Origin of the sequence: Pseudomonas profundi, from assembly GCF_008638305.1 — a bacterium.
Taxonomy (GTDB): domain Bacteria; phylum Pseudomonadota; class Gammaproteobacteria; order Pseudomonadales; family Pseudomonadaceae; genus Halopseudomonas; species Halopseudomonas profundi.
This window is the reverse complement of record NZ_VTPZ01000004.1, coordinates 173,014-286,131: the sequence shown is the minus strand read 5'-3', so window position 1 is coordinate 286,131 and position 113,118 is coordinate 173,014. Positions and strand designations below refer to the sequence as shown.

Below are 113,118 nucleotides of genomic sequence, written 5' to 3'. Positions count from 1 at the left end.
ACCTCAAACATATGCTTGGCCTGGCCAATGTCCATTTGTTCAAGCGTCGCGAGATAGGAATAGCCGGCGTTATTGAACAGATAGTCGATGCGTCCGTAGTGCTCCATCGCCGCCTCGATCACCCGTGGGCGCTGCTCCGGGTCTGCCAGGTCGGCGTCCACTACAACTGCTTCGCCACCCTGAGTACGGATCTGCTCGGCCAGCTGCTCGGACGATGCCGGGCGCATATCGACCAGTACCAGGCGCATGCCTTCCTTGGCTCCCAACAAGGCGAGTTCGCGGCCCAGACCATGGCTGGAACCGGTGATGATCGCGACCTTGCCGCGCATTGTGGCTTCCTCTGCCTGCGCCGGGTCGGCGACTAGCAGAGGGAGAGATAACAGCAGGCTGATGAAGAACGCAGGGATCCATCTGCCGGTAACAACCATGGAAGGCGATAAGCAGGTCATGGGTGTCTCCTTGAACAATAACGTGCCGGACCGACAATGAAACATTTCGAAGTGGCCTTGTCGAGAAAGTTCAAAATCAGCTGACTTTTAGTCGAGCCGCGCACAGCTTTGCCGGTCGCCTGGATAGATGGCCTGAATACCTTGTTACATGCGCCTTGGGCGGGACCCTTGCGGTATCCTCAAAGCTGGACTGATGTCGGCTTCCAACGTTGAGGCAACCGTATTGAACCGTAATCTTCTTGCACTCACTACAGCCACCTGTGCAATAGGCACCCAGACATTCGTGTTCGCTGGGCTGCTGATAGAACTGGCGGCCGACTTCGGCATCAGCGCCACGACTGGCGGTTATCTGGCCGCGGCCTACGCCTTGACGTACGCCATCACAGCGCCCTTCATTGCCCTGCGAACCGGTCAGCTGGAGCGACGGCGTCTGCTCTGGACGGCACTTGCCGTGCTTGGATGTATCAATCTGCTCGCCTCGCTGGCTGGAACCTTCAGCCAGCTGATCGGCCTGCGTATCCTTGCCGGGCTGGCGGCCACCCTGGTCATCCCCGTGGTGCCGGCGGTCGTGGCCAGCCTGTTTCCGCCGGAAAGGCGCGCTTCGGCCCTGGCGACAGTCATGGGCGGCATGGTCATTGCGTTCCTGTTCGGCATGCCCGCCGGGAGCCTGATTGGCGGGCATTTCGGCTGGCGCTCAACCTTCCTGCTCGCGGCGGCGCTGTGCTTTACCTCCGCGGCGGCCATCCGATTCACCTTGCCGCGCATCGTCAGCCAGGATCAAACCGGTTGGGCGCTATTGTTAAAGGGCTGGCAACCCTCAGTGCGGCGGCTACTGTTGATGACGCTGACCGCATTCAGCGCGACCTTCTGTGTGATCCCTTATATCGCGCCGGTGATGGAAACCATCATCGGCAGCACCGACAAGGTGGCCTTGTCACAGATGTTGGTTGGCGTCGGGGCGATATGCGGCATCAGCATCGCGGGCAGGTTCGCGTCGCCGGATCGCGCCGGCCAGCTACTCAGGCTCATCTTCGTGATTATCGCGCTGACCCAGCTGCTCTATCTCTGCTCGATGCTGTGGCTCACCGGGCTCGGCCTGTTCAGCTGGCTCGGCATGGGATCGGCGGTATTGCTGGGCTCGTGCGCGCTGTTCACCCTGAGCCCGCTGGTCCAGGCGCAGCTGATGGAGGCCGCGCCTGAAGCCAGACAGGTGGTGATGGCGCTCAACGGCTCGATGATGTTTCTCGGCCAGGGCGCTGGCGCAGCCCTCGGCGCGCAGGTGACCCAGATGTTCTCACTGCCCATGATCGGCCTGGCTGGCGTGCTGGTCGCAATGGTCGGGCTGGCCAGCGCCTATCGGCTGCAACAATCGAGCGGGGCTACAACGAGCCAGCCCGCGGGTTGAGCGTCCTGCCCACCCCCCCGGCCAGGCTGCAATAAAACCAATCAGTCTGCACTGCCGACCAGCCGTGCCAGCTCCATGGTGCGGTTGGCATAGCCCCACTCATTGTCATACCAGGCATAGACTTTCACCTGGGTGCCGTTGATCACCATGGTCGACAGCGCATCGACGATCGAGGAACGCGGGTCGGTCCGGTAGTCGATGGAGACCAGCGGGCGCTCTTCATAACCGAGAATCCCTTTCAGCTCACCCGCGGCAGCCTCTTTGAACCAGCCATTCACCTGCTCGACGGTGGTGGACCCTTCCATCTCGAACACACAGTCGGTAAGCGATGCATTGGCGATTGGCACGCGTACGGCCTGACCGTTGAGCTTGCCCTTCAGCTCGGGAAATATCTCAGCGATGGCCGCTGCCGACCCGGTACTCGTCGGTATCAGGCTCAAGCCGGCCGCGCGGGCCCGGCGTATGTCCTTGTGCGGCCTGTCGAGCACACCCTGACTATTGGTCGGCCCGTGAATGGTGGTGATCGAGCCGTGGCGTATGCCGAGCTGCTCGTGCAAAACCTTGACCACCGGCGCCAGGCAATTGGTAGTGCAGGAAGCTGCACTCACCACGCGGTGCTGCGCGGGGTCAAAAAGATGCTCGTTTACACCCAGGACGATGTTCAAGGCCCCTTCATCCTTCACCGGCGCGCTGACGACGACGCGCCTGACGCCCTGCTCCAGATAGCCCTGCAACGCTGACATTTTCTTGTTCACACCGCTGGATTCGATCACCACATCGCAGCCGGACCAGTCGGTATCCGCAATCGCGCGGTTGGCGGTCAGCCTTACTTCCCTGCCACCAATAGCCAGGCCAGCGGCCTGCGCTCCGGCTTCATGCTGCCAGCGGCCATGTATGGAATCAAAATTGAGCAGATGAGCGTGGGTCGCAGCGTCGCCGGACGGATCGTTGATCTGCACAAACTCAACATCCGGCCAGTCCCATGCAACACGAACCGCCAGTTTGCCGATACGGCCGAAACCGTTTATGCCTACCTTGATGGTCATACTTGCCCCCTGAAAAAGATTCAGTCGGCCCACCAGGCGGCGGGCCTCATCAGCAAGTATGGACCGGGTCAGATATTACGTTGATTTACCCGTCGGGAAAGTTCTTCGGCCGACTCCTTGCGCTCGGAATAGCGGTCCACCAGGAAGTCGCTCTTGCCGCGGAGCAACAGTGTGAACTTCATCAGTTCCTCCATGACATCCACCACTCGATCATAATAGGCCGAAGGCTGCATACGATCCGCCTCGTCAAATTCCATGAAGGCCTTGGGCACCGAGGACTGATTGGGGATGACCACCATGCGCATCCAGCGCCCAAGCACACGCATCTGATTCACTGCATTGAAAGATTGCGAACCACCACTGACCTGCATCACAGCCAGCGTCTTGCCCTGCGTCGGTCGCACTGCGCCGAGAGACAGCGGAACCCAGTCGATCTGCGCCTTGAACACCGCCGTCATGGCCCCGTGGCGTTCAGGTGAGCACCACACCTGTCCTTCGGACCATTGCATCAGATCGCGCAGTTCCTGCACCTTGGGATGGTCTACAGGCGCATCATCTGGCAGTGGCAGGCCGGACGGATCGAAGACCCGGGTATCGGCCCCGAGTCGCTGGAGCAGCCGTTCAGCCTCAAGGACCAGCAATCGGCTGAAGGAGCGCTCCCGGGTGGAGCCGTACAGCAACAGGATTCGTGGGGGAGCGTCGGTCTGCAGGGGGCCGCCAAGCCGGTCAGTGTCGGGTGGTGGGAGCAGATCGTCATTCAAGGCAGGTAGTTCAGACATGAGGGCCTCCGATTGTGGGATCGTTCGATCTTACAGGAGGCCCTGACGGCCATCGACAAACAGTTGGGTTACAGCAACAGCAGCGTGGCCAGACCGAGAAAGGCAAAGAAGCCGACAACATCAGTCACCGTGGTGAGAATAACGCTGCCGGCCAGCGCCGGATCGATACCGAAGCGCTGCAGAATCAGCGGAATAGCGAGCCCAGCCAGCGCTGCGCAGAGCAGGTTGAGCAGGACCGCCGCACCGATAATGCCGCCAATCTGCAGACTGCCAAACCAGACATAAGCCAACGCGGCGACCACCACCGCCCAGATCAGACCGTTAAGCAGGCCGATGCCCATTTCCTTGCCAAGTAGCACCTTGGCATTGCCGCCCTCCACTTGCCCCAGCGCCAGGCCGCGAATCACCAGCGTCAGCGTCTGGCTGCCGGCAATCCCGCCCATACTGGCGACGATCGGCATCAACACTGCCAATGCGACGATCTGTTCAAGCGTGCCCTGAAACTGTCCAATCACCCAGGCCGCAAGGAAGGCGGTTGCCAGATTGATTGCCAGCCACACGGAGCGCCGGCGGGTACTGGTCAGCACCGGGGCGAACATATCGGTCTCGTCATTCAGACCTGCCATGTTCATCAATGCTCGCTCAGAGTGCTCGCGGATGATGTCCATCACGTCATCCACGGTGATGCGCCCGAGCAGGCTGCCCTGTTCGTCCACGACGGCCACCGAGAGCATGTCCAGGTCCTCGAATCGCCGCGCAACGTCCTGGCTCGACATCTGCACATTCAGCGCTTCGAAATCTTCGTCCATGACTTCGCGAACCTTGGCCTCCGGCGCACTGGTGACCAGACGGCTCAGGCGCAGTACGCCGAGATAGTGATTGTTACGATCGACGACCATCAACTTGTCGGTATGGTCCGGCAGATCCTCGAGCAGGCGCAGATAACGCTGGATCGAGCTGATCTGTACATCGGCGCGCACGGCGATATGGTCGATGTTCATCAGACCGCCGGCCGACTCCTCCGGATAGGACAACATCGATACCAGCTGTTTGCGCTTGCGCTCGTCCATCGACAACAGCAGGCGGCGGCCACGGCCATGCGGTAGCGCCTGGATCAGGTCCACCAGGTCATCCAGGTCGAGCTTGCGAACGGACGCAATCAGCTCGTCCTCGCCCATTTCCAGCGCCAGCCTGGCGCGTACTTCCTCATGCAGCTGGACCAGGATCTTGCCGGCGCGCTCACTATCCAGCATTTCCCAGACGGCACTACGTTCCGGCGGTGGCAGCGCCTCCAACAGGCCAGCGGCCTTGGCCGGATGCATATCACGAAAGACTTTGCCGACGCGCTTGAATTTGCCGGCTTCCAGCGCTTCCCGCACGCGGCCTATCTGGGTGGACTCGACCTTGTCCTGTTGCAGCACCTGCTCGAGCTCATCAAAATGCGGTTCACGCTGCAGCTCCAATGCGAGCTGCGGCCCGAGGTGACCAAGAATGGCTGCCTCGTTTTCATCCGAGACCTGCTGCCACACCGCGTGCCGATCAGCTGGCGGAAGCACTTCGAGCAGACTGGCGATCTTGGCCGGATGAATATCACGCAGCAGCTTACGCAGCTTCTTGCGCTTGCCTTCGGCCAGAGCGGTGTAGATGCCATCAAACTCGGTCGGGGTAATTTCAGGCGGCGTTTCGGTCATGGCAGCGGAGCTCGAGTCATACATGGAACGGCGGAAGCACAACAATACCATGCCAACCGGCGGTCGCAGCGGCTGCAATTGCTGATGCAAGCTCGCTACCTAGGGGTGTAGAGCGCCCGCTCTACGCCAAGCTTTCGACGGCCAGGCCTGTCGGCGCGTCCGAACGCGGCCCGAGCCGCACGCCACCCCGGGGAAGACCAACATTCCCGCGCGCTAGCCGCGGGAAGAATGGGTTCAGTCTTCGTAGGCCTCGATCGGCGGGCAGGCGCAGAACAGATTGCGATCACCGTATACGTTGTCGATACGATTCACGCTGGGCCAGAACTTGTTCGCCGCCACCCAGGGCCGCGGGAACACAGCCTGTTCAACTGAATAGCTTCGCTCCCATGTGCCGGTGATGTCCGCCAGCGTGTGCGGTGCGTTGTGCAGCGGATTATCTTCGGCACTCCACTCGCCCTTTTCCACGCGGCTGATCTCACTGCGAATGGTCAGCATTGCATCGATGAAACGATCCAGCTCGGCCTTGGACTCACTTTCGGTCGGCTCGATCATCAGCGTGCCCGCTACCGGGAAGGACATGGTCGGCGCATGAAAGCCGAAATCCATCAAGCGCTTGGCAACGTCTTCCTCGGTGATACCGGAAGCCGCCTTGAGCGGGCGAATGTCGATGATGCATTCATGCGCAACGCGCCCGTTACGACCGCTGTAAAGCACCGGATAGGCTTCGCCCAGGCGCTTGGCCAGATAATTGGCATTGAGAATCGCCGTCTGGGTCGCGCTACGCAATCCCTGCGCACCCATCAGCGCGATGTAGGTCCAGCTGATCGGCAGGATGCTTGCGCTGCCCCAGGGTGCCGCACTCACTGCGCCATTGCTCGGATCGGGCCCTTCCAATGGCACGACGGGATGGTTCGCTACGTAGGGTGCCAGGTGCGCCTTCACGCCGATCGGCCCCATGCCGGGCCCGCCGCCACCGTGGGGAATGCAGAAGGTCTTGTGCAGGTTCATATGCGATACGTCTGCACCGATATCCGCCGGCCGCGTCAGGCCGACCTGAGCATTCAGGTTGGCGCCGTCCATATATACCTGGCCGCCATGCTTGTGGATGATCCGGCATATCTCGCCGATGCCTTCTTCATAGACCCCATGGGTAGATGGATAGGTAATCATCAGACAGGACAGATTGTCGGCATTATCCGCAGCCTTCTGCCGCAGGTCTTCGATGTCGACATTGCCCTGGTCATCGCAGGCGACCAGCACCACGCGCATGCTCGCCATCATTGCCGATGCCGGATTGGTACCGTGGGCGGATGTCGGAATCAGACAGATGTTGCGGTGTTCTTCGCCGTTGGCTTCATGGAACTTGCGGATCGCCAGCAGGCCGGCGTATTCGCCCTGAGCCCCGGAATTGGGCTGCATGCTGATTGCATCGAACCCGGTGATCGCGCGCAGCATTTCTTCCAGCTCGTCGAGCATCACCCGGTAGCCTTCGGCCTGCGCCAACGGAGCGAAGGGATGCAACTGAGCAAACTCGGGCCAGGTGATCGGGATCATCTCCGCCGTAGCGTTGAGTTTCATGGTGCATGAACCCAACGGAATCATTGAGTGATTCAGCGCCAGGTCCCTGTTCTCCAGCGACTTGATGTAGCGCAGCATTTCCGTTTCGGAGTGGTAGCTGTTGAACACCGGATGCGTGAGGAAGGCTGACTGCCTGCGCAACGCCGCCGGAATGCCCACCTCGCTGTTTATTACCTGGGCATCCAGCGCGGCGACATCAACTGCCTCACCGTCACTGGCGAACACCGCCAGCAGTTTCTCAACCGTTTGCCGGGTGCTGGATTCGTCCAGGCTGACGCCCAGCGAATCGGCGTCGATCATCCGCAGATTGATGCGCGCCTGGCGAGCACGCTCGACAATTTCCCTGGCCTTGCCAGGCACCTTGAGCGTCAGCGTGTCGAAGAAATGCGAATTGGCGCGCTGGATGCCCTTGGCTTCCAGACCGGTTGCAAGAATGGCAGTGAGGCGCTGAACCCGCTCGGCAATGGTCTTGAGCCCCTCCGGGCCGTGGTAAACCGCATAGAAGCTGGCGATGTTGGCCAGCAGAACCTGCGCGGTACAGATATTGGAGTTGGCCTTCTCGCGGCGGATATGCTGCTCGCGCGTCTGCAACGCCATGCGCAACGCCCGGTTGCCACGGGTATCGACCGAAACGCCGATAATCCGGCCAGGCATTGCGCGTTTGAACGTATCACGCGTGGCAAAGAAGGCGGCGTGCGGTCCGCCATACCCCATGGGCACGCCGAAACGCTGGGCCGAGCCGAACACAACGTCAGCGCCAAGCTCTCCGGGAGGCGTCAGCAATACCAGACTGAGCAGGTCGGCTGAGACGCAGGCCAATGCCTTTTGAGCATGCACGGCATCAATCAGCGGCTTGAGGTCATTGATCTCGCCCCAGGTATTGGGGTACTGGAACAGCGCGCCGAACACTTCGTACTGATCGAGATTGGCGACGTCATCCACCGCCAGCTCGAAGCCGAATGCTTCGGCACGGGTGCGCACCACGGAGATAACCTGCGGGTGGCAGTCATGATCAACGAAGAACAGGTTGCTCTTGTTCTTGGCAACCCGCTTGGCCAGCGCCATGGCTTCGGCCGCAGCGGTGGCTTCATCCAGCAGCGACGCACTGGCCAGTTCCATACCGGTCAGATCTATAGTCAATTGCTGGAAGTTCAACAGGGCTTCCAGACGACCCTGGGCGATTTCGGGCTGGTAGGGTGTGTAGGCGGTATACCAGCCGGGATTTTCCAGCACGTTGCGCAGGATCACATTGGGTAGCAGTGTCCCGTGATACCCCATGCCAATACACGAGGTGAACACCTCGTTGCGGCTGGCCACACCTTTCAGGTAAGTCAGCACTTCGGCCTCGCTACGCGGGCCCGCCATATCCAACGGCTCTTTCCGCAAAATGCTTCCAGGTACCGTCTGGCTAATCAGCTCGTCCAGTGACGCGACGTCCAGCGTCTCCAGCATCGCCTGCTGTTCAGCCGCATCAGGGCCAATATGGCGGCGGATGAAGTCGTCTGTCTGTTCCAGATCGGTAAGGCTTGGTGCATTGCTCATGGGGTTACCTGTTGAAGATAGGAAACGGTCGTGCATAGGGAATGGGACCACGCACGGGAAACGCGTTGGTGGCAGAGGGGCCTGGAGCTGTCACCCGCAGAATTGCGCGAAACTGCGGGGCGATTGCGCCGAGTCGCATCTGCTGAACACTGGAATCTTGCTGGCCGGCCTGGTCAATCAAGCCTGCTCCATGCGATCAGTCAGCGCTTCAGCCCGGCAATTGCCCGGCTGAAGCGCTACCCAACGCAGCCAGCCGATATTCGGAACCTGCTTGTAGTCCCGATACCGGTCTGGCCGCATCAACCAATTCAGATGGAAGCGCCGTACGCCTCTGCGTCCATCAGATTATCGAGCTCGCTGGTGTCAGTCGGCTTGATCCTGAAGAACCATGCGCCAGCGTAAGGCTCGCTGTTGACCAGCTCCGGCGTATCGCCCAGCGCTTCGTTGAAAGCGATAATTTGACCGCTGACAGGCGCGTAGATGTCCGACGCGGCCTTTACTGATTCGACCACTGCGCATTCTTCGCCAGCGGTAACCGTGCGGCCAACTTCAGGCAGTTCGACAAAGACCACGTCACCCAACAGGTCCTGAGCATGATCGGTAATACCGACTGTGATGGTGCCGTCTTCTTCCAGGCGGGACCATTCGTGGCTTGCAGCGTAACGCAGTTCGGCGGGGATATTGCTCATCGGGCTGTCCTCTAGAAAAGTGAAACTTATTCGAATAATGGCTTGCCGTTACGTACGAAGCCCGGCTTGATCACCCGTACGGCAAGCTGCTTGCCGCGGATTTCGACCTTCGCATGCTCGCCTGTGGCGCGCGGCACGCGAGCCAGCGCGATCGACACACCCAGCGTAGGGGAGAAGCTGCCGCTGGTAATCTCGCCTTCACCAATGCCATTCACAATCACCTTCTGATGGCTACGCAGCACAGCACGCTCGGATAACACCAGACCGACCAGTTTCGGCAAATCACCCGCATCACGCTGAGCTTCCAGCGCCTCACGGCCGATAAACTCGCGCTCGGCAGGTTCCCAGGCAACAGTCCAGGTCATGTTGGCGGCCAGGGGCGATACGCTCTCGTCCATATCGGAGCCATACAGATTGAGCCCGGCTTCCAGACGCAGCGTGTCCCGCGCGCCCAGACCGCATGGTTTGCTACCAGCGGCTACCAGGGCTTCCCAAAACTCGGCAATCTGCTCAGCAGGCAATACGATTTCGAGGCCGTCTTCGCCGGTGTAGCCAGTGCGGGCAATAAACCAGTCGCCGTCGACCAGCCCCTGAAAGGGTTTGATGTCGTTGATCAGTGCGCCGCGGGTGTCGCTGACCACGCTGGCCGCCACTTCACGGGCCCGTGGGCCTTGCACAGCCAGCATTGCCAGATCAGAACGCTCGGTCAGCGTGACCGCAAATTCCTCGGCCTGGCTGTGCATCCAAGCCAGGTCTTTTTCACGTGTCGCCGCATTGACCACCAGGCGATAACCGTCCTGCATGAGATAGACAATCAGGTCGTCAATGACACCGCCCTGCTCATTCAGCATGGCGGTGTAAAGCGCCTTGCCGGCCAGCGACAGGCGGCCGACATCATTCGCCAGAAGATACTGAAGGTAGCCCTTCGCCTCGGTCCCGGTCACATCAACCACGGTCATGTGCGAGACATCGAACATACCCACATCGCGGCGGACGTAATGGTGTTCTTCGATCTGGGAGCCATAGTGCAATGGCATGTCCCAGCCACCAAAGTCGACCATCTTGGCACCGGCGGCGACATGCTGATCATACAGGGGAGTGCGCGAGCCCATTCAGTCTTCCTTAAATCAAGGGTGGTTCAGTGGGGGCGATTGTAGCCACAATCGGGCATCCTGTGCAGCCCTTGACCGGCACCGCCGATCAACAGCGTGGCGGAGATCGCGCGCCGCGGCGCGGCGAAGCCGCATACATCAGACTCTGGATGCGCCGCGGTCTGTCGCCATTGCCTGGCGATCCCACCCGGCAGGCACAAGCCGCTACGCAACGGCGGCGTCTATCGACGGCCGGACCGACGTATCAGCACAATCACCGGCAGCAAGCCGGCCAGTACCAGGGTCAGCGCCGGGAGCGAAGCGCGCTGCCAGTCACCTTCAGCGGTGAGACCATAAATCCGTACCGCCAGGGTGTCCCAACCGAATGGCCGCATCAGCAGCGTAGCGGGCATCTCCTTGAGCACATCCACAAATACCAACAGCGCGGCACTCAGCGCACCAGGTAGAAGCAGCGGCAGATAGACACGCCAGAATACCGCCCAGCCGGTCTGACCCAGGCTCTGTGCCGCCTCCGGCAGCGATGGGCGAATACGCGCCAACGAGGTATCCAGAGGCCCATGCGCAACGGCCATGAAGCGAATCAGATAGGCCAGCAGCAGAGCAAATACGCTGCCGAGCAGCAACTGTGATGGATTCTCCACCCCCAGCGCGTGACTGACCGGAATGATCAGTCTGTTATCAAGGAAACTGAAGGCAAACATGATTCCGACAGCCAGAACCGAACCCGGCAAGGCATAGCCGAGGTTGGCCAGCGCGACGGCACTGCGTACCCGCCGTATCGGTTGCAACCGTCTGGCCAGCACAACCAGTGTAGCCAGCGTCACGGTCATTACCGCCGCCATTGCACCCAGCATCAGGGTATTGCGGATCACGCCCCAATAGCGGCTATCCAGATCATGGATGCCGCTATTCACCAGCCAATAGATCAGCTGGCCAACCGGGATCACGAATGCCAGTGCCAGCACCAACAGACAAAAACCGGTGGCCAGCCAGGCCCGATAGCCTTTCAGGTGATACAGCGCGCCCTGCCTTGGCCGGTCGACGCCGGGAAAGCGCCTGCTGCCCTGCGCCCGACGCTCGAGAAACAACGCCATGAACACAAAGAGCAATAGCAGGCTCGCCAGTTGAGTAGCTGACTGCAGACTGAAAAAGCCATACCAGGTCTTGTAGATTGCCGTGGTGAAGGTGTCATAGTTGAACACCGACACTGCGCCGAAGTCCGCCAGGGTTTCCATGATTGCCAGCGCTGCGCCCGCGCCAATAGCCGGGCGCGCCATGGGTATCGCTACTCGCCAGAATCCTTGCCACGGCGTATGGCCGAGGATGCGTGAGGCTTCCATGAGCCCCTTCCCCTGCGCCAGGAATGCCCCGCGCGCCAGCATGTAGACGTAGGGATAGAACACTAGCGTAAGAACCAGCACCACCCCGGTTGTGGAACGGATGGAAAAGAACAAACGGAAATCGTTACCCAACCAGTCCCGCAGCAGGGTCTGGAAAGGGCCCGAAAAATCGAACAGCCCCACACTGACGAACGCCAGTACATAAGCAGGAATGGCAAAGGGCAGCATCAGCGCCCAGTCGAACAGACGCCTGCCAGGAAAGTCGCACAGACTGGTCAGCCAGGCCAGACTCACCCCCAGAGCAATCACTCCGACTCCGACACCCAGCACCAGTATCAGCGTATTGGTGATCAGACGTAACATCTGGGTCTGCAACAGGTGCCCCCAGATTGCCGGATCAACGGATTGCCAGCTGAGCACCAGAACCAGCAAGGGCATCATGACCAGCGCGGCGGACACATAGGCGATCAGCCGCCAGCGGGGCATATTGGAAATCGAACGATGGGGCACAGCCACTCCAGGAGATGTGCGAAACAAAAACGCCCGGTCATTTGACCGGGCGTGCAGTATATCGGGAAAACCTATCGGTGGCTTTCCGGTAGGGTCTGCTGCTGCGTCGTAGCGAACCGCGCTGCCGTGGCAAATACCGGCAGCACTCGCAGCCGCTACTGAACGTGGCTGACCCTCTGGCTTAATTCCAGCCCAGACGGTCCATCAGCATGATGGCTTCAGGCTGGCGACGGCCCGCCACCTCAACATTGATATTGTCCGCCTTGAAATCGCCCCAGGCTGCTACTTCCTTGGACGGCTCTATCGAATCGTTGGCAGGGAATTCCATGTTGATATCGACAAATACGCGCTGCGCTTCTTCGGTGGTCAACCACTCGATCAGCTTGAGCGCTTCTTCTGGCTGGTCAGCGTGCTTGGTTACGCCGGCACCGGAGATATTCACGTGAACGCCGCGGCCTTCCTGGTTCGGCCAGAACAGCGCGACTTTAACGCCCGGCTCTTCCTTGCTGAGACGGCCGAAGTAATAGCTGTTGACGATACCGACGTCGCACTGGCCAGCGTCAATCGCCTTGAGCAGAGAGGTGTCATCGGAGAAGACCGGAGCGGCCAGATTTGCCACCCAACCCTTGATGACTTCGCTGGTTTTCTCCGCGCCGATGGACTCGAGCATGGTGGCAACCAGTGACTGGTTATACACCTTTTTTGAAGTGCGCAGACACATGCGGCCCTTCCAGCTGTCATCAGCCAGTGCTTCGTAGGTGCTCAGCTCCTTCGGATCAACGCGCTCGGTTGAATAGGCGATAGTACGCGCACGCAGCGAAAGGCCAGTCCACTGTCCGCTCTCAGCGCGATACTGTGAAGGAATGTTGTCTTCGATCACCTTAGATTCCATCGGCTGAAACAGGCCTTGTTGCTCGGCCTGCCAAAGGTTGCCGGCGTCCACGGTCATGAATATATCCGCCGGGGTGTTGGCACCTTCGGCGCGCAAACGCGCCATCAAGGGGCCTTCGCGATCGGTGATGAACTTGATGTCGACGCCGGTGTTCTTGGTGTACAACTCGAACGCCGGCTCGATCAGATGCTCCTGACGGGAGGAGTAAACAACCAGCTCTTTGGCTTGGGCCAGACCAGTGAAGGCGGTCAGCGCGAGACTTGCGGCGACAATGGAACGCTTGGCAGACATGAAAGAGCCTCTCGTTAGGAATCAGAGGCCAGATGATAATGATTTCCGTTCCATGCCGCAATAAACAACTCAGCGCTGTTCGCGCAACTGCGGATCACGCGCGAGCTCAGGCAAGTCCCCGGTCAGGCCCATGGCGCGCCGGATAATCCCGCCCTTGATCAGCTCTTGCCCGTCCAGCAGACGCATGCCGGTATTTCGAATCCAGCGCAATGGCAAGGCATCAGCATCAAACAGTCGCTCAAAACCTTCCATCGCAGCCATCATCCCCAGATTGGCTCCCATGCGCCTGCGTTCGTAACGTTGCAGCACCTGCAGTGAAGCGATGTCCTCGCCTCTTTCCAGTGCGGCAACCAGCACATCATAGAGCTCGGCGGCGTCCAGCAGGCCCAGATTGACACCCTGTCCGGCCAGCGGATGGATACTATGGGCCGCGTCACCAATCAGCACCAGTCCGGTGACTGCGTAGCGCTTGGCGTGGCGCTGGCGCAGGGGAATCCGACGTCTCGGATCGGCCGCCAGAATCTCGCCAAGCCGCCCTTCGAAGGCTTCCCCCAACTCACGCATGAAGGTCTCATCGTCCAACGCCATGATATCGGCGGCCCGATCAGGCTTGAGCGACCAGACAATTGAGCAGAAGTGTTCGCCGTCACGATCCGGAAGCGGCAGCAATGCCAGCGGCCCGCTCGGCAGAAAGCGCTGCCAGGCAGTATCATCGTGGGGTTTTTCGGTGCGCACCGTGGTCACGATTGCGTCATGCAGATAATTCCATTCGCGCATATCGAATCCATACAGCTCGCGCACCTGGGACCGCGCGCCGTCGGCCGCCACGATCAGCGGCGCTGACAACCGTTCCCCGCTGGCCAGCATCAAGCGCCAACCGTCGTCTTCCTGAACCAGGCCGTCCACACGCTGACCGCCGAACAGTGCCACCTCGGTATCAGCAAGACTGTCCAATAACGCCTGCTGGATACGATAGTTCTCGACAATGTGGCCAAGCCGCACTTCGCTAAGCGACGCCGCATCAAAGCTGACCTCGCCGGTGCCCTCTGCGTCCCATACGTGCATGTGCTGATAGGCGCAGCATGCCGACGCGGGAATCCGTTGCCAGACGCCGAGGTTGGCAAGGATATGCTCGGATGCAGCGCTCAGTGCGCTCACTCGCGGGTCGTACCCCGATCCAGTGAGCTGAAAGGGAATCGGTTCATCAAGCGGCATCGCGTCGATCAGCGCCACCTTGAGCTCGGTATCGGCCAAGGCGCGCGCAAGCGTGGCGCCAACCATACCGGCACCCACGATAATCAGATCAAACTGCGCCATATGCGCCTCCGGTAGGTAAAGCTGAAATCACAGCCTGAATCAGAGCCCCATCGCCTGGCGTGCGAACAAGCGCTTGGCTGGCGGCAGAATATCAATCCCGAGCAGACCAAGGTTGCGCCCGGCGGCGAGGAGTGGCTGCCTGTTACTGAACAGCCGCGTCAGGCGGTCACTGAAAGCCACTGTCATCAGCTGATCGCTGCGCTGACATTCGAGATAACGCATCAACACGGCAAGTTCGCCCGGTGACTTGTGCTGTTGCTGGGCGCGGACCAGTGTGTTGGCCAATGCCAGCGTATCGCGCAGCGACAGGTTGAAGCCCTGACCAGCAATCGGATGCAGACTGTGTGCAGCGTTGCCCAGGATCACCAGATGCGAGCGGACCTGCTCCTCAGCTTCAATCAGGCTAAGCGGATAGCAGTTGCGCTCGCCCACTTTCACCAGTGCGCCCATGTGATAACCGAAAGCGTCCTGCAGACGCTGCAAAAAGGCTGCATCGGGCAATGATGCGATTTCAGCCGACTGATCCTCCGGCAGTGTCCACACCAGTGCGCTTCGGCTTGCAGACATTGGTAATAGCGCCAGGGGACCGGAATCGGTGAAACGTTCGTAGGCCACCCCGTCATGCCCCTCGGCACTGGTGACGTTGGTGACCAGCGCCACCTGGCCGTAGGGCGAAACCTCGCGGTGCACACCGAGCTGCGCAAGCAGACTCGAACGCCCGCCATCGGCGATCACCAGCAGATCAGTGTGCAGACTTTGCTCACCCGTCGGCGAGTCCACTTCGATACCGTAGCCGTCAGGCCCGGGGATGGCCCGGACCACCCGACCCGGAGCGATCCACTCCACGACGTCATGATCCAGCGCGCCGATCAGAACCTCCCCCAACCAGGCGTTTTCGACCACATAACCCAGAGCAGGCACCCGCTCCTGCGCTGCGTTGATGCGCGCCGACCCCGGATTGCCGCGATCCGATACATGAATCTGTCTGATCGGTTCGACGCGCTGCGCCAGCTTCGACCAGATACCCAGGCGTTCGTAGATCTTCCGGCTGCCCTGGGACAACGCGGTGGAACGGGCGTCGTAACTGGGCTGGGTAAAGCCCGCCCGGTTCGGCGGATGCGCCTCGATCAGGCGTATCGTCCAGCCCGCCTTGCGCGCACAATCCTGCAGTGCCAGCGCCAGACTGGCGCCCACCATTCCGCCGCCGACGATACTGATGGTCGTGCTCACGCGGCCGCTCCGCTGGTTTCACGCGCCTCGGCCATCAAGGCTTCGATAGCATCGGCATCCTTCGGCACGCTGGCTGAAAGCACATCGCAGCCCGTACGTGTGACCACGACATCGTCCTCAATCCGCACGCCTATGCCGCGCCATTTCTTCGGCACGTTGGTATTGTCCGGGGAAATATAAATGCCCGGCTCGACCGTCATGACCATCCCCGGCTCCAGTACGCGCCATTCTCCCCCGATGCGGTAATCGCCCACGTCATGCACATCCATGCCCAGCCAATGGCCGGCGCGGTGCATATAGAACGGACGGTAGGCTTCGCTGGCAATCAGCTCATCCACATCACCCTGGAGCAGGCCCAGATTACGCAAGCCTTCGGTGATCACGCGAACCGTCGCTTCGTGGGACTCGTTCCAGTGCCTGCCGGGCGCTATCACTTCAATCGCAGCGGCCTGCGCCGCCAGCACGATGTCGTAAATGGCGCGTTGCTCGGCGGAAAACCGCCCGTTGGCGGGGAATGTGCGGGTAATGTCACTGGCGTAGCAGTCCAGTTCGCAGCCTGCATCGATAAGCACCAGATCGCCGTCGCGGATCTGGCTGGTGTTTTCGGTGTAATGCAGAATGCAGGCGTTACGCCCCGCCGCGACAATCGACGCATAGGCCGGCGAACGGCTGCCGTTGCGCATAAAACTATGCTGCAGCTCCGCTTCCAGCTGGTATTCATACTGGCCAGGTTCGCAGCTCTGCATGGCACGCGCGTGTGCCTGGGCGGAGATTTCCGCCGCGGCCTGCATCACCTTGATCTCGGCCGCGCTCTTGTACAGCCGCATGTCGTGCAGCAGGTGATCGAGCGCGACAAACTCGTTCGGCGGCTGGGCCCCCAGGCGCGCCTTGCTGCGAATGGTCTTGATCCAGTTGGTCAGGCGCAGATCGAACTCCTGATTGGCACCCATGGCGTAATACACGCGTTCACGGCCTTCGATCAGCCCCGGCAAAATATCGTCGACGTCGCTGATCGGGAACGCATCATCGGCACCGTACTCGCTGATAGCGCCTTCCTGTCCGGCGCGATAGCCATCCCAGAGTTCGCGCTCCTTGTCCTTCTCGCGGCAGAACAATACGTACTCACCATGCTCGCGACCGGGGATCAGTACTGCTACGGCTTCAGGCTCGGGAAATCCGGTGAGGTATTGAAAATCGCTGTCCTGGCGGTAGTTATGCTCGACGTCACGGTTACGGATATACACCTGGGCTGCCGGCAGCACGGCAATGCTGTTCGGCTCCATCTGTTCCATCAATGCCTTGCGGCGGCGGGCATATTCCGACTTGCTGATTCGCATAGGTACCTCTATCAATGCAGGGATGCGGGCGGTTGATCCTGCGCTTCTGCTGGCTGACATTCACTGAATACCATCAGTACCGCCATGCGCACATATTCCATGACTTCCATGAAATCCACTTCGTTGGCTTCGGACTCCTCAAGGTCGGTCTGCACCTGGGCAATGGCCGCGAAATCCTTGAGAACGCTGTCGACCTCCTCGCTCAGTTCCTGCCCACGTTCGACCAGACCGAAACCACCGAGAAAGCCTTCACACCACTGACCAAGCGCCCGGGTGCGGTGGTCAATGGTCGCGCTGTCGTCGGGAATCAGCAAGGTAAGCTCGAAACCACTGCCAGACAGCTGAGCCAGGCTTGCATCATGCAACTGCAACAACAGGACCTTGCCCGCCTCCGCCGGCGTGGAGGTTCCGTCAATGACTTCTGTGGCGATACTCAGCCAGGCGCCATGATCGAGCCGGCTACCGGCAGAGAGGCGACCGATCAGATGGCCATGCAGCTCGGAGGGGTTACCGGCGGCGCCGTGGTCACTGAATAACTGGGCATAGCGGTCATAATCGAATACGTCTGGCATCAAAGCCATAAGGAAGGGGCCTCGCGGGAAACAAAAGACTGGAAGATTTGCGGAGCGGCAGCGGATATTAGTCATCTGCCGACCAGACTTAGGGTAATCTACTGCGCAAGAGGTAAAGGGTCCAGTCTGGTGACGTGGTAGTGGCCGCAGCGCAGCAGCGAACGGCTTTTCGCACACCCTGATACCGTAACGGCGGTCAGTTTGACCCGCCTGCGGGCCCCTTCTATAGTTGGCGAAACCGGGATGGCAGAATGGCGCAAATGGACGAACCCGATATCGATACCCTGACAGACAAGGTTGCACAGTTGATCGCTGTCTGCGAACGACTCCAGCAGCAAAACCAGCACCTGCTTTCACAGGAGCGCAACTGGCGCGAGGAACGGATGCAGCTGATCGAAAAGAACGATCTGGCACGCCACAAGGTCGAAGCCATGATATTGCGTCTCAAATCCCTGGAGCATGATTCATGAGCGAACCCCTAACCGTCATCTTGCACATCCTCGACAAGGAATACCGCATCAGCTGTCCACCCGAGGAGCGCAACAACCTGGAGTTGGCGGCCCGTCATCTGGACACCAAAATGCGCGATATCCGCAATAGCGGCAAGGTCATCGGCGTGGACCGCATTGCGGTCATGGCTGCCCTGAATATCAGCCATGAAATGCTTACCGGCACGACACACAAAAACGCCGCGTTTGAAGATCAGCAGCGTCAGATCACTGACCTCGTTGCCCGTCTGGATCAGGCCCTCGCCCGCCACCAGAACTGATCAACGGCATGAAATCCCGGAGAGAGTTGTGTATAGTCCGAGACATCCCTGGGGTGTTCGCCAGCCGGAGATGTCCCTGAGCCGATACTCCTGTAAAAGGAGGCCACGCGTTGCTGTCAGTGTGCATGTCCGCATGACGGAAAGCCTTCGACAGCGCCGTGTCCACCACCTTGAACTGTCGGGTTCAAGGGCTAACCCGGCAGCGGCACTCTGGGGACCCAATCCATGAACGGTGAATCACGCAGCGCTCTGCGTCGCCGTTTGCGTCAGACCCGGCGCAACCTCTCCCGCGCACAGCAACACCAGGCCAGCCAACGACTTTTCCGTCAGCTTGCCCAACATCCGCTGTTCATTCGCAGTCAGCACATCGCCTTTTATCTGGCCAACGACGGGGAAATCGACCCTGCTCTGCTGATGACCCATGCCCGACGCCTGGGCAAGCAATGCTACCTGCCCGTTATCACTGGCTGGCCAATGGACCGGATGCATTTTCAGAAGATAACCGGTGATCAGCGCTGGGTGAAAAACCGTTTTGGTATTCTTGAACCAGTGATCAAACGCGGACTTCAGGCTCGTCCCTGGCGGCTGGATCTGGTGCTGATGCCATTGGTGGGATTCGATGAACAGGGCAATCGCCTTGGCATGGGTGGCGGCTTCTATGACCGCACTTTCGCCTATCGAAGATGGCGACCCAACTGGACCGGCGCGCGCTTACTCGGGCTGGCTCACGATTGCCAGAAAGTCGAGGCGCTGCCGGTAGCTTCGTGGGACATCCCCCTCGATGGTATCGTCAGCGACCGGGAGGTTCTGCTGTTCAGGGCACCATCCGTATGATTTCAGGCCTGGGCGCATGCTCAACGAAGCCCTGCGTGTAGCCCGTCGTGACAACTCCCAGACCGAACATGATGACAATGACCCAAAGCCAATCGGGCTTGCGACGCATAACAATCTCCTTGTTGTTGTTATCCCTGACGCGTCTAACGTATACGCGCACCTGCGGCAAGGCATTCACACTTGCACGCAGCAGCTTATTTAAGGTGTTTTTTTCCTAATGTCAAATTGGCGTCAAAAAATATGCACTATTGGCTGATGAAGTCGGAGCCGGACGTTTTCTCCATTGATGACCTGAGCAATGCAGACCGCGCACCCTGGGACGGCGTACGCAATTACCAGGCGCGCAATCACATCGCGCAGATGCAGCCCGGCGACCTGTTCCTGTTTTACCATTCGAGCTGCAAACCGCCCGGTCTGGCGGGTATCGGCGAGATCGTCAGCGCGCCCTACCCGGACCGCGCAGCACTCGATCCCGGCAGCCCGTACCACGACCCCAAGGCAACAGCCGAGAAGCTGCCGTGGAAGGCTGTCGATGTGTGTTATCGAGAATGCTTTGCAAGGCTACTGAGCCTGGAAACGATCAAAACTCTGACCGGGCTCGAAGGGTTACCCTTGCTGCAGCGCGCAAGCCGCCTGTCAGTGATGCCGGTCACTGCCGAGCAATGGGAGATATTGTTGAGCGCGGCCAGGGCAGGTTAAATCGCGCTGCCCAACCCAAGAAGAATCGCCGTGTCGGCGCGCGGTGCCGCCTGGGGGTGTAGCGCGCCTGCGCTACGCCGGGTCCTGGCACCTCACCCCAGATACAAGTTGTACGCGGGATTATCCGTCTCGTCCCAATAGGCGTAGCCAATCGAGTCCAGCGCCTCCGGCACTTTGGCTCGATCAGCCACCGGTACCTGCAGGCCCACCACTACGCGTCCATAGGCAGCGCCATGATTGCGGTAGTGGAACATGGAGATATTCCAGCGTCCGCCCAGCTTGTTGAGAAAGTTGAACAAGGCACCCGGACGCTCCGGAAATTCGAAACGGTACACCACTTCGTCGGTAACCTTGTCCGCATGCCCGCCCACCATATGCCGGATATGCAGCTTGGCCAGCTCGTTATCGGTCAGATCCAGTACCGGAAAATCTTCCTGCAGGCGAGCCACCAGGGCATCGCGCGGATCATGCTCGGGATGCGTTTGCACACCGACGAAAATATGCGCCTCGGCATTGGTGTGGAACCGGTAATTGAATTCAGTGATCGCGCGCTTGCCAATCGCCTGACAAAACGCCTTGAAGCTACCCGGCTTTTCAGGAATGGTCACCGCCAACAGCGCTTCACGTTTCTCACCGATCTCAGCCCGTTCAGCCACGTGTCGCAGCCGGTCGAAGTTGACGTTGGCACCGGAATCAATGGCGATCATCACCTTACCCGTGCAGCCTTCACGCTCGACGTATTTCTTGATCCCTGCAACGCCCAGGCATCCGGCGGGCTCGCAGATCGAACGCGTATCGTCGTAGATATCCTTGATGGCGGCACACATCTCGTCAGTCGAGACCGTGATGACCTCGTCGACAAAGTGCCGGCACACTTCGAAGGTGTGCTTGCCGATCTGGGCCACCGCCACGCCATCTGCAAACAGGCCAACCTGACTCAGGGTCACCCGCTCGCCCGCTTCAAGCGCGGCCTGCAGACAATTCGACTCATCAGGCTCCACACCAATCACCTTGATGTCCGGGCGCAGGTATTTCACATAGGCGGCGATCCCGGCGATCAATCCGCCGCCACCGACCGGAACGAAGATGGCGTCCAGATTACCGTGATGCTGACGCAGGATTTCCATGGCGACAGTGCCTTGGCCGGCAATGGTGTCGGGATCATCATAGGGATGGATATACACCAAGCCTTTTTCATCGACCAGCTTCTGCGAATAAGCCAGTGCCTCATCGAAGGCATCACCGTGCAGCACCACTCGTGCGCCCCGGGCACGCACAGCCTTCACCTTGATCTCCGGCGTAGTACGCGGCATCACAATGGTCGCCTTCACGCCCATGTGACGGGCAGCCAGCGCCAGGCCCTGCGCATGATTGCCAGCTGAAGCTGTAACCACGCCACAGGCGCGCTGCTCATCGGTCAATTGCGCAAGCTTGTTGTACGCCCCGCGAATCTTGAAGGAAAAAACCGGCTGTAAATCCTCGCGCTTGAGCAACACCGTGTTGCCCAGCCGCTCGGAGAGAAAGGGCGCGGCGTGAATAGGTGTCTCGACCGCCACGTCATAGACGCGCGAGCAGAGGATTTTCTTGACGTAGGATTCCAGCATTGACCTTCAGCTTGTAGGGTTGAAATGGAATCGGGCAGTTTAGGGGCTGACGAGGGCTGGTCGCAAGCGGCGTGCGGCGGTGCATCGCGCGCGATTGCAGCGAATGCCTCATGTGCCCCTACACGGCGGCAACCAGGAGTCCGTATAATCGACGGCCTATTCGCTGAATCGGAGAACCCGGCATGACCCAGGACGAACTCAAACAAGCGGTTGCCCAGGCAGCGGTGGATTTGCTGCGGCCCAACCTCGAAGACAAGAGCGTCATCGGCGTCGGCACCGGCTCCACCGCCAACCACTTCATCGATGCGCTGGCCAAACACAAGGCCTACTTCGATGGCGCCGTTGCCAGCTCCGAGGCCACCGCCGAGCGCCTGAAAAGCCATGGCATTCCGGTGTATGACCTCAACAGCGTCGCCAGTCTGGATTATTACGTGGACGGCGCAGACGAAGCCAACAAGCATCTGGAATTGATCAAGGGCGGCGGCGCGGCACTGACCCGCGAAAAAATCGTCGCGGCAGTGGCGCGCACTTTTGTTTGCATAGCGGATGACAGCAAGCTGGTCACCACTCTGGGCGCATTCCCGTTACCGGTGGAAGTTATCCCGATGGCGCGCAGCCACGTCGCCCGGGAAATCGTCAAGCTGGGCGGCGATCCCGTCTACCGTGAAGGCGTAACCACTGATAACGGCAACGTCATACTCGACGTGCACAACATGCAGATCGTCGATCCACGCGGCCTCGAAGAAAAGCTCAACGCGATCGTAGGGGTGGTGTGCAATGGTCTGTTTGCCGCACGCCCTGCCGATGTCCTGTTGCTGGGTACCAGCGAAGGCGTCAGAACGCTCAAAAAAGCCTGACAGGCAGCAGCCCGGCCCCGTTCAGTCTTCCCGAACGAAACGATAGAAAAGGTTCGGCTCGCTGACGATATAGATGCGTTTCTGCGCATCTATAGCGATACCCTCCGCCTGGGGCACTGTAGCGCCCAGCCCACTCATACCCCGCCACAGGCCCAACACACTGACGGCCTGACTGTCCTGATCGTATTCCACCGCCATATGTGACTCGTCGCTCAACAGCAACAGGTGACCGCTGTTTTCATCCAGGCTCAAAGCAGACAGATCCGCCATGAACAATTGATCGGAATCCGAGCGCTTGATTTCGGTAATGGAGACGCTGCCTGATTCCAGCGCATCGACAAACCCTTGGACCCTTAACAAGCGCAACGGATCGCGCTCTTTCACAACCAGTAGCTCGCCTTTTATATGATCCCAGGTCAGACCCTCGAAACCCACATTACCGTCTCGGTCCAGCCCAATGGTCAGACTGCGCATGCCTTCGACATTGATTTCAGTGGCATCGCGCGGAATATCAGTAAGTATCAGCCTGTGCGCACGTTCTTCTGCAAGCACAAAGCGGTCCCCGCTGATATGCGCCAGGCCTTCCATATCATCAACACCATGCACCGTAACCTGGCGCAGCAGTTCACCTTCGAGGCTGATCTCCACCAGCAATGGCCTGCCGTTGAGCACCCCGAACAGCGTGTCGCTTTCATGGTTATAGGTCAGGGCTGAAAGGTCGTCTTCCAGCTGGGGAATGGGTGCCGCTTCAATATCGACACGATAACGGCCGAGGTCCAGCGCACGCTCGGGCAATGGTTGGCGGTTGAGCTTCCAGGATTGCCAGAGGAGCACATCGAGCTCATTGACCCGGATATAAACAAACGCAGCGACAACTGCCAGAACCAGGACTATGAGCAAGCGCTTCAATGCGAAGCCTCCAGCAAAACGGCCATACAACCATCAGCAGATGACGAGCGTGTGACATCCGCCGCGCGAGACAAATGGGACCGCAAAAAGCCTCAGTTGTGCGAATCGACAACCCGCGTCACCTGCTCAAGCACACCCGGAATGGACAGCTCCAGCCCATCACCCGATTTCAGAACGCCGACACCCGCGGGCGTACCGGTGATAACCACGTCGCCGGGCTGCAGGGTGAATACGTCTGCGATCTGCCGCAACAGAGTGAGTATTGGCGTGATCATATCGGCGCTGCTGCCCTGCTGGCGTACTTCGCCGTTGATCTTCAGCTGCAGCGAAATGTCGGTCAGGGTCAGTGCCGCAGGTGCAACAAAGCCGGACAAGGGGCAAGCCCCGTCGAACGCCTTGGCGCGCTCCCAGGGATGGGATTTGGCCTTGAGCTGATCCTGCAGTTCGCGCAGGGTCAGGTCGAGCGCCAGACCAACACCGCCGATGGCCGCCTCAGCCTGGCTTTCGGTCACATCGCCGTTGAGGGTTTCGCTGATCAACAACGCTATTTCGGTCTCGTAATGCACCGGGCCACGTCGCGGAGAAAGCACAATATCGTTGGTCAATGACACCACCGCAGTAGCCGGCTTGATGAATAACAAAGGCTCGGTGGGGACCGGATTGTTCAATTCGCGGGCATGTTCGGCATAGTTGCGACCGACGCACACCACCTTGCCTACCGGCAAGTCGAGTGGCGTTCCGTCAAGATAGGTGTGCTGATATGGCATGAGAGGTTCCTGGTAAAGGCCGGCCTGCTACGGGTTCAGCAGGCCGTAAACGGGACGGCTCAGACGGCAAATATCTTGCCTGGATTCATGATGCCGTTAGGGTCGAACACCGCCTTGATCGATTTCATCACCGCAATCTCCGCTTCACTGCGGCTGTAGGTCAGATAATCGCGTTTGGTCATGCCGACGCCGTGCTCGGCGGAAATCGAGCCGTTGTATTTCTGCACGATTTCAAACACCCATTTATTCACCGTTGCGCAGCGGGCAAAGAAGTCATCCTTGGGCAACGCTTCAGGCTTGAGAATGTTCAGGTGCAGGTTGCCGTCACCGATATGGCCGAACCAGACGATCTCGAAGTCAGGATAGTGCTCACCGACGATACTGTCGATATCGTGCAGAAACGCCGGGACCTGGCCGACAGTGACCGAAATATCGTTCTTGTATGGCGTCCAGTGGGCAATGGTTTCGGAAATGAACTCGCGGAGCTTCCACAGGTTCTGCAGCTGTTGCTCGCTCTGGCTCATCACTCCATCGAGCACCCAGCCCTGCTCAACGCAATGCTCGAAGGTTTCCAGCGCCTGGGTGGCAATGTCTTCGCTGATTGCCTCGAACTCAAGCAGCGCATAGAAAGGGCAGTCAGTCTCAAAGGGAGCTGGCACATCACCGCGCCCAAGCACCTTGGCCATCGCCTTGTCGGAGAAGAACTCGAACGCAGTGAGATCCAGCTTGCCCTGAAAGGCATGCAATACGGGCATGATCGAATCGAAATCCGGCGTACCCAGCACCATCGCCGTCAGATTGCGCGGCGCGCGCTCCAGGCGCATGGTCGCCTCAACCACGAAGCCCAGCGTGCCTTCGGCCCCGATAAACAGCTGACGCAGGTCGTAACCCGTGGCGTTCTTGATCAGATCCTTGTTCAATTCGAGCAACTCGCCGGTACCTGTCACGACCTTGAGGCCGGCTACCCAATTGCGCGTCATGCCATAGCGGATCACCTTGATACCGCCGGCATTGGTGCCGATATTGCCGCCGATCTGGCTTGACCCGGCCGAGGCGAAATCAACCGGATAATACAATCCCTTGTCTTCAGCGAATTGCTGCAGCTGCGCGGTTACTACGCCCGGCTGACATACCACCGAGCGGTCAAATTCATTGAAGTCGAGAATCTGGTTCATGTAATCGAAGGACACTACGATCTCGCCATTGGCCGCTACCGCCGCTGCGGACAGCCCGGTACGTCCACCCGACGGTACCAGTGCCAGCTTCTGCTCATTGGCGAAACGCACCAGCGCCTGAACCTGTTCGACCGTTCTGGGAAACACTACAGCCAGCGGAGCCGGCTCGAAATGCTTGGTCCAATCCTTGCCCCAGTTATTCAGGGATTCGGCATCAACGCGCACCTTGTCAGGCTCGACCAGGGTCTTCAGGGTTTCGATCACGGCTTCAGGGGTCATGGCTGCTCTCAAACGAAATTCATGCTGCGCAGGAATAGATTTCACGCAGCGACAGGCATCAAAAAAGGGAGATTATGCTAGCATACGCGGCTTCCAACACAGGACACTTCTGTCGGCCACTGAGCCGCAAAGCGCTCCCGGCTCATTTCATCAGTACTACGGGAAAATTGACACATGGCCATCACCTCGCTGGACAAAAGCAAGATCAAGTTTCTGCTCCTCGAGGGTGTGCACCAGACTGCCGTCGACACGCTAAAGGCAGCCGGTTACACCAACATCGACTATCACGCTGGCTCGCTGCCTGATGAGCAGCTCAAGGAAGCGATTGCCGATGCGCACTTTGTCGGCATCCGTTCACGCAGCCAGCTGACCGAAGATGTGTTCCGTCATGCCAATAAACTGATCGCCGTCGGGTGTTTTTGCATCGGCACCAACCAGGTCGATCTCGACGCCGCCCGTGAGCGCGGCATCGCCGTGTTCAATGCGCCCTATTCCAACACCCGCTCCGTGGCCGAGCTGGTGCTCGCCGAGGCCATTCTGTTGCTGCGCGGCATTCCGGAAAAGAACGCCGTAGCCCACCGCGGCGGCTGGCTGAAGAGCGCGACCAATTCCTTCGAAATCCGTGGCAAGAAGCTCGGCATCGTCGGCTACGGCTCGATTGGTACTCAGCTGTCAGTCCTTGCTGAAGGGCTGGGCATGCAGGTGATCTTCTATGACGTGGTGACCAAGCTGCCATTGGGCAATGCCGCCCAGGTTGGTTCGTTAACCGAATTGCTTGGCGAAGCCGATATCGTCACCCTGCACGTACCGGAAACCGCCGCCACCAAGTGGATGATCGGCGAGAAGGAAATCCGTGCAATGAAGAAAGGCGGCATCCTGATCAATGCTGCGCGCGGCACTGTCGTTGACATCGAAGCCCTGGCGGCTGCGCTGGCTGACAAGCATCTAAACGGCGCCGCCATCGACGTATTTCCGGTCGAGCCACGCTCCAACAATGACGAGTTTATCTCGCCATTGCGCGAGTTCGATAATTGCCTGTTGACGCCACACGTGGGCGGTTCAACCATGGAAGCGCAGGCCAACATCGGTCTGGAAGTCGCCGAGAAGCTGGTGCGCTACAGTGACAACGGCACTTCCATCACCTCGGTCAACTTCCCCGAAGTCGCACTGCCGTCGCACCCCGGCAAACACCGTTTGCTGCACATTCACAAGAACGTGCCCGGCGTGATGAGCGAGATCAACCAGGTGTTTGCAGAAAACGGCATCAACATCTGCGGCCAGTTCCTGCAGACCAATGAGAAGGTTGGTTACGTCGTGATTGACGTCGATGCAGCCTATTCCGATCTGGCCCTGGAAAAAATCCTGCAGGTCAAAGGCACTATTCGCAGCCGCGTATTGTTCTGATAGTCCCGGCTCTGCGGAGGTTTCGGTGCGGCCGCGCCGAAACCTCCGCGGGTTTGGTCTCGCACTGCCGGTTCAGCCTTTTGATCCGTCCAGCACCAGCGCCAGCTTGTCCAGCTCTTCCTCGTTGAATACCTGAACACCCGCCTGCTTCAATGCCGCCGCTGTCACGCCTTCACCCGCCACCCTGGTCCCGGTGAAGGTACCGTCGTAATTCTCGTTATTACCGCAGGATGGACTGCGCGCCTTGAGTACGGCGAATCGAATGCCGTGCTGCTTCACCAGTTGTAATGCGAGTTGCGCACCACTCAGAAACTCGAAGGTCACGTCATCCCCGCTCACCGTTCTGACTTTCAGTTGACCTGCCAGCACGGCTGCGCCCTGCCCTCCAGGTATCTCCGCAGGCGGACGTGGAGTCGGTAATCCGCCAGCTACTTCCGGACAAATCGGGATAACGCGGCCCTCAGCCTGCCAACGCTGCAGCAGGCCATGGGGTCCGCCTGCAGTGCCGTCGTAACGTACCGGCTGGCCGAGCAGGCAACTGCTGACAAGGAGCTTTTCCATCAGCTCTAGCGCAATAACGGGTTGAGCGGGCGGCGACGAAACCAGCCAACCAGACTGGCCCGTTCCTTATGCGCCTGAAGGACTTCATGCAAAATGCTGTCACTCATGAACACCACCAGGGTGCCAGCGGTGGGAGCCACGTCCACCGCACCCTCCTTGAGGTGCAACCGCAACTCCCCACCATCACCAGGCTGCCAGCTCTGATTGAGATAAGCCACAACCGAAACCATACGCAGCGGATTATTCTTGAAGCGGTCCAGATGCTTGCTGTAACCGGAACCGGGCGGATACAGAGCAAAATGCGTTTCGAAGCTGTCGAGTCCAAGATACAACGACCGATTAAGGGTCTCACGCAACGCCTCGAGTATCTGCAAGTACTCGTCCTGACAGGCCCGCGGCGAACAATCGTCCAGCCACCGGGTGTAGTCCCCGCGGATCTCCGGAACCACCGCCAGGTCCGAGCCGTGACCAATTGCGGCCGGAGTCAGCGCATCGTTTTGCCACATATGGCGACAGGCCTGCGCCAATGCTGCGATCAGTGACGGGGAAAAAACCTTGGCTTGAACTGACCAGCCTTTCACCGCCAGATCATCGGCCACCTGCTCAAAGCAACTGGACACTTGCGCAACAGGGAACTCGGACATCGATGTTTCGCTCAAAAAAGGAACCTTGAAGTCAGCCAGCCGGCTGGACAGAATCGATCCGGAGCGGGACCGGATTTATTGTAGCCTGCTCACCGGAATCAGTTGCTATTTCACTATGAGCCCGAGCAGGCCAGCAACCAGAAACTCGACAAGCCCTCCGGTCCAGCAGACACTACTCCCCGCCATCCCCACATTAGAGGCATCAATGCGCCTGACTGCACTGCACACCCTGATACTGACGCTTCTGACCACACTGTTACTTCACAGCTTCGCCGCACAGGCTGCGCCGGGATCAACCGCGGCGCTCTATCAGGCGTCGGGAATGAATCAACACCAGGAACATTTTCAGTTCGCCCTGAAGGCTGCGCAACAACGCTATGCGAAGCAGCTACCAGCAAGCATTTATGAAACGCTCGTCACCCAGAGCAACCTGCGTTTCGCCCCGAAAGAAATGCATGATCGTGCGCTGGCGCGGCTTGCGCTGACGCTTCAGGATGAAGACCAGCGCCAGGCACTTGCCTTTTACGACAGTCCCTTGGGCCGCAAGGTGGTTGGCGCCGAAACCCGCGCCACGTCCCCTGCCGCTATTGTGGCCATGCAACGCGGCTTGCCGGAACCCGAGCTGACCCCGGAGCGACGCGCACAAATCGAGCGACTGAGCGAGCTCTTGCCAGCGCTGGATATCGGCGTCGAAGTCTCGTTGTCACTGGCCAGTCTGGCTGCCGCCAGCGCGAACAGTTTTCTGGGCGGGCTGATGCAGATCCCCGAATCCGTGGTAACCGGCCGTCGCGGCGATCTGCGCAATCAAATGCAGCCTAACCTACCGGCGACACTGGCGCATGTTTACCGCGACCTCAGCGATGACGAGCTGGCTGGCCTGATCAAATGGAGCGAATCGGAACATGGAAAGCTGTTTTACGCGGCGGTGGAACTGGCCGTTCGCGACGCGCTGAATCCCTGAGTACAGGCTCAAGCCAGGACGGCTAGCGCCTCACTCAGAAGCCCAGCTTGTCGCTCAACCAGTCCAGATACTCTTTGCGCAGCGCCTTGCCTTCGTTGGCCAGGTGGTGACGCGCCTTGGGTAGATAGAGCAGCTCGGGCGCGTCGAATTTCTCCTGCAGAACCTTGATATTGTGCTGCCAATCAACAGTGCCATCCGCCTGGCCCTGAATGATCAACGGCCGGTGCGACGCAGGTGCGGCCGACTCGATGCGGGGGATCCACTTTTCCAGCGCCTGAACCCAGGCAACCGGCAGTATCTGCGCCTGAAGCGGATCACGCTCCCTGATGAAAGCGAGGAAATCGGGGTCATTGGAATTATCGGTAAAACGTCTGCCAAGCTGCTGGATGAAGCCGCCAAGCAACTTGAGGCTCATCTGCGACATCCCCCACTGCCGAGGCCGGACCAGCGGCGCCATCAGAATATTTTCGCCCGTCTCGGTCGGCATCTCACCGTGCAGCAGGCGGTCGATCAGTATCGCGCCGCCGGTGCTTTGTCCGAGAAAATGCCAGGGTCCGGGAAGATTCCAGTCCACGGCGCTTTGCAGTACGCCATCGAGCGCCTTCTGATAGCGCAGGAAACAATCAATGCTTGCCCTGTCACCGCTGGACAGGCCATGTCCGGGAAGATCGAAGGCGAGCACTGCCAGCTTATGCCCCAGCGCCCAGCGAATCAGGTGCCGATACAGCCCCATATGATCGTAATAACCGTGCAGGATAACCAGCGTGCCCTTGGGCCGCGATGGGCGCCATAGCTGGACGGCGAGATCAAACCCGTCGGCGTGCACTTTTCCGAGATGCTGCTCGACATGCCGGCTGAAATCGATGCCGTAATAATTGGCATATTTCAGCGCAGCCGCATCCGAAGGCCTTCCCGGCTCCAGCTCCGGCAGGCCTTCGATCAGCAAATCCAGAAAAGCCTGATCCATTAACATTCCGTCATTATACGCCTGGGCTCTGTGGCTAGCGCTTTAGAATTCCACGTGCCGGGCATGATTTGCAACCTGTCATCGTGTAACATGCTGCCTCTCCAAATTCCACGTCCTGCGCGTTCGCGCAGGTTGTCTGCAGAGTGAGGGTTTTCCATGACTGAACGCGTCCAAGTCGGCAGCTTACAGGTTGCCAAAATACTCCACGACTTCGTCAATCAGCAGGCCATCCCCGGTACCGGTGTCGATGCCGACGCTTTCTGGTCTGGTGTTGAGAAGCTGATCACAGACCTGGCGCCAATCAACAAGGCCCTACTCGCCAAACGCGATGATTTCCAGAACCAGATCGATGCCTGGCACAACCAGCGCACCGGTCAAGCGCACGACCCGGTCGCCTACAAGGCGTTCCTGCAGGAAATCGGTTACCTGTTACCCGAACCTGACGATTTCAGTGCGACGACCGAAAACGTCGACGAAGAAATTGCCCGCCTGGCTGGCCCACAACTGGTCGTTCCGGTCACCAACGCCCGCTTTGCCCTGAACGCGGCGAACGCCCGCTGGGGTTCACTGTACGATGCGCTGTACGGTACCGATGCGATTTCCGAGGAAGATGGCGCCACCAAAGGTCCGGGCTACAACGAAATCCGGGGCAACAAGGTCATTGCCTACGCCCGCGCGTTCCTCGATGAGGCAGCCCCGCTGGCCGAAGGTTCCCACGTCGACTCCATCGAATACCTCGTCAAGGACGGCCAACTGGTCGTCAAGCTGAAGAATGGCAGCCAGACCGGTCTCAAGGATGCAGCACAGTTTGTCGGCTTCCAGGGTGACGCTGAATCCCCCAAAGGGGTGTTGTGCAAGCACAACGGTCTGCATTTCGAGATTCAGATCGATCCCACCAGCAATGTTGGCCAGACTGATGCCGCCGGCGTAAAAGACGTACTCATGGAAGCTGCGCTGACTACCATCATGGATTGCGAAGATTCCATCGCCGCTGTTGATGCCGAAGACAAGACTCTGGTCTACCGTAACTGGCTGGGCCTGATGAAGGGCGATCTGGCCGAGAGCGTGGCCAAGGGCGGCAGCTCCTTCACCCGCACCATGAATCCGGACCGCGAATACACTGCTGCAGACGGCTCAAGCCTGACGTTGCACGGTCGTTCCCTGCTGTTCGTGCGTAACGTTGGCCACCTGATGACCAACGATGCCATCCTCGACAAGGATGGCAACGAAGTACCCGAGGGCCTCATGGACGCCGCAATCACCAGCCTGATCGCCATGCACAACCTCAACGGCAATACCGCGCGCCGCAACACCCGTACCGGCTCTGTATACATCGTCAAACCCAAGATGCATGGCCCGGAAGAAGTCGCCTTCGCCACTGAGCTGTTCAGCCGCGTCGAAGACCTGCTCGGCCTGAAGCGCAACACGTTGAAAGTCGGCATCATGGACGAGGAGCGCCGTACATCGCTGAACCTGAAAGCCTGCATCAAGGCCGCCAGCGAGCGCGTTGCCTTCATCAACACCGGCTTCCTCGACCGTACCGGTGACGAAATCCATACCTCCATGGAAGCCGGCGCGATGGTACGCAAGGGTGAAATGAAGGCCGCCAAGTGGATCGGTGCCTACGAGAACAACAACGTCGACATCGGCCTGGCAACCGGCCTCAAGGGCCGCGCGCAAATCGGCAAGGGCATGTGGGCCATGCCTGACCTGATGGCGGCAATGCTTGAGCAGAAAATCGGCCATCCGATGGCGGGCGCGAATACCGCGTGGGTACCCTCCCCGACTGCGGCTACCCTGCACGCTTTGCATTACCACAAGGTCAACGTGGCGGAGCGTCAGGCCGAGCTGGCCAGCCGCACGCCGGCGTCAATCGACGACATTCTGACCCTGCCTCTGGCCACCAACACCGACTGGTCAGCTGAAGAAATCCAGCAGGAACTGGACAACAACGCCCAGGGGATCCTCGGCTACGTTGTACGCTGGATTGATCAGGGTGTCGGTTGCTCCAAGGTCCCGGATATCAATGACGTCGGGCTGATGGAAGACCGCGCTACCCTGCGTATCTCCAGCCAGCACATTGCCAACTGGCTGCGTCATGGCATCTGCACCGAAGAGCAGGTGCTGGAAACCATGAAGCGCATGGCCGCCGTCGTTGATCGTCAGAACGACAGTGACCCGGCATACAAGGCAATGGCGCCTGATTTCGATAACAGCGTTGCCTTCCAGGCTGCCGTCGAGCTGTGCATCGAGGGCACCAAGCAGCCGAACGGCTACACCGAGCCGGTCCTGCACCGACGTCGCCGCGAGTTCAAGGCGAAGTACGGCTGCTGATCAGCTTCCGGTAGTACAAAAATCCCGGCCTTGGTGCCGGGATTTTTTATGGGCGCTCGAAATGCCTGTATTCGGATTTTATTCCAGCGGCGGCTTGCTGCGCGGCAGCTGGATGCAAACAGACAAGCCGCCCAAAGCGCTAGTGTCGAATATCAGCTCGCCCTGCCAGGCGGCAAGAATGTCTCGCACAATACCCAACCCCAATCCCTGGCCATCGACATGCTGATCCAGGCGGGTTCCACGATCCAACACCCGGGCTCGCTCGGCGCGTTCGATCCCCGGACCATCGTCTTCGATCAGAATACGGTAAGCGTCCACATCCTCTACGATCGTCAGCATGACTGCCGAGCGCGCCCATTTGCAGGCGTTATCCAGCAGATTACCAAGCAATTCCAGCATATCCTCACGGTCCCAAGGCAGCCGGCACGCCGGTGGCGCCGACCAGCGCAGCGTAATGTCTCGCTGATGGATCATGCGCAGGGTATCAAGCAGCGAGGGCAGCTCCGCTGCACAGTCGAAATGGGCGCCTGGCAATACATCACCGGCCAGGCGCGCCCGGTTCAATTCACGGCTGACCCTATGTTGAATCTGGCTCAGTTGCTCCTCCAGACTGGCGCGCAATGCCGGGTGGGCTGAGAGTTCCTCGCGCGTGATCAGGCTGCCCAGCACCGCAAGTGGCGTCTTCAGCGCGTGACCGAGGTTGCCCAGCGCGTGGCGTGATCGCTTCAGAGTATTGTCGGTGTGCGACAGCAAGTGGTTGATCTGCTCAATCAGCGGTTGCAGCTCAACCGGTGCCCTGACCTCCAGTTGCTGACGCTGGCCCTGCTGCAATTGGGCGACCTGCTGACGCGCCTGTTCCAGCGGCCGCAGGGCAGTCTTCACCGCATAACGCTGGAGCAACACCAGGATCAACACAAACAACATGACCAGCCCAAAGCCGCCCAGACGTACCTGGGCGAAGCTGTCGAGTACCGGAGTGTAATCCTGTGCCGCGCTGATATGGATGGTCTCGCCATCACGCTGATACTGCCCGCGATACGCCATCAAACGTTGATCCTGCGGACCATCAATAAGCCCATCACTCAGCCCCGCGCTGCCTGGCCATTCAGGATCGGCGTCCCACAAGGAGCGGGAACGCCAGGTGCGTCCAGCCACATCGATACGGAAGTAATGGCCCGAGAAGGCACGCTGGTAACGTGGATTGATGCGCCGGGCATCGAGCTGCACGCCATCTGCGCCTGGTACCAGCGCTATGAGCAGCCCCTCGGTTTCATCGCGCAGGTCGGCTTCCAGAGTGCGACGCAGACCCGCCTCGAACAGCCAGAGGCTGGTTTGCAGCAAAAGCAGACTCAGAATGACCAGAACCGCTACCAGCCCGAGGCTCAGGCTTCGCTGTATGGATCTCAAGAGGCGCCGCCGAACCGATAACCCTGCCCGCGACGGGTTTCGAACAGCTCACGGCCAAGCTTGCCGCGCAGGCGGTTAATATGGACTTCGATGACGTTGGAGTCGCGCTCAGTCTCACCATCATAGAGGTGCTCGGCCAACTGCGATTTCGACAGCAGCTGCCCCGGATGCAGCATGAAGTAGCGCAGCAGACGGAACTCGCCCGCAGTCAATTCGATCTCCTGATCCTGCTTGCGGCACAGCTGCCGTGATTCATCCAGTTCCAGCCCGCCAGCCTGTAATAATGGCTGGTTGGCCAGTCCATGGGCGCGCCGCAACAATCCCTGAATGCGCAACAGCAGTTCCTCGGGATGGAAGGGCTTGGTCAGATAATCGTCCGCGCCGGCCTTCAGACCCTCAATTCGCTCTGCCCAGGAACCACGCGCGGTAAGGATCAGTACCGGCGTTGCCAAACCACGCGCGCGCCAGTCACGCAATACCTCAAGCCCCGGTTTGCCTGGCAAGCCGAGGTCGAGAATGATGAGGTCATAAGGCTCACTGCTACCCTGGTAATCCGCGTCACGGCCATCGGTCAGCCAGTCCGTGGCATAGCCCTGGCGACTGAGACTGGTCACTAGCTCGTCGGCCAGCGGCACGTTGTCTTCGACCAATAACAGCCGCATCAATCTTCCTCGTCCTGAAGCACGCGACCGTCCCGGGCGTTGATTTCCAGCTCACGGGCGACGCCGTCGGCCGTGAGCAATTCGATTTCATAGATATAAACGCCGTCATCCTCTTCCAGCTCTGCTTCAAGCAAGCGCGCGCCAGGATGCGACTCCGAAACGCGCTGCAATATGCTCTCCAGCGGCAGAATCAAGCCCTCACGGCGTAACTGCAGGGCTTCATCCTGATCAAGATCACGGCTTGCCGCTGGCGTGGCGGCAAGCAACATGGCCAAGGGGAGCATTGAAAGAGTGGTAAGCCGCATTTAGTCGTCCTGATGGTCCTTCAGCACTTCGCCGGTCTTGGCGTCGAGCTCGAGATCCCATTGCACACCTTTTTCATCGCGCAGTTCAACTTCATAGAAATACCGGCCATTTTCTTCATCAAGCTCAGTGTCCTCGATCTGGGCGCCAGGGTGCTTGGCCAGAGCTGCCTCGTTGAGCTTTTCAAAGGATTGGATGGTGCCTGCGTCACGCAGTTTCAATGCTTCATCCGGGCCAACGTCCTTGGCCAGCGCCAGGTTCGCACCCAGCGTCAGGGAAGCGGCAAGGATCAGCGTAGTCAGTGTTTTCATGGGTTCAGTTCCTGTGGTTGGTTTTGACGTTCACAGAATAAGAGCCCGTGCTTAACTGAACCTGAACGAAGCCACACCAGAATATACGGCTTCGATCGCACAGAGCCTGCTCAGGTGCCTGCGCGTGGGTTTTGCCAGGCGAAAAAAAGCCCCACCGATGGTGAGGCTTGATTGCGCATGCTTGAAACCTTACAACCCGGTAAAACTGAACCGCTGACTGTCAGATCCGCTACAGGTGGCCTGGGTCAGGCTGCTGCCATTGGCATTACTCCCGGCATCCAGGCAAAGACCGCTGTGTCGCGCTGTCACCTGAAACTTGCCCTCCTCAACCTGTTTGAGCTGCCATTGCTGGCTCTCCCGCTCCGAACACCTGTATGCAATGACATTCGCACCTGCGCGTCTGCTGCTCGCAACCACATTCAGACAACCCTGCGTGCCAGTGCTGGCCAGCTTCACGACATCACCTTCCTGACGCGTCAGTGTCCATTGCTGATTGGGCGCCTGGGTACATGACCACTGCACCACATCGCTCATGCCCCATCGGGAATTGTTGACGTTCAGGCAGCGACCATTAGCTGCGACTTTGATCAGGTAATTCCCGTTTTGCACGGTACCCTCTGGATCGGTGGGTTCCGTGGGTTCGTTCGGCTCGTTAGGTTCCGTGGGCTCTTCCGGTTCCGTCGGATCAGGGTTCGGCACGGGCCCGCCGCCAACCTTGGTGGGACGGAAGACCGCCACGCGGTCCTTCACGTTGTTTATTGCCTTGGCTGCATCCGCCTCGCCCTGTGCGCCTTCCTCGACACCACAAGGGTATCCGCGGCACTGGATTCGCGGATTGGAAAACACCGACATCTTGGCGGCCCGGTAATACCATTCGTAGGTCATCAGGGTACCGAATGCGCCGTTGACGCCATGCCCGAGCGCGTAGCGGTATTCTGAGCCGGCGGTATCGCCCTGCGCTCTGGAGTGGTTGAGGCCCATGTTATGGCCGAGTTCATGGGCCAGTGCGGCGGGACCACAACCAGCGCCGAGAACGTTGAAGGCATAACTGGCGTGAACCGCGAGATAACCGACCCCACAGTTGCCGGACTGATGGAGCTGGGTGACAAAGTCTGCACCGACGCGATCACGAATTTGTGCGACCGAGGAAGACCGCGCCACATTCACCAATGCCTGACTCATATCGCTGGAGGCGAAGTCATTGCGTTCCACGCCAACGATACGCAGCTGCAGATCGACCTGGCTGTTGCGGTACATGGTATTAATCTGATCCTGCCAGGACTTGAGGACAACTGCCGGTTCGCCCTGCATCCGGGAGGCGCTGTAATCGTCATAGAGTACGAGGAGATCGATTTGCGCTGCGTGAGCAGTGTGGGTCGCGCCACTGACGACCAGAGCGGTAGCGCCAAGTTTGAGGTAAAGCCCGAGACGTTTGATCATGGGTGTTTGTTTCCAGCAAGAGATTGGAAGGGAGGATTCAGAGCTCGTCCGGGATGATGAAATCCGGCTCGTTCTCGTCGAACTTGAACAGCGTGGATGCGTTGGCAATCCAGCCTTGTTCGCCTACCGCTTCTATGACGAAATGGCCTTCTGGCGTAAACATACCGCCTGAGGCCATCCGTTGGCCGGAAGTAAAGGTAACGTCGTACGCCGAACCGGACTCGTCGGTCACAGCGCCCAACTCATCGACCAGCTTGCCGTGCCAGGTGACGGTGCCGTCATTGTTGGCGACAGCCTGGGTGATTTCTGCCTGATAGTTTTGGCCGCTCTGGCTGACAGGCAATTCAAGCGTGTCCCCGGCGACCAGGCTCTCCAGCTTCATGCGGCTGAATTCAATGAATTCACGCCCGTCGTTGCGTTCTTCTTCGGTCAAATCAAGCCCGGCGCCAGCATCATCACTGGGTTCCCAGGCAGACGCCGCGGCAAGCGCATCCCGCACCTTGGTCGGGTCAAAAGCCTGCCCATCACGGCGTGCAGTCATTTCATGCAAACGCATCGCCATGGTCGGGTAATCGGGATTCAGCTCGGCCAGCTGGGGCTCCTGCAACAGGTCTGCATCGGTAACAGCGCTTTGTGCAGCATCCGGATCGCCACGTTTTTCAGCAGCCGGCGAGCGCTGTTCTTCCGAACGCACCTGTTCAGAGTTGACCGCGCCGCCTGTGGATACCGAGTCAGTTGAGGCCGACGCCTGCTCAACAGCCTGCTCTTCCACCGGCGCCTCACTCGACTGCGACGCCCAGAAAACAGCCCCCAGAAAAATGGTACCAAACGCCAGCGCCGGATAGATCGGTTTCATATGTTCAGCCTTTTACTGATTGCTGCGCCGGGACAGAGCAACACCGACGGAACGCAGACAGCCTTGCGAATGGTCGTTCACCGAATTATCGGTGATATCCCTTGTTCATAGCGGGACGCCTTCACAAATTGGGTCGACCAAACAGGATCAAGCTGAAAAATGATAAGTAGGCACGCAACGCAGCCAGGACGGCAGTGGCTTTCAGATTGGCTTAGCTGAGCAGGCGGGAGGGGGCATTCAAACGCAGGGGGCGGCAGAACGTTACAAGAAACAGCATTGACTGAGCAGATCAAGCAGCGGCCTGAAGGTTTACAGGCCGCACCTTGACTAACCGAGGATCAGAAATCCATGGTCAAACCAACAACCATACGGCGGCCATCCAGCACCGCGCCATACTCCTCGCTGGTAACTTCCTTGTTGGCGATGTTGTACAGGCCTGCCTTGACGTCCAGGCTATCCGTTGCCTTGTACACCACACCGGCGTCGAAGAAGCCGTATCCCGGCGTGCCATCTGACATGCTGGTGCGGCTCAGATATTCCGAGGTCTCGCTCCGGTAGTTGCCCTGCAGCCAGGCATTCCATCTGGGCGTTATTGTCCAGTCGAGCAAGGCATTGGCCATGTGCTTGGGCTGTTTGTTCAAAGGATCTCCCTTGAACTCGCCGGTTTTCTGCTCGGATTCGGTGTAGGTGTAGCTTCCGCTTAACCAGAGCGAGGAATGCAGCGCGTAGTCCAGAGTCAACTCGACACCCTGCATGATCGCTTCATCAACGTTGGTACGGGTACTCAGGAAGTAATAGTCGGTACCAGCGAAACCACAGGACCAGGCCGCCACGTTGTTACGGTTGTCACCCGAACCGTCGGCATCCGTCACGCAGAAGCGATCTTCTGCAATCTTGTCCTTGTACTGGGTGTGGAAGACCATGAGGCTGGTGTTGAAGCCCAGCTCGACATTGTCATAGTTGAACCCCACCTCATAGTTGGTGCTGCTTTCCGGGTCCAGCTCCGGGTTACCGATGATCAACGCACGCGGATGGGGTGCCGGGGAGCCGCCGCCCCCGGTGCCACGCCCGAAGCCTTCGGTAGCGTCCGCAAGGCCCGGTTGTTTGTAGCCCGTGGAAACCCCGCCCTTCAGGGTCAGATTCGGGGTTGACTGGTAAACCGCGTATACACGCGGCGACAGGTAACCGCCGAATAGCTCGTCATCGTTGTAGCGCAGGCCGGTGGTAACCGCCAGATCGTCGGTCACACCCCACTCGACTTCTGCGAACAACGCAGCGAGCCAGCGATCCACGCTCTTGACGGCACCAGGCACCCCGGAGGTCAGTAGCCCGTTGGTTTCATCGACAAAGTCTTCGTACTTGTACTGGGCCCCAAAGGTCAGTACATGCGAGCCAAGAAAGTAGTTTGCCTGGGTATTGAAAGTACTGACTTCCTCCTTCTTGGTAGCGTCCTGCACGCGTTCGGACACGTCGTGCTGAAGATAGGTGTTGGTGCGGAAATTGCCGTAGTGCCCGTCATGGGCCAGCACGTAGATGTCCTTGTCGAACTCGGTGGAGTTCTCCGTCGCGTCCGCTGCGATGCTGAGGCCCGGATGATGCGTTTCATCAAGGCGTGCAGCCTGATAGCTGGCCGAGAAACGGTTCTGTTCATCGGGCGTCAGGTACAACTCGACCCCGGCCTGACGACGCTTGCCATCCGGCGTGCTGGCCGCGCTGTCATCCAGCCCCTGATACTCGCTCTCATCGGTTACCGACTGCGAGCCATGGACCTTGGCACCCAACAAACCGGGAATCAGCGCACCGCCAGCATAGAAGTTGCCCAACCAGGCATCTTCACTGAGATCATTTTTTGCGAGGGTGTACTCGGCCGCTACGGTACCGGCCCAGGTATCACCACCTTTGCGGGTAATAATGTTGATGACGCCACCCATGGCTTCGGACCCATACAGCGACGACATCGGGCCACGTACCACTTCGATACGTTCGATCATCGACAGTGGCGGCAAACCGATCTGCTTGCCACCGTCACTGCCATTGGTGTTGACCGAGCGGCCTGCGGAAACGGGCCGACCATCGACCAGATACAGGGTGTAGGAGGAAGACATACCGCGGATGCTGACATCCTGCATGTTGCCGCCTCCGGTGACATACACTCCCGGGATGTTCTTCATGGCATCAACGACATCGGTGTACGACTGCTTTTCAAGCTGCTCGCGAGTGATCACGGAAATACTCGCAGGGGCGTTTGCAATGTTCTGTTCATATCCCGCAGCACTTATTACAGTAGTTGGTTGCAGCTCGACCGCGTCTTGCGCGTGGGCAAAGGATCCCATCGAAGTTGCCACAGCCAGACTGCACCCCAACCGGTGTCGATTGAATTTAACCATATTAAGAAAAGCTCCTTGGGGATGTCACTGTGGTTTTCATAACGGCCTGAGCCGGCCGAACCGCGGTTTCTGATCGCCACGAATAATATAATCATTCTCATTTAGCAGTAACTCTTATTTGCGATCTGTACGCATCGTTGCGTACAGCGGAACGGCGGTTCTGCTGAAATGGTCAATCTGAACTAGTCTGGATATCCTTCACCCTGATCAGATCAAACCCTCAAATCCCGAACCAGAGGCATCGCACATGACTGACGCAACCTACATACCGCCCAAAGTCTGGAAATGGGACGCGGAGAACGGTGGCAAATTTGCCAGCATCAATCGCCCGACTGCCGGGCCGACGCATGAACAGGAGCTGCCGGTCGGCAAGCATCCGCTGCAGCTCTACTCCCTGGCCACGCCGAACGGTATGAAAGTCACCATTCTCCTTGAGGAGCTATTGGCCGCGGGACATGAGCAGGCTGAATATGACGCTCATCTCATCAGAATTACCGAGGGCGACCAGTTCGGCAGCGGATTCGTCAGCATCAATCCCAACTCGAAGATCCCGGCCATGCTGGATACCAGCATCACCCCGCCGCTGCGCATCTTCGAATCAGGGTCGATCCTGTTGTACCTGGCAGAAAAATTCGGCGCCTTCATTCCACAGGATCTGGCCGGGCGAACCGAATGCCTGTCGTGGCTGTTCTGGCAAATGGGCGCCGGCCCACTGTTGGGCGGCGGCTTTGGTCACTTCTATGCCTACGCGCCGGAGAAATACGAGTACCCGATCAACCGCTACACCATGGAAGTGAAACGGCAACTGGACGTGCTCGACCGCCAGCTGGCGGAGCGGCAATATATCGCCGGAGACGAGTACAGCATTGCCGATATGGCAATCTGGCCCTGGTATGGCGCACTGGTGATGAACAAGGTGTACGAGGCGGCGGAGTTTCTCGAGGCTGGTTCCTATGCCAATGTGCTGCGCTGGGCCAAGGCCATTGAAGAAAGACCCGCCGTTCAGCGCGGCCGGATGGTGAACCGCACCTGGGGTGAACCTGAAGAGCAGCTTCCGGAACGCCATGACGCCAGCGATTTCGATAACCGCACCCAGGATAAACTTGATGCGGCCGGCGCGGGCGATGCAAATCAGTGAGCCATTTCGTCGCCCCAGGACGCTTGTAGCGTTTCGGGAGTCGTGCAATCCCGGGCTGCGCAGCGAGGCTGCAGGGTTGCGCTGAGCATTGATGACATGGACGTCATCACCAGGCTGATCGGAGCGCCCTGCAGCATGTCCGCGGGTTCGGCGAGCCTGAGCGACGTGGTACAGCCGCTACCGTTCGGCATAGAATTCCCACCTATCCTTCACGTACTCGCTCACCAGGTTTTGTCATGCCTTATTCTCCACGCGTCCTCTCTCTTAATGTGGGCAAATTACGGAACCTGCAGGTAGGCAGCAGGCTGAAACAAACCGGGCTGTTCAAACAGCCCGTGCAGGGTCCGCAGCTCATCGACGCAACGGGTTTGCCTGGGGACGACATCGTCAACAGACGTTTTCATGGCGGCCCGGATCAGGCTGTTTATCTCTACAGCCAGGAGGACATCGACTGGTGGAAGCAGCAATTACAGCGCGATATAGATCCGGGCTTTTTCGGCGAGAATCTTACGATTACTCACTGGTGGCCGTCCGTACGAGTAGGCGACATTCTGCAGGTAGGTGAATTGAGGATGGAAATAACCGCACCCAGGGTGCCTTGCGCAGTACTGGCTGCGCGGGTAGGCAGCCCGGCTTTCGTCAAGCAATTCGTCCACGCGGGGCGCTGTGGAGCCTACGCCAGAGTATTGCAACCCGGCTCGTTAAGTCCGGGTGAGATGCTACATATTACTGCTGCAGATGACTCGTACCCCACCGTGGAGGAGATTTTCCGCTATTGGCATAGCAAAACCCAGAATGCAGATTTTCTCCGTCGTGTTCTCGCCGCCCCTATCGCTTTTCTCCTGCGGGAGGCGCTGACAGAAAGATTGTTGAAAGCCGAAGCAGGCACACCTCAACTACCGATGTTCTGACCCGGTTCCGAATGACCATTGCCGGCGCCACTCACCTGCCGCCTGAAAGTCCACCCATCCGTTCTGATATTATTCTGTCAGACCCGTCTGCAGCGGGGACGACCCCGTTGCAGCGACCATAAGTTGGGGACGACCCCGATGTTCGTTTGGTAAGACAATGAACTGGATTCTTCTCTTTCTGGCCGGTCTGCTGGAAGTCGTGTGGGCGGTGGGGTTGAAATACACCGAGGGTTTTACCCGGCTATGGCCGAGCATCGGAACGCTGCTCGCCATGATTGTCAGCTTCGGCTTACTGGCTGTGGCGATGAAGACCCTGCCGCTGGGGACCGCCTACGCCGTGTGGGTCGGGATCGGTGTCATTGGCTCCGCCCTGCTCGGAGTGTTTCTCTTCGCTGAGCCGATGCCCCTCGGGCGGCTTGTCAGCCTTGCTCTCATATTGATGGGAATCATTGGCTTGAAAATGGCGGACAGCATTTGACGCCGTTCACATATTGCTATCCGTTTGCTGCTGGCTGCAGGCGACGCCCAGCAAAGCTGGCACAATCGCTCACAACGTTTTTCCAACTCACAAGGAGATATCGATGCCCGTCAGTTCCGCTGTCAACGTGCTTTACGGACTGCCCCACTCGCTTTATACCGGTATAGCCCGCAGCTACCTGCGCACGCAGGGCATCGCCTACCTGGAATTGCCACCAGCGCATGCTGATTTCGTCGAGCGGATTCTGCCGACCATCCAACGCAGCATTGTTCCTGTGCTGGAAACGCCGGACGGCGAGATCATTCAGGACAGCCTGGACATCATTGACCATTTCGAGCGCCAGGGCGTGCCGTACCCGGCCTACCCGGAAGGGCCCTTGCAGACAGTACTGGCAATCATTCTGCAGTACTACGGATGCCAGGCGATGCTGCGTCACGCCATGCACTATCGCTGGTCCTATCTCGAACCGCAGGAAACCTTTCTGCGCCACGCCTTCGCTGCCGGCAGCGATGCCGCGCGGGCCGAAACGATCATGGCGCGGATGCAATCCTATCTGCCGGCGCTTGGCGTAAACGCCGAGACGATTCCCTTGATCGAACAGTCCTTCGAAAACTTGCTGGATATTCTCGAGGCGCATTTTGCGCAGCACCCCTTCCTGTTCGGTGGCCGGCCAAGCGTGGCGGATTACGGCCTCATCGGTCCGATGTTCGCGCACCTGGGTCGCGACCCCGTGCCGTCCGATCTGATGAAGCGCCGCTCGCCCAACGTGTTCCGCTGGGTAGAGCGGATGACGGCGCCCGGCCTGGATACGCCGGACTTCCCCGGTTACGGCACTGACTTCATCACAGAGGATGCTATTCCTTCCACCCTGGAACCGCTGCTCAAGCAGGTCGCCGAGGAGATCTTTCCGGAGCTGACCACCAAGTTCGAATGCATGGATGCGCTGATAGACAAACTTCAGCCAGAAGACGGGCAACCGGTTGCAGACAAAGCCCACCAGCGCCATGTCGGACAGGTTGAAACCCGCTTTCGCGGCGCGCCGATCACCTCCGGCGTTGCGCCCTACTCGATGTACATCCTGCGGCGAGCGGATCAGCTACTGGAGCAGGCCGGCGACGCGGACCGCAGCAAGGTGCAGGCCTACCTGCAACGCTTCGGACTGGACAAAGCGTTGCCGGGTAAGCGTGGCTACAGCGTTGCTCGTCGAAACCATATCGAGGTCTGGGAGCGTCGTTAATCCCGAGCCCGGATAAATCGACGGTTCTTTGCGAACCGTCGAACCAGCTCAAAGGATATCCACCGGGAAATCGACAAAGACGCGAACTTCGTTGCCTTCGCTGATCGCATTCTGCGCATTAGCGGATACCCGCAGCGCCGAGCTGCGCAGACGTACGCTCAGGTCCTTGGCCGCACCGCTCTGCACTACGTACTGGAACTGGTTGAAGATCTCACGTTCGGTCCCGCGTCCATCCCCGCCCAGATTGATATCGGTACCGCGCACATAAGCCACCTTGTAGCTCAGACCCGGCACACCGTAGGCGGCGAAGTCCACACCGTAGGCCACCTGCCAGGAGCGTTCGTCTTCGTTGTTGAAGTCGGACCAGTAGGAGTTGGCCAGCCAGATGCTGGTGCCGCCGTCACCTACCCAGCCTTCGCTCTGATAGAAACCATAGTTGTAGCCGACATCCCCGCTGCTGCGCTGGTAGGCCAGGGTGAAATCGTGCGGTCCGGTGACGTACGTGGCTGCCAGACTCCAGATGCGGTTCTTGCGCTCTGCGGGATCGAATTGCTCCTCCTGATTGGTTCGGTAACCGCCGAAGTCCAGCGTCAGCGCATCACGCTCGCCCAGCGGGCGCACATAGTTCAGGTTGACGTACTGGCGCTTCAGGACATCTTCAACATCCGAGGCATAGAGCGCAGCACTGATATTGTCATTCAATTGATAGCTGCCGCCGAGCACATCGATGGCCTTCAACTCTGCGCTGTCACGTCCCTCGTCGCTCTTGCGCGATTGAGCCGTAAAGCGTCCCGCATGCAGAACCAATCCGTCGATTTCGCTGGAAGTGATCAGGGTACCGGTGAATGTTTCCGGCAACAGACGCGAGTTGTCATGGCTCAGCACAGGCAATGTCGGGCGCTGATTACCGTAAGTAATCAGCGTGTTGGAGAAGCGCGCCTTGAGCGCAGCACCCGCCTGGGCAACGTCATGCTCGATATCACCGTTGTCGTCGACCATGAAAAAGTCGATACCGGGCGCACCCGCGCGGCCATTGCCGCTATCCAGCCGCACGCCGTACAGGCCAAAGGCATCCACACCAAAACCAACCGTTCCTGCGGTAAAGCCCGAACTGAACGAGGCGACAGCGCCCTGCCCCCATTCGGCCTTGTCCTGACTGCCCTGCTTGTAATCGCGACTGATAAAGCCGTTGCGCAGAAACACATCCATGCTGCTGCCCTCGACGAAGCCTCGGGCATCAGCCTGGTCTGCGGCAAAGGAAGGGGCCGAAGCCAGCAATCCTGACAAGATAAAACGCGCTTTGTAATCAGACATCTTGGTCGCTCTAGGCTTAGTGTTATTAGGCAGAATCCGCACCGGTCCGTGAGACAGGCAAGGAAATGTGACGCGCATTATCCATATTCTTCCGCTAGCAACCAGTGCCTTGATGAATACGCAGTGTCATGCCTGAGTGGTAATGTGGCGGCTCTGTTTGTCCGATTCGTTAGTCAGGAGTCTTCATGAACCGCACCGAACTTGCGCCCAAGCGGGAAATATTTGGCTGGGCTATGTTCGATTTCGCCAACCAGGGCTACACACTACTGATCATCACGGTGATTTTCGGGGATCTCTTCACCCGGGTGATTGTCGGCGATGCGCCGGATTACCGGACGGGCAATCTGCTGTGGAGCCTGGCGCTGGCTGTCAGTTATCTGATGGTGGTGGTGGCCAATCCGGTATGCGGTGCGATCATGGATTATTCGCGCAGCCGAAAGCGTTTTCTGCTTGGTAGCTATCTGCTGACGGTGCTGGCCACTGCGCTGCTGTACTTCGTCGAGCCTGGCTGGATAGTGCCGGCGATGCTGCTCATCATCCTGTCCAACTTTGCTTATTCGATGGGCGAAGGTTTCGTTGCCAGTTTTCTGCCGGACCTTGGCCCACGTCAGGCGCTGGGCTGGATATCCGGACTCGGTTGGGGCGTCGGTTATATAGGCGGTCTTGTGGCGACGGCCTTTACGCTGTTCTTCCTCGGCGATGTGTCGGCGGAGAACTACGACGTCATCCGCTGGGTCGGCCCCTTCGCCGCCGGGTTCTTTCTTGTGGCGGCGATCCCCACGTTCATCTGGCTCAAGGAACGCGGCAGCAAACGCGACACGCCCGCCGGCCAGTCGCTGTTCAGCGTCGGCATGCTGCGCGTGGGCACCACCTTTCGGGACATACATCAGTTTCGGGATCTGCGTTCGCTGCTTATTTCCATCTTCTTCTCGATGGCCGGCATCTACATCATCATCGCCTTCTCTTTCATCTATGGCGCGCAAGTCATCGGTTGGAGCGAGGAAATCCGCGCCTTCATGTTCATTACAGTGCAGATCACCGCAGCACTCGGCGCCTTTGCGTTTGGTGCATTACAGAGCCGGCTCGGTGCGCGTCTGACCTATATTCTTACCCTACTGCTGTGGCTGGTGGCGATTCTGGCGATCTGGCAAACCCCTGGTCTGACCGGCCTGCTTCGCGTGTGGTTTGGAGTGGATTGGGAGCCCCAGCATGTGTTCCTGTTTGCCGGCGCGCTAGCCGGGACCAGCCTCGGCGCCTCGCAATCTGCCGGCCGTGCGCTGGTGGGGGTATTGACGCCGCTCGGCAAATCCGCCGAATTCTTTGGTCTGTGGGGCACAGCGTCCAAGCTCGCAGCGGTGTTCGGGATACTCGGGCTGGGACTGGTTCAGTGGGCGTTCGGCCTGGCCGATGCCATTCTGTTTTGCATGGCGCTGTTTGGCGTGGCTATCTTCACTGTACTTCCAGTCAATGAGGCGCGCGGCACCCAGGTTGCCGAGGACTGGCGCGAGGGCTCTACCGATTCGCCTCAGCTGAACAGGAACGCTCCATGAATATAGGCGTACTGACATTCAAGATATCGCTACCCGGCTGCGGTTCACTCAAGGAAAAGCGCCAGCGTATGGGCGGTCTACACGAACGCTTCGGTCGTAACCCAGCGGTCGCCGTTTGCGAAAGCGCAGACCTGGACCGGCTGGATTCCAGCGAATGGTCATTCGTGGTCGCAGCGACCTCGGCGCAAAAGGTCGAGTCCATCTGTAGCGAGATCGAGGACAAGCTCCAGCGCACCGTGGATGGCCGGGTGCTGGATGTGGCACGGGAAATACTTTGACGACCAGCTGTGCCTGGCTCGTCCTTTGTTGCACTCAGGCCCCTAACGCGGGCCCTGGCTGAACATTCCCAGCGAGCGAAAGCCAGGCGCACGGATGCCCTCGAGAAAAGCCTTATAGATGGCGGACTCCCTGAACGCTTTCGCGGCCATTCGAGAGCCGTACAAGCTGATATGACCGGACGGGTCCAGCCCGAATGGCACGTTCTCGGCGGTGACGTCAGAGCGGACGCCATTTACGTGGAACATCGAGTGCCGATCGATGAATATCACATTCGCGTGACGGCTCGCATAGTCTGCGAGCAGGCGGTTAGCCTCCTTGGCAGGCGCATCGCGCGTCTTGCGGAACCGGGTGATATCAAACTCGCTACCAAAGCGCAGACTGCGTTTATACATCTCCGCCACGTTCACATCAAAAGTAGTCGGCGAGGCCATCAAGATCACCAGTCCAGTGCGTTCAGCAAGATAATCGATAGCCTCGAATACATCGCGCATATCGTCGTGCTCCTGCACAGCTCCCCACTGGCCAGCCAGGATTATCAGGTCGTAATTGCCTGCTTCAGCTCCGAGATAGCCTCGGTTGATCAGGCATTGTTGATAACCCGGTCCGGTTACGTTCCCCGTGAAACCTTTCGCAAGGCTCGGGTAGCACCAGTTGGTAGAGACAGAGTTGATGGATATCGAGTGCTCCTTTCCCAGATCGTGCCAGAAGGGGCCGTAGTGTCCGGCAAAGGAGTCACCGAATAGCAAGGCCTGTAATTGGCCATCCGCCGCGCCGAGCAAGCATTCCAGTCCCTCCTGGCCGACCGGATTGACCTCACCGGACCCGCTTGTTTCAACGTTGTGGAAACACCATCCATTGGATCTTCGGGGCAGTATCAGATCAGCCGTTGCCTGGTGGAACTCATCACTCACGCGTGAAGGATAGCCTTGCGCAGCGAGGGTCACTGTGGCAAGGGAACACGCCAGAAGGACCGCCCCGGCGGCACCCACTCCAGGCTGCAACAACCCTGGCGAATCACTCTTATACCGCACCCTGTTTTCGATGTAGTGATAGGACAACCAGCCGGTCAGGATCGAAGCTGCCATGCCAGTAATAATCCATAAGGGCTCGCCCTCGAGCGCGAAATAATATATCCAGACAGCGATGGGCCAGTGCCATAAATACACGGAATAAGAAATACGCCCCATAAACTGCGACACAGCGTTGCCGGTTATCACCGACTCATAACGGGCCGAATAGATAACCATCACCGTACCCATCACCGGGATAATAGCCAGCCAGCCCGGCCAGACTGCGTCAGGGGTAAACGCAAGCACCGATGCAACAATCAGCAAAATACCTGACAGTTCCAGAAAGCGGCTACTGCGCTGGGCAAAGGTAAGCGGAAACAGATACACAAGCCCGCCCGCTATCATCTCCCACATCCGCGTAGGAAGCAGAAAGAACGAAGAGGTCGGCCAGCGAGACGAAGCGTATACCGATAAGGCAAAAGAGCCCAGCGCAAGCAGTATCAGCAGCCAGCGCGTTTGCTGCAGGGAGACCATCTTACGCAACGCCACGATGACAATCGGGTAAACCAGATAGAACTGCCATTCGACGGAGAGAGACCAGGTGTGAAGAAGCCAGTTATCGTGAGATACCTGCTCGAAGTATCCCGCCTCTTTCCAGTACATCATGTTTGAAATGAAGCCCAGGCTCCCAAGAACATGCTTGCCAAGCTGTTCATAGGCTGAAGGGAGCAACAATACCCAGCCGGTGGCGAAGAGACACAGACACAGAAAGGCCAAAGCCGGAACGATTCTTTTCGCCCGTGCTTTATAAAAATCCCATACGGAGAATCGCCCGCTTTCCATCCGAGAGAAAATTATCCCGGTCATGAGAAAGCCGGATATCACAAAGAATACATCCACCCCGACGAAGCCGCCCTGGCCACCCACTACGCCAAAGTGGAAAAGCATCACTGCAATGACTGCTATGGCGCGAAGGCCATTAATATCTCCGCGAAAATGCACTAGATAATCCTCAACACTGAATTGCGCCGACCGGACAGCGCCGGTAGCGGAAGCGATATCAAAAATTTCAGCGGTTATCTAAGGCGGACTAATGGTCATTTGAGCTCTTTTTTGAATTCCGGGTATTCGGCCTGGTGGGTGCCTCCACAGCGCCCAATCCAACTTTCCAAGCCACACCACTCAATACGAGGGATCATGATAATCATGCACCTCGGATGGTCGCTGTTCATCAATCCAACGATGGAATGGCGTTAAATCTGTGGGGAGCAAAACCAGACCACTGGCGAGGGTCAACCTGGCTCTATTGCGTACCGGCGTAGCGGCGGCACAAAGCAGCAGACACCGAACCATGTAATCCCTGGAAATGGAACGCTGCGTTCTACCCCTGTGATGTCCGAACACAGGAAGACGAAAAAGTGCCATCAAAAAGGAGCGAAAGCGCCATTTGGCAGAAAAACCGAAAGACCACTATCACACGCGGGAACAGGTAGACCCGATGGGTGATTGCAGCGGGGTCATTCGGCTATGTCAGGGGGCGCGCCTGCCTCGCACTTTTTGCAGTTGAGTAGGACGCCCAAGCGGCTGTTGCGGCCCGCTTCGGTAATAACCCAGTAGCGTTCCTGCCAGGGTGGGTTATGCCTGACATGCTGAAAATGACCACACGAAAGTTCTGCCACCCAATGATCCTCTTCGTCGAGGTGATAACCGGTAATGGGTCTTTGCATGTCAGCTCAGCCGTGTTGTTCGATTGCCCGACTCTCACGCCAGGCGGACCATGAATAGAGCGCAAGCGCGATCCAGATGGTGATGAAGCTGATCAGCTGAACCCGCTCCAGCGGCTCGTTGAACACATATAGCGCTATGAGAAACTGCAGCGTCGGGTTCAGATACATCAGAAAGCCCACCGTGGACAGACGCAAGCGTCGCGCTGCACCGGCGAAGGCCAGCAACGGCACCGCGGTCACTGCTCCGCAGGCGATCAACAACAGGGTGTTGCCTTTTACCAGGAAGTTCGACATACCGGATGCCGTCAGCCAGCCAAGCGCCAGCATGGCAATCGGCAGTAAAATCAGCGTCTCGACGAACAGGCCGGACAGCCCATCCAGGGCGATCTGCTTACGCACCAGCCCATAGCAGCCAAAGGATACTGCCAGAATAAGGCTGATCCAGGGCACGCTGGCGAGCATCACGACCTGAATCATGATCGCGACCGCGGCCAACAACACCGAGGCCACCTGCAGGCGCGCCATGCGCTCGCGCAGGATCAGTACGCCTAACGCAACGTTAATCAGGGGCGTGAGGAAATACCCCAGGCTGGCCTGCAACACATGGTTGGTTTCGACCGCATATATGTATAAACCCCAGTTGATCGCAATCAGCACAGCGCAGGTTGCCACCCGCCCCAGGCCCCGCGGGTTGGCCAGCGCCCCGGTTACCGGCTGCCAACGCCGCAGTAAACTGATCACCAGGGTCAGAAAGACGCAGGACCAGAGAATACGGTGCACCAACACCTCATAGGCGGGCACGCCCTCGAACAGCGCAAAAAACAGCGGAAAGCATCCCCACATGGCATAGGCAGCGACCCCGAATGCCACGCCCCGGGTATTTTCGGATGATACGTTGATGCCCATCGACCTCTCTCCTGAAGAACTGGCGACATGATGACAGCTTCGAGGCGCGTATGGATGCCGATCGGGGGAACTCGCTCCGCTCGTCCGCCTCAGATGAAGAACCAGGCATTCCTGCCTGACAGCGCACGAACAGGAGTACCGCATGAAGTACCGTCATCTGATTGCCTTGTTGTTTCCACTGGCCGTCGCCCTGCCCGCCAGCGCCGAATGGCCCGAGGGCGCCCAGGCACCCTTTGTCGCCGAATGCGTCGAAGGCGCGCAGGCCGAACATAGCGCCGCGAAAGCCAAGGCCTTCTGCGAATGTGCGGCCGGCGAAGTCAGCAGCGAGTTCAGCACCGCTGAGCTGGAAGAGATGGGCAGCCAGCAGGAAATCGACCAGGAAACGCGCCAGCGGCTGATTGACGCTTCAAAACGCTGTGAGTCCATCCTGCAAAACTGAACAGGAAGGCGGTTGCCGGCGGACCACAGGCTCCGCCGCAACTGTCCGGGCGTCTTATGTTGAGAGTCGGGCTGATCGCCGATACGCACAATCTGCTTCGCGACGAAGCCGTTGCTTTCCTGAGGGGAAGCGACCACATCATCCATGCCGGCGATATCATGGATGAGAGCATCATCCAGTCGCTCGAAACGCTGGCACCGGTAACCGTCGTGCGCGGCAACAACGATCGCAGCGAATGGGGACTGAGCCTGCCTGAGACGGCGTATCTCACGCTGGAAGCGACAGGGATCTACGTTATTCATGACCTGGCGGAGCTGACTATCGATCCTGCCGAAGTCGGTGCACGGGTGGTCATCTCTGGCCATTCGCACAAGCCCTCGATAACCGAGCGTGACGGCATGCTGTATATCAACCCCGGCAGTGCGGGGCGTCGCCGGTTCAAACTGCCCATTGCCGTCGCCGAGCTGACCATCGCTGGCGAAGAGCTCTCCGCCCGCATTGTCGAATTGCCTGTTCCCGCCCGCTAGGGTCTGTTGGGATCTCTGGTCTCTTCATCCAGCCAGGTGCCGCAATATTTGCAGTAACGCGCATTGCGCTCGTGCTCGCTGCGACCGCAACCCGGGCACGCCTCGTCTGAATAGCGCTCCTGACGCAAGGCGTTGATCACCTCGACCGAGAACACGCCGATCGGCAACGCGATGATCGAATAGCCTGTCAGCATGATCACCATCGATATGAACTGCCCGAGGGGGGTGATGGGTGTGATGTCGCCGTAGCCTACTGTCGTCAGCGTGACCACGCCCCAGTAGATCGCCATGGGGATACTGGTGAAGCCGGATTCGGGCGGCTCGATCAGATACAACAACGAGGAAAATATGGTTACCAGCATCAGGACCGAGAACAGGAACAGCGTTATCTGTCCGCGGCTACGCGCCAGGGCGTCCAGCAACAACCGTCCCTGCCCGACCAGCGTCATCATTTCCAGAACGCGGAACAGACGCAGGGTACGCAGCAAACGGATGACCACCAGCGTTTGCGCGCCAGGCGCGATAAGCGCCAACCATGTGGGCAGCACTGCCAGCATATCGATCACGCCGTAGAAACTTCGCAGATACAGCCAGGGTTTCTCCAGGCAATAGATGCGCAGGGCCAGTTCGATTGTGAAGAGTACGGTTACCACCCACTCCAGCCGATAGAACAGCACACCGAAGCGCTCATGGAAGGACGCGACACTGTCGAGCAGCACCACGGCGACGCTGAGCAGTATCAGCGCAGCCAGAGCAATGTCGAACCCCTTGGCCAGACGCGAATCGGACTCGAAGATAATCTGGAACAGCCTGGCCTTGAGGTGTCCGCCTGCTGGCTTGAGCATTCACGCTTTCCTTGTCAGATCAGGTTCCGCAAAACGTACGCGCCACCATCTGTTCCGGCCGCGGCGGCGTAGCGTAGCGCGCATCCTTTTCATCATAGCGGCAGGGCATGGCAAGCCGTTCGACTAACTGGTGAAACGGCTCGAAATCGTCCTTGTCGGTAGCCGCACGTATGACCTCTTCAACCAGATGGTTACGCGGAATGAACACGGGGTTCAGAGCCAGCATCTGTCGTTGCCGTTCAGCCGCCGGACCTGCCTCCGCCGCAAGCTGGGCACGCCATTTTTCCAGCCATGGCTGCAGCGTATCAGGCAGTTCGAAGATACCAGCGATACTGGCCTGCTCAGGCCCCGGTGTCGGTCCGGCCAGCTCGGCCAGGCGGCGGAACGTCAGCGTGTAGTCGGCGCCCGCCTCGTGCATGGCCTGCAGCAGCTCTGTCACCAGGGTTATGCTCTTTTCATTGGTTCGTGCCAGCCCGAGTTTGCGCCGCATCAGATCGTTGTAGGCATCCAGATACTGCTTTTCATAGGCGTCAATCGCCTGCTGCCCGGCCTGCACCGCAGCATCTTCATCCTCATCGAGCAACGGCAGCAGTGCTCGCGCCAGCCAGGCGAGATTCCACTGGGCGATACCCGGTTGATTGGAGTAGGCGTAGCGTCCGCCCTCATCGATGGAGCTGAAGACCTTGTCGGGATGGTAAGCGTCCATAAACGCGCAGGGGCCGTAGTCCACGGTGTCGCCGGAGACCAGCATGTTATCCGTATTCATGACGCCATGAATGAAGCCCAACTGCTGCCAGTCAGCGACAAGATTGGCCTGCCGCGCAATGACCGCCTGCAGCAACGCAACATAGGGCCGCTCGGCTTTGGCTGCTGCGGGGTAATGCCGCTTGATCACATGATCAGCGAGAATATGCACAGCCTCCTGGTCGTCCCGGCTGGCAAAATACTGAAAGGTACCGATGCGTATATGGCTGGACGACACACGCGTGAGAATGGCGCCCGGCAGGCTTCGCTCGCGTCGTACCTTTTCGCCGGTAGTAACCGCCGCCAGGCTGCGGGATGTGGGCACGCCAAGCGCGGCCATCGCCTCGCTGACAATGTATTCACGCAGCACCGGGCCAAGCGGCGAACGCCCATCACCGCCTCGCGAATAGGGCGTGCGCCCGGAACCCTTGAGCTGAACATCGAAACGCCGCCCTCTCGAATCGACCACCTCGCCAAGCAGCACCGCGCGACCATCACCCAGCCGCGGATTCCAACCGCCGAACTGGTGGGCCGCATAGACGGTGGCAATCGGCTCGGACCCGGGCGCCAGCTGATTGCCGGCAAGCACCTGCAGACCCTCGGCAGAATTCAGCCACTCAAGCGATATCCCCAACTGCCTGGCCAGGGCTTCGTTGATGCGAATCATCCCCGGCGCCCTGACCGGCTCAGGTGCCTGCCGCGTGTAGAAACGTTCCGGCAATCGCACGTAACTGTTATCAAATTTCGGGGTGCTGACCTGGCTCACAACTGCCTCCAGAGGACGTCGGTTTAATGGTTGGATTAGCAGGCAGCCCCTGAGTTGCATTGATCTTTGTTCAATCAGTCGCAACCGCTCTGAAACGCCTGTTGCAGATGAGTTTACCGGCAAAGGAAGGATAGACCAGCCTAGCACCGAAACAAGCCGGCAAGCGGTTTGCACACAGGCGCCAGCGATCTGGCCATGCGCAATAGGGCGCCGGTCAGTTGCTCAACCTACTGACCGGCGCCCTAGGTCAATACTGCTCGACCCTGGCGAAGTTACCGGAGCCGGACTGAATGACATCGGCTTGAGCCATCGCTGAATCCTGAGTGACCTGCGCCCAGTTGGAATTGCCGGTCTGGCTGACTGCCAGACTGGCTTCGTAGCCGCCGAAACTCCCCGGATGAGACGTCTGGGTCCAATTATCGTTGCCGTTCTGATCGATGGTTATGGCATTGCCGGGGCTCGATCCATACATCTCCACCTCATTGCCCTGGCCCTGCTGCACTACATCAATTATCAGATCTGACCCGTGCTGGTGCACGGTGGCCCGGTTATCCTGCCCGCCCTGAACAAGCTGTACCTGATTCCACCAGCCCCCCAGATTCAGCGAAGCGCCTTGCTGGATACCACTCTGCTCAATCCGAGCCTGCCCATAATAGGAATAGACGGTGGAAAATTCCTGTGTGCCCGTCTGCCTGACCAACGCACTATGACCCTCACCCGACTGGAGAATGGTAGCCACGTTCCCTTCGCCAAACTGGCTCAGGTCGACCCTATGCCCGCTCCCCGCCTGATCGATCAGCGCAGTTTGCTCAACGTGCATCTGGCTAACGAGCGCAAGATGTCCGGAACCGGTCTGAGAGACCGCCAGCGAAATGTCCTGGGCTGATTCATACTGCCATACGTCCACCTGATTCAATTCGCCGATCTGATCGACCGCTGTACTGAGCGACACCCCGCGTTGGTTGATATCCGCTTCGTTATAGCTGCCGTCCTGCCGCGTGAAAGCCTCGGTCAGCACGCTCTCGGTCTGCGCCGTCGACGAACGGTTGCCCATGCCTGTTTGCCAGACGCTTGCGTGTTGCTGCTCGCCGTCCTGATGAATATGTGCCTGATTGAAATCATCAGCATGCGCCGAGGCAAAAGCCGTCGCCAATGCGATGATTGCAGTTGTCTGATTCAATCTTTGCATGATCATGTCGCCTTCTCCCATGTTCATGCGGATCTTTTCATCGAGCCAATCAATCCGCTGTTGGCTCTATCCTCTCCCTTTCGATCCTGAGCGGCATCCATCGAAAGATGGACTTTCGCCAGCCCTAGGGTCCCGCTCACGGAACAGAATTGAAAACTGTCCTACTCTTTGTCCGATTGTCTTTTGTGTGTCGTTACAGCAATGCCGGCGCAGACATCGCTTTCCAATAACAAAAGAGGATGCGGCATGAACAGTTACGGACCGCGCACGGGCACCCGATGCGCAGCGATACCACTTTTTCTCTCCCTGCTGCTGGCCGGGTGCAGTTCAGGTTCTGACTCGGATGATGACCACCCTCACCATCCGAAGCCAGACCCCGATCCAGACCCGGTCGATGTATCGGAGGGCGTTTTCCTTGATAGTCCGGTGGCAGGCATCACTTATGAAACAGCGAGCCAAAGCGGCACCACTACTGAGGCCGGTGTGTTCAGATATCAGGACGGTGAAACAGTCAGTTTTTCACTGGCGGGCATTGAGCTAGGCGCCGCTGCAGGCCAAGCCGTCCTGACTCCGAAAGATATCGTGTCCGATGCCGAACACGTCGGTGATCCGGCGGTATTGAATATGTCCCGCTTTCTGCAATCACTGGACGCCGATGGTGATCTCACTATGCGCAGGACAGCTATTTTGTACGGCTGAACACCTCGGCTCCCGGCACCGGACTCGGCGCCAGGCTTGCGCGCGACCCGCGGCACTCGAACCTGAATATCGGTCGTGACAAGGAATTATGGGGCGACCAGGGGGACAGCAACGACGTGCTGACGGTGAACGGGACGAATGTGATAACGGCCGAGGTAGCCCCGCTGGAGAAACGCCTCAGCAGCCTGTTCCTGCATGACAAGGGAGCGGACAAGCAAAGCTCACTCGAGACACCGGACCCGGACTTTCATGTGGTTCCGTTCATATCCGGGCTGGACATGTATCTGCCTGCCAGTTCACCACCGAGCGATGTCATCGCCATTGAGCTGACCCCCCGTGGGGGCGGAGGTGCGACACAACAGATCAACGTGCCCAACTGGCCTTCAAGTGAAGTGCGGTCGATCTCGGTGCAGTTCCGGGACTATCTCCAGTAAGCCATCAGCAGCAAGCCCATACGCCCCACACCGTGGGGCGTTTCCCTTATCTGGCCTTCTTTCCGTAGCGCTTGACGGCCTCCAGCCAGTGCGGATCGAGTCGCGGCTGATCAGCCGGGATGCCCATTGCTTCGAGCCGCTGGCGATGCGCTTCGCTCTCGCTACGAAGCTCTTCCAGCGCGCTGGTATGGCCCTCAAGCTGGTGCATCTGTGTCAGCCCCTGGTGGTAAAAACGCAACAGCTTCATCGCCTCCGGATCATTGGCCGCCACGCCGGCTTCTACGTGATGCATGACATTGGTAACGCTCATCAGGCTGCGCTTGAGCTGCCAGCCGTAACGCGCCTGCGCCATGAAGGGCTTGTCCCAGAGCAATGCCCGCACGATAGCGCTGCTGATAAACAGGCCCGCAAGCACACCCGCCAGATTCCAGATGAAATTGTTCCCGCCGGGCTCGCCAAAGAGCGCAACGGTCAGCGTTGCCGATGCCATGGCGATCGCCGCAAACAGGACCGCCACAATCAAGGTGCTACGCCGCGTCTGGCGCCGGTACGCCTCGGGGTCGATCTGCTGCAGTTCAAACATCGGGATTGCCGGAAGCGATGTCGCGCAACGCCGTCATCAGCGTCTCGGGCTCCTGCGCACCGGCAATCATGTATTGCCCGTTGATGATGAATGCCGGCACCCCGGTGACGCCGGCCTGACGATAGCGCTCCTCGTCAGCACGTACTGCTTCGGCGTACCGCTCCGATGCGAGCACTGCCTGCGCATCAGCAGTATCCAGGCCAATGGTTTCGACGCAACGCAGCAACACCTGCTGATCACCGACGTTTTCGGCGCGACCAAAATACGCGTCAAAAAACGCCTGTTTCATTTGCGTCTGACGGCCCTGCTCACCGGCCCACTTGACCAGCCGATGCGCATCAAAGGTATTGGCGGTGCGGCGCTGCTGCATCTTCTCGAAATTCAGCCCCAACCCGGTAGCGATGCTGACCATGTTCGCCTGGGCGGCCTCCATCTCGCTCTCGCTACGTCCATATTTTCGGCTTAGCGCCTGCAATATCGGCTCGCCTTCATCAGAAGCGTCCGGGTTCAATTCAAAAGCATGCCACTCGATGCTGAACGCCAGCTCGCCTTCCAGGCCAGCCATTGCACGCTCCAGCCGTGCGTAGCCGATGGCGCACCAGGGACAGGCGATATCCGAAACGATATCGATATGCAGCGTATTCATGAGAGGCTCCGGGAATTGTTGTCTCGACAGTCGTCAGCTGTAATGGTGGCAGTTGCGATGCTGTTTGGAAACAGCCAGGCAACACCGACCGGCCGGCCGCCGCCTTTGTACGCAGAAGGGATTCGGTACGCGGCGCTGCCCGCCTTGCTGGCAGCTCGGGGTTTGCGTCAGAATCGATGCCTTCCCCACCAGAAAAGTTAAGGACAGAGTGGTCTACCTTAAAGCGTTTTCCCACGCGCTCCTGCATGCCTTCAAGAATCTGCTGCCCATCGTTGTGGTGGTGGCATTCTTCCAGCTGGCCATTCTGCAGCAGTTGCCGGATAACACCCTGAGCATGGTGATCGGCCTCGGTATCGTGGCGGTGGGTGTCGCGCTGTTTCTTCAGGGGCTGGAGCTGAGTATTTTTCCGGTCGGCAAAAGCCTCTCCAATCAGTTCGCCCGCAAAGGGTCTGTCCCCATACTGCTTGCGTTCGGGTTCGCTATCGGATTCTCGGCCGTGGTTGCAGAGCCTGCATTGATTGCCGTGGCCCAGCAGGCTCAGGAAATCAGCGAGGGCCGGATTGACGCGCTAACGCTCAGGCTACTGGTGGCGGTCTCGGTTGGCCTGGTGATCGCACTGGGCGTATTCCGCACCCTGTTCGGCTATCCCCTGCACTGGTTCATGATTGCCGGCTATGTCACCGTCGTCGCGGTCACCTGGTTCGCTCCGCCGGAAATTGTCGGGCTCGCCTATGACTCCGGCGGCGTTACCACCAACATCGTCACGGTGCCTTTGATCGCCGCCCTGGGTATCGGGCTTGCTGCGTCAATTCGCGGGCGCAATCCGCTGATGGATGGTTTCGGGCTGGTGGCTCTGGCTGTGATGGTGCCAATGATCACTGTGCAGCTGTACGGCATTTACGTATTCAGCAGCGCACAGGCTGCGGCCGATGTGGTGCCCGTAATCGCCGCTGACAAGGTCGCGCTTTCCGGCCCATTGAAAATGCTGCTGGACCTGGGCGGTATGTTACGTGACGTGCTACCAATCATCCTGACCATTGTGTTTTTCCAGTATGTGGTGTTGCGCAAGGCGCTGGCCAACCCGGCCAGGATCCTGTTCGGCTTCTTGCTGGTAATCCTCGGCCTGTATGCCTTTGTCGTGGGCCTGAAGATGGGGCTCTTCCCGATCGGCACCTCCATGGCGGAGCAGTTGATCGGGCTGGATGGCTTCGTCTATGTCTACCTGTTTGCGTTCATGATCGGCTTTGCCACTACCATGGCGGAGCCGGCGCTGATTGCGATCGGCAAACAGGCGGAAGAAGCCGCGTCCAGCCAGATCAATGGCAATGCCATCCGCATACTGGTGGCGGTCGGGGTCGCCGTGGGCATAACCATCGGCGTCCATCGGATCATTGTCGGCGGCTCCATGCACTACTACATCATCGGCGGCTATACGCTGGTGATCATCCTGACAGCCCTGGCACCCCGCTATATCGTTGCGCTCGCCTACGACCTCGGCGGCGTCACCACCTCCGAGGTCACCGTTCCCCTTGTTACAGCGCTGGGTATCGGCCTGGCCACCCATATCGAAGGCCGTAACGTACTGATGGATGGCTTCGGCCTCATTGCGTTCGCCTCCATTTTCCCTATCGTTACGGTGATGTCCTACGCCATCATCAGCCAATGGGTCTCTGACCGTCATACTGCCAAAGAGGTTGACCGATGAAATTCTCTGCACTCATCACCATTGCTCCCGAAGACCTGGAGCAGCAGTGCATTGACTGCGCACGGGAGCTGGGCGCCGGCGGGATTACCGTCATGTCTGCCCGGGGCATCAGCAACAACACGCGTAAGACCTTTTTCGGACTGACCTACGATGGCAGTCAGAGCGTTCTGCTGATGGTGCTGGAGAAGGGCTTGTCGCTGGAGGTGCTCAAGGCGATCCAGAAAATCCTGATGCCCAGCCAGGACGACTCGCAAGGCCTGGTGTTCACTGTGCCGCTGGACCATCTCGGTGGCATTGATCTGTCCCAGTTCGAAAAATTCGAGCAACATCTCAAAGAATCCGATTTGGAGTGAGCAGGCATGCTACTGGTCAAAGATGTGATGGTGACCGACGTTGTCACCGTATCGCCCTTCGCCAAACTTCGCGAAGCGTTAAGCCTGATGAAGCGGCACAACCTCAAGTCTCTGGTGGTGGATCAACAGAGTCCGCACGATGCCTGGGGGCTGATTACCTACACCAATATCCTCAAGACGGTGATTGCGGAGGGCGGCGATATCGACCTGCTGAACGTCTATGACGTCTGCGCCAAGCCGGCTCTTTCGGTGGGCAAAAGTCTTTCCGTCAAACATGTGGCCAGCTTGATGACCCAGCACCGGGTCAAGCGCGTCCTGGTCCTGGACGACAATCAGCTGCTCGGTTTTGTGGCCATGGACGACATCATGTCCGCCTTGCTCGAGGACATTGAGTAACCGGCCTCGTACGGCTATCCCGAAGCCGGTTTTCACTGATTTATCACTTACTGACTAATGGTGGCCAAATTGGCCGCGCCCAGCTGGGTGATGGTCGCCTGGTTGCCGGACAATCCCTGCGTTATGAAGGCCTGATGGTCCGTTCCGGTCTGGTTGATAGTCGCTTCGAGGCCTGCACCTATCTGGGAGATCTCAGCGAGATTCCGCTCGCCGTTCTGCCCTATGACCACGCTATTGTCGTCGCCGAACTGAGAGCTGACGGCAGTGTTAAACATGCCCTGCTGAGTCATCGTCGAGGTATTAAATTCGCCCTGCTGGGTGATGCTTGCGTTGTGTCCCTCGCCCAGCTGATCAATTTCGGCAGTATTGTTGGCACGTTCCTGGCTCACCCAGGCGGTGTGATCCAGCCCCGCCTGATTGACCATAGCGACATTGTCACCATCCAGTATTCCGTAGATCTCCTGGTGTACCTCTGCGTTGTGCGATGAGCCAAGCTGCATGATGGTGGTGCTGTTCTCTCCGCCACTGGTCTGATATACCGCGGCGACGTGGTCGTTGCCCGACTGGTCCACCAAAGCCCATTTGCCAGCGTAATACTCGCCCTGATCAATAGTGACGCTGTTGTTCATACCATCCTGCCGGGTGGATGCGTAGTGGGCCCTGCCCTCCTGGTAAATATCGGCGAAGTGACCTTCACCTGTCTGGGCCACTTCAACGGTGCTGGTCCGATAACTCTGCACCACGTTCGCGGTATTCAGATCGCCTACCTGGGTAACGGTGGTGTTGAACAGGTCACCCTCGTGCCTGATCAATGCCTGGTTACCCCTGCCCTCCTGAACGGTCTCGGCAAGGCTGTCCCCATAGATGTCGGTAGTAGCGATGTTTTGAGAACCAGTCTGCCTAATCGTCCCGACAGCGTTAATGAACCCCCGCTGCTGGAGCTCTGCTTCGTTGGCATCGCCATCCTGCGCGATCGTGCCGTTGTGATTGGTACCATCCTGATAGATAGTCGCCTGATTGTTGTCGGCATAGACCTGCGAAACAGCCAGCATCAGCCCGGCAGCGACAACGCCTGATAACCTGTACATAGAATTCTCCCGAGTACGTTCAACCTGGTTAGGATTACTTTCTACTGCTCGCTCGACTCTCTGCCTGAACGGCGCTTTCAACTTACTGCTGGGTAATGGTCGCGAAATTGGCAACGCCCAGTTGCGTAACGGTCGCCACTTTCGCAGACAAATCCTTGTGGACTGCTTCAGTACTGATGCACCAGAACGGTAGTGCTTTGGCCATGCTGAACAATACTGCTGCGCTTGTCCGAGCCTGCCTGTTCAATCAGCGCGAGGTTAGCCGCGCCGAACTGGGTGATATCTGCCTGGTGGCGTGAGCCGGACTGGATAATCAGCGCCTCGCTACTGGAGCCCTGCTGAGTAATGCTCGCCGTGTGATCAAAACCGGTCTGCAGAATGCGCGCCTCCAGCGCTGCGCCATCCTGACGGATGTGAGCGGTAAGACCTTCACCAGCTTGTTGAACAGCGGCGATGCGGTTCTGCGCTGCGGCCAGAGCAGCTGCGTCCACAAGCCGGGTGGGCGCCGGCCCCAGTGTGATTTCCGCCGGAGCCAGGTCAGGAGAACCCTGGCCTGGATCCGCCAGCACGAGGCCAGCGCTGCCAAAACCGGCCAATAACGCAGCGAAAGCCAACGCTATGTTCCGTTTCATCGAAGTCATGTTCTATATGCTCGGAAACGTGATTAGAGCGTCTATCCTGCGCCCGCCAGCCGCCCTGCACATCCATCGAACGGTTGAATATTCACTGGGGGCTTGCGCTCCCTGTTACGCCTGAGCTCGCTGGGACTGCCCCTCGGTCAGCCACCGCCGTCTGCCACAGCCGGCGCTCGATGCCCTGGTTGATCAAATGTGCAACCGCCGCCTCAATCGCCGACAGCACGCATAACTGCGCCGGCTCGTTGGTGGTGTAACCGGCTTCGGCTTCGAGCAACTCCTTGAACTCGATGAACTTGTATACGTTGGCGCTGCGACCGACCGAATAGATGGTCTTGGTGGTCATCACATTCGACAACACCTGGCCGCTGCGCACATCCACCGCCCTGAGATTGACCGTGACCTGATCTACCCGATATTCCTGCGAGACGCCAATACCCAGATAGCGCGCCCCGAGGCCGCCACTGCGCACATTGGTCTCGTAGGCGACAATCGCGCCTTCCATCAACAGATTGGCCGCCAGCAACGAGGGCAAGCCGCTGGCGATATTGGCCGGCACATCAGGCTGGGCCTGGGAAGCACGGATGATCTTGCGCTCGTTGAGCACGTTCTGCAGTCCCTCACGTTCCAGCACCACGAACCACCCGCTGGCCTGCATTGCATCAACCAGCATGCTGGCCGCACCCTGGGTCACGGCGGTGGAGAAGGAGCTGGCCGGGTTGGGTTTGTATTGACCGGTCTGATCGCGAAAGCCATAGACCGCAGCCACCAGCCGGCCGCGCGGCTTGGGCAGATCCAGCAGATCCTGATAGGTGGAGGCGCGCGGGGTCAGTGTGGGTTCCTGCGGTTCGGCAGGCATGGGTTCTCGCAGTGAACAGCCCTGGAGCAAAACCAGGATCACATATAAAGGAAGTAGGTGTTTCATCCCTGTGATGCTCCCGAGGTCAGTTTGCGCCGTAGCCGTTCACTTCGATTTCGGACACTTCCCCGGTCAGCAGATCGGTAATGTGAATATTCAGGTTGCCGGAGTCATTGATGATATTGACGATGAAGTCGTCCGTGGTCAGCGAACCGGCATTGCCGTCGTTAACGTCTGCCAGCAACTGGGACAGCAAGCGACCCTCCAGTTGGTTGGTAAAACGTTCCAGCGCCGAGCCGCCGCCCAGCGACGATCGGTCCAGGGCATCCGGATCCTTGTAATCGTTCTGCGCCTGGGCTCTGCCGAGCAGCCAGGCGCCGTTCAACGGGCTCCCGCCGAACGACGGATTAACCGGTGTGTAAACCAGCTCGGTGGCGCTTGCCCCGGTGGGGACAGCGATTCCCAGCGTGCATGCCAGGGTCATGCTGACAATGGAACGTGAGCTCTTCATAGTTCGTCCTCGGCGAGATCGATAGGATCGGTAAACATGGCTTCGATCTTTCTGCGGTTGATCGAATCAACGACAAAGTCGGCTGCGGCGTAAGCTGTGTCGCGGACGTCCGACAGGCTCGGTTGCATGAACTGTCGGTACAGCAATGTCCCGTCCTGCTCTACCCAGATGAGGACGCCCCACCGGGCGGACGGACGCTCTTTCACCACCAGATTGAAATCAGGATCGCCGATATCAGTGATCCGCTCGGAAAAGTACCGGTAGAACTCCTGGCCGGTACGCGAAATCGTGTGGTCAATGATGAAGCCACTCAGCTCCGCCTCATCGGCATGCGCAGACAAGGCGCAACACAGGGCCAATACCAGGGTCAGTGCTTTCATCGGGAGCCACCTTCGATATGCCCCAGCACCAGCGCTGCGCCCTGCGCACGATTACTGGCATCCAGCTTTTGCAATGCGTGGTGGATATGACTCTTGATCGTATGGACGCTGAGGTTTACCTGGTCGGCGATATCCGCGTTGGATAGTCCACGCCCGGCCAGGGCCAGTACCTGAATCTCGCGTGCACTGAGCGAAGCGATTGCTGTCGAAGAGTGATTCAGCTGTCGGTAGCAATCGACCAATTGCTGCATCAGGTTTCGGGGCAGCCAGTCACCACCGCCGAGGATCGCCTGCGTGCCCCTGAGGATCTGTTCACGATTGCTGCCGGGGTAAAACACGCCCCGGATGTGCGGATGTAGCTTGAGCAGGTCGCTGGCCAGCGTTTCATGCGTATTGATGAGTGCAACAGGCGTCGCGTCTACCAGCGGAAAGACCGCAAGGCATCGCTCGCGGGAATAGCTACCGGCATCCAGCAACACCAGGTCACATCGACATCGCCGGACCTGCTCGGGTTGCTGAACCAGCGTGCAATACCCCTCGCCCTGCAGGTAGTGCTTGATGGTATTACCAAGCAGCGCGCCGGAGGAGATCAGGATCAACCGCGAGGCATTCACTTTCGGCACAATGCTTTGGATATTGTTATTGTTGGCCATCATGATCAAGACATCCGATATCTTCTATGAGGACTGCATCAGGGTCTGTTCCCTAACCACCACTCTAGATCAGGATATGGATATCACTAGCTGGAACCCGCGAAGTAGACCGCTTGCCCGACGAGTTACCTGTAGTGCTCACACGCGCCCGTGCAAGCCCAGCCCCGGAAGCGCCGGATAATGCACGTTGTGCGCCTCAAACGACATCAACCTGGATTCTGATGACATGTACGGCATTCTGATACTTCTGCATATTCTTGGCGCAACAGTCTGGACCGGCGGGCATCTGATCCTGGCGTTCACCATACTTCCAAGGGTATTACGCGAACGGAGCCCCGCCGAGCTAATGCGCTTCGAGTCGGCGTATGAGCGGATCGGCCTGCCCGCGCTGATCATCCAGATCATTACCGGGCTGATGCTGGCTTACCGACTGGTGCCGGATCCGGCTCGTTGGATCGACCCGGGAGATGTCGCCGGACGGCTGGTCGGCGTCAAATTGCTATTGCTGGCAACGACCGCCGCGTTCGCATTGGATGCGCGACTGCGGGTCATCCCCAACCTGAATGAAGGAAAGCTGGTGTCCATGGCCTGGCACATCATCCCGGTCACCTTTATCGGGGTGCTGTTTGTAGTCGTTGGCGTTTCGTTCAGAACCGGCTGGTTCTACTAGCGCGGGTGTATCTCATAACGGCCGCGGGACCGGCCACGCCAAAAAACTGATTATCAGATTGAAACTTGCTGGGCACTTCGCCACTCGACAGGTCTATCGAAACGCCGGCCCGCTCGGGGGCAGCATCAAATAATCAACAGCAAGGATACCCCTTTGACAAACGCGACCCTGTCATTCGCGCTTATCGCCTTGATCGCTTTTGGCTGCCAGTGGTTTGCCTGGCGCGTCAAGCTTCCAGCCATCCTGTTCCTGCTTGCCGCCGGCATCGTGCTTGGTCCATTTACCTCTCTGGTCTCTCCAGACGAACTGCTCGGCGATCTGCTGTTTCCGCTGATCAGTCTGGCGGTGGCGGTGATCCTGTTCGAGGGCAGCCTCACGCTTGATCTGAGCGAAATCAGAACGCAGCGGATGGTGGTTCGGCGATTGTTGGTGATTGGTGCCGGCGTGACCTGGGCGATTGTGGCGGTGGCCGCACACTTTCTGTTCGGTCTTGGCTGGGAACTGAGCGTGCTGTTCGGCGCGCTGACCGTGGTTACCGGCCCGACGGTGATAGTGCCAATGCTTCGAACGGTGCGCCCCAACGCTAATATCTCCAATATCCTGCGTTGGGAAGGAATCCTTATCGACCCGATCGGCGCGCTGCTGGTGGTCGTGGTTTACGAATTTATCGTGGCGCAAAGTCAGGCATCCGGCATCGCGCACGGGTTTGTTACCTTTCTCCAGACCATCGCGATCGGCACTGTTCTGGGTCTGCTCGGCGGCTGGTTCATGGGCTGGGTTCTGCAACGCGGGTGGGTACCCGACTACCTGAAGAACCTCGCAACACTGGCGCTGGTCACCACAGTGTTCAGCGTGTCGGACACCTTCGCCCACGAATCCGGGCTGCTGGCCGTTACGCTGATGGGCATGTGGCTGGCCAACAAGAAGGATGTGCATATCGATGACATCCTGCACTTCAAGGAAAATCTCAGTGTCGTCCTGATTTCGGGCCTGTTTATCCTGCTCGCCGCGAGACTGACCCTTGATGACATCACTTCGCTGGGCTGGGCGGCGATTATCCTGTTGCTGATCATGCAGTTTATTGCACGCCCGGCATCGGTCTGGCTGTCCTCGATAGGCTCCACCCTGAACTGGCGCGAGAAGACGCTGTTGTCCTGGATTGCACCGCGCGGCATTGTCGCCGCAGCGGTATCGGCGCTGTTCGCCATCAGGCTGGAAGAAGCCGGGCACGAGGGTGCCGAAATTCTCGTACCGCTGACATTCGTTGTCATTATTGGCACCGTGGTATTGCAGAGCGCGACCTCCCGCGGGCTCGCCAGGCTGCTTAAAGTTGCCGAGCCAGCGCCGAGCGGCTTTCTGATCGTCGGCGCCAATCCGGTCGCCCGGGCTGTTGGCGCGGCCCTGCAACAGCAGGGGTTTCGCGTCATGCTGACCGGTTCGCAATGGGAGCACATTCGCGAAGCGCGCATGGCCGGGTTGCCTACGTTTTTTGCCAATCCAGTCTCCAGTTACGCAGACCATCATCTGGATCTGGTGGGCGTGGGCAAGCTGCTCGCACTCTCCCCTGACCCGGCGATGAATGTTGTGGCCGGCATGCGGTACCGCACCGAATTTGGTGACCGGAATATCTATACGCTGCTGGCCGCCTCGCAAACCGAGACGGCGGAAAAACATCAGCTGGGTTCGAAACAGCGTGGCCACACCCTGTTCACCGAGGACATGAGCTACAGCAAATTCGCCAGCTTGCTGAGCAAGGGTTGGCAGATTCGGGAGACCCGACTCACTGACGAGTTCGGCTACGACGATCTGCTCCACGCGCACAGCGACATCATTCCGCTGTTTGCGATTTCACCCAAGGGACGCATAGAAGTGCTGACAGAGCACAGTGCCCTGCTACCCGAACAAGACTGGAAAGTGCTGAGCCTGACAGGCCCCAATACCGAGAAGAAAAAGCTCCAGGCGAAAAAGCAGGAGCACCGGGAGTAAGTTCCAATCCTGGGGATCCATGGAGGGCCAGGTGCCATCGCGGCCATGGCTCTCGCCTGCGACACGGCTGGTCGAGATGGAACGCGACGCGCCATAGCTCGGGGTCATGGCATAGTTGGCGCTTGGGTCGGAACGTCTCGCTTGCGGCCCGGTCAGACAAGTCATGGATATCAATGCATTTATCGATTCTCTGCAATGGCCGGCGATGCTCGCGACGCTGGTCGCGGCCTACCTGGTCGGTTCGCAATCGCGCAAAAAGCGCAACTGGGGCTTTCTCTGCTTCATCCTGAGTAATGCCCTATGGATCGCCTGGGGCTGGCACGCTCAGGCATATGCGCTGATCATTCTGCAGCTCGGCCTGTTCCTGATGAACCTGCGCGGGACTAAAAAGAACGCTCCGGCAACAGATCCCTCCTGAAACGGCTAGCCATGGGCGAACGCGCCGTTATATTTCCCATCGTTTTTCAGTACCCTTGCTGCTCCGACCGCTTCAGGAACGCACGCCATGAACCCGAACCTGCCCACCCCCGACACCAGCGGCCTCGATATTGAAGGGCGTTATGCGCTTGCGCGTCGACTGGCACAGCAAGCCGCACAACAGGGCGTCAAATACTACGCCCAACGCGGCAGCCTGGTCGTGGATACCAAGGAGGGCGACAGGCAGAACGTCGTCAGCGTGGCGGACCGTGAGTTGGAGGACTTCATTCGCGGCGAGCTGAAAGCAGCGTTTCCCGAGGATGGCTTTCTCGGCGAAGAGAGCGGCTCGGCGTCGCTCAACGCCCGCTGCGTATGGGTAATCGACCCGATTGACGGCACAGCCTGTTTCGTCAATGGTCTGCATACCTGGTGCGTATCGGTCGGGCTGATGATTGATGGCGAGCCTTATCTGGGCGCGATCGCCGATCCGAATCACGACGAATTATTTCATGGTTGTCTGGGCCGGGGCGCTTTCGTCAACGATACCCCCTTGCAGGTAAGCGATGCCGGCCACGTGCGCGAAGGCCTGATGGGCGTCGGAACCTTTTACCAGCAAGGCAAGGAACACTTTCTGCCGTTTCTCGCCGGCCTGCTGGAACAGGGCGGTGTGTTCTACCGCAATGGCTCAGGCGCGCTGATGACTGCTTACGTGGCCGCCGGCCGCCTGATCGGGTATTACGAAACACGCCTGAAAAGCTGGGATTGCCTGGCGGGTCTGGTGCTGGTTCGCGAAGCGGGTGGCCTGCGCAACGATTTCTTCAGGGGCGAAGGTCTGCTTGAGGGCAATTCCTACCTGGTCGCGTGCCCGGGCGTCTACCGACAGCTCGAAGAACTGATCGGGCCGTCGTTGAACGCTATCTGATAATCTCGCGCTCTCTATTCTCACGGAAGAATCACTGAATGATCGAACAAATCGGTTTATACCTGACCAGCATCCGGGTTACCGACAGCTTTTTGAGCCTGCTGATCAGCACCGGCATCCTGCTGGTGAGCATAGTTGTTCTACGCGCCATCTCGGCGCGGTTCATCCGTCGCGCCGTACTTGCCCCCGAACTGCGTCGCAAATGGATAGTGCAGACGCGCAACGGACTGATCCTGTTGATGCTGATGGGACTGGTCATGATCTGGGGCGAGGAGTTGCGCACGCTGGCGCTGTCCATTGTCGCGATCGCAGTGGCCTTTGTGGTCGCTACCAAGGAACTTATTCTGTGTTTTACCGGCTCATTGCTGAAGTCCGGCGCACGCTCCTTTCAGATTGGCGACCGTATCCAGGTCAAGGATTTCCGCGGTGACGTCATCGACCAGAACCTGCTGGCCACCACCATCCTTGAGGTAGGACCGGGACGGCTCACCCACCAGCGTACCGGCCGGATGGCAGTAATTCCCAATGCGCTGTTCGTCTCCGAGCCGGTCATCAATGAAAGTTACACCCACGATTTCGTCATTCATGTGTTCACCGTGCCCTTCAAGCGGGAGGACAACTGGCGCGAGGCTCAGCAGGCGCTGCGGGCTTGTGCCGACAAACATTGCCAACCCTACCTGGACAAGGCACGCCGGCACATGAAGCGGTTGACCGAACACCGTGGGCTCGATGTCCCTACGGTGGATCCGCGCGTGTCGATACAACTCCCCACCGCCAGCGAACTGCATCTGATAGTGCGCATTCCTGCCCGGTCCGGCGAGCGCAGCTTCATCGAGCAGGCGATACTCGCCGAGGTATTCGCAGAGCATGATTACACTGCCAAGAGCCGGCAAAAGTCTGACGAAGACTAATGTCCGGCGCGAGCTGACCAGGCCTGTTTGGACGCCCCGACGACCCATCCAGCTCTCTGGCCAGGCGCTCAAGCCCCGCCCGCAGCATGTGACCGAATGCCCGATCGGTCGTCTACACTGAACACCATCACCCAGCATTACAAGGCGAACCAGTGCCGCGCATCGCACCCGTCCGGGAACTTCCAAGGGCTATCCTGCGTACCATCCTCAGCTCCTACGTATTGACTGGCGTTTCCGCCGGCTTCGGCCTGATGCTGATCGCCGGAAGCGCTTATCTGCTGATCGGCCCCTACGCTGGCTCCGTCGCTGCAGTCGGGGCGATCGTATGTATCCCAACCGACCACGCGGCGCCCCGCCGGGGTAAATTCCTGACGCTTTTACCCACCGCCTTGATTGGCCTACCGCTGTTCGCCAGCATGCAGGCAGTGCAGGATGATCCGTTGTGGCTTGGTCTGTTACTGGTGCCCGCGACCTTTTGCGCTTTTCTGGCCGGCGCCTGGGGCAAGCGCGGCCTGCCCATTGTCATTTCGATCATGTTCTCAATGATTTTCTCAATGGCGGTGGCCGCGCATCCACAGAGTGCCGGGTTTTTGTCGACCTGCTTGTATTTCGCCCTGGGCTCCGCCCTTTACATCGTCTATTCGACGCTAGCCAACATAGGGCTCAATAGCCGATATCGCGCGCAGATTCTCGCCGAGGCGCTGCTTTCACTCAGCACCATGATGCACACGCAGGCCCGGCGTTTCGTGCCGGCAGATGCGCTGGGTCAACTACCGGTGTTGCCGGGACAATTGATGCAGCAACAGGCTGCCCTGGCTGATCAGCTGCAGGCTGCACGGGACCTTATCCTGGAATCACCGCGTACCCCGCGCCGGCAGCAACTCGCGGCAATGCTGCTGCGCTCGCTGGAAATACGTGATCATCTACTTGCCAGCGAACTGGATCTGGACACGCTGCGGTCAGTGCCCGGGCATGCCCCGGTCTTTCATCAGCTTCGCGAGCTGTTGATGGAACAGGCGCAAGCGGTGGAAGCCATTGCCGACGCGCTGCTGACCGGTCGCCAACCGCGCCGGTTCGCGGATCAACGCCCGCAATTGGCCAGACTCGGCGGTGAACTGGAAGAAGAAATGGCGCCAGGCCCTATGCCTCCGGCAACAGCGATGTCGCGTGCGATCGGCAACCGTATCGGCAATATAAGCGATGAAGTGTTACACCTGAACGGGCTGACCCGTGGCGAAACGGCGCCCGACCTGACCGTAGTACGCACCGCCTGGCAACTCTTCGTCAGCCCGACCTCCTGGTCGTGGAAACCCTTCACCATGCTCTGGCATTGGGACGCGCCGCCGCTACGCCATGCCATTCGCGCCGCACTGGCAGTGGGCACGGCCTATCTGATCGCCCTGGCGCTGCCCTGGGCTACGCACGATTACTGGATACTGCTGGCGGTGGTCGTGGTATTGCGCGGCAGTCTCGCGCACACGCTTGAAAGACGAAATAGCCGGGTAGCCGGCACCGCGTTGGGCTGCGTACTGGCCGCTCTGATCCTCTCGACCCAGGCGCCAGCGTTATTGCTGCTGGTCATCGTCCCTGTCGCGCAGGCGATCTCGCATTCCTTTGCGATAAAGCGTTACCTGATTACCGCGGTCTCGGCCACGGTGTTGAGCCTGGTTCAGGCGCATCTGCTCAGCGGCGGCATGGCACCTGCAATCAACGTTTTCGAACGTCTGGCCGACACCCTGATCGGAACCGGCATCGCCTGGGCATTCAGTTACGTATTGCCCTCCTGGGAGCGCAACCAGATACCGGCGCTGGTAGCCCGAACCATGGCCGCGCAGGCGCGGCATGCCCGGACAGCGCTGAACCTGGGGCAGCTGGAGGCGGTGGACGACGAACCCGAGCTCGAATGGCGCCTCGCCCGGCGCGAAGCCTATGACAGTTTGTCAGCGCTGGCGCAGGCTACGCGACGCTCTCTGTCGGAGCCCCGCGCAGTGCGTCCTCCGCTTGAAGCACTGGAAAGCCTGCTGATCCATGGTCACAACCTGCTGGCGCAGCTTGCCGTGGTCAAGACCATGCTGATGCGGCGGCGCAATATGGATCAGGAACCTACGCGCGAGCCGCTGCAACGCGCATCGGCCATTATCGAAAGTCTGCTGACCGCCAGCGAGCCGCAATCACCTGCCAACGCGCCCTCGATAACAAACTGGCCGACCGACCTGCCGCAGACTGATCCGTTTGGTTATGACCTGTCGCCATGGATAGTGCGACGGCTTGACCTGGCATGCAATCTGGCTGCTCAGCTACGGGATGATGCGGACAGGGTGCTGCAAGCCCGCGCCGAGGCGGAGACGGCGAAAGGCGCGCAGCAGGCCTGACCCGAACCGCTGGTCCCGGCGTTGACTAGACTGAGGTTTTATCACTGTCACCAGGAGATAGCGTTATGACTGATCCAGTTCTGTTGATTACCGGAGGCTCGTCCGGCATAGGTGAAGCGACCGCCCGGGAAGCCGCTGCCAACGGCTACCGGCTGGTTCTGGCGGCCCGCTCAAAAGACAAGCTCGAGGCGTTGCAAAACGAACTGGGCGGACCGGAACAGGTGCTGACCGTCGCCTGCGATGTCCAGGAACTTGCGGACCAGCAACGCATGGTTCAGGCGACACTGGATACCTTTGGTCAGCTGGATGCCGTGCTCGCCAATGCCGGCCGCGGCGGTGAGCCGGGCGGCTTCAGCAAAGCCGACCCAGAGATATGGAAAGACATGATCCTGACCAATATCTACGGTGTTGGCCTGACGGTGCAATGCTGTTTACCTGCCCTGCGCAAGAGCCGCGGGCACATCCTGCTGACCAGCTCAGCTGCCGGGCGTGCAACCCTTCCGGGCTCAATGTACAGCGCCACCAAATGGGCCGTCACGGCTATTGGTTACGGATTGCGGGAGGAAATACGAGGCAGCGGCATCCGCGTCACGCTGATCGAACCGGGCATGGTCGATACGCCATTTTTCGATCAACCGCCGAGTAATAGTCTGCTGCCCGAAGATATCGGTCGGGCCGTACTGTATGCCCTGTCGCAGCCGGCCCATGTCGACGTTAACGAGATCCTGGTACGGCCTACTCCGGCAGTTGACTGATTACCGGAGGGGCCGCCTGTCAGGTCTGGGGGCGCAGCCCATCGTGATCGAGCTTGGCCTTGCGCTTGTTCTTGCCGAGAAATATCCGCGCCAGCGAGCTCTCACGGTGCGGATTACCAAAGTGGTACAAGCCGGTCGCACGCAGGTTCTCGGGATCACATTGATCGTTGGAGTGCAGGCTGCGGTAGCCCCAGAACAAATAGAGGTTGCCGGGCACAAGCTTCACGGTGATCGGCTTGAGCAAACCACGTTTTACTGCAATGGCAGTCAACTTCTGGCTCAGCTTATTGTGCATTACGGCTTTTTCGGCAATATTCAATACGGCGCTCGAACGCACCGGGCGCACGTTGGGAAAGATGATGAGATCGCCACAATGCTGGCCTTCTGTCGGAATGAATACCGGGGCAAGTGCTGTCACGGCGGTCGCATCGAAATGGTAGAAATGTGATTCCTTGAGGCCACTCTTGCCTTGCAGGCAGCGGATGACCGGGAAGATCCGCTCGGCGACAGGTGGCTGGAACCCGGTGACCTGTTCATACATATCAGAGAGAAATTGCTTGAACGTGGTAGACCCACCGAGACTCGCCAACACGCTGCCTTCCATCGCCTCGATTCCATGAATCGAGAAATATTCCTGATTATGCTTGCTGGTCTGTGCCCTTATGTATTCCCGCGCCTGCTCCAACTGTTCCGGCGTGAAGAAGTTTTCAAAAACCGCATATCCGTTTGATTCGATCTCAGACGCCAAGCGCGAAACCACCTGAGCGTCCACAGGCGTGAACTCCGTCATAACCAATCCTTATCGTGCGAAAAGTGGAGATATGTTCTATTTCTCGAGCTTTCCGACATTCCCTGGTAGCCTCACGACGGCCGCCGTATAGCTGAACGTTTTGACCGCATTCCGCTCTGCTGAATGGCGCGTTCCAGTTCTTGTCATATTACGCGGAATTGCATGGTAGAGAGCTTGCTCCGCAGCGAATTGGACAGGCCGGGTTCCCGGGAGTTTCTCGGAAAAACGTCTCGCAACACAAAAAAATGAACTTTTTTTCATATCACGGTTATCAACTAGACTGACTGCTGCGAACAACTCCAATTCGAGGCGCGGCCATGTTCCAGACCACCAGAGTAAATGACCACCGGCTGGATGTGGTATTCAGCGGCAAGCTCGACAGCGCATCCATGAAGGTTGCGCTCGATGAGATGATTCAGCAGGCGCACGGCATTACCGACGGAGCAATGCTCGTGAAAGTGGGCGAGTTCGAACTACCGACCCTCGGCGCAATGGGCGTGGAAATGTCCCGGCTGCCGCAACTGTTTCGTTTCATCCGGCAATTTGACCGCGTGGCTGTCATCGCCGGACAGTCCTGGGTGCGCAAGATGGGTACTGTCGAAGGCGCACTGATTCCCGGCTTGAACCTGCAGGCCTTCGCGCTGGATGAGACGGCTGAAGCAGAGGCATGGCTGGCCCGGTAATTCGGGCCAGGTCATACATCTTTACCCGCCCCACCCTGCTGCTGACCGGAACGAACCAGGTTCTGTATCAGGTCGATGGGCAGCGGAAAGACGATCGTCGAGGTGTTATCGCCGCTCATGTCCGCCAGCGTCTGCAAGTAGCGCAACTGCATCGCGCCCGGCTCGCTGGACATTACCCGAGCTGCCTCCACCAGCTTCTCTGAAGCCTGCAGCTCCCCTTCGGCATGGATCACCTTGGCGCGCCGCTCACGCTCCGCCTCAGCCTGCCGGGCAATTGCGCGAATCATCGATTCGTTGAGATCGACGTGCTTGATTTCAACATTCGCCACCTTGATGCCCCAGTCTTCCGTCTGGAGATCCAAGATCTCCTGGATATCCGCGTTGAGTTTGTCGCGCTCTGAAAGCATTTCATCAAGGTCATGCTTGCCAAGCACCGAGCGCAGCGTGGTCTGCGCCAGCTGGCTGGTCGCTTCGCTGAAATTCTCGACCTGGATGATGGCCTTCTCGGGGTCAACCACACGGTAGTACAGCACCGCATTAACGCGCACCGTGACGTTGTCACGGGAAATGACGTCCTGACTCGGAATATCCAGCGCAACCACCCGCAGGTCGACCCGTGCCATTTGCTGAAGGCCCGGAATCACGATCACCAGACCGGGCCCTTTCACTCCCTGAAAACGTCCAAGGAAGAATACGACGCCCCGTTGATATTCCGGAAGAATGCGGATAGCCGACCCCAGCAGCAATAGCAGGAAAACCAGCGGAGCCAGATAGGAGATCATATCGAATGTCATGTTTCCTCCTCGCGGCGCGTGCCGAGACGATGCTATCGCTCGGGCACCCGCGCCTGCATTGTGGGTTCAAGGTGAAGGGTCAGGCCCTCTACGCGTGCAATCGTCACAGTCTGACCAGCCTGTACCGGCAGTGTAGAAACGGCTTTCCAGCGTTCCCCGCCAGCCCGTATATATCCGCAATAGTTTTGGCCTTCGCGCGAGAAATCATTCAGCGCCACGCCGGTCTCATTGATCAGCCGATCGGTGCCACTGACCGCCGGTCGCCTTCGCAGGCTGAGCACCCGCGTGACCGTCCATAACAACAGGCCGGCAAATAGGGCGGCCATTCCGCCGATCAGGGGCAGCGAGACAGGTTGGTGACTGCCGTCCATGAGAATCACCGAACCGATGACAAAAGCGACGATGCCGCCGATGCCCAAGATGCCGAAACTGGGCAGGAACGCCTCCGCGACAATCAGCAACAACCCCAGCAGAATCAGCGCCAGCCCCGCATAGTTGACCGTAAGCACCTGGAAGGAAAACAGCGCCAGGATCAGGCAGATACCGCCAATTACGCCGGGATAGAGGCTACCCGGATTGGACAGCTCGAAAATGATCCCGTAGAAGCCGATCAACATCAGGAAATAAGCGATATTGGGGTTGGTTATCACACTAAGCAATCGGGTACGCCAGTTCGGATCAACCCGTGTCAACGTCAGATTGGCCGTATGCAAGGTTCTTTCACCTTCGGCCATACGCACGCTACGACCATCAATCTGCAGCAATAGATCGTCCAGGCTCGGCGCTACGACGTCGATGACGTTACGCTCCAGTGCCTCAGTGGCGCCCAGGTTGACCGCTTCGCGCACGGCCTGCTCGGCCCAGTCAGCGTTGCGGTCATGGCGCTCGGCAAGGCCTCTTATATAAGCGACGGAGTCTTCCAGGACCTTGCGCTCCATGGCGCTGCCCCCACGCCTCGGCTCCCGATCTTCGTTGGCGTCGTTCTCCCCGTCTGTCCCGCCCGGCTCGGCTGCTGGGTCAGGGCTGCCTGGCATACCGCCCATCTGTACCGGCGTTGCCGAGCCCAGGTGCGTAGACGGCGCCATCGCCGCTATATGACTGGCATACAGGATATAGGTCCCGGCGCTGGCTGCACGGGCCCCGGCTGGCGTGACATAGGTTACGACCGGTACCGGTGAGCGCAGAATCTCCCGGATGATCAGCCGCATCGACTCCATCAGCCCGCCCGGGGTATCCATTTCGATCACCACGATGCGCGCCTGTTCAGCTTCGGCCCGCTCGATCCCCCGCACCAGATAATCCATGGTGGCGGGGCCTATGGGCCCGTCGACCGAGAGTACCAGCCCAGCGGAAGCCGCTTCGCCCTCCTGCGCCACCAGGCTGTGGCTGAAAGAAGCGGCATAGCTCAACACCCCGAGCAGCAACAAACCGGCCCAGAGCCAGGCAAGGGAAGCGCGCAATTGAACTGTTCCGGGACGGAGCATGGCACTGGCCCTTCGGTTGAAAACGAATGAGCTAGTCCTGAGCCTAGCAGATGGCCGCCGTTCTGATTCGCCAACAGCGTTGCGCGGCTGGCGTATCCACCGAAGGTCATCAGACGCACCAGGTAACGCTGAACCCGACATCATTGTGTCGGTCAGCTCTGGTAAGTCTTTTCGATCGAAGGACAGCAATATGAAGTCTCGAACAATGCTTTCGCTGGGCAGCATCAACGCTGATTTCCAGGTACGCGTAAACGCTGCCATAGGCAGCAATGACATGCTCCCGGCACATGACTTCTGCCGGTTGTCGGGTGGGAAAGCCGCCAACACTGCATTTCTCGCCGCTCGCTTCGGCCACACCAGCCGATTGCTCGGATGCGTAGGGGATGATGACCTGGCGCAGCAGGCGCTGGGATCGCTGGCGGCAGCAGGCGTTGACCTGGACGGCGTAAATCGGGTGACCGGACAGCCCACCGGGGTCTCGATGATCATGGTTCCGCCGGATGCCAAGAAGCATATAGTTCTCGCGCCCAATGCCAATGATTGCTGGGATGACGCGGCGGCCGTGAAGGTCGAAGCAGCCATCGGGGACGCTAACCCGCCGGCTTGTCTGGTCCTTGACTGCGAGATACCTGCCTGGGTAGTGCGGCGCGCAATACAGAAAGCCGCTGCCTCGGATATCCCGGTGATTCTCGATCCTTCCTTTGTCGACCGCGTGGAACCCGCGGTACTCAACAGACTGCACGCCATCACGCCGAACATCAGCGAAGCAGGCGGCCTGGTCGGACGCGACCTCAAAACTGTCAGCGACGCCGCCGGCGCGGCCCGGCAATTGCGCAACGAAGGCGTCGAGCTGGTGTGCATCAAACTGGGCGACGGTGGCTGTGTACTGGCAGCGGGCAGCGAGCTGATACACATACCGGCAGGCGAGATAGACCCGGTGGATTCCACCGGTGCAGGGGACGCGTTCACTGGCGTGTTTTCCGTTGCATTACTTGAGGGAATGTCCGCTCTGGATGCGGCTGCCTGGGGCGTAGCTTCGGCCAACTTGGCGGTAACCGGTTACGGGTCGCAACCCGCCTATGCAGACCGGGAAGAGATAGTCCAGATGGCCGCCAGGCTGTCGCAAGATGCGAGGGTATTGCATGTCTGATGTGCTGCGCGCCGGCTGGCGTGTTGAGTTCGACCACTACGACCCGGAGGATGAGCTCCGCCGCGAGGCCTTGCTGGCGCTGGGCAATGGCTTGCTGTCCTGTCGCACCAGCGCCCCCGAGGCGGCCGCTCTGCTGCCCCGGCATGACTGGCAGCAGACGCGCTATGCAGGATTCTATCGCGCCGGTTGGTATGACGAAGCCCCGCGCGAGGTCAACGGCAAACAGGTGACTCTGGGCTCGCTGGTCAATCTGCCTGATCCATTCGGCCTGAGCATCAGCCTTGATGGCGAATGCTGGTTCGGGGCGGACGCAAACCAGGTGCGCGACTATCGGCAAAGTCTGGATGTGCGCAACGGCCTGGCGCAGCGGGACATCTGCTTTGAACTGCAGGGTCAAACCGTACGACTACGCGAGACGCGGCTGCTGAGCATGGCATCGCCGGAGCTGGCGCTGCTGCGCTGGGAGCTGACGTTACCGGAAGGCCTGCAGCGCCTGCATCTTCGCGCCACGCTGGACGGCGCCGTTACCAACAGTCTGATCCCGCGTAACCAGGCCTACGAAGGTCCGCGGTTGCGCAATGTCTGCTACCAGTGCAACCCGACCGGCCTTGCCGCGGTGAGTGCATCGTTGCACACACCCGATCGCCACCTGGCCATGGCGGTGAGAACGTTCGGCGACAAGCCGCTTGTCTGGCACAACGAGGAGCACGATGGGCGGCTGCTTCAACACGCCACCATCGAGCTGTCCGGAGCCCGGCAGCTTACCCTTGAAAAGCGGGTCGTGGTTCGCGTCGATGATGATTTGCCCAGCGACTCCCGCCTTGCCCGCAGCCTGGTTATCGACGCGCTTCCAGCAGAGCCGTTCGACCTGTTGCTGCGGCATCACCGAAAAGCCTGGCGCAGATTATGGGCGCGCATGCCGATGCGTGCAGCCCAGGCGGGCACGCAACTGACGCTGCGCCTGCATGCCTATCATCTGGCGCAAACGGTGTCGCCCCATTCCATCGGCCATAATCTGGGCTGTCCACCGCGCGGCTGGCATGAAGGCTATTACGGCCAGGTATTCTGGGACGAGATCTTTGCCTTTCCGTTCATCTCCACGCACTTCCCCGAACTCGGGCTGGAGTTGCTCGACTACCGCTACCGCCGGCTGGATACAGCCCGCCAGCGCGCACGCCGCCTCGGCCTGAGTGGCGCCATGTATCCCTGGCGGAGTGCCCGCAGCGGCGAAGACGAAACCCCGCCCTTCCAGTGTTATCCGCCGTCGGGAAGCTGGGTACCGGACTACACCTTCCTGCAGCGTCATATCGGCGCAGCGGTGGCCTACGATGTCTGGACGCTCTATCTGGCAACAGGTGATATGGCAATGCTGGCCGGCTTCGGCGGCGAAATGATTGTGGAGATAGCGCGCTTCTGGGCCAGCCGCGCGCACTATGAAGAAGGCCATGGACGCTTCTGCATTCGCGGTGTCGTCGGCCCCGACGAATATCACAACCGCTATCCCGACAGCTCCGAGCCCGGTCTGGATAACAACAGCTACACCAATATCATGGCAACCTGGACCCTGACCTGCGGGCTACAACTGGTAAACATGTTGCCGGCCGAGCAGGCCGCAGCGCTACGCCAGCGTACCGACCTGAGCGCGGCCGAACTGGCGCACTGGGAGCATGTCAGCCGGCGCATGTACCTGCACTTCAACGACGAAGGCGCGCTAAGCCCCTTCGAAGGTTTCGAGCAGCTGCGCACACCGCCCGAAGAGTGGTTGACCGGCAACCATCCGCGCCTGGACTGGATGCTCGAAGGCCGCGGTGATACTACCGAGCGCTATCAGCTGAGCAAGCAGGCCGACACCCTGATGCTGCTGTATCTGTTTTCACCCCCCGCTCTCAAGGGGCTGCTGGAGCGGCTCGGATATTCTGCGGACGATGGCGTGCTGCAACGTACTCTGGATTATCAACTCCGCCACATCACCCATGAATCCAGCTTGTCCAAGGTGGTCTGTGCCGGAGCGCTGGCGTATCACCGCCCCGAGGAGTCCTGGGAATATTTCATGCAGGCATTGAACGTCGATCTGACCGATGATCCCAACCGCGGTACGCTGGAAGGCGTTCACCTTGGCGCCATGGCCGGCTCGCTGGATGTGTTGCAGCGGCATTATCTGGGGGTTCAGCCACAGCCGGACGGGCTGCATCTCCTTCCCTCTGTGCCGACTGACCTCGACCGGGTGAGCCTGGATTTTTGCTACCGGGGCTTGCGCTTGCGGATCACGCTGCATGACGACGAAGTTAGTCTGCTCTCGCGGGACAGCAACCCCGAGTCGGTACAGATATTTCATGCCAACGGCCAATGCGTGCTGCAGCCAGGCGAATCCGTGAGTGTTTCCGCACGCTCCGGTTAACCATCGCTTCCCGGAACCCGGCAAGTTCCAGGTCTGTGAATCAGGTCCGCCTGGTGGGGTTGGTTCATCGTGCGCGATGGCGCACCATTGCAGTTGCCGCACAATGGCCCCGCCTGGATCGACCGAATTCCAACAAGCTGCGGATCGCCCTGATCCGCACCGATTCAGCGCGCAACGGTAGTGTCCAGGTCTGTTGCCCGTTTCATCGCCGCCGCGACGAACAGCAACAGACCCTTGCCAGTCCTGACCGAGGTTGCCATATCGCGTCGCCTGCATTGATTGTCGGGACGGCTCCGCTCGCTCGGAGTACGGAAGCTTATCTGTCAGAACTGGAGGGATTCATGAACGCCATCATTAAGCAGCTTTGCTACCTTTGCCTCGTCTGCAGCAGCCTGCTTGCACCGGTGACTGCCTCGGCAGACGAACTTGGTGAGCGCAGAGCGATCTACGACACCGTGACACGGGATCTGCAGAACGCCGACTTCGCTCACCTGGAAGCGCTTGCAGAGCAATATCGTGCGAACCAGGAGCGCTCACCCAGCGGGGTATGGAAACTCAGCGCACTGGATGCAGGCGTACGCTCGATGTTCGATCCAGCCATTCGTGACCCTGCCTATTGGGCCTATCTGGACGACTACATCGGCGACTGGTTGAAACAGTACCCGAAGTCACCCACCGCGCACCTGGCGCGTGCCAGCATGTTGATCCATCAAGCATGGAGTTATCGTGGCACCGGTCCGACAGAGTCGGTCAAGGAAGAAGACTGGCAGCCATTCAATGAACATATCGAGCGCGCCCGCGTGGCCCTGGAGCAGTCGAAGCAGTTCGCAGCGCGTGATCCACAGTGGTATGTGACCATGGCAGTTGTTGCCAAGAGCCAGTACTGGCCGGACGAGCGGTTCAAGGAAATGCTCGACGAGGCGCTGACCCGGTACCCCGACTACTACCCGATCTATTACGCCGCGGTTGATTATTACTCACCGAAATGGAACGGCAGCGCGGACGCCATCGAGCGGTTCGCCATGGATGCCATGCAACGCACCCGGGATAGCGAAGGCAGCGGCCTATACGCGCGGCTGTACTGGCATGCGGCGCAGATACAATTCGACGACAGGCTCACCAAGGATTCCCGCATCAACTGGACCGTTATGAAGAAGGGCATAGATGACGTGCTCGAGCGGTATCCGGATCAGTGGAACATCAACAATTTCGCGCGTATTTCCTGCTCCGCCGAGGACAAGAGCAAAGCGCACGAACTGCTACAACGCATCGATTCACCCATCGAACAAGCCTGGGGCGACCTGGATGAGCATTCCAGGTGCCAGCGCTGGGCAACCGCAGCGGAACCGGTGGCAGCAAGATGAGCTGCTCGCGCAGGCTCTCATAGGCCCCACGCCAATGAGCACCCTGACCTGCAAACTACCCGGCACCGCGCAATCACAGCCTGTGCCGGGTCAGCTGCGGATCACCAATGCTGGAGCGTCACTTCTCTTCCCCGTCCCAGGGCTTGCCGTCCAACGGCTTGACCCGCCCAAGTTCCGCTTCATCCAGCCCACCGCCGGCTCCGATATCATCTTCATCCACCACGGAAAAGTCCTGGTCGGTCGGCCCCCCGCCGTCCCCGGCTTCCAATGGCGATCGCGAACCGTCCTCCGGCATCAGGGTCTCCGGCGTCGCATCGTCCATGGTCGGACCTTCGCCCGGCTGCGATGCTTCGGTCAAACCGGCCTCTGCCGCGCGGTCTATGGCTTCGTCTTCGGTAGGCACCTTGCCAATCGGACCCATGGGTTCATCTTCGGGAATGGACACTTCGTCGACGTCTTCGTCCACTGCGATCTGGTCGGTGGTGCGGTCCGGGTCTCGCTTTTCATCGCGCGTTTTCATTATCTTTTCTCCTTCTGGTGTTATGCAGTTGACGATTCCCCGAACAAAAGATTCCCGAACCCGCAGTCTTTGCGGTCGGGTCCAGAGCAGAGCGAGGAGTACTCATGACAACAGGTAACTGCCTATGCGGCGGAGTAACCATTCAGATCGAAGGCCCCTTGGAACCCATCCAGGTGTGCCACTGCTCGCAATGTCGCAAGGCGCAGGGTGGTCCCTTCGCGACGAACATCCCCGTGCGGCGCGCCGCGGTGAAGGTCATCAGCGGTACAGACCTGCTGGCCTCTTTCGAGTCGTCTCCCGGCAAGCAACGTGTCTTTTGCAGCCGTTGCGGGTCGCCCTTGTTCAGTCAACGCGACTCAGATCCCGAGACCATTCGAATACGGGCCGGCTTGCTGGCTGAACCCCTCGATGCGCGCCCCTGCGTACACTTTTATGTCGCCTCCAAAGCCGGTTGGTGGGATATCGACGATGAGCTTCCGAAGTACGCCGCGGCGTACAGGAGCCCATCGCGCCATGAGTGAAGCCCACGGAGCGACAGGCGGTGCGGCCTTGGCCTTGCCGAACCTCCTTCCCTGCCTGACACTGAAAGTAATCTCGCCTTCAAGCAGTACGGCAAGGGTAAATGGACTCGACCCCATAACCGACTGCGACCTCTGCTCGCCCTATTTGATGAGAACTGGACCTGACCATGAATACATATGACCAATGGAGTCATCCCTATCCCGTCGACCCGCGATACAGCAAGCGGGTCGCGTACTTCTCCATGGAATTTGCGATAGCCCAGCCACTCAAGATCTACTCGGGCGGCCTCGGCTTTCTGGCCGGCTCGCACATGCGCAGCGCCTATGAGCTGAACCAGAACCTGATCGGTATCGGAATGTTGTGGAAGTTCGGCTATTACGATCAGGAGCGCAACGAGGATCAGACAATGCGCGTGCAGCTGCAGCGCAAGTACTACCCCTTCCTGCGGGACAGTGGCATCACTGTGAAAGTCACGGTCAACAGCCATCCGGTATACGTAAAGGCTCTGTACCTTGCGCCGGAAATATTCAACACCGCGCCGATTTACCTGCTCACCACTGACATACCGGAAAACGACTATCTTGCCCAGACCATTACCCACCGTCTGTACGATGGGGAACATGCTGCGCGGGTGGCACAAAGCATTGTGCTCGGTATCGGCGGGGCCAAGCTGGTCGAGGCGCTGGGTGGAGCCGATCTTTATCACATGAACGAAGCCCATGCGATGCCAATGGCTTTTCAGCTGATGGAGCAATTCGGCGATCTCGATGAAGTCCGCAACCGCGTGGTGCTGACCACTCACACGCCGGAGCTGGCCGGCAACCAGGAGCATGAAACCGCGTTTCTCCGGGACATGGGCTACTTCAACGGCCTGTCCCACGAAACAGTGGTGCGCATGACCGGCATGGATGGTCACATGTTCAGCCACACCCTCGCCGCGCTGCGTGTCGCGCGTGTAGCCAACGCCGTTTCGCGCCTGCACGGCGTGGTGTCCAACGAGATGTGGGACAGCAATCCGAACATCTGCCGGATCAAGGCAATTACCAACGCTCAGAACACCACCTTCTGGCAGGATCGCACGTTACGTGCGGCGCTCGATGAGGGTGACGACGCGCGACTGGTCGAGCGCAAAAAACAGATGAAAGACGAGCTGTTCAAAGTGGTGGCCGACCAGACCGGCAAACTCTTTGACCGGGACACCCTGACGGTGGTCTGGGCCCGCCGTTTCGCTGCCTATAAGCGTGCCGACCTGCTGGTTCGCGATATTTACCGTTTCACCCAACTGATCGAGCGAAGCGACCGGCCGGTGCAGGTTATCTGGGCTGGCAAGCCCTTCCCCACCGACAATGGCGCCATCGAGATGTTCGACAGACTGGTGCGGTTCTCCTACAAGGCAGCCAACTTCGCAGTGCTCACCGGGTATGAAATCGAGCTGTCCCGCTTGCTCAAGCAGGGCGCGGATGTCTGGCTGAATACCCCGCGGCGTCCACGCGAAGCGTCCGGAACCAGCGGGATGACCGCGGCGATGAATGGCGCGGTGAATTTCTCCGTTAACGATGGTTGGATTCCGGAGTTCGCCCGCCACGGAGAGAACAGCTTCATCATTCCCGTTGCCGACCCGACGTTACCCGAACATGAGCAGGATGAGGCCGACTATCAGCACCTGATGCGCATTCTTGAGCACGAAATAATCGCTCGCTACTACGACGACCCGCAAGGCTGGCTCGAAATCGCAAAACAAGGGATGCGCGACGTGGTGCCGGGTTTTGATTCCAACCGCATGGCGCAGGAGTACTATGAGCAGTTGTACAACGCCGCCGTAGGCAGTTGAGGCAGGTTTGTGCAGGGCGCCGCCCGTTTCGGGCCAGCCCTGTTTAATACAGCTCGACGGATTTGCCTATCCGCGGATAGATTCCATACTTGAATAGTGAGCGCGACGTCGGGTCGCGCGCATTGCGACGAAGCGGAGATCCCATGGCTACCGGTTGGGCACAGGACGGCGCTGTCCAGGATCAGATCGACGACACTGTCGACGAAGCGGTGCAGCGTGCCCGCAGCAAATTACCTCGCGGCGAAAGCCTGACGCATTGCGAAGAGTGCGACGAGCCCATCCCCGAGGCCCGCCGCAAGGCGCTACCCGGCGTGCGCCTGTGTATCGCCTGCCAGACCGCTCAGGATAATGAGAACCAGCGCCATGGCGGATACAACCGTCGTGGCAGCAAGGACAGCCAGCTACGTTAAGCTTCCATCTATTGACGTACTATCCCATCCCTGCAAGCCGGGTTCGTGTCGGCTTTTCTCCTCTGCGTCTGAACAAATCCAACCGCTACGGTTTCGCTAATATGGTCTATGCTCAGCGGCATGACCGACCCAACCCTGCGCACCGAACCCGTTCAACCTTCGCCCTGCCCAACCTTGACGGGGCATGAGCCGTTTTTCATGGTGATGAATAGCCGCTCAGGCAAAGGCAATGCCGAGCAGATAAGTAAAACCATTGAGGCGCTGCTGTCCGCAGCCGGGCGCCGCTACGAACTGATATCTGTAGACAGCGGACCGCAGCTCGGCCCCGCTGCGCAGAAAGCACTGACAAAGGCCCGCGAACAGAACGGCATAGTGGTTGCGATTGGCGGCGACGGTACGCTGAATGCTGTTGCCCGGGTCGTGCTGGGTTCCGGCGTTCCGTTCGGTATTCTCCCGCAGGGGACATTCAACTATTTCGGGCGCTGCCATGGCATCCCTCAGGACACCGAGGCGGCAGTGCAGTGTTTGCTGGATGCCCGGGTGCGCCCGATCAGTGTTGGCCTGCTCAACGACCAGCTGTTTCTGATCAACGCGAGCCTGGGCCTGTACCCGAGGCTGCTGCAGGACCGTGAGCGTTATAAACGACGCTATGGCCGCAGCCGCCTGGTTGCACTCTGGTCGGCTCTGGCGACCCTGGCTCATGCGCACCGGCAACTGGATGTCCAACTCGAATATGATGGCGCTACACACTCACTGCGCACACCGACCATTGTTGTGGGCAACAATCGACTGCAGATGGAACATATCGGAATCGAAGAGGCAGAGGCGTCGGAACGCAACAGGCTTGTGCTGATGACATCACGACCAGTGGGTACCCTGTCGCTCTACTGGCTGTTACTACGCGGCCTGGTGAGCCGCCTGGGCGACGCGGAGAATGTCATCTCCTTTGCATTCGACTCCATGGTGGTACGACCCGGCCGCGGTCGTCGTAAAGTAAAGGTGGCTCTGGACGGCGAAATCACTCGAATGTATGCGCCATTGACGTTTCGGGTCGCAAAGGAAAAACTTCCGCTGCTGGTGCCGCGCGTGGCCGTGGAGGCGAACCCATGACCCGCGTTCTTCAACTCTCGGATCCGCATTTCGGCACCGAGCAGCCACATGTAGTGGATGCCCTGCATCGGTTCATCGACAACTGCGCGCCGGATGTGTTGTTACTGAGCGGCGACATTACCCAACGGGCGCGTCGCCATCAATTCGACGCCGCGCAGCGCTTTCTGGACCGGGTACGCTGTCCGGTTCTGGCCATTCCGGGCAACCACGACATTCCGCTGTTCAACCTGTTTGCACGCTTTATCAATCCGTACGGTAATTTCCAGCGCGCATTCGGAAAACAGCTGGAACCTGAGTTTTCTAATCCGGATGTGCTTGTTCTCGGGGTCAACACCACCCGCGCATCCCGCCACAAGGACGGCGAAGTGTCAGCTTCACAGACGGCACGAATCATCGAACGGCTGCGTCAGGCTGAACCCGGTCAGCTACGCATCGTCATGCAGCATCATCCGGTACGAGCGGTCGCCGAATCGGATACAGCCAATCTGTTGATCGGGCGGGAACGGGCGGTTCCGGCGTGGGTCGATGCGGGCATGGACCTGCTGCTTGGAGGACACATTCATCTTCCGTACGTGTGGCCGGTCTATGGCCATGACGGAGAAACAGGTCGCAAAGCCTGGACTGTCCAGGCCGGCACCGCCATTTCCAGTCGTACGCGCGGTGAGGTGCCCAATTCGGTCAATCTCATCCAGCATGAATACGAGGCCGGTCGACATCGCTGCACTGTCGAGCGATGGGACTACTCGCTTGAAGCACAATCCTTTGTGCAGGCATTGGTTACCGATATAGCGCCGGATCGCCCCGTTCAGGATCCAGCGCTGGATTGATCAACGCCTGAATTCAATATGCTGGCGGTGCGGATTGCCGCCACGCCAGATGAACCCTTCGAAGTAGTAGTGCACCAGCGTGATGGTGAGAGCGAATACCACCGCCAGCCGATAATCATCCTGCAGGCTGGTCAAAACATAGGCAATTGCAACAGAGGCCGCCGGCAGCACGATTATGGGCGGCAGCCTGCTGAAGTGTGTCAGACGATAGATCAGGTTCACAGGCGCAGCACGATTACGATTGGTGTCGTGGGTGATGTAGATCATGAACGCTGTGATGTCATGAATGACACGCGGAATAAGGATCACAAACAGCGTGTAGCCGATTTCATGGATCAACAACACAGAGGTCAGCATGGCGACATTACCCCACAGGTACCAGACGCCGATCCGGTTACGCGAGGTCTTGGTCAATTTGAACGCCAGCACGATGACGGCCGCACACATCAGGCCGGCTATCGCCATCAAGAACTCAAAAGCGCTGACGCCGGCAAAGAGTTCATAGCCGAGCAAGCTGGCTGTATAGACGGTCACATAGATAACGAACCCGCACAGGATCGACAACCACTTCCAGGTCTTGAATACCCCGGACGGTGGCACCCCCATCATCATCAATGTCAGGCCGAGTTGCTGCGCGAGTACATGATAAATGGTGTAAAACGCCAGAAAAATGAACATGGACTGCTCGCCCAGCGGTTGCGGCCCGAATATCGCCAGACTCGTCAGCCCCGCAAACCCGACGAAGGGTAACAGCAGGCTGCGCCTGTAATGGGAGATATATTCCGAATCGGCCATTGTCAGAAGGCTCGCCACGATATGCGGCAGCCCGAATATCACAGTCCAGAACGGCCAATGCATCGGATCTACCGGAATATGCTGGCGCAGCAGGCGACCATCCAGGGCGAGGCTATCAATCAGCACCAGGGCAAGCGAAACAGGAACGATCGCGTAAAGTGCCAACAACCAGCGGCAATCAAGTACCTGCAAAGGTTTATCAAAGGTGTTCAATGCAAGGCCCACCATCTTGTTATAGGACAAGCATTGTGGCGGAACGAGGAAACTGTTGAACGTGACAGAGTTAACAGATCGGGTGGATCAAACGCCCGTTCCAGAGAGGGTTATATGAAATGAATATATATTCATCCGTTACCCCTGAGCTGACGGAATAACGGCATTGAGACGTTTTCAGCGGGGCCCTTCAGCGCCGGGAAGCCAGATATAACGCCTCGACTTTCTGGCGGGCCCAAGGGGTCATCCGCAAGAATTTCAGGCTGGAATTCACGCTTGGATCGACCTGGAAACAACGGATCGGGATGCGGCTTCCCAACTCTTCCCAACCGTAGGTGTCGACCAATGAGGTCAGCACCTGTTTCAGCGTCACGCCATGCAATGGATCGTTACTTGTCTGGTCAGGCACTGGTCGATTCATCCAGTTTTACGCGGATACGGCTTCCCGCTACATCCATGCCGTTCAAACTTTTGATGGCAACCTTGGCATCTGACGGGTGTGGCATTTCGACAAAGCCGAAGCCCTTCGACTTGCCGGTTTGCTGATCAAGGACCAGATCACAGGCCGTCACGATTCCGTGCGCCTCGAACAGATTGCGCAGTTCCGCTTCGGTGGTGTTGCGAGCAAGATTGCGAACAAGAATTTTCATCGTATTCCCATGGTAGAATTCAGCCCGCACTATACCCCTAACGGGCAAAACCTTCATTGCCAAGCATAGTCGATTTCACATGCCCCAACCTTGCGCCAGCATTGGCCTGATCGATCCGAAGAGCCCGAGCAACGTTGGAGCTGTGATGCGCGCTGCGGGATGCTACCGCGTTGACTCTGTCCGTTACACCGGCATGCGTTATGCGAGAGCGGCGCGATTTCATACCGATACCCAGGGCGTCAGCCAACGCATTCCGTTGATCAGTGTGAACGACGTACTTGACGATTTGCCGGCGGGCACCAGCGTGGTGTGCGTGGAACTGGTCGAAGGCGCTACTGCACTGCCTGCATTCAGGCACCCCGAGCAAGCGCTGTATGTGTTCGGACCAGAGGACGGCAGTCTCAGCCAGGCATTGGTTGATCGGGCGGATCACGTGGTTTATGTCTCGACTGTTGGATGCATGAATCTCGCTGCCACGGTCAATGTGCTGCTGTACGACCGCCTCGCCAAATCCTCGGCGGGCATGGGAAACGATGCCTTGATCCGCGAAAGCCGCGACACCAACAACCGGGTCCGGGTTAACCGGCCAGCCGCCATTGATTAGCAGTCACCTACCCTTCCCGCCTGTTTGATACACTGCTGCGCCCCGTTCTGATGGATTTACCCGTGTCGGCCAAAAGCGAGCATTTTGACGTAATCATTCTCGGCGCCGGAGCATCCGGATTGCTCTGTGCCTTTACCGCTGCACAGCGCGGACGCCGTGTGCTGGTTCTCGAGCGGGCCAACAAGATAGGCAAGAAGATCCTGATGTCCGGCGGCGGCCGCTGCAACTTCACCAATCAGTTGGTCGAACCGGACAATTTCATCTCTGCCAACCCGCATTTCTGCAAGTCAGCTCTCAGACGCTATACCCAATGGGACTTCATCGAGCTGGTCGAGCGACATGGCATCAGCTACGAAGAACGCAAACACAGTCAGCTGTTCTGCAAGGAGTCGGCGAAGGAGATCGTCGCCATGCTGCTCGCCGAATGCGAGTGGGCCGGCGCGCAAATCCGTAGTCACTGCGAGATCAACCGGATCGAGGCTATCACCACCGGCAAATCACGCTATCGCGTGGGCCTGCAGCAGGCTGCCATCGTCCGCACCCTGGAGTGTGAATCACTGGTTGTGGCGACCGGTGCACTGTCGATCCCCACGCTGGGGGGCAGCGGGCTGGGTTATGAAATCGCGCGGCAGTTCGGTCTTCCCTTGACTGAACGCCGTGCCGGACTGGTGCCGCTGATGTTCAGTGACACGATGAAACAGCTCTGCGAACGCCTCTCCGGTCTGGCTGTTGAAGTAACCATCAGCTGTAACGGCCAGTCATTCACCGAGAATATGCTCTTCACTCACCGTGGAATCAGTGGACCGGCGGTACTGCAGATTTCCAACTACTGGTACCCGGGTGATGATATCTCGATCGACTTGCTACCCGGCATCGATGCGCCGAAGTGGCTACTGGAATCAAAGCAATCCAACGGAAAAAGTCGCCTCCGCACGATCCTCGGACAGCACCTGGCAAAGGGATTGATCGCAGAACTGCAGCAGAAATGGTGGCCCGAGCACGACGATACCGCACTGGCGGAGTTCAGCGACAAGCAACTGAGTCGCATAGGAGAACAGCTCAACGGCTGGCGGCTCAAACCCTCGGCGAGCGAAGGTTATCGCACCGCTGAAGTGACCCTTGGCGGGGTAGATACCGACGCGATCAGCTCAAAAACCATGGAAGCGAAACAGCAGCCAGGACTGTTCTTTATTGGTGAGGTGCTTGACGTAACCGGACACCTGGGCGGATTCAATTTTCAGTGGGCCTGGTCATCCGGCTATAGCGCCGGGCTCGTGGTGTAACGTCGGCGCCGGATCGCTAACACCGCGGTAACCAGCAAACCGAGCACGACGTACACCAAGGTGCCAAACAAATGCGGGTGACGGCTGTAGAAGCTTCCGCCGGACTCGGTCGAGAAGGGTATATCGACCAGCATTTCCGCCCGGGAAAACGCGCGCGAGCTCGCGATAATCCGACCGTTGGGACTCGATACGACGGAGGGCCCGTTGTTGATGAGATGAATCATCGGAACCCGGTTCTCCACTCCACGTACAATCGACATGGCGCGGTGCTGGAACGGCTGGGTCGTCTCGCCAAACCAGTTGTCCTGTGAAAGAAACAACAGCACCTTGCCTTCTCCATCGGCTCCGACCGAATCAGCCACAAATTCCGGGAATGCCGTTTCGAAACACACTTTTGGCACTACCTGCATGCCTCCCACGTTGAAATAGGCATGTCTATCCCCGGCAGACAATTCACGGAGAAACTCGCCAAGAAACAGATTGCTTATGGTTCTCAGGCCGGGCAGGTGGAAAAACGCCGGCAAGTACTCGCCGAACGGCATACGCTGAACCTTGCGGTAGGTATCGGCCAACTCGCCGTCCTGACCAAGGAAGGCCACCGAGTTGAAGCTTTGCCTTTCACCGTCGATCCAGCGATTCTCAACGTCATGGAAAACCAGCGGAACACCGGACTCGCTTAATCGTTGAGCGTAACCGTATCGAACGCTGTAATTCTCGAAATAGCCTTTATAACGCGCTTCAGGCCAGGCAACCCAGGTAGCACCGCCTTTTATCAGCCGCTCGGTCGCCAGCATTTCCTCCGGAGACTCAAGACTGAAACCGGGCGCCGGCTTCGGCAGGTCCAGCGTGACTGCGTCATTGGGCTGTACCAGCCCTACCCGACGCGTTTCCCATTCGGCAGTACGCTCATCCCATGCCTGCAGACTGGCGAATCCGTATATGAACCAGACGAACACCGATATAGCCGCGCCTATATTGACTGCTCGATTACCCGCGCTCCGAATCGGGCTCCGCCGCAATACATGGAACACCAATCCACTGACCATGAGCATGATCGCATCCATTCCTTGCGCACCGACCAGGTCAACGCCCTGCAATCCAGGCAGGAACTGCGTCTGCGCCTCAGCAAAACGCGCTTCGAACAACAGTGGATAGAATGCCATGATTGCGAGAATACTGAAGGTGAAGGTCAGCACCTCAAACCCCGGCAGCGCGCGAGCAAGCCATCGATATACCAGACAGGCCAGGCCCACCGATAAACCAGCGTACAACCAGAAGATAGTCGCCAGGCCGAGACTAAGCGGGAACGAAAGCGCCTTCAGATTGATAGCAAACTCGACCATCCAGTTACTGGCACCGGCGAAGCACACCGTACCGGCGACCCAGCCAAGCATCGTCGCTGTCGGCAGTCGCGTACCGTCCAGCGCAAACAGCAAAGGCACCCAGCCGAGCCAGGCAGTCCAGTAAAGATGGGGTATCAGCCAGGGAATACACAGCAGCGCACCGGACAACGCGGCCAGCATGATCCTGCACGCCAGTGGCACAGCGGAGGCAACTGCCGACGCATCATCAAACGGTTTTTTCGCAATGGACAGGTCAAGCCGGTTCATTATTATTCTGCCTCTGGACACCTGTCGGGCCGTATGAAGGTCAGCGGGCACAGTAGTAACCCTGGATTTTCGCAGCAATCCCCTTTTCGGGTGAGCATGACTGAGCCAGCCGCGGATAGCTGCGCTTCATAATGCCTACGGGCGAAACATGCCCTTGATTTTTTACTACCCGTTGCGCCCTGTTGGTGACCACGAACTACCGTACCCAGCCCTGACGGGCCTGGCAACCCGCGCCTCGCAGGCACGGCCGTCCCGCCATTGGTCAGAGAGGATACATTCGCTGTTTCGCTGTGCTCATGGCTGAGATAAAACTAGCTCAATGTACTGCTGCGTTATGTTGTTTTGATTGCTAGTATACGAACACGCCATGATGGCCATTTGACTCACTGCATTACCCATGGATGAAACAATGCACATAACCCAGTCCGACCTGCCCGCAGGATCAGCGTGAGCGCCCGCCCTCTACAACTGCTCGTGTGCGACGACTCCGCCATGGCTCGCAAGCAGCTGATTCGAGCCCTACCCGCTGACGGTCTGTTTCAGATCACCCAGGCGACGAACGGCCTTGAGGGGTTGGAAGCGATACGCAACGGGCAAGGCGACGTTGTTCTGCTGGATCTGACGATGCCGGAACTGGACGGCTTTGGTGTGCTGGCTCAGCTTCAGGAGGAAAGACTGCAGTGCCACGTAGTCGTGGTGTCGGGTGACGTACAGGCTGAAGCGATACGTCGGGCCAAGGCGCTCGGTGCAAGCGCCTTCATCAAGAAGCCTGCCGATCCGCTCCAGTTGAGCGCAGCCCTGGGCGCGCTGGATATCACTATTCCGGTATGTTCGGTCAGGCAATCGTCATCCCAACATGCTGCCTGTCTTCCTGGTGTTCCGTTCCGCGATGCGTTTCGCGAGGTTGCCAACGTTGCGATGGGTCGCGCCGCCGAGCTCCTTGGCCGTGTGCTTGACGTCTTCATCAAACTGCCGATCCCGAACGTCAATATCCTCGAAGTGGGTGAGCTGCATATGGCGCTCGCCGATGCCCAGCGTGGCGAACGTCTCACCGCGATTTGCCAGGGCTATATTGGCGGTGGTGTGGCTGGCGAGGCGCTGCTGATATTTCATGACGCGGAAATTGACAGCGTCGCCAATCTGCTCAAAACGCACCTCGACGAGAGCGCCAGGCTGGAAATGCTGCTGGACCTGGCGAGCATTATCATTGGCGCTTGTCTGAATGGCCTCTCCGAGCAACTCATGATTAATCTGTCCCAGGGCCACCCGCTGGTGCTCGGCCAGCATTGTCCGATCGAGGAGCTCATCCGCATCAACCAGCGGCGCTGGAAACGCACCCTCGCGGTAGAAATAAGCTACGGCCTCGAGGATCTTGATATCCATTTCGATCTGATGCTGTTGTTCACTGAAGATTCGGTTCCGCGGCTACAGAAACAGCTGGATTTCTTGATTGATGGGTAACCCTCAGGACAAGGACGAGCCAATGCCCGCTCAATTTGATATTGACGAACTCCACTGGCTGCTGGATATCGTTCAGAGCATCGACGTTGGTGTGGTGGTGCTGGACCGCCAATACCGTATCGAGGTATGGAACAGCTTCATGGAAAACCACTCGGGCATGAGCGCAGAGACGGTTTCGCATCAATCGCTGTTCGGCCTGTTTCCGGAAATTGAGCAGGAGTGGTTTACCCGCAAGGTTGAAACGGCCGTTATGCTGGGCACCAGAGCCTTCACCATCTGGGAACAACGGCCCAACCTGTTCCGGTTCAAGAGTTACCAGCCGATCACCGGCCTGGCGGACGAGATGTACCAGAACGTGACCATTCTGCCGTTGCGCAGCCCCAACAGTGAAATCGACCACGTCTGCCTGATCATCTACGATGTGACCAATGTTGCGGTGAACAAGCGCCAGCTCGAGTCTGCCAATAATCAGCTGCAGGAACTGGCGTTGCGCGACGGTCTCACCGGATTGCTCAACCGTCGCCACTGGGAGCAATGCCTGGAGCATGAATTTGCAAGACACCTGCGCTACCAATCGCCGGTCAGCCTGGTGATGTTTGATATCGACCATTTCAAGGCGGTCAATGACACCTATGGCCATCAGCTTGGTGATGAGGTGATCCGCGAAGTCGCACGGATTACCCACCAGCTGGCTCGAGAGACGGATTTTGCCGGCCGCTATGGTGGTGAGGAATTCGTAGTCCTGTTACCGGACACCAGCCTGGACGGCGCTGCCCAGTTTGCCGAGCGGCTCCGCCAGGGGATCGAACGCCTGCAAATCGCTCATGAAGGCACCGCGCTCTCCTTTACCGTAAGCCTCGGTGTTGCCTGTATCGAGCCGGACCTCCAGAAGCATACTCAGCTGATTGAGCGCGCTGACAAAGCCCTTTATCGCTCCAAGGAAGGGGGGCGCAACAGGACATCGGTCCACCGTTAGTACCAGAATTTGAGACCTGCCTCAAAATTTTGGTAGATAGCGGCCTCTGGCTATTACGTCAAAAATACAGCCCATGTAAACTTCAGAGCATCATTACTGTCAATGGATCGACAGTACCAACCTGAAAGAGCGACATTACTATGGACAGTTCACGACACGGCTGGAAATGGGCGTATCACAAAGCCCGCGGCTACCACGTTTCAGCAATGCAGGCGTTCTACCGGGCAACGCGATTCTGGCTGGTTGGCGATACCGGCTCATTCCTAACGCATGGCGGCTTTCGGAAGTCACGGATCCGGCGCTAAGCCTGTTCGGTTTGCCGACCCGGGGTCTGCTACACTGACCTGCCTTTTCCAGCAGGTCATTGATCCGTGAACTCCAGTTCCTTTTCCACGCTGTCTCTCCCCCCTGCCCTGCTCGCGACGCTCGACCACCTCGGCTACGAGCACATGACACCCGTTCAGCAACAAGCTTTGCCAATCATCTTGTCCGGCAGAGATCTTATTGCGCGTTCGAGAACCGGTAGCGGCAAGACCGCTGCCTTCGGAATCGGCCTGCTGACGCCTCTGAATCCCGCATTCTTTGGCTGCCAGGCGCTGGTTCTGTGTCCGACTCGTGAGTTGGCAGGCCAGACCGCCACCGCGCTGCGCACGCTTGCGCGCGGCTTGTCCAATATCAAGATAATCACTCTCTGTGGCGGTACGCCGTTCGGCCCGCAAGCCGCGTCACTGGAGCAGGGTGCGCACGTCATAGTGGGCACACCGGGACGAATCAAGGATCATCTGGACCGCGGTACGCTGACCCTCGACGATCTGAACTGCCTGGTACTCGATGAAGCCGACCGCATGCTGGATATGGGCTTTCTCGAGCCAATCAGCGAGATCATCAACAAGACGCCGCAGCGTCGACAGACATTGCTGTTTTCTGCTACCTACCCACCCGGGATCGAAGCGCTGGCCGGGCGCTTTATGCGGGATCCAGAAACCGTAACCATCGAAGACGCGAATCCGGCAAACCCGATTGTCCAGCGCTTCTACGAGGTCCAGCCGCAGGATCGCCTACAGGCAGTGCTGCGTCTGCTCGCGCAGGATCGTCCACAGCCGTGCATTGCTTTCTGCCACACCCGTCAGCAATGCCAGGAGCTGCAGCAGATACTCTCCTCCAATGGCGTCAGCGCGCAGGCTCTGCACGGCGATATGGAGCAGCGCGAACGGGATCAGGTACTGGCCCTGTTCGCCAATCAAAGCTGCAGCGTGCTGGTTGCAACGGATGTTGCCGCACGAGGTATCGATATCGAAGGCGTGGCGGCCGTCATCAATGTCGAGTTGTCCCCCGATCCGGCGGTGCATACCCACCGCATCGGCCGCAGCGGCCGTGCCGGTCAGTCAGGCCTGGCCCTTAGTCTGGTGGCCCCTGCGGAACAGGGACGCGCCCGCTCCATCGAGAACAACATCGGTGAACCGCTGGCCTGGCATTCGTTGGACAAGCTTCCCGAGCGACTGGACCGCCCCTTATTGCCGCCAATGCGCACCGTGGCTGTTGCGGGCGGTAGAAAGGACAAGCTGCGCCCGGGCGATCTTCTCGGCGCACTCACTGGAGAAGCCGGTTTGCCCGCCGACGCTATCGGCAAGATCAGCATCAGTGATTTTCAAGCGCTGGTAGCGATCCGCTGGGATCTGGCCAAAACGGCCTTGGAGCGTCTGGAGGAAGGCAAAATCAAAGGACGACGGTTCAAGGTGCGGCTGTTCTGATTATTCTCAACTTGAGCGGGAAATATAAGTGACCACAGATCAGGCGCTGATTTTCGCGATCCTTGGCATCACCATTTGCCTGTTCATCTGGGGTCGCTGGCGCCATGACGTCGTCGCTCTGGCAGCATTACTGGCCTGCGTTATCACCGGGCTGACGCCCAGCGCAGGGGCCTTCAGTGGCTTTGGCAATCCGGCTGTGATCACCGTCGCAGCGGTACTGGTGCTCAGCTATGGCTTGCAAAGCACCGGCGCGGTTGAGGCCATGGCGCAGCGGATCCTGCCTAAACGGGGAAACCCGCTGGTCAGCCAGGCCGCACTGGTCCTGCTTGGCGCTTCGCTTTCCGCTTTCATGAATAATGTCGGGGCGATGGCGCTGACCATGCCAATCGCCATTCAGCTGGCTGCCCGGCAGAATATAGCACCCGGCAAAATCCTCATGCCGCTGGCTTTCGGAACCATCCTCGGCGGCATGACCACGCTGATAGGAACGCCCCCCAACCTGATTGTGGCCGGCTTTCGCGAGTCCACTGACAATAGTAGCTTCGCCATGTTCGACTTCGCACCCGTTGGCGTTACGGTCGCACTGTGCGGGGTGATATTTTCCGTTCTGGCTGCACGATGGCTGGTGCCTGCTCGCACGCAAGCCAACGAACAAGGCTTCGATACCGGCACCTATCTGACAGAAGTGAAGATCAGTGCAGACGCCAAAGCTGTAGGACGAACCATCCGCGACATCGAAGCGCGTCTGGATGAGTTCGACGCTCAGATCGTTGGCCTGGTGCGAGACGATTACCGCGTGACTGCACCCTACCCCGGTCGCATGCTGCGCGCTGGTGACATTCTCGTCATCGAAGCGGAGCCGGAAGAGCTCGGAGCCACGCTCACGCGCCTTGGCTTGAAGCTTGAGGAAGAAGTGCCCACCGCTGCCGAAGCCTCCGAAAATGAAGCCACCGAAGCAGATGACCGGGCTGATGAGGCTCCAGTAACCAGCCCCCCTCCTGTCGCGGCTGTTACACCCGCTATTGCCTCCAACACTGACGAGGTCGACCCGGATGCTGGCGAGCAGAACAGCGAAGATACCAAGCCTCGCAGCCATAGCGACGAGATTGCCCTGCAGGAGCTGGTGATTCAGCCAGGCTCGCCGCTGATCGGACACAGCGCTTCGGACATGCAGATCCGCAGCCGATACAGCATCAATCTGCTTGCCATCTCGCGAAAGGGTCACCGATCAATTCGCCGCTTGCGCTCGACCATGCTCGAGGCCGGCGATGTGCTCCTGATGCAAGGTCGCCCAGAATCAACGCGCAGCTTCGCCACCGAGCATCACTGCATACCCTTGGCCCAGCGGGAAATTCTCATTCCCAATACGCGCAAGGCGTATACCGCAATCGGGCTGATGGTGGGGTCGGTGCTTCTGGCTGCGTTCGGCATCCTGCCGGCGGAGATCGCCTTTGCTGCCGGCGTGCTGGGCTACATGCTGACCAAGGTTGTTCCGCTTAAGCGCATCTATGATGCCGTGGACTGGCCCATCATCGTATTGCTGGGGGCGCTGTTTCCGCTGGCTGGCGCCATGGCCGAAACCGGCGCGGCTGATCTTCTGGCCAAGACCATGCTCGACTATCTGGCGCAGGGCAATTCCGTCGCCGCGTTGACGCTTATTCTGGTCATCACCATGACGCTGTCCGGCTTCATGAACAACGCCGCTACCGCCGCGGTGATGTGTCCCATCTCTCTGAGTATCGCCCAGCAATTGCAGGTCAACCCTGACAGCCTGCTGATGGCCGTGGCGATTGGCGCTTCCTGCGCCTTTGTAACGCCGATAGGCCATCAGAACAACACACTGATTCTGGGGCCGGGTGGCTTCCGCTTTGGTGATTACTGGCGGATGGGATTACCGCTCGAAATACTCGTTGTGCTGATCAGCGTGCCGATGCTGCTGGTCGTCTGGCCGCTTTGACCGCCCTGTCTGACCAGCTCTCGAGGCCGAGCGGGTCAGACGCTTCAAGACCTGCCCGATCAGTATTCGAGGCAAATCTTGCCGAAATGCTTGCCGCTTTCCTGATGACGGAATGCGTCAGCAATCTCACCCAGCGTAAAACTGCGGTCAATTACCGGGCGCATTTCGATGCTTTCGAGCGCGCGGACCATGTCCAGCTGATGACGACGACTCCCCACTGTAATCCCCTGGATACGTGCCTGCCGATACATCAGTTCGGCGGTAGGCACGTCGCCCGCCATACCGGTCAACACGCCGATAAGCGCGATGTGCCCACCCACCCGCACGGCCTTGATCGACTGCGGCAGCGAGCCTGGGCCGCCAATCTCGACAACGATGTCCACACCGCGTCCGCCAGTAACCTCCCGGACCTGTTCGCCCCAGTTCTGCTCGGCCCTGTAATTGAGCACATGCGCCGCACCCATGGCTTTGAGTCGCTGCATTTTTTCCTCGGACGAGGACGTAGCGATAACCTGCGCGCCCATCGCCCTGGCCATTTGCAAGGCACAGATTGAAACGCCACCGGTACCCATTACCAGGACGGTATCGCCAGCCTTGATGTCACCATCCACCACCAGCGCCCGCCACGCAGTCAACCCTGCGGTGGGTAACGTGGCAGCTTCGCTGTGGCTGTATCCAGTCGGCGCATGGGTAAACCAGGTGGCAGGTGTGACCGCGACTTCCCGCGCGTAGCCATCCATTCCATCACCGGGCACCCCCCTGGCGAACCCTTCCACCGGTCCGCCTTCCTGCCACCAGGGAAAGAAACACGAGATCACCCTGTCTCCGGTTTTGAATTCTTCAACGCCCTCCCCGACCGCTTCGACCACGCCGGCCGCGTCAGCCATGGGAATCCGTTTGTCATCGTTGGGAATCTTGCCTGCCACCACCAGATAATCATGAAAGTTCAACGAGCTGGCGTGGATACGTACCCGAATCTCGCCCCGACCCGGTTGACCCGGATCGTCCAGCTCAACCAGCTGTAACTGGTCAGGACCACCGGGGGCTTTTAACTGTATCGCTTTCATTCGTGTCTCCTGAGCAAGCATGCGTGACGATTGAGCCTAGCAGCTGTGCGGGGAGTTAATGGGTTAGAGCTTGTTGCCAAAAATATCCACTGAGATTTTATGGTGTGTATGTGCGCACCGGTACGGCCGAGACAATCAAAACAATCAGGAGTCGCGGATTGATTCCCCCCTTGGCAAAAGAGGGTTAGGGGGGATTGACCGCTGCAAAAATCATGGCCGGTTTTAAGCCAGTCGCCCCCCAGCAACCAGGATTCCGCAAGACGCCGTGAACCCATCCATGGGGGCTTGGTGAAAACATTCCTGTTTTCAACACTTGCTTCACCCTAGCAGCCGGCGGGCTTGATCTCGGGTCGGCGTGAGGAAGGGTTTAGAACGCCGGAGCGCTGTTGGCGTCGTCCGCCGGCAGGCTTTGGTGCGGTTGGAGCTTGGCGTAGCGCAGGCGCGCTACACCCCCAGACGGCTCAGGCGGCCATCTGAATTCGCCTCCGGTAACACAAATCTCTATTGCGGAGCGAGGCGACAGGGTTGCAATGATCGTTCGATGACAGGGACGTCATCGCCGAGCTTACAGGGACGTATTTGCAGCGTGTCAGCGCGGTCCTGTTGCCTCGCGTAAGCTGACTCACTGTACAAAGCAGAGCGTCGATGGCGTCGTCCGCCGGCGGGCTTTGGTTGAGATGCTGGCGTAGCGCAGGCGCGCTACACCCCCAGGGCCAAGCGCCTGGGTTGCAAAACAGAAGCATTTCAGCTGTTGAAGTGATATCACAATGTCCATATAGTTCAAGGCAGAGCTCAAGCAATACAAGCCAGGGAAGAATAAGGAATCGCTATGGAGAACAACAAACCGCTTAGCTGGATATCTTTTACGCTGCTCCTTTCCTGCCTGCCGGCAGCTGCCAATGCCGATCCCATAGCCAATCCCATAGCCAATCCTTCGCCGGCTGAATTCGTACAGCTGGGCAACCCGTTTCTACTGATCAGCGTAGGTCTCACTCTGCTTGCGGTGGGGCTTGGCTGGCTTTGCATGCGGCTCAAGCATCAGAACATGCGGAACCAGAGTTCTGCCGTATCTGCGTTGAGCACCATGCGCGAACTGATCGAAACGCTGCAACAGAACGAGGCCGCCTTACGTGATCAAGTCATCGAGCAAACGGCCGAGTTGGCCCAGATGAAGGCACACCCGGGACAACTGACGCTGCAACCTTCGGTGGTCGCACTGGCAAAAAGCTCAGCGCAGTAGCGCATCAGGGTGCAGCGAGGTCGCTGCGCCAGACCAGATCTAGTCGCGATAGATTCGCAGCACCTTGCCTTCCGGGTCATCTGTCAGCAGGTAGATGGAACCGTCCGGTGCAGTTCGAACATCCCGCATGCGTTCGTTCAGCTCCATGAACAAAGGCTCCTGAGCCACCTCTTCCGTCCCATCCAACACCACTCTGCGTACTTGCTTGGCAGCGAGGGCGGACACCAGGAAACTGCCTTTCCATTCCGGGAACATATCGCCGTCATATAGCGTCATGCCAGCGGGCGCTATCGATGGGGTCCAATGCAGTATCGGCTGTTCGAGACCTTCGGCTTCAGTATGCGGACTTATGACCGCACCGCTGTAATCCACGCCGTAGGTGATTTTTGGCCAGCCGTAGTTATTGCCCGGTTCCAGCAGGTTGATCTCGTCACCTCCCTTCGCGCCGTGCTCATGGCTGATCAATCTCTGGTTGGCCGTGTCGTACACCATACCCTGCACGTTGCGGTTACCCAGGGTATACAACTCGGGTGCCGCATCGGGCGAATCCACGAAGGGGTTGTTACCGGGCACTGTCCCATCACGGTTGATCCGGATGGTTGAGCCAAGATGATTCGCCGGATTCTGCGCCTCTTCGCGGTGAATGAACGCATCGCCGAGCCCCAGCACCAGGGTGTTATCAGGCAGAAAGGCGAGACGGCCGCCGTAGTGCGCACCGCCGCGCTTGGCCGGCTGAGCTCTGAAGATTTCGTCTACCTCGACCAGGCGGTTGTCCTGCAATTGCGCACTCGCGAGACAGGTGTTGTTGGCCGCTTCGGTGCCGCAGGCGTAGCTGAGGAACAAACGCCCATTGGACGCATATTCCGGATCCAGGGCGACTTCGAACAGACCTGCCTGGCTTTGCACAAAAACCTCGGGGACACCGGCAACCGGCTCCTCACGCAGGGAACCATCGGCCTCGATCACTCGCAGCCGACCCGCCCGCTCCGTTACCAGCATGCGGCCATCGGGCAGAAACGCCAGCGACCAGGGGTGCTCGAGATTCCGTGCAACAATCTCAACCTGATATTCCTCAGCCTGGGCGCCAAGGGAAGCGGCCATTGCAACAGCTGCTAGCAGATACTTGTGCTTATTGATCATCGCATCGCTCTCCGTGGATTCTCACTACTAGCCTAGTACCCGGAGGCCCCGGCGCGTGCGTGGGCGCACCAATCGGCCGAACAGGGCGCTGCCGACACCGACCGCTGCCATCATCGACAATGTGCCGGGTAATTCGCGGTTGGCTGCGATAAATACAGGGGGTGGTGCGTACCAGTTGACGGCCTGGAAGGCGACCCATAGACCTACCGCGCCGGCGAGGAAATACACCACCAACCGCCAGGGCTTGAGGATGCGGGCCACACCCTCCGCCACGGGCAACGCGCAAATAAAGGTCGCCAGTACGATTATTGCCATCAGGGGGGTGAAGTTGACCAGATCCTTGAGGTTTGAATCGATGCGATCGGCGGGCAGGATCTCCACGCCCAGCTTCTGCAATTCATAAAGATTGAACTGTGTCTGCACAAGGGTAGCCAACACCACTGCTACCACTACCGCCAGAACAAAAAACAGAATGACCCGCAATACCGAAATCAGTGACATGCATTCCTTCCTGTCTATAACCGTCACGCCCGTGTGGCAGTGGACGGCACATGCCGGTCCGTCGATGGTTAGGGTAGATCCGGCAGATTCCGCAAGGCCTGTTCATAAGCCTCGTTATCAAAAGGTGTATCGTCGATAAACATTTCGCCAATCTGGAAGGCCAGCACATGGGCCATGAGATCGATACTGTCCTCACGGCTATACCCGACAAGCATCAGCTTGTTCAAGGTAGCCTGAGCCGCCTCAGGCTTGTTGTCGGCCAGCTGATTCTCGATAGCTTCCCGCAGGCCCGCACGTGCGATCGCTTCATCGCTATCGTCATCGAGACTGTCGTCATTAATGTGGTCCATGGACAATCTCCACAGCGTGTCGGGAGCGCCGGGGCGCCCCCTTACGGGCGTTAGTTGATCTTCGGATCCAGCTCACCGCTGAGGTAGCGCTGATGCATGTCGTCCAGGGAGATCGGCTTGATCTTCGATGCATTACCGGCAGTGCCGAAAGCCTCATAGCGATCGATACAGATGTCGCGCATCGCTTCGACGGTCTTGGCCAGATATTTACGCGGATCGAACTCGCTGGGATTTTCTGCCAGAAAGCGGCGGATCGCACCGGTTGATGCCAGGCGCAAATCGGTATCGATGTTCACCTTGCGCACACCGTAACGGATGCCTTCGACGATTTCTTCAACCGGGACACCGTAGGTCTCGGAAATATTGCCGCCGTGCTCGTTGATGATCTGCAACCATTCCTGCGGGACCGAAGACGAACCATGCATTACCAGGTGCGTGTCAGGGATACGCGCATGGATCGCTTTGATGCGGTCGATTGCGAGAATATCGCCTGTCGGTGGGCGGGTGAACTTGTAAGCACCGTGGCTGGTGCCGATGGCGATGGCCAGCGCATCCACGTGAGTCTTGTTGACGAAATCGGCAGCCTCTTCCGGATCGGTGAGCATCTGCGCATGATCGAGAATGCCTTCGGCGCCAATGCCGTCTTCCTCGCCTGCCTGCCCGGTTTCCAGACTGCCCAGGCAGCCCAGCTCGCCTTCAACGGAGACACCACAGGAGTGGGCCATGTCGACAGTGTGGCGCGTGACGTTGACGTTGTAGTCGTAATCGGTGGGCGTCTTGCCATCTTCGCCCAACGAGCCGTCCATCATCACCGAGGAGAAGCCAAGCTGGATCGAACGCTGACATACGGCCGGGCTGGTGCCGTGATCCTGGTGCATACACACCGGGATATGCGGAAATTCTTCGATTGCGGCGAGGATCAGGTGGCGCAGGAAGGGTGCACCGGCATATTTACGCGCACCGGCCGACGCCTGGACGATAACCGGCGAATCGGTCTTGCTTGCGGCCTCCAGGATCGCGCGCATCTGTTCCAGGTTGTTGACGTTGAATGCTGGCACGCCGTAACCGTATTCGGCGGCGTGGTCGAGCATCTGACGCATGCTGATAAGAGCCATCTGTTATCTCCGGTAAGTAATATTCAGAATTCTGGTAGCTAGCCTGCCGCAGAGGACAGCAGGCTGCAAGTTACTGGCGCAAAGGTTGCCGGGAGCAGTGCCGAACCTGCGTTCGGCTGAAAAAATACTGCAGCCCCGTGCCCCGGCGGCTGGCAATCAGACCGTGGCCTTGCGCTGTTCGAGGATTTCAACAGCAGGCAGGGACTTGCCTTCGACAAACTCGAGGAAAGCGCCGCCACCGGTAGAGATATAGGAAATCTGCTTGGCGACGTCGTACTTGTCGATCGCAGCCAGGGTGTCGCCGCCACCGGCAATGGAGAATGCCGGGCTTTCAGCAATAGCCTTGGCCAGAACACGGGTGCCTCCGCCAAACTGATCGAATTCGAATACGCCGACCGGACCGTTCCACAGGATGGTGCCTGATGATTTCAGCAGTTCGGCAAACTGGGCTGCAGTCTTCGGACCGATATCCAGGATCATGTCGTCCTCGGCAACATCCTCGACCGCCTTGATAGTGGCCTCGGCATCTTCGGCAAACGCCTTGGCGACAACCACATCCACCGGCAAGGGCACGCTGACCTTGGCGGCGATAGCCTTGGCAGTATCAATCAGATCCGCTTCGTACAAGGATTTGCCTACCGGGTATCCGGCGGCAGCCAGGAAGGTATTGGCGATACCGCCGCCAACGATCAGCTGATCACACTTGTCGGAAAGTGCGGTAAGCACGTCCAGCTTGGTGGATACCTTGGAGCCCGCGACAATGGCAACCATGGGGCGTTTCGGCTCCAGAAGCGCCTTGGCCAGGGCATCCAGCTCAGCAGAGAGCAGCGGCCCAGCACAAATAACCGGAGCGAACTTGGCGACGCCGTGGGTCGAACCCTGGGCGCGGTGTGCAGTACCAAAGGCATCCATCACGAACACATCGCACAGCGCCGCATAGGCCTGTGCCAGTTCATCATCGTTTTTCTTTTCGCCCTTATTGAAGCGTACGTTTTCCAGCAGCACCACGTTGCCCGGCTCAACCTGGACGCCAGCCAGATAATCACGCACCAGCGGGACCTCGCGGCCCAACGCTTTGCTCAGGTATTCAGCAACGGGTGCCAGACTGTTCTCTTCGCTGAACACACCTTCTTCAGGGCGACCCAGGTGGGAGCAGACCATGACCGCCGCGCCCTTTTCCAGCGCCAGCCGGATAGTTGGCAAGGCTGCCTGGATGCGCGCATCGCTCTTGATACGACCATCCTTGACCGGCACGTTGAGATCTTCACGGATCAATACACGCTGGTCCTTCAGGTCCAGCTCGCTCATGGTCAAAACGCTCATGGGTGACTCCTTGTTAGATAAATGAACAACCGCAATCCCTGAATGGGCATGCTGACCGCTGAATAGGGCGTCAATCCGCTTTTTGCGGGTCGCTGTATCCGGACCCTCAATCTGCCCTCAAGTTCCCTTGACCCGTGACGGAGCGCCAGCCGTCCTTAGCCAATACCCCGCCACATCCAGCATGCGGTTGGCAAAACCCCATTCGTTATCGAACCAGACCATCAGATTGACCATCCGCGGGCCCGATACCCGGGTCTGGCTGCCGTCAACAACCGCCGAGTGCGGATCATGGTTGAAATCACAACTGGCGTGCGGCAGTTCAGTGTAATCCAGCAATCCCTTGAGCGATCCGGCCGCTGCGCTGCGCAGCAACCCGTTGACCTCCTCTGCAGTCGTATCGCGGGACATCTCCAGCGTCATATCAAGCGCCGACACATTGAGCGTCGGGACGCGAATCGCCTTGGCCTGCATCCGCCCGGCCAGTTCCGGCAGCAGTCGCTCGATACCCCGAGCCAGCCCGGTTGATACCGGGATCATTGACTGGAACGCAGAACGGGTGCGACGCAGGTCGTTGTGGTGATACGCATCAATCACCGGCTGATCATTCATGGCCGAATGAATGGTGGTAATGGAGCCGAATTCAACGCCGATCTGCTCGTTGAGTAGTTTGAGCACCGGGACACTGCAATTGGTGGTGCAGGACGCATTGGAGACCAACCGCATGTCGCCATCCAGCTGCTCGTGATTAACCCCGTACACCAGTGTTGCGTCAACTGCTTCGGCATTGGCCATCGGCTGCGAGAACAGCACCCGCGGCGCACCGGCTCGCAGGAACCGCTCGGCGTCGGCGCGCTCAGTGTACTGACCGGAACATTCCACCAGCAGATCAATTTCCAGCGCCGCCCAGTCGATATCTTCCGGGCGCGCCGCACTGAGCACCTTCACACAGTGACCATTGATATGCAGGCAATCCCCTTCAACGCGCACCTCGCCGGGAAACCGGCCGTGGGTGGAATCGAAGCGCGTGAGATATTCGATGCTGGCCTGGTCGGCCAGATCGTTCAGGGCAACAATCTGTATGCCGTTGTCGCCGCGCTCGTGCAATGCACGCAGAACGCAGCGACCAATACGGCCATAGCCGTTGATGGCAACTCGAAAAGGTACAGATATCGGCATTCAAAGGCTCCAAAGAGCTGGAAGCTGGTTGAAAGCTAGAAGCCATAAGCTTGAAGCTTGAAGCAAACCCTTTAACCCGGGCAGCATCAGTCGCTTTTCACTTCCAGCTTCCAACTGACGATTCGACCTTCAGTCTTCCAGCAGTTCGTCGGCCGCCAGCAGGATATTCTCCACGGTGAAGCCGAACTCCTCGAACAATGCAGCCGCCGGAGCAGACTCGCCGAAGGTATTGATGCCGATGACCCGGCCATCCAGCCCAACGTACTTGTACCAGAAGTCGCCATGCCCGGCCTCGATGGCAATCCGTGCGCCGACTTCCAGCGGCAGCACCTTCTGCTTGTACTCGGCATCCTGCTGGTCGAACACGCTGGTACAAGGCATGGAGACCACACGAACCTTGTGCCCGCGCTGGGTGAGCTCGTCATAGGCCTGTACGGCCAGACCGACCTCGGAGCCGGTAGCGATCAGCATCAGTTCCGGCTCGCCCTCGCAGCCCTTGAGTATATAGCCACCCCGGGCGATGGAAGACTCGGTCTCGTTGTCGCGAATGTGGTACGGCAGATTCTGGCGCGAGAATATGAGCGCGCTTGGGCCATCCTTACGCTGTACAGCGGATTTCCAGGCAACCGCGGACTCGACAGTATCCGCCGGGCGCCAGGTATCCAGGTTCGGCGTGCTGCGCAGGCTGGTCAGCTGCTCGACTGGCTGATGCGTCGGGCCGTCTTCGCCGAGGCCGATGGAGTCATGGGTGAATACATAAATGACCCGTGTCTTCATCAGGGCGGACATGCGCACCGCGTTGCGGGCATATTCCATGAACATCAGGAAAGTCGCGCCGTAGGGCACCAGACCACCGTGCAGGGCGACGCCGTTCATGACAGCGCTCATGCCAAACTCACGAACGCCGTAGTACATGTAGTTGCCGGAGGCGTCTTCCTTCACGACTGGTTTGGCGCCTTTCCAGAGTGTGAGGTTGGAACCGGCGAGATCTGCCGAGCCGCCCAGCAGCTCGGGCAATAGCGGGCCAAAGGCGTTCAGGCAGTTCTGACTGGCCTTGCGGCTGGCGATGTTCTCGCCCTTGGTCGCCACGTCACGGATGAATGCCGACGCGTTCTGCTCGAAATCAGCCGGCAGTTCGCCAGCCATACGGCGCAGGAACTCGGCAGCCAGTTCAGGGAACGCCGCCTGGTAGGCAGCAAACCGCTGATCCCACTCGGCTTCAGCCTTGGCACCAGCGTCCCGGGCATTCCATTCCGCGTAGATATCGTCGGGGACGTCGAACGGGCCATGTTTCCAGCCAAGCTTCTCACGGGTCAAGGCGATTTCATCATCGCCCAGCGCGGCGCCGTGGGAGGCTTCCTTACCCTGCTTGTTGGGCGAGCCAAAGCCGATGATGGTCTTGCAACAGATCAGCGTGGGCTTGTCGCCCTTGCGTGCGGTTTCGATAGCCGTGCGGATTTCGTCTGCATCATGACCATTGACGTTGCGGATGACCTGCCAGCCGTAGGATTCGAAACGCTTTGGCGTATCGTCGGTGAACCAGCCGTGTACTTCGCCGTCAATGGAAATGCCGTTGTCGTCATAGAAGCCGATCAGCTTGTTCAGCCCCAGCGTGCCGGCCAGTGAGCAGACCTCGTGGGAGATCCCTTCCATCAGGCAGCCATCGCCCATGAATACATAGGTATTGTGGTCAACGATGTCGTGGCCGGGCTGATTGAACTGCGCAGCCATGATTTTCTCTGCGAGCGCAAAGCCTACTGCGTTGGCCAGACCCTGCCCCAGCGGGCCGGTAGTGGTTTCGACGCCCGGCGTATAACCGTATTCGGGGTGGCCCGGTGTTCTACTGTGCAGCTGACGGAAGTTTTTCAGGTCATCGATAGACAGGTCATAGCCAGTCAGGTGCAGCAGCGAGTAGATCAACATCGAGCCGTGACCATTGGACAGCACAAAGCGGTCGCGGTCTGCCCAGCCCGGATTGGCCGGGTTGTGCTTCATGTAGTCGCGCCATAGCACTTCGGCTATGTCCGCCATGCCCATCGGGGCACCAGGATGGCCGCTGTTGGCTTTCTGCACAGCATCCATGCTGAGGGCACGAATGGCATTGGCTCGTTCACGACGGCTGGGCATGGAAAACTCCTGTGGCTTGCATAACGAAGAGATGGCCGCACGGCACGACCAGTCATTGAGCCGCGCATTTTCGCGCAAACCGCGCGTGGCGACAACGAAAACCCCGAAAACAGCGGCAGCGACTGGCCCGCGGCGCCGGAACACCTATATCAAAAACTTTTGATATAGCAATTGCGCTATCTCCGAAGCGCTACTACACTGCGCCCCATGAACCAGATTGCCCGCCTCGCTGCGCCGGACAGCCCGACCGAATCACTGGCCGCCTTTTGCAAGGCAACCGGCGATGTGTTGCGCCTGGATATCCTTCGCGTGCTGCGCAATGACTCCTTTGGCGTACTCGAGCTGGCGCAGATTTTCGATATGCGCCAGTCCGGCATGAGTCATCACCTGAAAGTGCTGGCGAGCGCGGGATTGGTCAGCACCCGACGTGAGGGTAATTCGATTTTTTATCGCCGCAGCCTGCCCAGGGCGGACAGCCCGTGGCGCGCCGTGCATGAGCAATTGCTATGCGGGCTCGACGCGCTGGCGCGGGATAGCCAGCTGGACGCTGCCATCGCAGCAGTGCACCGGCAGCGTGCGGAAGTGTCGCGTCAGTTCTTTGCGCGCTTTGCTGATGGCACCCCGGCGCAGCAGGATCTGATTGCGCATTTCGGTATGTACCGCGAGCCGCTACTCAGCCTGATCGACAGCCTGGATTTGCCAGCCCGGGCGTTAACGATCGAAGTGGGCCCGGGTGAAGGCGGTTTCTTGCCCGACCTGTCGGGTCGTTTCGAGCGGGTGCTCGGGCTGGATAACGCCCCGGCGATGCTCGATCGGGCCCGGCAGCAATGTGCTGAAGCAGGACTGGATAATGTCGAGTGCCTGCTGGCCGATGTGCTGGAGCCACAAGAGCTGCCACCGGCCGATTGCCTGGTCAGCAATATGGTCTTGCATCACCTGCCTGCGCCGGCTGATGCACTGCGCTGCTTCGCCGCGCTGCTCAAGCCCGGCGGTAGCCTGGTACTGACCGAGCTATGCAGGCACGACCAGAGTTGGGTGCGTGAAACCTGCGGCGACCTGTGGTTCGGTTTCGATCAGGAAGACCTCAACAGCTGGGCTGCCGACGCCGGGCTGGAACCAGGCGCCAATCTGTACATTGGCCTGCGCAATGGCTTTCAGCTGCAGGTGCAGCAATTTGCCAAACCCTATTCATTGAACAATAACGTCAACCCAAGGACTGCGCCATGAGCGACTACTCGATATTCACCTCTGAATCCGTCTCAGAAGGCCATCCGGACAAGCTGGCCGATCAGATCTCCGACGCTGTGCTGGATGCCATCATCAGCGAAGACAAGTACGCCCGGGTGGCGTGCGAAACCATGGTCAAGACCGGTGTGGCCATTGTCGGTGGCGAAATCACCACCAGCGCCTGGGTTGACCTGGAAGATCTGGTCCGCAGCGTGATCAAGGACGTCGGTTACACCTCCTCCGAAGTCGGCTATGACGCCGAGACCTGTGGCGTGATCAACATCATTGGCAAGCAGTCCCCTGATATCGCCCAGGGCGTCGACCGCCAGAAGCCTGAAGACCAGGGCGCCGGCGACCAGGGCCTGATGTTCGGCTACGCCAGCAACGAGACTGATGTGCTGATGCCCGCGCCAGTGACCTTCGCTCACCGCCTGGTCGAGCGCCAGGCCGAAGTACGCAAGAACGGCACGCTGAACTGGTTGCGCCCCGATGCGAAATCCCAGGTGACCTGCCGCTATGACAACGGCAAGGTTGTCGGAATAGACGCCATCGTATTGTCGACCCAGCACAACCCGGAGATCGAACAGGCAGACCTGCGCGAAGCAGTGATGGAAACCATCGTCAAACACGTGATCCCGGCTGAATTACTGCACGCTGACACGCAGTATCACATCAACCCGACCGGCAAGTTCGTGATCGGCGGCCCGGTGGGTGACTGCGGTCTGACCGGCCGCAAGATCATCGTGGACACGTACGGCGGCATGGCCCGTCACGGTGGCGGCGCGTTTTCCGGCAAAGATCCGTCCAAGGTTGACCGCAGCGCTGCGTACGCCGGCCGCTATGTTGCGAAGAATATTGTTGCCGCCGGTCTGGCCGATCGCTGCGAAATCCAGGTGTCCTACGCCATCGGTGTAGCGCAGCCGACATCAGTCGCGATCAACACCTTCGGCACCGGCAAGATCAGCGACGACAAGATTGTTGAGCTGGTCCGCGCGCACTTCGACCTGCGTCCCTACGCCATTACCCGCATGCTGGACCTGCTGCACCCGATGTACCGTGCCACCGCCGCCTACGGTCACTTCGGCCGGACGCCGATAGAAATGACCGTCAAGGGCGACACCTTTACTGCCTTCCCCTGGGAGAAGACAGATCTGGCGGAAACACTGAAGACAGAAGCGGGGCTTTAAAACAAAGGACAGGGAGCCGCTGCAAAACGTAGCGAGCCGAGGTCAGCGCCTAACGGCGGAAATCATCGTGACAGGCCTTGCAGGATTGCTGCACGGCACGCAGCGGGTCACGGACTGCTTCCGGATCTTCGGCGCCGTCTTCGACCGCTGCGGCGAGCATGGCGGTGGCGTTCTGGAAGTCTTCGACACGCAGCGAGAACGCCAGCGGCTCGGACCAGATTTTCGGCAGGGCATCCGTTGGCTGGGTTGAATCGCCCGGCTCGGGAAAATGCTCCCAGGGCGCGTCCGATAGGGCATCGAGCTGACGCGCATGCTCAGCAAAGGCTTCTGCATCATAGGGCAGACGGTCGCTGAACATGCCGCCCATGGGCTCGCTGTGATGGAGCATTTGCTTGAACAGCGCCTGACGCTTGCCCTCGGGTGAATCGGGGTCGACTTCCTCGGCACAGCCGATAAGTACAAGGGAAAGCGCAACAGGTACGAACAACTTGAAGACTGGAACAGCTGGCATCGTTTCATTCCGACTTTACATGACGGGCGCAAGTATCACCGCTCCCGCCATTCAGGCCAAGCCGACGCTGTTGCAACAGGTGTCCAGGCCAACCGAATCGACCCTCCGAGGGGCGCTGCAGCGGTCGGATGACCGTCAGGCTCGGAGTGTGTCTCGAACGACAACCGCGCCCATTCGCCGAACACGAATGGAGTAACCGCATGAGTGCAGTAATGAACGACAAAGAATTCAATGACTACAAGGTAGCTGATATTAGCCTGGCCGATTGGGGCCGCCGAGAGATCATCATCGCCGAGTCCGAAATGCCGGCTTTGCTGGCGTTGCGCACCAAGTACGCTGGCGAGCAGCCGCTCAAGGGCGCGAAAATCCTTGGCTGCATTCATATGACCATCCAGACCGCGGTGCTAATCGAGACGCTGACCAACCTGGGTGCCGAAGTGCGCTGGTCCTCGTGCAACATCTTCTCCACCCAGGACCAGGCCGCCGCAGCCATCGCCGCCGCCGGCGTTCCGGTTTTCGCCTGGAAGGGCGAAACCGAAGAAGAATACGAGTGGTGTCTGGAGCAGACCATCCTCAAGGATGGCAAGCCATGGGACGCCAACATGGTGCTGGACGACGGCGGCGATCTGACCCAGCTGCTGCATGACAAGTACCCGCAGGTGCTGGAAGGCGTTCACGGTGTAACCGAAGAAACCACCACAGGTGTGCATCGCCTGCAGGACATGTTGAAAAAGGGAACACTGAAGATCCCTGCGATCAACGTCAACGATTCTGTCACCAAGAGCAAGAACGACAACAAGTACGGCTGCCGTCACAGTCTGAACGATGCAATCAAACGCGCCACCGATCACCTGTTGTCGGGTAAGCAGGCGCTGGTCATCGGCTACGGTGATGTGGGCAAAGGGTCGGCTGCATCGCTGCGCCAGGAAGGCATGATTGTCCGCATCAGTGAAGTGGATCCGATTTGCGCAATGCAGGCATGCATGGACGGTTTCGAACTGGTATCGCCGTACAAGAATGGCATCAACGATGGCACCGATAGCTGCGTCAATGCTGACCTGCTGGGCAAGATCGACCTGATCGTCACCACCACAGGCAATGCCAATGTGTGCGACGCGCCCATGCTCAAAGCGCTGAAGAAGCGTGCCGTGGTCTGCAATATCGGTCACTTCGACAATGAAATCGACACCGCCTTCATGCGCAAGAACTGGGGCTGGGAAGAGGTCAAGCCACAGGTTCACAAGATTCACCGCACCGGCAAGGATGTCGACACTGCAAACGATGATTACCTGATCCTGCTCGCCGAAGGCCGTCTGGTGAACCTGGGTAACGCCACCGGGCACCCCAGCCGCATTATGGATGGCTCCTTTGCTAACCAGGTGCTGGCACAGATCCACCTGTTCAACGAGAAGTTCGCCGATCTGCCGGTCGTCGAGAAGACCAGGAACGTTACCGTCATGGTTCTGCCGAAAAAGCTCGACGAAGAAGTGGCACTGGAAATGGTCAAGGGTTTCGGCGGCGTCGTCACGCAGCTGACACCTGAGCAGGCCGACTATATTGGCGTGAACCAGGAAGGTCCGTTCAAGCCGGACTCCTACCGCTATTAAAAACCAGCCGCAGGCGAAGCATTTCAACCGCGAGCTGTCTGTGCCCAGGCACGGTCATCTCGCCGGTTCGCATACAGCCTGCCGCGCGTGAGAATAAAAGCATGACCACAGAGCAAAACAATCCCATCAGCTTCGAGTTCTTTCCGACCAAGACTGATGCGGGACATGAAAAACTGATCGCTGCCGCCCACGTGATAGCCGCAGAGAAACCCGAGTTCTTCTCGGTGACCTACGGTGCCGGCGGCTCGACCCGCGATCGCACAGTCAATACCGTGCTGCAGCTCGACCAGGAAGTGAAAATTCCGACCGCGCCGCATCTGTCATGTGTGGGCGACGCCAAGGAAGACTTGCGCAGCCTGCTCAACCAGTACCGTGAAGCCGGTATCAAGCGCATCGTTGCGTTGCGCGGCGATTTGCCGTCAGGTATGGGCCAGGCGTCGGGTGAGCTGCGCTATGCCAACGAGCTGGTGGAATTCATCCGCAACGAAACCGGCGATCACTTCACCATCGAAGTGGCTGCCTATCCGGAAGCCCATCCGCAGGCACGACACTTCGAGGCCGATCTGGAGAACTTCATCCGCAAGGCCAGGGCCGGTGCGGACAGTGCAATCACGCAGTACTTCTTCAATGCCGATTGCTACTTCCACTTCGTTGAGCGTGTACGCAAGGCTGGCGTGGATATCCCGATCATTCCGGGCATTATGCCGATTACCAACTACACCAAACTGGCGCGCTTCTCCGACTCCTGTGGCGCCGAGATTCCTCGCTGGATTCGCAAGCAGCTGGAAGCCTATGGCGACGACAGCGCCAGCATCGCCGGCTTCGGCACCGAGGTAATCAGCCACATGTGTGAACGCCTGCTGGACGGCGGCGCGCCAGGGCTGCACTTCTATACCCTGAACCAGGCCGAGCCGAGTCTGGCCGTCTGGCGCAACCTGGGCCGGTCCTGATCGGCGCTCTGATCCCGGCTCCGCAATCCGGAGCCGGTTCTCATTCCAGCGAGATTTCAGGCGGTCGCTCCGGCTGCCGGTCGCTCTCCTCAACGCATTCTGCGCGATTCTGTTATACTTGCGCTCCTTCATCATCGGCCGCACGGACAAATCGTTCCGCAAACGGCCATCACAGGGTTATCTGAATGTCCTTTGCTTCTCTCGGTCTTTCCGACGTGCTCGTGCGCGCCGTAGCGGCCACCGGTTACACCACGCCTTCCCCCGTCCAGTTACAAGCCATCCCGGCAGTACTTCAAGGCCGCGACCTGATGGTTGCTGCCCAGACCGGCACCGGCAAGACCGCAGGCTTCGCCCTGCCCGTCCTGGAAAAACTGTTTCCGCTCGGCCAGGCCGACGCCAGTTTTCGCCGTGCGCCCAAGCAGGTACGCGTACTGGTATTGACCCCGACCCGCGAACTCGCGGCGCAGGT

110 protein-coding genes, 1 other RNA gene, 1 pseudogene and 1 riboswitch (2 of these 113 cut by a window edge) are annotated in these 113,118 nt (G+C 59.0%); of the genes and pseudogenes, 51 read left to right on the top strand and 61 right to left on the bottom strand.

Going from position 1 to position 113,118, the window contains the following annotated elements:
- A protein-coding gene (locus tag FZE95_RS07980; protein WP_223825005.1) for an SDR family NAD(P)-dependent oxidoreductase crosses the window boundary here: on the bottom strand, positions 1-449 show its 5' portion. The gene continues 382 nt to the left of window position 1, outside the view; 449 of the gene's 831 nt are visible here — the first part of the coding sequence; its start codon is at positions 447-449; its stop codon lies off the left edge, out of view.
- A 193-nt stretch (positions 450-642) separates the two neighbouring features.
- On the opposite strand from FZE95_RS07980, the gene FZE95_RS07975 reads away from it, so the two are divergent.
- A complete protein-coding gene (locus FZE95_RS07975) occupies positions 643-1,854 on the top strand; it encodes an MFS transporter (RefSeq protein ID WP_190324529.1) in 1,212 nt (403 codons plus the stop codon).
- A 41-nt stretch (positions 1,855-1,895) separates the two neighbouring features.
- Here FZE95_RS07975 and FZE95_RS07970 read toward each other — a convergent pair whose 3' ends face one another.
- From FZE95_RS07970 to FZE95_RS07915, 12 genes are all read right to left on the bottom strand, one after another.
- Positions 1,896-2,900, bottom strand: coding sequence for an ArsJ-associated glyceraldehyde-3-phosphate dehydrogenase (locus FZE95_RS07970; RefSeq protein WP_150300323.1), 1,005 nt, complete (start codon positions 2,898-2,900; stop codon positions 1,896-1,898).
- A 68-nt stretch (positions 2,901-2,968) separates the two neighbouring features.
- Positions 2,969-3,679 (bottom strand): arsenical resistance protein ArsH, encoded by a 711-nt coding sequence (gene arsH / locus FZE95_RS07965; RefSeq protein WP_150300322.1) that lies wholly within the window; start codon positions 3,677-3,679, stop codon positions 2,969-2,971.
- 68 nt (positions 3,680-3,747) lie between these two features.
- The gene (gene mgtE, locus FZE95_RS07960; RefSeq protein ID WP_218573636.1) at positions 3,748-5,460 is read right to left on the bottom strand and encodes a magnesium transporter; all 1,713 of its coding nucleotides are present in this window, start codon (positions 5,458-5,460) and stop codon (positions 3,748-3,750) included.
- A 144-nt stretch (positions 5,461-5,604) separates the two neighbouring features.
- Positions 5,605-8,490 (bottom strand): aminomethyl-transferring glycine dehydrogenase, encoded by a 2,886-nt coding sequence (gcvP, locus tag FZE95_RS07955; RefSeq protein WP_150300321.1) that lies wholly within the window; start codon positions 8,488-8,490, stop codon positions 5,605-5,607.
- Positions 8,491-8,798: 308 nt separating this feature from the next.
- Complete coding sequence (gene gcvH / locus FZE95_RS07950) at positions 8,799-9,179, bottom strand: glycine cleavage system protein GcvH (protein WP_150300320.1); 381 nt, start codon at positions 9,177-9,179, stop codon at positions 8,799-8,801.
- A gap of 26 nt (positions 9,180-9,205) precedes the next feature.
- Positions 9,206-10,291, bottom strand: a complete 1,086-nt coding sequence (gene gcvT / locus FZE95_RS07945) for a glycine cleavage system aminomethyltransferase GcvT (RefSeq protein WP_150300319.1) — start codon at positions 10,289-10,291, stop codon at positions 9,206-9,208.
- A gap of 221 nt (positions 10,292-10,512) precedes the next feature.
- Positions 10,513-12,117 (bottom strand): ABC transporter permease, encoded by a 1,605-nt coding sequence (locus FZE95_RS07940; RefSeq protein ID WP_150300346.1) that lies wholly within the window; start codon positions 12,115-12,117, stop codon positions 10,513-10,515.
- Positions 12,118-12,322: 205 nt separating this feature from the next.
- Positions 12,323-13,324 (bottom strand): extracellular solute-binding protein, encoded by a 1,002-nt coding sequence (locus tag FZE95_RS07935; RefSeq protein ID WP_150300318.1) that lies wholly within the window; start codon positions 13,322-13,324, stop codon positions 12,323-12,325.
- A 69-nt stretch (positions 13,325-13,393) separates the two neighbouring features.
- Positions 13,394-14,641, bottom strand: coding sequence for an FAD-dependent monooxygenase (locus tag FZE95_RS07930; protein ID WP_150300317.1), 1,248 nt, complete (start codon positions 14,639-14,641; stop codon positions 13,394-13,396).
- A 39-nt stretch (positions 14,642-14,680) separates the two neighbouring features.
- Positions 14,681-15,871 carry a 2-octaprenyl-6-methoxyphenyl hydroxylase gene (ubiH, locus tag FZE95_RS07925; RefSeq protein ID WP_223825004.1) on the bottom strand — a complete coding sequence of 397 codons (1,191 nt, stop codon included), beginning with the start codon at positions 15,869-15,871 and terminating at the stop codon, positions 14,681-14,683.
- Positions 15,868-17,208: a Xaa-Pro aminopeptidase gene (pepP, locus tag FZE95_RS07920; RefSeq protein ID WP_150300316.1), complete on the bottom strand. Its 1,341-nt coding sequence runs from the start codon at positions 17,206-17,208 to the stop codon at positions 15,868-15,870. Before pepP ends, ubiH begins: the two co-directional genes overlap by 4 nt.
- 11 nt (positions 17,209-17,219) lie before the next feature.
- Positions 17,220-17,789, bottom strand: a complete 570-nt coding sequence (locus FZE95_RS07915; protein WP_163981641.1) for a UPF0149 family protein — start codon at positions 17,787-17,789, stop codon at positions 17,220-17,222.
- 251 nt (positions 17,790-18,040) lie between these two features.
- Between FZE95_RS07915 and FZE95_RS07910 the strand changes: the two genes are divergently transcribed.
- From FZE95_RS07910 to FZE95_RS07895, 4 genes are all read left to right on the top strand, one after another.
- Positions 18,041-18,250, top strand: a complete 210-nt coding sequence (locus FZE95_RS07910) for a TIGR02449 family protein (protein WP_150300314.1) — start codon at positions 18,041-18,043, stop codon at positions 18,248-18,250.
- Positions 18,247-18,549, top strand: coding sequence for a cell division protein ZapA (locus FZE95_RS07905; RefSeq protein ID WP_150300313.1), 303 nt, complete (start codon positions 18,247-18,249; stop codon positions 18,547-18,549). Before FZE95_RS07910 ends, FZE95_RS07905 begins: the two co-directional genes overlap by 4 nt.
- 42 nt (positions 18,550-18,591) lie before the next feature.
- Positions 18,592-18,770: non-coding RNA, 6S RNA (ssrS, locus tag FZE95_RS07900), on the top strand.
- A 4-nt stretch (positions 18,771-18,774) separates the two neighbouring features.
- On the top strand, positions 18,775-19,383 hold the full coding sequence (locus tag FZE95_RS07895; protein WP_150300312.1) for a 5-formyltetrahydrofolate cyclo-ligase: 609 nt from the start codon (positions 18,775-18,777) through the stop codon (positions 19,381-19,383).
- On the opposite strand, the gene FZE95_RS19905 is transcribed toward FZE95_RS07895, so the two are convergent.
- On the bottom strand, positions 19,364-19,492 hold the full coding sequence (locus FZE95_RS19905) for a hypothetical protein (protein ID WP_263398681.1): 129 nt from the start codon (positions 19,490-19,492) through the stop codon (positions 19,364-19,366). The two genes, FZE95_RS07895 and FZE95_RS19905, sit on opposite strands and share 20 nt — an antisense overlap.
- A gap of 131 nt (positions 19,493-19,623) precedes the next feature.
- Here FZE95_RS19905 and FZE95_RS07890 point away from each other — a divergent pair, with 131 nt between their 5' ends.
- Positions 19,624-20,082: an EVE domain-containing protein gene (locus tag FZE95_RS07890; protein WP_150300311.1), complete on the top strand. Its 459-nt coding sequence runs from the start codon at positions 19,624-19,626 to the stop codon at positions 20,080-20,082.
- 92 nt (positions 20,083-20,174) lie between these two features.
- Here FZE95_RS07890 and ilvA read toward each other — a convergent pair whose 3' ends face one another.
- A complete protein-coding gene (gene ilvA / locus FZE95_RS07885; RefSeq protein ID WP_150300310.1) occupies positions 20,175-21,686 on the bottom strand; it encodes a threonine ammonia-lyase, biosynthetic in 1,512 nt (503 codons plus the stop codon).
- Between the two features lie 182 nt (positions 21,687-21,868).
- Here ilvA and rpiA point away from each other — a divergent pair, with 182 nt between their 5' ends.
- The gene (rpiA, locus tag FZE95_RS07880) at positions 21,869-22,543 is read left to right on the top strand and encodes a ribose-5-phosphate isomerase RpiA (RefSeq protein ID WP_150300309.1); all 675 of its coding nucleotides are present in this window, start codon (positions 21,869-21,871) and stop codon (positions 22,541-22,543) included.
- Positions 22,544-22,564: 21 nt separating this feature from the next.
- On the opposite strand, the gene FZE95_RS07875 is transcribed toward rpiA, so the two are convergent.
- From FZE95_RS07875 to FZE95_RS07865, 3 genes are all read right to left on the bottom strand, one after another.
- Complete coding sequence (locus tag FZE95_RS07875) at positions 22,565-23,452, bottom strand: SdiA-regulated domain-containing protein (protein WP_190324528.1); 888 nt, start codon at positions 23,450-23,452, stop codon at positions 22,565-22,567.
- A gap of 92 nt (positions 23,453-23,544) precedes the next feature.
- Positions 23,545-24,219, bottom strand: a complete 675-nt coding sequence (locus FZE95_RS07870) for a fumarylacetoacetate hydrolase family protein (RefSeq protein ID WP_150300307.1) — start codon at positions 24,217-24,219, stop codon at positions 23,545-23,547.
- A 59-nt stretch (positions 24,220-24,278) separates the two neighbouring features.
- Positions 24,279-25,673, bottom strand: a complete 1,395-nt coding sequence (locus tag FZE95_RS07865; RefSeq protein WP_150300306.1) for an FAD-binding oxidoreductase — start codon at positions 25,671-25,673, stop codon at positions 24,279-24,281.
- Between the two features lie 174 nt (positions 25,674-25,847).
- Between FZE95_RS07865 and serA the strand changes: the two genes are divergently transcribed.
- Positions 25,848-27,077 carry a phosphoglycerate dehydrogenase gene (gene serA / locus FZE95_RS07860; RefSeq protein ID WP_150300305.1) on the top strand — a complete coding sequence of 410 codons (1,230 nt, stop codon included), beginning with the start codon at positions 25,848-25,850 and terminating at the stop codon, positions 27,075-27,077.
- 72 nt (positions 27,078-27,149) lie between these two features.
- On the opposite strand, the gene FZE95_RS07855 is transcribed toward serA, so the two are convergent.
- Positions 27,150-27,638 carry a DUF523 domain-containing protein gene (locus FZE95_RS07855; RefSeq protein ID WP_150300304.1) on the bottom strand — a complete coding sequence of 163 codons (489 nt, stop codon included), beginning with the start codon at positions 27,636-27,638 and terminating at the stop codon, positions 27,150-27,152.
- Between the two features lie 5 nt (positions 27,639-27,643).
- On the bottom strand, positions 27,644-28,282 hold the full coding sequence (locus tag FZE95_RS07850; RefSeq protein WP_150300303.1) for a 2OG-Fe(II) oxygenase: 639 nt from the start codon (positions 28,280-28,282) through the stop codon (positions 27,644-27,646).
- Between the two features lie 205 nt (positions 28,283-28,487).
- On the opposite strand from FZE95_RS07850, the gene FZE95_RS07845 reads away from it, so the two are divergent.
- On the top strand, positions 28,488-29,243 hold the full coding sequence (locus tag FZE95_RS07845) for a DUF2059 domain-containing protein (protein WP_190324526.1): 756 nt from the start codon (positions 28,488-28,490) through the stop codon (positions 29,241-29,243).
- 34 nt (positions 29,244-29,277) lie between these two features.
- Here FZE95_RS07845 and FZE95_RS07840 read toward each other — a convergent pair whose 3' ends face one another.
- Positions 29,278-30,210 carry an alpha/beta hydrolase gene (locus FZE95_RS07840; RefSeq protein ID WP_150300301.1) on the bottom strand — a complete coding sequence of 311 codons (933 nt, stop codon included), beginning with the start codon at positions 30,208-30,210 and terminating at the stop codon, positions 29,278-29,280.
- Positions 30,211-30,366: 156 nt separating this feature from the next.
- On the opposite strand from FZE95_RS07840, the gene FZE95_RS07835 reads away from it, so the two are divergent.
- Positions 30,367-32,544: a malate synthase G gene (locus tag FZE95_RS07835; protein WP_150300300.1), complete on the top strand. Its 2,178-nt coding sequence runs from the start codon at positions 30,367-30,369 to the stop codon at positions 32,542-32,544.
- A gap of 78 nt (positions 32,545-32,622) precedes the next feature.
- On the opposite strand, the gene FZE95_RS07830 is transcribed toward FZE95_RS07835, so the two are convergent.
- The 7 genes from FZE95_RS07830 to FZE95_RS07800 all read right to left on the bottom strand — a co-directional run bounded on the left by FZE95_RS07830 (position 32,623) and on the right by FZE95_RS07800 (position 39,910).
- Positions 32,623-33,951 carry an ATP-binding protein gene (locus FZE95_RS07830; RefSeq protein WP_150300299.1) on the bottom strand — a complete coding sequence of 443 codons (1,329 nt, stop codon included), beginning with the start codon at positions 33,949-33,951 and terminating at the stop codon, positions 32,623-32,625.
- Complete coding sequence (locus tag FZE95_RS07825) at positions 33,948-34,613, bottom strand: response regulator transcription factor (protein WP_150300298.1); 666 nt, start codon at positions 34,611-34,613, stop codon at positions 33,948-33,950. The genes FZE95_RS07830 and FZE95_RS07825 overlap by 4 nt, the downstream gene beginning before the upstream one ends.
- Positions 34,613-34,918 carry a PepSY domain-containing protein gene (locus FZE95_RS07820; protein WP_150300297.1) on the bottom strand — a complete coding sequence of 102 codons (306 nt, stop codon included), beginning with the start codon at positions 34,916-34,918 and terminating at the stop codon, positions 34,613-34,615. The genes FZE95_RS07825 and FZE95_RS07820 overlap by 1 nt, the downstream gene beginning before the upstream one ends.
- Positions 34,919-35,227, bottom strand: a complete 309-nt coding sequence (locus tag FZE95_RS07815; RefSeq protein WP_150300296.1) for a PepSY domain-containing protein — start codon at positions 35,225-35,227, stop codon at positions 34,919-34,921.
- Positions 35,228-35,416: 189 nt separating this feature from the next.
- On the bottom strand, positions 35,417-36,667 hold the full coding sequence (locus tag FZE95_RS07810) for an RICIN domain-containing protein (protein ID WP_150300295.1): 1,251 nt from the start codon (positions 36,665-36,667) through the stop codon (positions 35,417-35,419).
- 37 nt (positions 36,668-36,704) lie between these two features.
- Positions 36,705-37,523: a hypothetical protein gene (locus tag FZE95_RS07805; protein WP_150300294.1), complete on the bottom strand. Its 819-nt coding sequence runs from the start codon at positions 37,521-37,523 to the stop codon at positions 36,705-36,707.
- 338 nt (positions 37,524-37,861) lie between these two features.
- Positions 37,862-39,910 carry a TonB-dependent receptor domain-containing protein gene (locus FZE95_RS07800; protein WP_150300293.1) on the bottom strand — a complete coding sequence of 683 codons (2,049 nt, stop codon included), beginning with the start codon at positions 39,908-39,910 and terminating at the stop codon, positions 37,862-37,864.
- Positions 39,911-40,157: 247 nt separating this feature from the next.
- Here FZE95_RS07800 and yghU point away from each other — a divergent pair, with 247 nt between their 5' ends.
- Positions 40,158-41,048: a glutathione-dependent disulfide-bond oxidoreductase gene (yghU, locus tag FZE95_RS07795; RefSeq protein ID WP_150300292.1), complete on the top strand. Its 891-nt coding sequence runs from the start codon at positions 40,158-40,160 to the stop codon at positions 41,046-41,048.
- Here the strand turns inward: yghU and FZE95_RS07790 are convergent.
- Positions 41,042-41,239 carry a hypothetical protein gene (locus FZE95_RS07790; RefSeq protein ID WP_150300291.1) on the bottom strand — a complete coding sequence of 66 codons (198 nt, stop codon included), beginning with the start codon at positions 41,237-41,239 and terminating at the stop codon, positions 41,042-41,044. The genes yghU and FZE95_RS07790 overlap by 7 nt on opposite strands.
- A gap of 45 nt (positions 41,240-41,284) precedes the next feature.
- On the opposite strand from FZE95_RS07790, the gene FZE95_RS07785 reads away from it, so the two are divergent.
- The 3 genes from FZE95_RS07785 (at position 41,285) to FZE95_RS07775 (ending at position 43,674) form a co-directional block, all read left to right on the top strand.
- Complete coding sequence (locus FZE95_RS07785; RefSeq protein WP_150300290.1) at positions 41,285-41,959, top strand: MOSC domain-containing protein; 675 nt, start codon at positions 41,285-41,287, stop codon at positions 41,957-41,959.
- A gap of 157 nt (positions 41,960-42,116) precedes the next feature.
- Complete coding sequence (gene sugE / locus FZE95_RS07780; protein WP_150300289.1) at positions 42,117-42,437, top strand: quaternary ammonium compound efflux SMR transporter SugE; 321 nt, start codon at positions 42,117-42,119, stop codon at positions 42,435-42,437.
- A gap of 103 nt (positions 42,438-42,540) precedes the next feature.
- Positions 42,541-43,674 (top strand): glutathione S-transferase family protein, encoded by a 1,134-nt coding sequence (locus tag FZE95_RS07775; protein WP_150300288.1) that lies wholly within the window; start codon positions 42,541-42,543, stop codon positions 43,672-43,674.
- A 48-nt stretch (positions 43,675-43,722) separates the two neighbouring features.
- Here the strand turns inward: FZE95_RS07775 and FZE95_RS07770 are convergent, their stop codons facing one another.
- Positions 43,723-44,988, bottom strand: a complete 1,266-nt coding sequence (locus tag FZE95_RS07770) for an OprD family porin (RefSeq protein ID WP_150300287.1) — start codon at positions 44,986-44,988, stop codon at positions 43,723-43,725.
- 185 nt (positions 44,989-45,173) lie between these two features.
- Here FZE95_RS07770 and FZE95_RS07765 point away from each other — a divergent pair, with 185 nt between their 5' ends.
- Entirely contained in the window at positions 45,174-46,538 is a 1,365-nt protein-coding gene (locus tag FZE95_RS07765; RefSeq protein ID WP_150300286.1) for an MFS transporter, read from the top strand.
- Entirely contained in the window at positions 46,535-46,816 is a 282-nt protein-coding gene (locus tag FZE95_RS07760) for a DUF503 domain-containing protein (RefSeq protein ID WP_150300285.1), read from the top strand. The genes FZE95_RS07765 and FZE95_RS07760 overlap by 4 nt, the downstream gene beginning before the upstream one ends.
- A gap of 42 nt (positions 46,817-46,858) precedes the next feature.
- Here the strand turns inward: FZE95_RS07760 and FZE95_RS07755 are convergent, their stop codons facing one another.
- From FZE95_RS07755 to rarD, 3 genes are all read right to left on the bottom strand, one after another.
- Entirely contained in the window at positions 46,859-48,829 is a 1,971-nt protein-coding gene (locus FZE95_RS07755; RefSeq protein ID WP_150300284.1) for an acyltransferase family protein, read from the bottom strand.
- Positions 48,830-49,344: 515 nt separating this feature from the next.
- Entirely contained in the window at positions 49,345-49,554 is a 210-nt protein-coding gene (locus tag FZE95_RS07750) for a DUF3565 domain-containing protein (protein ID WP_150300283.1), read from the bottom strand.
- 6 nt (positions 49,555-49,560) lie between these two features.
- Positions 49,561-50,460, bottom strand: a complete 900-nt coding sequence (gene rarD / locus FZE95_RS07745) for an EamA family transporter RarD (RefSeq protein ID WP_190324525.1) — start codon at positions 50,458-50,460, stop codon at positions 49,561-49,563.
- A gap of 142 nt (positions 50,461-50,602) precedes the next feature.
- Between rarD and FZE95_RS07740 the strand changes: the two genes are divergently transcribed.
- Both FZE95_RS07740 and FZE95_RS07735 read left to right on the top strand, forming a co-directional pair.
- Positions 50,603-50,899 carry a hypothetical protein gene (locus tag FZE95_RS07740; protein WP_150300282.1) on the top strand — a complete coding sequence of 99 codons (297 nt, stop codon included), beginning with the start codon at positions 50,603-50,605 and terminating at the stop codon, positions 50,897-50,899.
- 56 nt (positions 50,900-50,955) lie between these two features.
- A complete protein-coding gene (locus tag FZE95_RS07735; protein ID WP_150300281.1) occupies positions 50,956-51,426 on the top strand; it encodes a metallophosphoesterase family protein in 471 nt (156 codons plus the stop codon).
- Here FZE95_RS07735 and FZE95_RS07730 read toward each other — a convergent pair.
- The 3 genes from FZE95_RS07730 to FZE95_RS07720 all read right to left on the bottom strand — a co-directional run bounded on the left by FZE95_RS07730 (position 51,423) and on the right by FZE95_RS07720 (position 54,970).
- Entirely contained in the window at positions 51,423-52,271 is an 849-nt protein-coding gene (locus tag FZE95_RS07730; protein ID WP_150300280.1) for an ion transporter, read from the bottom strand. The genes FZE95_RS07735 and FZE95_RS07730 overlap by 4 nt on opposite strands.
- Before the next feature lie 19 nt (positions 52,272-52,290).
- Positions 52,291-53,781: a protein adenylyltransferase SelO gene (locus tag FZE95_RS07725; protein ID WP_223825003.1), complete on the bottom strand. Its 1,491-nt coding sequence runs from the start codon at positions 53,779-53,781 to the stop codon at positions 52,291-52,293.
- Between the two features lie 247 nt (positions 53,782-54,028).
- Positions 54,029-54,970 carry a hypothetical protein gene (locus FZE95_RS07720; protein WP_223825002.1) on the bottom strand — a complete coding sequence of 314 codons (942 nt, stop codon included), beginning with the start codon at positions 54,968-54,970 and terminating at the stop codon, positions 54,029-54,031.
- Between the two features lie 246 nt (positions 54,971-55,216).
- On the opposite strand from FZE95_RS07720, the gene FZE95_RS07715 reads away from it, so the two are divergent.
- Together FZE95_RS07715 and FZE95_RS07710 are read left to right on the top strand one after the other, a co-directional pair.
- Positions 55,217-55,669 carry a hypothetical protein gene (locus tag FZE95_RS07715; protein ID WP_150300277.1) on the top strand — a complete coding sequence of 151 codons (453 nt, stop codon included), beginning with the start codon at positions 55,217-55,219 and terminating at the stop codon, positions 55,667-55,669.
- A complete protein-coding gene (locus tag FZE95_RS07710) occupies positions 55,666-56,103 on the top strand; it encodes a hypothetical protein (RefSeq protein ID WP_335720923.1) in 438 nt (145 codons plus the stop codon). Before FZE95_RS07715 ends, FZE95_RS07710 begins: the two co-directional genes overlap by 4 nt.
- Positions 56,104-56,149: 46 nt before the next feature.
- Here FZE95_RS07710 and FZE95_RS07705 read toward each other — a convergent pair whose 3' ends face one another.
- Positions 56,150-56,686, bottom strand: a complete 537-nt coding sequence (locus FZE95_RS07705; RefSeq protein WP_150300275.1) for a DUF3087 domain-containing protein — start codon at positions 56,684-56,686, stop codon at positions 56,150-56,152.
- Complete coding sequence (locus FZE95_RS07700) at positions 56,679-57,332, bottom strand: DsbA family oxidoreductase (protein ID WP_150300274.1); 654 nt, start codon at positions 57,330-57,332, stop codon at positions 56,679-56,681. Before FZE95_RS07700 ends, FZE95_RS07705 begins: the two co-directional genes overlap by 8 nt.
- Before the next feature lie 208 nt (positions 57,333-57,540).
- On the opposite strand from FZE95_RS07700, the gene FZE95_RS07695 reads away from it, so the two are divergent.
- Genes FZE95_RS07695 through FZE95_RS07685 form a run of 3 tightly spaced genes read left to right on the top strand, consistent with a single transcriptional unit; the run spans position 57,541 to position 59,786 of the window.
- A complete protein-coding gene (locus FZE95_RS07695; RefSeq protein WP_150300273.1) occupies positions 57,541-59,037 on the top strand; it encodes a DUF1538 domain-containing protein in 1,497 nt (498 codons plus the stop codon).
- The gene (locus tag FZE95_RS07690; RefSeq protein WP_150300272.1) at positions 59,034-59,390 is read left to right on the top strand and encodes a transcriptional regulator; all 357 of its coding nucleotides are present in this window, start codon (positions 59,034-59,036) and stop codon (positions 59,388-59,390) included. Before FZE95_RS07695 ends, FZE95_RS07690 begins: the two co-directional genes overlap by 4 nt.
- Before the next feature lie 6 nt (positions 59,391-59,396).
- Entirely contained in the window at positions 59,397-59,786 is a 390-nt protein-coding gene (locus FZE95_RS07685) for a CBS domain-containing protein (protein WP_150300271.1), read from the top strand.
- 47 nt (positions 59,787-59,833) lie between these two features.
- Here the strand turns inward: FZE95_RS07685 and FZE95_RS07680 are convergent, their stop codons facing one another.
- From FZE95_RS07680 to FZE95_RS07655, 6 genes are all read right to left on the bottom strand, one after another.
- Positions 59,834-60,874, bottom strand: coding sequence for a hypothetical protein (locus tag FZE95_RS07680; protein ID WP_150300270.1), 1,041 nt, complete (start codon positions 60,872-60,874; stop codon positions 59,834-59,836).
- A gap of 167 nt (positions 60,875-61,041) precedes the next feature.
- Positions 61,042-61,506 carry a curli production assembly protein CsgB gene (locus FZE95_RS07675; protein ID WP_190324524.1) on the bottom strand — a complete coding sequence of 155 codons (465 nt, stop codon included), beginning with the start codon at positions 61,504-61,506 and terminating at the stop codon, positions 61,042-61,044.
- 91 nt (positions 61,507-61,597) lie between these two features.
- Entirely contained in the window at positions 61,598-62,434 is an 837-nt protein-coding gene (locus FZE95_RS07670; protein ID WP_150300268.1) for a CsgG/HfaB family protein, read from the bottom strand.
- A gap of 19 nt (positions 62,435-62,453) precedes the next feature.
- Positions 62,454-62,852, bottom strand: a complete 399-nt coding sequence (locus FZE95_RS07665; RefSeq protein WP_190324532.1) for a curli assembly protein CsgF — start codon at positions 62,850-62,852, stop codon at positions 62,454-62,456.
- Positions 62,853-62,875: 23 nt separating this feature from the next.
- A complete protein-coding gene (locus FZE95_RS07660; protein ID WP_150300266.1) occupies positions 62,876-63,259 on the bottom strand; it encodes a CsgE family curli-type amyloid fiber assembly protein in 384 nt (127 codons plus the stop codon).
- Positions 63,256-63,915, bottom strand: a complete 660-nt coding sequence (locus tag FZE95_RS07655; protein WP_223825001.1) for a helix-turn-helix transcriptional regulator — start codon at positions 63,913-63,915, stop codon at positions 63,256-63,258. Before FZE95_RS07655 ends, FZE95_RS07660 begins: the two co-directional genes overlap by 4 nt.
- Before the next feature lie 223 nt (positions 63,916-64,138).
- On the opposite strand from FZE95_RS07655, the gene FZE95_RS07650 reads away from it, so the two are divergent.
- The 7 genes from FZE95_RS07650 to FZE95_RS07620 all read left to right on the top strand — a co-directional run bounded on the left by FZE95_RS07650 (position 64,139) and on the right by FZE95_RS07620 (position 71,945).
- Positions 64,139-64,582, top strand: a complete 444-nt coding sequence (locus FZE95_RS07650; RefSeq protein WP_150300265.1) for a CopD family protein — start codon at positions 64,139-64,141, stop codon at positions 64,580-64,582.
- Positions 64,583-64,735: 153 nt separating this feature from the next.
- Positions 64,736-66,568, top strand: coding sequence for a cation:proton antiporter (locus FZE95_RS07645; RefSeq protein WP_150300264.1), 1,833 nt, complete (start codon positions 64,736-64,738; stop codon positions 66,566-66,568).
- A 163-nt stretch (positions 66,569-66,731) separates the two neighbouring features.
- Positions 66,732-66,986, top strand: coding sequence for a hypothetical protein (locus FZE95_RS07640; RefSeq protein WP_178100924.1), 255 nt, complete (start codon positions 66,732-66,734; stop codon positions 66,984-66,986).
- An 87-nt stretch (positions 66,987-67,073) separates the two neighbouring features.
- Positions 67,074-67,907: an inositol monophosphatase family protein gene (locus tag FZE95_RS07635; RefSeq protein ID WP_150300263.1), complete on the top strand. Its 834-nt coding sequence runs from the start codon at positions 67,074-67,076 to the stop codon at positions 67,905-67,907.
- A gap of 38 nt (positions 67,908-67,945) precedes the next feature.
- Positions 67,946-68,818: a mechanosensitive ion channel domain-containing protein gene (locus FZE95_RS07630; protein ID WP_150300262.1), complete on the top strand. Its 873-nt coding sequence runs from the start codon at positions 67,946-67,948 to the stop codon at positions 68,816-68,818.
- 152 nt (positions 68,819-68,970) lie between these two features.
- Positions 68,971-71,190: an FUSC family protein gene (locus tag FZE95_RS07625; protein WP_223825000.1), complete on the top strand. Its 2,220-nt coding sequence runs from the start codon at positions 68,971-68,973 to the stop codon at positions 71,188-71,190.
- Between the two features lie 65 nt (positions 71,191-71,255).
- Positions 71,256-71,945 (top strand): SDR family oxidoreductase, encoded by a 690-nt coding sequence (locus tag FZE95_RS07620; protein WP_150300261.1) that lies wholly within the window; start codon positions 71,256-71,258, stop codon positions 71,943-71,945.
- Between the two features lie 19 nt (positions 71,946-71,964).
- On the opposite strand, the gene FZE95_RS07615 is transcribed toward FZE95_RS07620, so the two are convergent.
- Positions 71,965-72,735, bottom strand: coding sequence for a phytanoyl-CoA dioxygenase family protein (locus FZE95_RS07615; protein ID WP_150300260.1), 771 nt, complete (start codon positions 72,733-72,735; stop codon positions 71,965-71,967).
- A 317-nt stretch (positions 72,736-73,052) separates the two neighbouring features.
- Here FZE95_RS07615 and FZE95_RS07610 point away from each other — a divergent pair, with 317 nt between their 5' ends.
- On the top strand, positions 73,053-73,418 hold the full coding sequence (locus tag FZE95_RS07610) for a SpoIIAA family protein (protein WP_150300259.1): 366 nt from the start codon (positions 73,053-73,055) through the stop codon (positions 73,416-73,418).
- Positions 73,419-73,429: 11 nt separating this feature from the next.
- On the opposite strand, the gene FZE95_RS07605 is transcribed toward FZE95_RS07610, so the two are convergent.
- Both FZE95_RS07605 and FZE95_RS07600 read right to left on the bottom strand, forming a co-directional pair.
- The gene (locus FZE95_RS07605) at positions 73,430-74,212 is read right to left on the bottom strand and encodes a slipin family protein (RefSeq protein ID WP_150300258.1); all 783 of its coding nucleotides are present in this window, start codon (positions 74,210-74,212) and stop codon (positions 73,430-73,432) included.
- Between the two features lie 32 nt (positions 74,213-74,244).
- Complete coding sequence (locus tag FZE95_RS07600; protein ID WP_150300257.1) at positions 74,245-75,696, bottom strand: NfeD family protein; 1,452 nt, start codon at positions 75,694-75,696, stop codon at positions 74,245-74,247.
- A gap of 190 nt (positions 75,697-75,886) precedes the next feature.
- Here FZE95_RS07600 and FZE95_RS07595 point away from each other — a divergent pair, with 190 nt between their 5' ends.
- The 3 genes from FZE95_RS07595 (at position 75,887) to FZE95_RS07585 (ending at position 80,608) form a co-directional block, all read left to right on the top strand.
- Positions 75,887-76,846 carry a PfkB family carbohydrate kinase gene (locus tag FZE95_RS07595; RefSeq protein WP_150300256.1) on the top strand — a complete coding sequence of 320 codons (960 nt, stop codon included), beginning with the start codon at positions 75,887-75,889 and terminating at the stop codon, positions 76,844-76,846.
- On the top strand, positions 76,839-79,244 hold the full coding sequence (locus tag FZE95_RS07590; protein ID WP_150300255.1) for a glycosyl hydrolase family 65 protein: 2,406 nt from the start codon (positions 76,839-76,841) through the stop codon (positions 79,242-79,244). The genes FZE95_RS07595 and FZE95_RS07590 overlap by 8 nt, the downstream gene beginning before the upstream one ends.
- Before the next feature lie 341 nt (positions 79,245-79,585).
- Entirely contained in the window at positions 79,586-80,608 is a 1,023-nt protein-coding gene (locus FZE95_RS07585; RefSeq protein WP_190324522.1) for a DUF4034 domain-containing protein, read from the top strand.
- Between the two features lie 118 nt (positions 80,609-80,726).
- Here FZE95_RS07585 and FZE95_RS07580 read toward each other — a convergent pair whose 3' ends face one another.
- Entirely contained in the window at positions 80,727-81,128 is a 402-nt protein-coding gene (locus FZE95_RS07580) for a serine kinase/phosphatase (protein WP_150300253.1), read from the bottom strand.
- 104 nt (positions 81,129-81,232) lie between these two features.
- Here FZE95_RS07580 and FZE95_RS07575 point away from each other — a divergent pair, with 104 nt between their 5' ends.
- From FZE95_RS07575 to FZE95_RS07555, 5 genes are all read left to right on the top strand, one after another.
- Positions 81,233-81,649 (top strand): GFA family protein, encoded by a 417-nt coding sequence (locus tag FZE95_RS07575; protein ID WP_150300252.1) that lies wholly within the window; start codon positions 81,233-81,235, stop codon positions 81,647-81,649.
- 167 nt (positions 81,650-81,816) lie between these two features.
- The gene (glgP, locus tag FZE95_RS07570; protein ID WP_150300251.1) at positions 81,817-83,481 is read left to right on the top strand and encodes an alpha-glucan family phosphorylase; all 1,665 of its coding nucleotides are present in this window, start codon (positions 81,817-81,819) and stop codon (positions 83,479-83,481) included.
- Between the two features lie 143 nt (positions 83,482-83,624).
- Positions 83,625-83,891: a DksA/TraR family C4-type zinc finger protein gene (locus FZE95_RS07565; RefSeq protein ID WP_150300250.1), complete on the top strand. Its 267-nt coding sequence runs from the start codon at positions 83,625-83,627 to the stop codon at positions 83,889-83,891.
- A 120-nt stretch (positions 83,892-84,011) separates the two neighbouring features.
- Positions 84,012-85,001 (top strand): diacylglycerol/lipid kinase family protein, encoded by a 990-nt coding sequence (locus tag FZE95_RS07560; RefSeq protein ID WP_150300249.1) that lies wholly within the window; start codon positions 84,012-84,014, stop codon positions 84,999-85,001.
- Complete coding sequence (locus FZE95_RS07555; protein WP_150300248.1) at positions 84,998-85,828, top strand: metallophosphoesterase family protein; 831 nt, start codon at positions 84,998-85,000, stop codon at positions 85,826-85,828. Before FZE95_RS07560 ends, FZE95_RS07555 begins: the two co-directional genes overlap by 4 nt.
- Here FZE95_RS07555 and FZE95_RS07550 read toward each other — a convergent pair whose 3' ends face one another.
- From FZE95_RS07550 to FZE95_RS07540, 3 genes are all read right to left on the bottom strand, one after another.
- Positions 85,829-86,836 carry a hypothetical protein gene (locus tag FZE95_RS07550; protein WP_150300247.1) on the bottom strand — a complete coding sequence of 336 codons (1,008 nt, stop codon included), beginning with the start codon at positions 86,834-86,836 and terminating at the stop codon, positions 85,829-85,831.
- Between the two features lie 190 nt (positions 86,837-87,026).
- On the bottom strand, positions 87,027-87,257 hold the full coding sequence (locus FZE95_RS07545; protein WP_150300246.1) for a VF530 family protein: 231 nt from the start codon (positions 87,255-87,257) through the stop codon (positions 87,027-87,029).
- On the bottom strand, positions 87,238-87,486 hold the full coding sequence (locus FZE95_RS07540; protein WP_150300245.1) for an RNA recognition motif domain-containing protein: 249 nt from the start codon (positions 87,484-87,486) through the stop codon (positions 87,238-87,240). Before FZE95_RS07540 ends, FZE95_RS07545 begins: the two co-directional genes overlap by 20 nt.
- A 79-nt stretch (positions 87,487-87,565) precedes the next feature.
- On the opposite strand from FZE95_RS07540, the gene FZE95_RS07535 reads away from it, so the two are divergent.
- Both FZE95_RS07535 and FZE95_RS07530 read left to right on the top strand, forming a co-directional pair.
- Entirely contained in the window at positions 87,566-88,090 is a 525-nt protein-coding gene (locus tag FZE95_RS07535; RefSeq protein WP_150300244.1) for an RNA methyltransferase, read from the top strand.
- A gap of 62 nt (positions 88,091-88,152) precedes the next feature.
- Complete coding sequence (locus FZE95_RS07530; RefSeq protein WP_223824997.1) at positions 88,153-89,373, top strand: BaiN/RdsA family NAD(P)/FAD-dependent oxidoreductase; 1,221 nt, start codon at positions 88,153-88,155, stop codon at positions 89,371-89,373.
- On the opposite strand, the gene lnt is transcribed toward FZE95_RS07530, so the two are convergent.
- Positions 89,349-90,983 (bottom strand): apolipoprotein N-acyltransferase, encoded by a 1,635-nt coding sequence (gene lnt, locus FZE95_RS07525; RefSeq protein ID WP_150300242.1) that lies wholly within the window; start codon positions 90,981-90,983, stop codon positions 89,349-89,351. The two genes, FZE95_RS07530 and lnt, sit on opposite strands and share 25 nt — an antisense overlap.
- Before the next feature lie 447 nt (positions 90,984-91,430).
- Here lnt and FZE95_RS07520 point away from each other — a divergent pair, with 447 nt between their 5' ends.
- The 4 genes from FZE95_RS07520 (at position 91,431) to FZE95_RS07505 (ending at position 97,128) form a co-directional block, all read left to right on the top strand.
- Positions 91,431-92,444, top strand: coding sequence for a response regulator (locus tag FZE95_RS07520; RefSeq protein WP_223824996.1), 1,014 nt, complete (start codon positions 91,431-91,433; stop codon positions 92,442-92,444).
- 22 nt (positions 92,445-92,466) lie between these two features.
- Positions 92,467-93,420, top strand: coding sequence for a sensor domain-containing diguanylate cyclase (locus FZE95_RS07515; protein ID WP_150300241.1), 954 nt, complete (start codon positions 92,467-92,469; stop codon positions 93,418-93,420).
- A gap of 371 nt (positions 93,421-93,791) precedes the next feature.
- On the top strand, positions 93,792-95,171 hold the full coding sequence (gene dbpA / locus FZE95_RS07510) for an ATP-dependent RNA helicase DbpA (protein ID WP_150300240.1): 1,380 nt from the start codon (positions 93,792-93,794) through the stop codon (positions 95,169-95,171).
- Positions 95,172-95,199: 28 nt separating this feature from the next.
- Entirely contained in the window at positions 95,200-97,128 is a 1,929-nt protein-coding gene (locus FZE95_RS07505; RefSeq protein WP_150300239.1) for an SLC13 family permease, read from the top strand.
- 59 nt (positions 97,129-97,187) lie between these two features.
- Here the strand turns inward: FZE95_RS07505 and FZE95_RS07500 are convergent, their stop codons facing one another.
- Positions 97,188-98,195, bottom strand: coding sequence for a zinc-dependent alcohol dehydrogenase family protein (locus tag FZE95_RS07500; protein WP_150300238.1), 1,008 nt, complete (start codon positions 98,193-98,195; stop codon positions 97,188-97,190).
- Between the two features lie 829 nt (positions 98,196-99,024).
- Here FZE95_RS07500 and FZE95_RS07495 point away from each other — a divergent pair.
- Entirely contained in the window at positions 99,025-99,435 is a 411-nt protein-coding gene (locus FZE95_RS07495; protein WP_150300237.1) for a hypothetical protein, read from the top strand.
- A gap of 39 nt (positions 99,436-99,474) precedes the next feature.
- Here FZE95_RS07495 and FZE95_RS07490 read toward each other — a convergent pair whose 3' ends face one another.
- From FZE95_RS07490 to tkt, 7 genes are all read right to left on the bottom strand, one after another.
- On the bottom strand, positions 99,475-100,575 hold the full coding sequence (locus FZE95_RS07490) for a PQQ-dependent sugar dehydrogenase (protein ID WP_150300236.1): 1,101 nt from the start codon (positions 100,573-100,575) through the stop codon (positions 99,475-99,477).
- 27 nt (positions 100,576-100,602) lie between these two features.
- Positions 100,603-101,076 carry a hypothetical protein gene (locus FZE95_RS07485; protein WP_150300235.1) on the bottom strand — a complete coding sequence of 158 codons (474 nt, stop codon included), beginning with the start codon at positions 101,074-101,076 and terminating at the stop codon, positions 100,603-100,605.
- 68 nt (positions 101,077-101,144) lie between these two features.
- On the bottom strand, positions 101,145-101,426 hold the full coding sequence (locus FZE95_RS07480; protein WP_150300234.1) for a hypothetical protein: 282 nt from the start codon (positions 101,424-101,426) through the stop codon (positions 101,145-101,147).
- A 50-nt stretch (positions 101,427-101,476) separates the two neighbouring features.
- On the bottom strand, positions 101,477-102,541 hold the full coding sequence (gene fba / locus FZE95_RS07475; protein WP_150300233.1) for a class II fructose-bisphosphate aldolase: 1,065 nt from the start codon (positions 102,539-102,541) through the stop codon (positions 101,477-101,479).
- Positions 102,542-102,697: 156 nt separating this feature from the next.
- Positions 102,698-103,864 (bottom strand): phosphoglycerate kinase, encoded by a 1,167-nt coding sequence (locus FZE95_RS07470; RefSeq protein WP_150300232.1) that lies wholly within the window; start codon positions 103,862-103,864, stop codon positions 102,698-102,700.
- 117 nt (positions 103,865-103,981) lie between these two features.
- Complete coding sequence (gene epd, locus FZE95_RS07465; RefSeq protein WP_150300231.1) at positions 103,982-105,040, bottom strand: erythrose-4-phosphate dehydrogenase; 1,059 nt, start codon at positions 105,038-105,040, stop codon at positions 103,982-103,984.
- Positions 105,041-105,169: 129 nt separating this feature from the next.
- Complete coding sequence (tkt, locus tag FZE95_RS07460; protein ID WP_150300230.1) at positions 105,170-107,167, bottom strand: transketolase; 1,998 nt, start codon at positions 107,165-107,167, stop codon at positions 105,170-105,172.
- A 207-nt stretch (positions 107,168-107,374) separates the two neighbouring features.
- On the opposite strand from tkt, the gene FZE95_RS07455 reads away from it, so the two are divergent.
- Together FZE95_RS07455 and metK are read left to right on the top strand one after the other, a co-directional pair.
- Positions 107,375-108,394: an ArsR/SmtB family transcription factor gene (locus FZE95_RS07455; RefSeq protein ID WP_150300229.1), complete on the top strand. Its 1,020-nt coding sequence runs from the start codon at positions 107,375-107,377 to the stop codon at positions 108,392-108,394.
- Complete coding sequence (gene metK / locus FZE95_RS07450) at positions 108,391-109,581, top strand: methionine adenosyltransferase (RefSeq protein ID WP_150300228.1); 1,191 nt, start codon at positions 108,391-108,393, stop codon at positions 109,579-109,581. Before FZE95_RS07455 ends, metK begins: the two co-directional genes overlap by 4 nt.
- A 49-nt stretch (positions 109,582-109,630) precedes the next feature.
- On the opposite strand, the gene FZE95_RS07445 is transcribed toward metK, so the two are convergent.
- Positions 109,631-110,092 carry a c-type cytochrome gene (locus tag FZE95_RS07445; RefSeq protein WP_150300227.1) on the bottom strand — a complete coding sequence of 154 codons (462 nt, stop codon included), beginning with the start codon at positions 110,090-110,092 and terminating at the stop codon, positions 109,631-109,633.
- 101 nt (positions 110,093-110,193) lie between these two features.
- A riboswitch (S-adenosyl-L-homocysteine riboswitch) is annotated at positions 110,194-110,271 on the top strand.
- Positions 110,272-110,292: 21 nt separating this feature from the next.
- Here FZE95_RS07445 and ahcY point away from each other — a divergent pair.
- The 3 genes and pseudogenes from ahcY to FZE95_RS07430 form a co-directional block, all read left to right on the top strand.
- On the top strand, positions 110,293-111,699 hold the full coding sequence (ahcY, locus tag FZE95_RS07440) for an adenosylhomocysteinase (protein ID WP_150300226.1): 1,407 nt from the start codon (positions 110,293-110,295) through the stop codon (positions 111,697-111,699).
- 101 nt (positions 111,700-111,800) lie between these two features.
- Entirely contained in the window at positions 111,801-112,649 is an 849-nt protein-coding gene (gene metF, locus FZE95_RS07435; RefSeq protein ID WP_150300225.1) for a methylenetetrahydrofolate reductase [NAD(P)H], read from the top strand.
- A gap of 185 nt (positions 112,650-112,834) precedes the next feature.
- Positions 112,835-113,118: pseudogene (locus tag FZE95_RS07430) on the top strand (DEAD/DEAH box helicase) (its annotated part continues 1,198 nt past the right edge of the window); the annotation flags it as partial.

What these genes read in the sequence shown, in the direction of transcription:
- FZE95_RS07545 (WP_150300246.1), bottom strand. Translation starts at nt 87,257, where the DNA reads ATGAATCGACCAGTGCCTGACCAGACAAGTAACGATCCATTGCATGGC.
- FZE95_RS07540 (WP_150300245.1), bottom strand. Translation starts at nt 87,486, where the DNA reads ATGAAAATTCTTGTTCGCAATCTTGCTCGCAACACCACCGAAGCGGAA.
- FZE95_RS07655 (WP_223825001.1), bottom strand. Translation starts at nt 63,915, where the DNA reads ATGATGGCCAACAATAACAATATCCAAAGCATTGTGCCGAAAGTGAAT.
- FZE95_RS07620 (WP_150300261.1), top strand. Translation starts at nt 71,256, where the DNA reads ATGACTGATCCAGTTCTGTTGATTACCGGAGGCTCGTCCGGCATAGGT.
- FZE95_RS07910 (WP_150300314.1), top strand. Translation starts at nt 18,041, where the DNA reads ATGGACGAACCCGATATCGATACCCTGACAGACAAGGTTGCACAGTTG.
- FZE95_RS07785 (WP_150300290.1), top strand. Translation starts at nt 41,285, where the DNA reads ATGCCTTATTCTCCACGCGTCCTCTCTCTTAATGTGGGCAAATTACGG.
- FZE95_RS07690 (WP_150300272.1), top strand. Translation starts at nt 59,034, where the DNA reads ATGAAATTCTCTGCACTCATCACCATTGCTCCCGAAGACCTGGAGCAG.
- FZE95_RS07685 (WP_150300271.1), top strand. Translation starts at nt 59,397, where the DNA reads ATGCTACTGGTCAAAGATGTGATGGTGACCGACGTTGTCACCGTATCG.
- FZE95_RS07595 (WP_150300256.1), top strand. Translation starts at nt 75,887, where the DNA reads ATGAAGTCTCGAACAATGCTTTCGCTGGGCAGCATCAACGCTGATTTC.
- FZE95_RS07855 (WP_150300304.1), bottom strand. Translation starts at nt 27,638, where the DNA reads ATGGAAAAGCTCCTTGTCAGCAGTTGCCTGCTCGGCCAGCCGGTACGT.
- FZE95_RS07730 (WP_150300280.1), bottom strand. Translation starts at nt 52,271, where the DNA reads ATGCTCAAGCCAGCAGGCGGACACCTCAAGGCCAGGCTGTTCCAGATT.
- metF (WP_150300225.1), top strand. Translation starts at nt 111,801, where the DNA reads ATGACCACAGAGCAAAACAATCCCATCAGCTTCGAGTTCTTTCCGACC.
- FZE95_RS07500 (WP_150300238.1), bottom strand. Translation starts at nt 98,195, where the DNA reads ATGAAAGCGATACAGTTAAAAGCCCCCGGTGGTCCTGACCAGTTACAG.
- FZE95_RS07555 (WP_150300248.1), top strand. Translation starts at nt 84,998, where the DNA reads ATGACCCGCGTTCTTCAACTCTCGGATCCGCATTTCGGCACCGAGCAG.
- FZE95_RS07870 (WP_150300307.1), bottom strand. Translation starts at nt 24,219, where the DNA reads ATGCCATATCAGCACACCTATCTTGACGGAACGCCACTCGACTTGCCG.
- FZE95_RS07630 (WP_150300262.1), top strand. Translation starts at nt 67,946, where the DNA reads ATGATCGAACAAATCGGTTTATACCTGACCAGCATCCGGGTTACCGAC.
- FZE95_RS07970 (WP_150300323.1), bottom strand. Translation starts at nt 2,900, where the DNA reads ATGACCATCAAGGTAGGCATAAACGGTTTCGGCCGTATCGGCAAACTG.
- FZE95_RS07825 (WP_150300298.1), bottom strand. Translation starts at nt 34,613, where the DNA reads ATGCGGCTGTTATTGGTCGAAGACAACGTGCCGCTGGCCGACGAGCTA.
- FZE95_RS07665 (WP_190324532.1), bottom strand. Translation starts at nt 62,852, where the DNA reads ATGACCCTGGCATGCACGCTGGGAATCGCTGTCCCCACCGGGGCAAGC.
- FZE95_RS07890 (WP_150300311.1), top strand. Translation starts at nt 19,624, where the DNA reads ATGCACTATTGGCTGATGAAGTCGGAGCCGGACGTTTTCTCCATTGAT.
- metK (WP_150300228.1), top strand. Translation starts at nt 108,391, where the DNA reads ATGAGCGACTACTCGATATTCACCTCTGAATCCGTCTCAGAAGGCCAT.
- FZE95_RS07700 (WP_150300274.1), bottom strand. Translation starts at nt 57,332, where the DNA reads ATGAATACGCTGCATATCGATATCGTTTCGGATATCGCCTGTCCCTGG.
- FZE95_RS07765 (WP_150300286.1), top strand. Translation starts at nt 45,174, where the DNA reads ATGAACCGCACCGAACTTGCGCCCAAGCGGGAAATATTTGGCTGGGCT.
- gcvP (WP_150300321.1), bottom strand. Translation starts at nt 8,490, where the DNA reads ATGAGCAATGCACCAAGCCTTACCGATCTGGAACAGACAGACGACTTC.
- FZE95_RS07485 (WP_150300235.1), bottom strand. Translation starts at nt 101,076, where the DNA reads ATGTCACTGATTTCGGTATTGCGGGTCATTCTGTTTTTTGTTCTGGCG.
- FZE95_RS07590 (WP_150300255.1), top strand. Translation starts at nt 76,839, where the DNA reads ATGTCTGATGTGCTGCGCGCCGGCTGGCGTGTTGAGTTCGACCACTAC.
- FZE95_RS07720 (WP_223825002.1), bottom strand. Translation starts at nt 54,970, where the DNA reads ATGCAAAGATTGAATCAGACAACTGCAATCATCGCATTGGCGACGGCT.
- rpiA (WP_150300309.1), top strand. Translation starts at nt 21,869, where the DNA reads ATGACCCAGGACGAACTCAAACAAGCGGTTGCCCAGGCAGCGGTGGAT.
- FZE95_RS07935 (WP_150300318.1), bottom strand. Translation starts at nt 13,324, where the DNA reads ATGTCTGCCAAGCGTTCCATTGTCGCCGCAAGTCTCGCGCTGACCGCC.
- lnt (WP_150300242.1), bottom strand. Translation starts at nt 90,983, where the DNA reads ATGAACCGGCTTGACCTGTCCATTGCGAAAAAACCGTTTGATGATGCG.
- FZE95_RS07790 (WP_150300291.1), bottom strand. Translation starts at nt 41,239, where the DNA reads ATGCCGAACGGTAGCGGCTGTACCACGTCGCTCAGGCTCGCCGAACCC.
- FZE95_RS07660 (WP_150300266.1), bottom strand. Translation starts at nt 63,259, where the DNA reads ATGAAAGCACTGACCCTGGTATTGGCCCTGTGTTGCGCCTTGTCTGCG.
- FZE95_RS07640 (WP_178100924.1), top strand. Translation starts at nt 66,732, where the DNA reads ATGGATATCAATGCATTTATCGATTCTCTGCAATGGCCGGCGATGCTC.
- FZE95_RS07940 (WP_150300346.1), bottom strand. Translation starts at nt 12,117, where the DNA reads ATGCCCCGCTGGCGGCTGATCGCCTATGTGTCCGCCGCGCTGGTCATG.
- FZE95_RS07615 (WP_150300260.1), bottom strand. Translation starts at nt 72,735, where the DNA reads ATGACGGAGTTCACGCCTGTGGACGCTCAGGTGGTTTCGCGCTTGGCG.
- FZE95_RS07565 (WP_150300250.1), top strand. Translation starts at nt 83,625, where the DNA reads ATGGCTACCGGTTGGGCACAGGACGGCGCTGTCCAGGATCAGATCGAC.
- FZE95_RS07560 (WP_150300249.1), top strand. Translation starts at nt 84,012, where the DNA reads ATGACCGACCCAACCCTGCGCACCGAACCCGTTCAACCTTCGCCCTGC.
- FZE95_RS07575 (WP_150300252.1), top strand. Translation starts at nt 81,233, where the DNA reads ATGACAACAGGTAACTGCCTATGCGGCGGAGTAACCATTCAGATCGAA.
- FZE95_RS07470 (WP_150300232.1), bottom strand. Translation starts at nt 103,864, where the DNA reads ATGAGCGTTTTGACCATGAGCGAGCTGGACCTGAAGGACCAGCGTGTA.
- FZE95_RS07445 (WP_150300227.1), bottom strand. Translation starts at nt 110,092, where the DNA reads ATGCCAGCTGTTCCAGTCTTCAAGTTGTTCGTACCTGTTGCGCTTTCC.
- FZE95_RS07735 (WP_150300281.1), top strand. Translation starts at nt 50,956, where the DNA reads ATGTTGAGAGTCGGGCTGATCGCCGATACGCACAATCTGCTTCGCGAC.
- FZE95_RS07975 (WP_190324529.1), top strand. Translation starts at nt 643, where the DNA reads ATGTCGGCTTCCAACGTTGAGGCAACCGTATTGAACCGTAATCTTCTT.
- FZE95_RS07480 (WP_150300234.1), bottom strand. Translation starts at nt 101,426, where the DNA reads ATGGACCACATTAATGACGACAGTCTCGATGACGATAGCGATGAAGCG.
- FZE95_RS07815 (WP_150300296.1), bottom strand. Translation starts at nt 35,227, where the DNA reads ATGAAAACACTGACTACGCTGATCCTTGCCGCTTCCCTGACGCTGGGT.
- sugE (WP_150300289.1), top strand. Translation starts at nt 42,117, where the DNA reads ATGAACTGGATTCTTCTCTTTCTGGCCGGTCTGCTGGAAGTCGTGTGG.
- FZE95_RS07810 (WP_150300295.1), bottom strand. Translation starts at nt 36,667, where the DNA reads ATGATCAAACGTCTCGGGCTTTACCTCAAACTTGGCGCTACCGCTCTG.
- FZE95_RS07495 (WP_150300237.1), top strand. Translation starts at nt 99,025, where the DNA reads ATGGAGAACAACAAACCGCTTAGCTGGATATCTTTTACGCTGCTCCTT.
- FZE95_RS07800 (WP_150300293.1), bottom strand. Translation starts at nt 39,910, where the DNA reads ATGGTTAAATTCAATCGACACCGGTTGGGGTGCAGTCTGGCTGTGGCA.
- ilvA (WP_150300310.1), bottom strand. Translation starts at nt 21,686, where the DNA reads ATGCTGGAATCCTACGTCAAGAAAATCCTCTGCTCGCGCGTCTATGAC.
- FZE95_RS07515 (WP_150300241.1), top strand. Translation starts at nt 92,467, where the DNA reads ATGCCCGCTCAATTTGATATTGACGAACTCCACTGGCTGCTGGATATC.
- FZE95_RS07635 (WP_150300263.1), top strand. Translation starts at nt 67,074, where the DNA reads ATGAACCCGAACCTGCCCACCCCCGACACCAGCGGCCTCGATATTGAA.
- FZE95_RS07605 (WP_150300258.1), bottom strand. Translation starts at nt 74,212, where the DNA reads ATGACATTCGATATGATCTCCTATCTGGCTCCGCTGGTTTTCCTGCTA.
- FZE95_RS07580 (WP_150300253.1), bottom strand. Translation starts at nt 81,128, where the DNA reads ATGAAAACGCGCGATGAAAAGCGAGACCCGGACCGCACCACCGACCAG.
- FZE95_RS07840 (WP_150300301.1), bottom strand. Translation starts at nt 30,210, where the DNA reads ATGGATCAGGCTTTTCTGGATTTGCTGATCGAAGGCCTGCCGGAGCTG.
- rarD (WP_190324525.1), bottom strand. Translation starts at nt 50,460, where the DNA reads ATGGGCATCAACGTATCATCCGAAAATACCCGGGGCGTGGCATTCGGG.
- arsH (WP_150300322.1), bottom strand. Translation starts at nt 3,679, where the DNA reads ATGTCTGAACTACCTGCCTTGAATGACGATCTGCTCCCACCACCCGAC.
- FZE95_RS07585 (WP_190324522.1), top strand. Translation starts at nt 79,586, where the DNA reads ATGAACGCCATCATTAAGCAGCTTTGCTACCTTTGCCTCGTCTGCAGC.
- FZE95_RS07715 (WP_150300277.1), top strand. Translation starts at nt 55,217, where the DNA reads ATGAACAGTTACGGACCGCGCACGGGCACCCGATGCGCAGCGATACCA.
- FZE95_RS07705 (WP_150300275.1), bottom strand. Translation starts at nt 56,686, where the DNA reads ATGTTTGAACTGCAGCAGATCGACCCCGAGGCGTACCGGCGCCAGACG.
- FZE95_RS07670 (WP_150300268.1), bottom strand. Translation starts at nt 62,434, where the DNA reads ATGAAACACCTACTTCCTTTATATGTGATCCTGGTTTTGCTCCAGGGC.
- glgP (WP_150300251.1), top strand. Translation starts at nt 81,817, where the DNA reads ATGAATACATATGACCAATGGAGTCATCCCTATCCCGTCGACCCGCGA.
- FZE95_RS07455 (WP_150300229.1), top strand. Translation starts at nt 107,375, where the DNA reads ATGAACCAGATTGCCCGCCTCGCTGCGCCGGACAGCCCGACCGAATCA.
- FZE95_RS07865 (WP_150300306.1), bottom strand. Translation starts at nt 25,673, where the DNA reads ATGACCCCTGAAGCCGTGATCGAAACCCTGAAGACCCTGGTCGAGCCT.
- yghU (WP_150300292.1), top strand. Translation starts at nt 40,158, where the DNA reads ATGACTGACGCAACCTACATACCGCCCAAAGTCTGGAAATGGGACGCG.
- gcvT (WP_150300319.1), bottom strand. Translation starts at nt 10,291, where the DNA reads ATGGGCTCGCGCACTCCCCTGTATGATCAGCATGTCGCCGCCGGTGCC.
- serA (WP_150300305.1), top strand. Translation starts at nt 25,848, where the DNA reads ATGGCCATCACCTCGCTGGACAAAAGCAAGATCAAGTTTCTGCTCCTC.
- FZE95_RS19905 (WP_263398681.1), bottom strand. Translation starts at nt 19,492, where the DNA reads ATGCGTCGCAAGCCCGATTGGCTTTGGGTCATTGTCATCATGTTCGGT.
- pepP (WP_150300316.1), bottom strand. Translation starts at nt 17,208, where the DNA reads ATGCGAATCAGCAAGTCGGAATATGCCCGCCGCCGCAAGGCATTGATG.
- FZE95_RS07845 (WP_190324526.1), top strand. Translation starts at nt 28,488, where the DNA reads ATGCGCCTGACTGCACTGCACACCCTGATACTGACGCTTCTGACCACA.
- FZE95_RS07535 (WP_150300244.1), top strand. Translation starts at nt 87,566, where the DNA reads ATGCCCCAACCTTGCGCCAGCATTGGCCTGATCGATCCGAAGAGCCCG.
- gcvH (WP_150300320.1), bottom strand. Translation starts at nt 9,179, where the DNA reads ATGAGCAATATCCCCGCCGAACTGCGTTACGCTGCAAGCCACGAATGG.
- FZE95_RS07650 (WP_150300265.1), top strand. Translation starts at nt 64,139, where the DNA reads ATGTACGGCATTCTGATACTTCTGCATATTCTTGGCGCAACAGTCTGG.
- FZE95_RS07610 (WP_150300259.1), top strand. Translation starts at nt 73,053, where the DNA reads ATGTTCCAGACCACCAGAGTAAATGACCACCGGCTGGATGTGGTATTC.
- FZE95_RS07850 (WP_150300303.1), bottom strand. Translation starts at nt 28,282, where the DNA reads ATGTCCGAGTTCCCTGTTGCGCAAGTGTCCAGTTGCTTTGAGCAGGTG.
- FZE95_RS07490 (WP_150300236.1), bottom strand. Translation starts at nt 100,575, where the DNA reads ATGATCAATAAGCACAAGTATCTGCTAGCAGCTGTTGCAATGGCCGCT.
- ahcY (WP_150300226.1), top strand. Translation starts at nt 110,293, where the DNA reads ATGAGTGCAGTAATGAACGACAAAGAATTCAATGACTACAAGGTAGCT.
- FZE95_RS07835 (WP_150300300.1), top strand. Translation starts at nt 30,367, where the DNA reads ATGACTGAACGCGTCCAAGTCGGCAGCTTACAGGTTGCCAAAATACTC.
- FZE95_RS07680 (WP_150300270.1), bottom strand. Translation starts at nt 60,874, where the DNA reads ATGTACAGGTTATCAGGCGTTGTCGCTGCCGGGCTGATGCTGGCTGTT.
- FZE95_RS07770 (WP_150300287.1), bottom strand. Translation starts at nt 44,988, where the DNA reads ATGTCTGATTACAAAGCGCGTTTTATCTTGTCAGGATTGCTGGCTTCG.
- FZE95_RS07600 (WP_150300257.1), bottom strand. Translation starts at nt 75,696, where the DNA reads ATGCTCCGTCCCGGAACAGTTCAATTGCGCGCTTCCCTTGCCTGGCTC.
- epd (WP_150300231.1), bottom strand. Translation starts at nt 105,040, where the DNA reads ATGCCGATATCTGTACCTTTTCGAGTTGCCATCAACGGCTATGGCCGT.
- tkt (WP_150300230.1), bottom strand. Translation starts at nt 107,167, where the DNA reads ATGCCCAGCCGTCGTGAACGAGCCAATGCCATTCGTGCCCTCAGCATG.
- FZE95_RS07915 (WP_163981641.1), bottom strand. Translation starts at nt 17,789, where the DNA reads ATGGCTTTGATGCCAGACGTATTCGATTATGACCGCTATGCCCAGTTA.
- FZE95_RS07905 (WP_150300313.1), top strand. Translation starts at nt 18,247, where the DNA reads ATGAGCGAACCCCTAACCGTCATCTTGCACATCCTCGACAAGGAATAC.
- FZE95_RS07820 (WP_150300297.1), bottom strand. Translation starts at nt 34,918, where the DNA reads ATGCGGCTTACCACTCTTTCAATGCTCCCCTTGGCCATGTTGCTTGCC.
- FZE95_RS07930 (WP_150300317.1), bottom strand. Translation starts at nt 14,641, where the DNA reads ATGGCGCAGTTTGATCTGATTATCGTGGGTGCCGGTATGGTTGGCGCC.
- FZE95_RS07675 (WP_190324524.1), bottom strand. Translation starts at nt 61,506, where the DNA reads ATGAAACGGAACATAGCGTTGGCTTTCGCTGCGTTATTGGCCGGTTTT.
- FZE95_RS07750 (WP_150300283.1), bottom strand. Translation starts at nt 49,554, where the DNA reads ATGCAAAGACCCATTACCGGTTATCACCTCGACGAAGAGGATCATTGG.
- FZE95_RS07760 (WP_150300285.1), top strand. Translation starts at nt 46,535, where the DNA reads ATGAATATAGGCGTACTGACATTCAAGATATCGCTACCCGGCTGCGGT.
- FZE95_RS07740 (WP_150300282.1), top strand. Translation starts at nt 50,603, where the DNA reads ATGAAGTACCGTCATCTGATTGCCTTGTTGTTTCCACTGGCCGTCGCC.
- fba (WP_150300233.1), bottom strand. Translation starts at nt 102,541, where the DNA reads ATGGCTCTTATCAGCATGCGTCAGATGCTCGACCACGCCGCCGAATAC.
- FZE95_RS07775 (WP_150300288.1), top strand. Translation starts at nt 42,541, where the DNA reads ATGCCCGTCAGTTCCGCTGTCAACGTGCTTTACGGACTGCCCCACTCG.
- FZE95_RS07895 (WP_150300312.1), top strand. Translation starts at nt 18,775, where the DNA reads ATGAACGGTGAATCACGCAGCGCTCTGCGTCGCCGTTTGCGTCAGACC.
- FZE95_RS07805 (WP_150300294.1), bottom strand. Translation starts at nt 37,523, where the DNA reads ATGAAACCGATCTATCCGGCGCTGGCGTTTGGTACCATTTTTCTGGGG.